The organism is Chryseobacterium sp. 2VB (assembly GCF_005503635.1).
Lineage (GTDB): Bacteria > Bacteroidota > Bacteroidia > Flavobacteriales > Weeksellaceae > Chryseobacterium > Chryseobacterium cupriresistens.
The window spans coordinates 1-115,343 of record NZ_SCNC01000006.1; the positions used below are offsets into that span (position 1 = coordinate 1).

Annotated in this window: 102 protein-coding genes and 3 riboswitches (1 of these 105 running past the window's edge); of the genes, 40 read left to right on the top strand and 62 right to left on the bottom strand. The window is 37.0% G+C overall.

Annotated elements, in window-relative coordinates; translation table 11 throughout:
• Nucleotides 1-276: 276 nt before the first annotated feature.
• From FFS26_RS07695 to FFS26_RS07775, 17 genes are all read right to left on the bottom strand, one after another.
• Nucleotides 277-957: a hypothetical protein gene (locus FFS26_RS07695; RefSeq protein ID WP_137904745.1), complete on the bottom strand. Its 681-nt coding sequence runs from the start codon at nucleotides 955-957 to the stop codon at nucleotides 277-279.
• Nucleotides 958-966: 9 nt separating this feature from the next.
• Nucleotides 967-1,830 (bottom strand): dTDP-4-dehydrorhamnose reductase, encoded by an 864-nt coding sequence (gene rfbD, locus FFS26_RS07700; protein ID WP_137904746.1) that lies wholly within the window; start codon nucleotides 1,828-1,830, stop codon nucleotides 967-969.
• Nucleotides 1,831-1,876: 46 nt separating this feature from the next.
• Entirely contained in the window at nucleotides 1,877-2,362 is a 486-nt protein-coding gene (locus FFS26_RS07705) for an acyl-CoA thioesterase (RefSeq protein WP_110009820.1), read from the bottom strand.
• Nucleotides 2,363-2,432: 70 nt separating this feature from the next.
• Complete coding sequence (locus FFS26_RS07710) at nucleotides 2,433-2,936, bottom strand: OmpH family outer membrane protein (protein WP_110009821.1); 504 nt, start codon at nucleotides 2,934-2,936, stop codon at nucleotides 2,433-2,435.
• Nucleotides 2,937-3,001: 65 nt separating this feature from the next.
• Nucleotides 3,002-3,556 (bottom strand): OmpH family outer membrane protein, encoded by a 555-nt coding sequence (locus FFS26_RS07715; protein ID WP_110009822.1) that lies wholly within the window; start codon nucleotides 3,554-3,556, stop codon nucleotides 3,002-3,004.
• Nucleotides 3,557-3,565: 9 nt separating this feature from the next.
• Nucleotides 3,566-6,100: an outer membrane protein assembly factor BamA gene (gene bamA / locus FFS26_RS07720; RefSeq protein ID WP_110009823.1), complete on the bottom strand. Its 2,535-nt coding sequence runs from the start codon at nucleotides 6,098-6,100 to the stop codon at nucleotides 3,566-3,568.
• 28 nt (nucleotides 6,101-6,128) lie between these two features.
• The gene (locus FFS26_RS07725; RefSeq protein WP_110009824.1) at nucleotides 6,129-6,878 is read right to left on the bottom strand and encodes an isoprenyl transferase; all 750 of its coding nucleotides are present in this window, start codon (nucleotides 6,876-6,878) and stop codon (nucleotides 6,129-6,131) included.
• A gap of 1 nt (nucleotide 6,879) precedes the next feature.
• Nucleotides 6,880-7,770 carry a DUF6089 family protein gene (locus FFS26_RS07730; protein ID WP_137904747.1) on the bottom strand — a complete coding sequence of 297 codons (891 nt, stop codon included), beginning with the start codon at nucleotides 7,768-7,770 and terminating at the stop codon, nucleotides 6,880-6,882.
• Nucleotides 7,771-7,983: 213 nt separating this feature from the next.
• A complete protein-coding gene (locus FFS26_RS07735) occupies nucleotides 7,984-10,488 on the bottom strand; it encodes a polysaccharide biosynthesis tyrosine autokinase (protein WP_110009826.1) in 2,505 nt (834 codons plus the stop codon).
• 2 nt (nucleotides 10,489-10,490) lie between these two features.
• A complete protein-coding gene (locus FFS26_RS07740; RefSeq protein WP_110009827.1) occupies nucleotides 10,491-11,375 on the bottom strand; it encodes a polysaccharide biosynthesis/export family protein in 885 nt (294 codons plus the stop codon).
• Nucleotides 11,376-11,415: 40 nt separating this feature from the next.
• Nucleotides 11,416-12,534 carry a glycosyltransferase family 4 protein gene (locus FFS26_RS07745; protein WP_110009828.1) on the bottom strand — a complete coding sequence of 373 codons (1,119 nt, stop codon included), beginning with the start codon at nucleotides 12,532-12,534 and terminating at the stop codon, nucleotides 11,416-11,418.
• Between the two features lie 103 nt (nucleotides 12,535-12,637).
• Nucleotides 12,638-13,639: a glycosyltransferase family 2 protein gene (locus FFS26_RS07750; RefSeq protein ID WP_110009829.1), complete on the bottom strand. Its 1,002-nt coding sequence runs from the start codon at nucleotides 13,637-13,639 to the stop codon at nucleotides 12,638-12,640.
• A gap of 3 nt (nucleotides 13,640-13,642) precedes the next feature.
• Nucleotides 13,643-14,713, bottom strand: coding sequence for a formimidoylglutamase (locus tag FFS26_RS07755; RefSeq protein WP_137904748.1), 1,071 nt, complete (start codon nucleotides 14,711-14,713; stop codon nucleotides 13,643-13,645).
• A 147-nt stretch (nucleotides 14,714-14,860) separates the two neighbouring features.
• Nucleotides 14,861-17,437, bottom strand: coding sequence for a type I DNA topoisomerase (gene topA, locus FFS26_RS07760; protein ID WP_110009831.1), 2,577 nt, complete (start codon nucleotides 17,435-17,437; stop codon nucleotides 14,861-14,863).
• A 277-nt stretch (nucleotides 17,438-17,714) separates the two neighbouring features.
• Nucleotides 17,715-21,158, bottom strand: a complete 3,444-nt coding sequence (locus tag FFS26_RS07765; RefSeq protein ID WP_137904749.1) for a T9SS type A sorting domain-containing protein — start codon at nucleotides 21,156-21,158, stop codon at nucleotides 17,715-17,717.
• A 206-nt stretch (nucleotides 21,159-21,364) separates the two neighbouring features.
• On the bottom strand, nucleotides 21,365-22,504 hold the full coding sequence (locus FFS26_RS07770) for an EpsG family protein (protein ID WP_228406498.1): 1,140 nt from the start codon (nucleotides 22,502-22,504) through the stop codon (nucleotides 21,365-21,367).
• Between the two features lies 1 nt (nucleotide 22,505).
• Nucleotides 22,506-23,510, bottom strand: coding sequence for a hypothetical protein (locus FFS26_RS07775; RefSeq protein WP_110009834.1), 1,005 nt, complete (start codon nucleotides 23,508-23,510; stop codon nucleotides 22,506-22,508).
• A 193-nt stretch (nucleotides 23,511-23,703) separates the two neighbouring features.
• Here FFS26_RS07775 and FFS26_RS07780 point away from each other — a divergent pair, with 193 nt between their 5' ends.
• The 21 genes from FFS26_RS07780 (at nucleotide 23,704) to FFS26_RS07880 (ending at nucleotide 43,394) form a co-directional block, all read left to right on the top strand.
• Nucleotides 23,704-27,354 (top strand): MMPL family transporter, encoded by a 3,651-nt coding sequence (locus tag FFS26_RS07780; protein WP_137904750.1) that lies wholly within the window; start codon nucleotides 23,704-23,706, stop codon nucleotides 27,352-27,354.
• Nucleotides 27,355-27,396: 42 nt separating this feature from the next.
• Nucleotides 27,397-28,311, top strand: a complete 915-nt coding sequence (locus tag FFS26_RS07785) for a dialkylrecorsinol condensing enzyme DarA (RefSeq protein ID WP_137904751.1) — start codon at nucleotides 27,397-27,399, stop codon at nucleotides 28,309-28,311.
• Between the two features lies 1 nt (nucleotide 28,312).
• Nucleotides 28,313-29,452: a beta-ketoacyl-ACP synthase III gene (locus tag FFS26_RS07790; RefSeq protein ID WP_110009837.1), complete on the top strand. Its 1,140-nt coding sequence runs from the start codon at nucleotides 28,313-28,315 to the stop codon at nucleotides 29,450-29,452.
• Nucleotides 29,452-29,883, top strand: coding sequence for a hypothetical protein (locus tag FFS26_RS07795; RefSeq protein ID WP_110009838.1), 432 nt, complete (start codon nucleotides 29,452-29,454; stop codon nucleotides 29,881-29,883). The genes FFS26_RS07790 and FFS26_RS07795 overlap by 1 nt, the downstream gene beginning before the upstream one ends.
• Before the next feature lie 7 nt (nucleotides 29,884-29,890).
• Nucleotides 29,891-30,334, top strand: a complete 444-nt coding sequence (locus FFS26_RS07800; protein WP_110009839.1) for an ABC transporter permease — start codon at nucleotides 29,891-29,893, stop codon at nucleotides 30,332-30,334.
• 471 nt (nucleotides 30,335-30,805) lie between these two features.
• Complete coding sequence (locus FFS26_RS07805) at nucleotides 30,806-31,210, top strand: hypothetical protein (RefSeq protein WP_110009840.1); 405 nt, start codon at nucleotides 30,806-30,808, stop codon at nucleotides 31,208-31,210.
• A gap of 61 nt (nucleotides 31,211-31,271) precedes the next feature.
• The gene (locus FFS26_RS07810) at nucleotides 31,272-32,267 is read left to right on the top strand and encodes a BtrH N-terminal domain-containing protein (protein ID WP_110009962.1); all 996 of its coding nucleotides are present in this window, start codon (nucleotides 31,272-31,274) and stop codon (nucleotides 32,265-32,267) included.
• 1 nt (nucleotide 32,268) lies between these two features.
• The gene (locus FFS26_RS07815; RefSeq protein WP_137904752.1) at nucleotides 32,269-33,027 is read left to right on the top strand and encodes an ABC transporter ATP-binding protein; all 759 of its coding nucleotides are present in this window, start codon (nucleotides 32,269-32,271) and stop codon (nucleotides 33,025-33,027) included.
• Complete coding sequence (locus tag FFS26_RS07820) at nucleotides 33,014-34,282, top strand: ABC transporter permease (RefSeq protein ID WP_137904753.1); 1,269 nt, start codon at nucleotides 33,014-33,016, stop codon at nucleotides 34,280-34,282. The genes FFS26_RS07815 and FFS26_RS07820 overlap by 14 nt, the downstream gene beginning before the upstream one ends.
• Nucleotides 34,272-34,700, top strand: coding sequence for an acyl-CoA thioesterase (locus FFS26_RS07825; protein WP_110009843.1), 429 nt, complete (start codon nucleotides 34,272-34,274; stop codon nucleotides 34,698-34,700). The genes FFS26_RS07820 and FFS26_RS07825 overlap by 11 nt, the downstream gene beginning before the upstream one ends.
• Nucleotides 34,697-35,872 carry a beta-ketoacyl synthase N-terminal-like domain-containing protein gene (locus FFS26_RS07830; RefSeq protein ID WP_137904754.1) on the top strand — a complete coding sequence of 392 codons (1,176 nt, stop codon included), beginning with the start codon at nucleotides 34,697-34,699 and terminating at the stop codon, nucleotides 35,870-35,872. The genes FFS26_RS07825 and FFS26_RS07830 overlap by 4 nt, the downstream gene beginning before the upstream one ends.
• Nucleotides 35,873-35,882: 10 nt before the next feature.
• Nucleotides 35,883-36,422: a 3-oxoacyl-ACP synthase gene (locus FFS26_RS07835; protein ID WP_110009963.1), complete on the top strand. Its 540-nt coding sequence runs from the start codon at nucleotides 35,883-35,885 to the stop codon at nucleotides 36,420-36,422.
• Nucleotides 36,423-36,521: 99 nt separating this feature from the next.
• On the top strand, nucleotides 36,522-36,779 hold the full coding sequence (locus FFS26_RS07840; RefSeq protein WP_034692439.1) for a phosphopantetheine-binding protein: 258 nt from the start codon (nucleotides 36,522-36,524) through the stop codon (nucleotides 36,777-36,779).
• A gap of 84 nt (nucleotides 36,780-36,863) precedes the next feature.
• Nucleotides 36,864-38,063, top strand: a complete 1,200-nt coding sequence (locus tag FFS26_RS07845; protein WP_137904755.1) for a beta-ketoacyl-[acyl-carrier-protein] synthase family protein — start codon at nucleotides 36,864-36,866, stop codon at nucleotides 38,061-38,063.
• The gene (locus tag FFS26_RS07850) at nucleotides 38,060-39,121 is read left to right on the top strand and encodes a beta-ketoacyl synthase N-terminal-like domain-containing protein (protein ID WP_110009846.1); all 1,062 of its coding nucleotides are present in this window, start codon (nucleotides 38,060-38,062) and stop codon (nucleotides 39,119-39,121) included. The genes FFS26_RS07845 and FFS26_RS07850 overlap by 4 nt, the downstream gene beginning before the upstream one ends.
• A gap of 188 nt (nucleotides 39,122-39,309) precedes the next feature.
• A complete protein-coding gene (locus FFS26_RS07855; RefSeq protein ID WP_137904756.1) occupies nucleotides 39,310-40,065 on the top strand; it encodes a polysaccharide deacetylase family protein in 756 nt (251 codons plus the stop codon).
• The gene (locus FFS26_RS07860; protein WP_137904757.1) at nucleotides 40,058-40,684 is read left to right on the top strand and encodes a LolA family protein; all 627 of its coding nucleotides are present in this window, start codon (nucleotides 40,058-40,060) and stop codon (nucleotides 40,682-40,684) included. Before FFS26_RS07855 ends, FFS26_RS07860 begins: the two co-directional genes overlap by 8 nt.
• The gene (locus tag FFS26_RS07865) at nucleotides 40,650-41,285 is read left to right on the top strand and encodes a hypothetical protein (protein WP_137904758.1); all 636 of its coding nucleotides are present in this window, start codon (nucleotides 40,650-40,652) and stop codon (nucleotides 41,283-41,285) included. The genes FFS26_RS07860 and FFS26_RS07865 overlap by 35 nt, the downstream gene beginning before the upstream one ends.
• A 78-nt stretch (nucleotides 41,286-41,363) precedes the next feature.
• Complete coding sequence (locus tag FFS26_RS07870) at nucleotides 41,364-41,744, top strand: 3-hydroxyacyl-ACP dehydratase (RefSeq protein WP_082798844.1); 381 nt, start codon at nucleotides 41,364-41,366, stop codon at nucleotides 41,742-41,744.
• Nucleotides 41,741-42,217 (top strand): hypothetical protein, encoded by a 477-nt coding sequence (locus tag FFS26_RS07875; RefSeq protein WP_137904759.1) that lies wholly within the window; start codon nucleotides 41,741-41,743, stop codon nucleotides 42,215-42,217. Before FFS26_RS07870 ends, FFS26_RS07875 begins: the two co-directional genes overlap by 4 nt.
• A 4-nt stretch (nucleotides 42,218-42,221) precedes the next feature.
• Complete coding sequence (locus tag FFS26_RS07880) at nucleotides 42,222-43,394, top strand: DUF2062 domain-containing protein (protein WP_137904760.1); 1,173 nt, start codon at nucleotides 42,222-42,224, stop codon at nucleotides 43,392-43,394.
• Between the two features lie 70 nt (nucleotides 43,395-43,464).
• Here the strand turns inward: FFS26_RS07880 and FFS26_RS07885 are convergent, their stop codons facing one another.
• The 9 genes from FFS26_RS07885 to hutH all read right to left on the bottom strand — a co-directional run bounded on the left by FFS26_RS07885 (nucleotide 43,465) and on the right by hutH (nucleotide 53,275).
• The gene (locus FFS26_RS07885) at nucleotides 43,465-44,715 is read right to left on the bottom strand and encodes a DUF3887 domain-containing protein (protein WP_137904761.1); all 1,251 of its coding nucleotides are present in this window, start codon (nucleotides 44,713-44,715) and stop codon (nucleotides 43,465-43,467) included.
• A 6-nt stretch (nucleotides 44,716-44,721) separates the two neighbouring features.
• Entirely contained in the window at nucleotides 44,722-45,087 is a 366-nt protein-coding gene (locus FFS26_RS07890) for a hypothetical protein (RefSeq protein WP_137904762.1), read from the bottom strand.
• Nucleotides 45,084-46,772: a C45 family autoproteolytic acyltransferase/hydolase gene (locus tag FFS26_RS07895; RefSeq protein ID WP_137904763.1), complete on the bottom strand. Its 1,689-nt coding sequence runs from the start codon at nucleotides 46,770-46,772 to the stop codon at nucleotides 45,084-45,086. The genes FFS26_RS07890 and FFS26_RS07895 overlap by 4 nt, the downstream gene beginning before the upstream one ends.
• Nucleotide 46,773: 1 nt before the next feature.
• Nucleotides 46,774-48,300, bottom strand: a complete 1,527-nt coding sequence (locus tag FFS26_RS07900; RefSeq protein ID WP_110009855.1) for a phytoene desaturase family protein — start codon at nucleotides 48,298-48,300, stop codon at nucleotides 46,774-46,776.
• 159 nt (nucleotides 48,301-48,459) lie between these two features.
• The gene (locus FFS26_RS07905; RefSeq protein WP_110009856.1) at nucleotides 48,460-49,344 is read right to left on the bottom strand and encodes a lipid A biosynthesis acyltransferase; all 885 of its coding nucleotides are present in this window, start codon (nucleotides 49,342-49,344) and stop codon (nucleotides 48,460-48,462) included.
• A 116-nt stretch (nucleotides 49,345-49,460) separates the two neighbouring features.
• Complete coding sequence (locus tag FFS26_RS07910) at nucleotides 49,461-49,715, bottom strand: acyl carrier protein (RefSeq protein WP_034692469.1); 255 nt, start codon at nucleotides 49,713-49,715, stop codon at nucleotides 49,461-49,463.
• Nucleotides 49,716-49,719: 4 nt separating this feature from the next.
• Nucleotides 49,720-50,940, bottom strand: coding sequence for a beta-ketoacyl-[acyl-carrier-protein] synthase family protein (locus FFS26_RS07915; protein ID WP_062675965.1), 1,221 nt, complete (start codon nucleotides 50,938-50,940; stop codon nucleotides 49,720-49,722).
• A 1-nt stretch (nucleotide 50,941) separates the two neighbouring features.
• A complete protein-coding gene (gene fabG, locus FFS26_RS07920) occupies nucleotides 50,942-51,673 on the bottom strand; it encodes a 3-oxoacyl-ACP reductase FabG (protein ID WP_110009857.1) in 732 nt (243 codons plus the stop codon).
• An 81-nt stretch (nucleotides 51,674-51,754) separates the two neighbouring features.
• On the bottom strand, nucleotides 51,755-53,275 hold the full coding sequence (gene hutH / locus FFS26_RS07925; RefSeq protein WP_171006264.1) for a histidine ammonia-lyase: 1,521 nt from the start codon (nucleotides 53,273-53,275) through the stop codon (nucleotides 51,755-51,757).
• A 98-nt stretch (nucleotides 53,276-53,373) separates the two neighbouring features.
• On the opposite strand from hutH, the gene FFS26_RS07930 reads away from it, so the two are divergent.
• The gene (locus tag FFS26_RS07930; RefSeq protein ID WP_137904764.1) at nucleotides 53,374-54,630 is read left to right on the top strand and encodes an NAD(P)/FAD-dependent oxidoreductase; all 1,257 of its coding nucleotides are present in this window, start codon (nucleotides 53,374-53,376) and stop codon (nucleotides 54,628-54,630) included.
• A gap of 35 nt (nucleotides 54,631-54,665) precedes the next feature.
• On the opposite strand, the gene FFS26_RS07935 is transcribed toward FFS26_RS07930, so the two are convergent.
• From FFS26_RS07935 to FFS26_RS07950, 4 genes are all read right to left on the bottom strand, one after another.
• The gene (locus FFS26_RS07935) at nucleotides 54,666-55,271 is read right to left on the bottom strand and encodes a hypothetical protein (protein WP_137904765.1); all 606 of its coding nucleotides are present in this window, start codon (nucleotides 55,269-55,271) and stop codon (nucleotides 54,666-54,668) included.
• A gap of 102 nt (nucleotides 55,272-55,373) precedes the next feature.
• A complete protein-coding gene (locus FFS26_RS07940; RefSeq protein WP_137904766.1) occupies nucleotides 55,374-55,859 on the bottom strand; it encodes a hypothetical protein in 486 nt (161 codons plus the stop codon).
• A gap of 160 nt (nucleotides 55,860-56,019) precedes the next feature.
• Nucleotides 56,020-57,312, bottom strand: coding sequence for a phenylacetate--CoA ligase family protein (locus FFS26_RS07945; RefSeq protein WP_137904767.1), 1,293 nt, complete (start codon nucleotides 57,310-57,312; stop codon nucleotides 56,020-56,022).
• A gap of 76 nt (nucleotides 57,313-57,388) precedes the next feature.
• Entirely contained in the window at nucleotides 57,389-59,077 is a 1,689-nt protein-coding gene (locus FFS26_RS07950; RefSeq protein WP_137904768.1) for a M23 family metallopeptidase, read from the bottom strand.
• 385 nt (nucleotides 59,078-59,462) lie between these two features.
• Between FFS26_RS07950 and ileS the strand changes: the two genes are divergently transcribed.
• The 7 genes from ileS (at nucleotide 59,463) to trpS (ending at nucleotide 66,458) form a co-directional block, all read left to right on the top strand.
• Entirely contained in the window at nucleotides 59,463-62,858 is a 3,396-nt protein-coding gene (gene ileS, locus FFS26_RS07955; RefSeq protein WP_110009864.1) for an isoleucine--tRNA ligase, read from the top strand.
• A gap of 58 nt (nucleotides 62,859-62,916) precedes the next feature.
• Nucleotides 62,917-63,297: a TraR/DksA family transcriptional regulator gene (locus FFS26_RS07960; RefSeq protein ID WP_002983772.1), complete on the top strand. Its 381-nt coding sequence runs from the start codon at nucleotides 62,917-62,919 to the stop codon at nucleotides 63,295-63,297.
• Between the two features lie 78 nt (nucleotides 63,298-63,375).
• Nucleotides 63,376-63,627, top strand: coding sequence for a DUF6576 domain-containing protein (locus FFS26_RS07965; RefSeq protein WP_110009865.1), 252 nt, complete (start codon nucleotides 63,376-63,378; stop codon nucleotides 63,625-63,627).
• A gap of 17 nt (nucleotides 63,628-63,644) precedes the next feature.
• Nucleotides 63,645-63,839, top strand: a complete 195-nt coding sequence (locus FFS26_RS07970; protein WP_110009866.1) for a DUF2683 family protein — start codon at nucleotides 63,645-63,647, stop codon at nucleotides 63,837-63,839.
• A complete protein-coding gene (locus FFS26_RS07975; RefSeq protein ID WP_110009867.1) occupies nucleotides 63,839-64,480 on the top strand; it encodes a lipoprotein signal peptidase in 642 nt (213 codons plus the stop codon). Before FFS26_RS07970 ends, FFS26_RS07975 begins: the two co-directional genes overlap by 1 nt.
• A 15-nt stretch (nucleotides 64,481-64,495) precedes the next feature.
• The gene (locus tag FFS26_RS07980; protein ID WP_137904769.1) at nucleotides 64,496-65,140 is read left to right on the top strand and encodes a vancomycin high temperature exclusion protein; all 645 of its coding nucleotides are present in this window, start codon (nucleotides 64,496-64,498) and stop codon (nucleotides 65,138-65,140) included.
• A gap of 349 nt (nucleotides 65,141-65,489) precedes the next feature.
• Nucleotides 65,490-66,458, top strand: a complete 969-nt coding sequence (gene trpS, locus FFS26_RS07985; RefSeq protein ID WP_110009868.1) for a tryptophan--tRNA ligase — start codon at nucleotides 65,490-65,492, stop codon at nucleotides 66,456-66,458.
• Between the two features lie 64 nt (nucleotides 66,459-66,522).
• Here trpS and FFS26_RS07990 read toward each other — a convergent pair whose 3' ends face one another.
• The 8 genes from FFS26_RS07990 to FFS26_RS08030 all read right to left on the bottom strand — a co-directional run bounded on the left by FFS26_RS07990 (nucleotide 66,523) and on the right by FFS26_RS08030 (nucleotide 74,330).
• Nucleotides 66,523-67,809, bottom strand: a complete 1,287-nt coding sequence (locus FFS26_RS07990; protein WP_110009869.1) for a sensor histidine kinase — start codon at nucleotides 67,807-67,809, stop codon at nucleotides 66,523-66,525.
• On the bottom strand, nucleotides 67,809-68,480 hold the full coding sequence (locus FFS26_RS07995) for a response regulator transcription factor (protein ID WP_110009870.1): 672 nt from the start codon (nucleotides 68,478-68,480) through the stop codon (nucleotides 67,809-67,811). Before FFS26_RS07995 ends, FFS26_RS07990 begins: the two co-directional genes overlap by 1 nt.
• Nucleotides 68,481-68,927: 447 nt before the next feature.
• A complete protein-coding gene (locus FFS26_RS08005; protein WP_110009872.1) occupies nucleotides 68,928-69,377 on the bottom strand; it encodes a PepSY-like domain-containing protein in 450 nt (149 codons plus the stop codon).
• 228 nt (nucleotides 69,378-69,605) lie between these two features.
• Nucleotides 69,606-70,301, bottom strand: a complete 696-nt coding sequence (locus FFS26_RS08010) for a YjjG family noncanonical pyrimidine nucleotidase (protein WP_110009873.1) — start codon at nucleotides 70,299-70,301, stop codon at nucleotides 69,606-69,608.
• 202 nt (nucleotides 70,302-70,503) lie between these two features.
• Entirely contained in the window at nucleotides 70,504-71,094 is a 591-nt protein-coding gene (locus FFS26_RS08015; RefSeq protein WP_110009874.1) for an RNA polymerase sigma factor, read from the bottom strand.
• 193 nt (nucleotides 71,095-71,287) lie between these two features.
• Complete coding sequence (locus FFS26_RS08020; RefSeq protein WP_110009875.1) at nucleotides 71,288-71,779, bottom strand: hypothetical protein; 492 nt, start codon at nucleotides 71,777-71,779, stop codon at nucleotides 71,288-71,290.
• 84 nt (nucleotides 71,780-71,863) lie between these two features.
• Nucleotides 71,864-73,144, bottom strand: a complete 1,281-nt coding sequence (gene metK, locus FFS26_RS08025; RefSeq protein ID WP_110009876.1) for a methionine adenosyltransferase — start codon at nucleotides 73,142-73,144, stop codon at nucleotides 71,864-71,866.
• Nucleotides 73,145-73,379: 235 nt separating this feature from the next.
• On the bottom strand, nucleotides 73,380-74,330 hold the full coding sequence (locus FFS26_RS08030) for a LysR substrate-binding domain-containing protein (RefSeq protein ID WP_047428937.1): 951 nt from the start codon (nucleotides 74,328-74,330) through the stop codon (nucleotides 73,380-73,382).
• A 131-nt stretch (nucleotides 74,331-74,461) separates the two neighbouring features.
• Between FFS26_RS08030 and FFS26_RS08035 the strand changes: the two genes are divergently transcribed.
• The 5 genes from FFS26_RS08035 (at nucleotide 74,462) to FFS26_RS08055 (ending at nucleotide 78,729) form a co-directional block, all read left to right on the top strand.
• Complete coding sequence (locus FFS26_RS08035; protein WP_137904770.1) at nucleotides 74,462-75,949, top strand: catalase; 1,488 nt, start codon at nucleotides 74,462-74,464, stop codon at nucleotides 75,947-75,949.
• Between the two features lie 105 nt (nucleotides 75,950-76,054).
• A complete protein-coding gene (locus tag FFS26_RS08040; RefSeq protein ID WP_110009877.1) occupies nucleotides 76,055-76,822 on the top strand; it encodes an enoyl-CoA hydratase/isomerase family protein in 768 nt (255 codons plus the stop codon).
• 54 nt (nucleotides 76,823-76,876) lie between these two features.
• On the top strand, nucleotides 76,877-77,299 hold the full coding sequence (locus FFS26_RS08045; RefSeq protein WP_007844123.1) for a deoxycytidylate deaminase: 423 nt from the start codon (nucleotides 76,877-76,879) through the stop codon (nucleotides 77,297-77,299).
• Nucleotides 77,300-77,305: 6 nt separating this feature from the next.
• On the top strand, nucleotides 77,306-78,220 hold the full coding sequence (gene xerD / locus FFS26_RS08050; protein WP_110009878.1) for a site-specific tyrosine recombinase XerD: 915 nt from the start codon (nucleotides 77,306-77,308) through the stop codon (nucleotides 78,218-78,220).
• On the top strand, nucleotides 78,217-78,729 hold the full coding sequence (locus FFS26_RS08055; RefSeq protein ID WP_110009879.1) for an NUDIX hydrolase: 513 nt from the start codon (nucleotides 78,217-78,219) through the stop codon (nucleotides 78,727-78,729). Before xerD ends, FFS26_RS08055 begins: the two co-directional genes overlap by 4 nt.
• Before the next feature lie 100 nt (nucleotides 78,730-78,829).
• Here the strand turns inward: FFS26_RS08055 and FFS26_RS08060 are convergent, their stop codons facing one another.
• The 8 genes from FFS26_RS08060 to FFS26_RS08095 form a co-directional block, all read right to left on the bottom strand.
• Nucleotides 78,830-79,288: a heme-binding domain-containing protein gene (locus FFS26_RS08060; RefSeq protein WP_110009880.1), complete on the bottom strand. Its 459-nt coding sequence runs from the start codon at nucleotides 79,286-79,288 to the stop codon at nucleotides 78,830-78,832.
• A gap of 4 nt (nucleotides 79,289-79,292) precedes the next feature.
• A complete protein-coding gene (locus FFS26_RS08065) occupies nucleotides 79,293-81,092 on the bottom strand; it encodes an Ig-like domain-containing protein (RefSeq protein WP_137904771.1) in 1,800 nt (599 codons plus the stop codon).
• A 25-nt stretch (nucleotides 81,093-81,117) separates the two neighbouring features.
• On the bottom strand, nucleotides 81,118-82,380 hold the full coding sequence (locus FFS26_RS08070) for a serine hydrolase domain-containing protein (protein ID WP_137904772.1): 1,263 nt from the start codon (nucleotides 82,378-82,380) through the stop codon (nucleotides 81,118-81,120).
• Nucleotides 82,381-82,558: 178 nt separating this feature from the next.
• The gene (locus tag FFS26_RS08075) at nucleotides 82,559-83,488 is read right to left on the bottom strand and encodes a 2-hydroxyacid dehydrogenase (RefSeq protein ID WP_110009883.1); all 930 of its coding nucleotides are present in this window, start codon (nucleotides 83,486-83,488) and stop codon (nucleotides 82,559-82,561) included.
• A 163-nt stretch (nucleotides 83,489-83,651) separates the two neighbouring features.
• A complete protein-coding gene (locus tag FFS26_RS08080) occupies nucleotides 83,652-84,194 on the bottom strand; it encodes an acyl-CoA thioesterase (protein WP_002983813.1) in 543 nt (180 codons plus the stop codon).
• Complete coding sequence (locus FFS26_RS08085; protein WP_137904773.1) at nucleotides 84,182-84,934, bottom strand: hypothetical protein; 753 nt, start codon at nucleotides 84,932-84,934, stop codon at nucleotides 84,182-84,184. The genes FFS26_RS08080 and FFS26_RS08085 overlap by 13 nt, the downstream gene beginning before the upstream one ends.
• A gap of 176 nt (nucleotides 84,935-85,110) precedes the next feature.
• Nucleotides 85,111-87,228 carry a TonB-dependent receptor gene (locus FFS26_RS08090; RefSeq protein ID WP_137904774.1) on the bottom strand — a complete coding sequence of 706 codons (2,118 nt, stop codon included), beginning with the start codon at nucleotides 87,226-87,228 and terminating at the stop codon, nucleotides 85,111-85,113.
• 101 nt (nucleotides 87,229-87,329) lie between these two features.
• Nucleotides 87,330-87,421, bottom strand: a riboswitch (TPP riboswitch).
• A 141-nt stretch (nucleotides 87,422-87,562) separates the two neighbouring features.
• Nucleotides 87,563-88,333, bottom strand: a complete 771-nt coding sequence (locus tag FFS26_RS08095; RefSeq protein ID WP_228449409.1) for a WG repeat-containing protein — start codon at nucleotides 88,331-88,333, stop codon at nucleotides 87,563-87,565.
• 287 nt (nucleotides 88,334-88,620) lie between these two features.
• Between FFS26_RS08095 and FFS26_RS08100 the strand changes: the two genes are divergently transcribed.
• Together FFS26_RS08100 and FFS26_RS08105 are read left to right on the top strand one after the other, a co-directional pair.
• Nucleotides 88,621-91,404 (top strand): bifunctional aconitate hydratase 2/2-methylisocitrate dehydratase, encoded by a 2,784-nt coding sequence (locus FFS26_RS08100; RefSeq protein ID WP_137904776.1) that lies wholly within the window; start codon nucleotides 88,621-88,623, stop codon nucleotides 91,402-91,404.
• 316 nt (nucleotides 91,405-91,720) lie between these two features.
• Complete coding sequence (locus FFS26_RS08105) at nucleotides 91,721-93,988, top strand: aconitate hydratase (protein ID WP_110009967.1); 2,268 nt, start codon at nucleotides 91,721-91,723, stop codon at nucleotides 93,986-93,988.
• Nucleotides 93,989-94,121: 133 nt separating this feature from the next.
• Here the strand turns inward: FFS26_RS08105 and FFS26_RS08110 are convergent, their stop codons facing one another.
• The 3 genes from FFS26_RS08110 to FFS26_RS22445 all read right to left on the bottom strand — a co-directional run bounded on the left by FFS26_RS08110 (nucleotide 94,122) and on the right by FFS26_RS22445 (nucleotide 95,981).
• Nucleotides 94,122-94,799 carry a LytR/AlgR family response regulator transcription factor gene (locus FFS26_RS08110; RefSeq protein WP_110009888.1) on the bottom strand — a complete coding sequence of 226 codons (678 nt, stop codon included), beginning with the start codon at nucleotides 94,797-94,799 and terminating at the stop codon, nucleotides 94,122-94,124.
• A complete protein-coding gene (locus FFS26_RS08115; RefSeq protein WP_228449410.1) occupies nucleotides 94,792-95,583 on the bottom strand; it encodes a sensor histidine kinase in 792 nt (263 codons plus the stop codon). Before FFS26_RS08115 ends, FFS26_RS08110 begins: the two co-directional genes overlap by 8 nt.
• Before the next feature lie 260 nt (nucleotides 95,584-95,843).
• Nucleotides 95,844-95,981, bottom strand: a complete 138-nt coding sequence (locus tag FFS26_RS22445) for a hypothetical protein (RefSeq protein ID WP_171006265.1) — start codon at nucleotides 95,979-95,981, stop codon at nucleotides 95,844-95,846.
• Between the two features lie 19 nt (nucleotides 95,982-96,000).
• On the opposite strand from FFS26_RS22445, the gene FFS26_RS08120 reads away from it, so the two are divergent.
• Both FFS26_RS08120 and FFS26_RS08125 read left to right on the top strand, forming a co-directional pair.
• On the top strand, nucleotides 96,001-98,124 hold the full coding sequence (locus tag FFS26_RS08120; RefSeq protein ID WP_137904778.1) for a TonB-dependent receptor domain-containing protein: 2,124 nt from the start codon (nucleotides 96,001-96,003) through the stop codon (nucleotides 98,122-98,124).
• A 33-nt stretch (nucleotides 98,125-98,157) separates the two neighbouring features.
• Nucleotides 98,158-98,997 (top strand): DUF5694 domain-containing protein, encoded by an 840-nt coding sequence (locus FFS26_RS08125; RefSeq protein ID WP_137904779.1) that lies wholly within the window; start codon nucleotides 98,158-98,160, stop codon nucleotides 98,995-98,997.
• A gap of 56 nt (nucleotides 98,998-99,053) precedes the next feature.
• Here the strand turns inward: FFS26_RS08125 and FFS26_RS08130 are convergent, their stop codons facing one another.
• Complete coding sequence (locus FFS26_RS08130; protein WP_228449411.1) at nucleotides 99,054-101,798, bottom strand: TonB-dependent receptor plug domain-containing protein; 2,745 nt, start codon at nucleotides 101,796-101,798, stop codon at nucleotides 99,054-99,056.
• 298 nt (nucleotides 101,799-102,096) lie between these two features.
• Nucleotides 102,097-102,194: riboswitch (SAM-I-IV-variant riboswitch) on the bottom strand.
• Between the two features lie 118 nt (nucleotides 102,195-102,312).
• Between FFS26_RS08130 and FFS26_RS08135 the strand changes: the two genes are divergently transcribed.
• On the top strand, nucleotides 102,313-104,538 hold the full coding sequence (locus FFS26_RS08135) for a TonB-dependent receptor domain-containing protein (RefSeq protein WP_137904781.1): 2,226 nt from the start codon (nucleotides 102,313-102,315) through the stop codon (nucleotides 104,536-104,538).
• Nucleotides 104,539-104,730: 192 nt separating this feature from the next.
• Here FFS26_RS08135 and FFS26_RS08140 read toward each other — a convergent pair whose 3' ends face one another.
• From FFS26_RS08140 to FFS26_RS08195, 12 genes are all read right to left on the bottom strand, one after another.
• Complete coding sequence (locus FFS26_RS08140) at nucleotides 104,731-105,438, bottom strand: HesA/MoeB/ThiF family protein (RefSeq protein WP_137904782.1); 708 nt, start codon at nucleotides 105,436-105,438, stop codon at nucleotides 104,731-104,733.
• Between the two features lie 137 nt (nucleotides 105,439-105,575).
• The gene (thiH, locus tag FFS26_RS08145) at nucleotides 105,576-106,694 is read right to left on the bottom strand and encodes a 2-iminoacetate synthase ThiH (RefSeq protein WP_137904783.1); all 1,119 of its coding nucleotides are present in this window, start codon (nucleotides 106,692-106,694) and stop codon (nucleotides 105,576-105,578) included.
• 8 nt (nucleotides 106,695-106,702) lie between these two features.
• Complete coding sequence (locus FFS26_RS08150) at nucleotides 106,703-107,479, bottom strand: thiazole synthase (RefSeq protein WP_110009896.1); 777 nt, start codon at nucleotides 107,477-107,479, stop codon at nucleotides 106,703-106,705.
• Entirely contained in the window at nucleotides 107,476-108,090 is a 615-nt protein-coding gene (locus FFS26_RS08155) for a thiamine phosphate synthase (RefSeq protein WP_137904784.1), read from the bottom strand. Before FFS26_RS08155 ends, FFS26_RS08150 begins: the two co-directional genes overlap by 4 nt.
• Nucleotides 108,091-108,094: 4 nt before the next feature.
• On the bottom strand, nucleotides 108,095-108,832 hold the full coding sequence (locus FFS26_RS08160) for a hydroxymethylpyrimidine/phosphomethylpyrimidine kinase (RefSeq protein ID WP_110009898.1): 738 nt from the start codon (nucleotides 108,830-108,832) through the stop codon (nucleotides 108,095-108,097).
• The gene (locus FFS26_RS08165) at nucleotides 108,808-109,395 is read right to left on the bottom strand and encodes a thiamine phosphate synthase (protein WP_110009899.1); all 588 of its coding nucleotides are present in this window, start codon (nucleotides 109,393-109,395) and stop codon (nucleotides 108,808-108,810) included. The genes FFS26_RS08160 and FFS26_RS08165 overlap by 25 nt, the downstream gene beginning before the upstream one ends.
• Complete coding sequence (gene thiC, locus FFS26_RS08170) at nucleotides 109,392-111,203, bottom strand: phosphomethylpyrimidine synthase ThiC (RefSeq protein ID WP_110009900.1); 1,812 nt, start codon at nucleotides 111,201-111,203, stop codon at nucleotides 109,392-109,394. Before thiC ends, FFS26_RS08165 begins: the two co-directional genes overlap by 4 nt.
• Nucleotides 111,204-111,227: 24 nt before the next feature.
• Entirely contained in the window at nucleotides 111,228-111,434 is a 207-nt protein-coding gene (thiS, locus tag FFS26_RS08175) for a sulfur carrier protein ThiS (RefSeq protein WP_047377339.1), read from the bottom strand.
• Nucleotides 111,435-111,491: 57 nt separating this feature from the next.
• A riboswitch (TPP riboswitch) is annotated at nucleotides 111,492-111,588 on the bottom strand.
• 116 nt (nucleotides 111,589-111,704) lie between these two features.
• Complete coding sequence (locus FFS26_RS08180; protein WP_137904785.1) at nucleotides 111,705-112,382, bottom strand: RluA family pseudouridine synthase; 678 nt, start codon at nucleotides 112,380-112,382, stop codon at nucleotides 111,705-111,707.
• An 11-nt stretch (nucleotides 112,383-112,393) separates the two neighbouring features.
• Complete coding sequence (locus tag FFS26_RS08185; RefSeq protein WP_047377337.1) at nucleotides 112,394-112,708, bottom strand: hypothetical protein; 315 nt, start codon at nucleotides 112,706-112,708, stop codon at nucleotides 112,394-112,396.
• Between the two features lie 3 nt (nucleotides 112,709-112,711).
• Nucleotides 112,712-113,527, bottom strand: coding sequence for a 3-methyl-2-oxobutanoate hydroxymethyltransferase (gene panB, locus FFS26_RS08190; protein ID WP_110009902.1), 816 nt, complete (start codon nucleotides 113,525-113,527; stop codon nucleotides 112,712-112,714).
• A 61-nt stretch (nucleotides 113,528-113,588) separates the two neighbouring features.
• The gene (locus FFS26_RS08195; RefSeq protein WP_047424695.1) at nucleotides 113,589-114,302 is read right to left on the bottom strand and encodes a Crp/Fnr family transcriptional regulator; all 714 of its coding nucleotides are present in this window, start codon (nucleotides 114,300-114,302) and stop codon (nucleotides 113,589-113,591) included.
• An 88-nt stretch (nucleotides 114,303-114,390) separates the two neighbouring features.
• Between FFS26_RS08195 and FFS26_RS08200 the strand changes: the two genes are divergently transcribed.
• Nucleotides 114,391-115,343, top strand: the 5' end (the start) of a protein-coding gene (locus FFS26_RS08200) for a heavy metal translocating P-type ATPase (protein WP_137904786.1). 1,426 nt of this gene lie beyond the right edge of the window; 953 of the gene's 2,379 nt are visible here — the first part of the coding sequence; it begins with the start codon at nucleotides 114,391-114,393; its stop codon lies beyond the right edge, outside the window.

Genomic DNA, 115,343 nt, shown 5'->3' on the forward strand with positions numbered 1-115,343 from the left:
AAAGTTTTGAAGTTTTTTTCGTCCGTTTCTTTTTTGTAGTAATATCGTTTCTGCCTAGCTAAAGGCGCTTCTGCGCTACTGTTCTACTCTCGTTTTCAGTGGGGCAAAGATAGCAACTTCCTACAACGCAAAACAAGTTTATTTAACATAAATTTTACATTACAGTGATATTTGTTCCTAAAGAACTGGGTAGCAGGGGGAAAAATTTTAACTAAATCCCTGTTATATTCAGTGTATTTAAAGTTCAATCGGAAATAAGACACTTATAATGGAGTTTTATGGAGTGTTTTCTTTATATATTACACTTAAAAATTCTGCATAAGACTTCTCAAGGCCAATGATATCTCCGGATTTCAGATTCAAACCACCCACTCCTGAGTTGTCTGATTTTACTTTCAGGGAGGAAACCTGAAAATAAAGATTGTCATCATTGGCTTTTGGCTGAACTTTCACTGTAGAGCCTAAAAGCTTTTTGGTTGAAATCGTATAGATTTCTCCCGGAACCACTTTTAATTTTAAAAATGATCTGGGAGAAATAATATAGTCTTTATGGTTAACATTTATTTTCTGATCTTTTTCAGAAGATGCAAATATATACATCTCCCCATTTTTAGCCGCCAATTTTTCTTTAGGTGTGTAATATAAAGCAATTTTATAATTGGCAGCATTGAATGTCTGCGGAGTACCATCAACATTTTCGAAAGGTTTTAATTCAAATGTATTGGCACCAATCTCTTTTGCTTTTTTATATACCATGGAAAATACGAGTGCGTCATCTTTTGAAAACCCCTGTACTTCTACTTCTCCTAAATAGACAGCATCTGCATCGGCAGCATCTTTTCTGTAGAAGAATTTATCTGCATTGTCATTTGTTTTTTCCACTCTGGTCATATAAACATTCTGTGCGCTCCACAGCTGGATGCATAATACGGAAAAGAGGATTGCAATATTCTTCATATATATATATTATTGGTGTGAAAGGATTTCAACACATTCTTCAAGACTGTTTTCCCAATGTTTGGGTTCTATCTTATAAGCTTCTTCTATTTTATCCAGAGACATAGTACTTCTTACTGGTCTTTTGGCAGGTGTTGGATACTCTTCGGTTGTCAATGGATTTAATTTTACTGATGATTTTGAAAATTCAGCAATTTTTTTGGCAAATTCAAACCAGGTTGTCTCCGGATAGTTTGAGAAGTGAAAAATGCCATAGGTTTTCTGTGGTGCTTCGATAATTCTCATCATAGCTTCTGCCAGATCGTTGGCATTGGTTGGTTGTCCAAACTGGTCAGCAACGATTCCCAATTCTTCTTTCTGAGAGAAAAGATTCAACATTGTTTTCACAAAGTTCTTATTAAACTCGGAATACAGCCAAGATGTTCTTATAATGATTGTTTTTGGATTGATTTCCAGTGCAAGCTCCTCTCCTTCTCTTTTTGATGAACCATATACTCCTATTGGATTTGTAAAATCATCTTCAGCATATGGAAGATTTGTGGTTCCATCAAAAACATAGTCTGTAGAAACATGAATCAGAACAGATTTATAATCTGCACATGCCTGAGCAAGGTGGGCTACTCCGCCGGCATTTACTGCAAAGGCTTTTTCTTGTTCCTTTTCTGCCAGATCAACTGCAGTGTATGCGGAGGCATTGATGCAATAATCAGGTTTGTTATCATAAAAGAAATCGTTCACCTGCTCTTCATTGGTAACATCCAACGTAGATGAATCTGTAAACAGGAACTCATACAGATGTTCAAAATCCGGGGCAATCTTTTTTATGCAGTTTCCCAATTGTCCGTTACTACCTATTACTGCTATTTTTTTCATTTGTTTATTATTAATTTTAAATTGGAACCTTCAATAAGAAATGGAGTTAAGAGTTCTTGGCATTCTGAGATCTTAAGAACTTCACCCTTGACTGGAAGTCTTTCTGGATAAGATCTACATAAAACTGATCAAAAATCTCTTTGATATCTTCGGGATGAACTTCTGATTTTCTTGTTTTAACATTAAAATAAATAACAGTCACCCAAAGTACAGCATGAATTGTTTTTTCATCCAGACTCTTCATGAGAATTTCCACTTTTGCCGTTCTATCCTGTACATCAATGGTCTTGCTGCTGATCACTACCTGTGTATTATATCTTACTTCTTTGAGATAGGCTATTTCGTTCTGAATAGCAATCCAGGTACAGCCGGTTTTCTTGGTATATTCTTCATAAGTGAATCCATAAAATGTTTCCACATGATCTTCTCTGGCATTGAACATATACTCAAGATATTTTACATTATTCAAATGTCCAATCGGATCACAGTCACTAAACCTAACTTTGACCGTAGTTGATACTTCTTTTTCCATTCCGCAAAAATAAAAAAACCACCTCTAAAAGAGGCGGTTGGTTTTATAAATCTTTGTTAATTTGCTGAAATTATTGAATTCCTAATTCTTTCTTCACAGCTGGAGTTGCGTCTGGTCCTCCTTTATAAAGGAATGCTGTTGAGTTTGCATCCATAATATAATCGTATCCGCCAGCTTTAGCTACTTTTTCTACTGCATCGTTTAGTTTTTTCTCAATAGGACCAAAAGCTACATCTTGCTTAGCTTGTAGATCTTTTTGAGCTTTTTCCTGCATTTGCTGGATTTCTTCAGCTAATTTTTTCATTTCCGCTTCTCTTGCGTTGTTTTCGTCAGCTGTTTTCTTAGGAGCTTCAGTTTGGTATTGCTGATATTTAGTTTGAGCTGCGTCAGCTTTTTTCTTGATCTCAGCTTGTTTAGTATCTAAGAATGTTTTAAGATCAGCATCTGCTTTCTTTTTCTCCGGCATCGCGTTAAGAACTCCCATTACATCTAAAGTAGCAATTTTTTGAGCTTTTGCCATACCTACAGATACAACCATCATTACTGCTGCAAATAATACACTTAATTTTTTCATAACTGGTAAATAAATAATTTAATTTGTTTTTAGATTTTAAAATATAGCAAAAGTTAATTCTTTTATTATTTTTTGCCTTTACTATTTGTTTTTTCCTTCTTGTCTGTTCCTTTTAATAAGATAGACAATACTTTTTCGGTGTAATCATATTTTGACTGAAGGAAAATAACACTAATGTTATTGCTTTTATCAAGAACTATGCCCAAGCCATTTTTTTCGGACATTGTTTTGATGGCTCCCCAGATCTGATCCTGAAAAGGCTGAACCAGATTTGTTCTCAGTTTTGTAATTTCACCATTCGCTCCAAAACGTAAGCTTGTTGTCGTTTTAATATTTTTATCTAGGTCTGTAACTTCTTTTTCTCTAAGTTTAAGCTGATCACCTATCAATAAAACTTTTTCACTTTCAAAAGCAGCTTTTTTTCTTTCATATTCAGACTGAAGATTTTGAAGTTCAGACTCCCAGGTATCGATCTGAGAATTTAATCTTGCTTCGGCTTCTTTATACTGAGGTAATTTATTTAAAATTTCATTAGTATCCACTACTCCGATTTTCTGGGCATTGTTCAACCCGAAAAGCAAGAGTAATGCGAATGTGAAAATTATTTTAAAGTGCTTCATATTTAATAATTATAATGTTTGGTTCATCAAGAAGTGGTTTCTCCATCCGGACTTGTCACCTGATAATGTTTTATCAAGACCTAGTGCGAAGTCGAATCCGATCAATCCAAATGCTCCCATATAAACTCTTACACCAACTCCGACTGATCTTTTCAACTGGAATGGGCTGTAAGAACTCCATGAGTTCCATACGTTACCACCCTCTGCGAATGTCAGGGCATAGATTTTTGCAGTCTGGCTCATTGAGATCGGGTATCTTAATTCTAAAGTAAATCGGTTATAAATGGTACCTCCTCCTCTTTGAGTAATATCATCAGCCTGACCTCCTTCTGTACTGGCATTTTCATATCCTCTTAAAGGGATCAATTCTCTACCGTCATATCGACCTCCGAAAAGACCTGTACCTCCCATGTAGAATCTTTCAAACGGCGGCGCTCCCAGCTGGCTGTTATATCCATCCATGAATCCCATTTCAGCAGAAGACCTTAGCACAAGTTTTCCAATGATCTCATTGTAAACATCTGCTTTGAACTTGATTTTATAGAATTCCATCCACTTATATTTGTCAATAGGTGACATTGTGGAGTAATCTTTCTTCTTAAACAATGAGTATGGAGGAGTCAGTTTTGCTGAAAGCTCAATATTAGATCCCATTGTTGGGAAAATCGGGTCAATACCTGCTGAGTTTCTGCTCAGTCCTAAATTGACACTGAAGTTATTGGCAGTACCGTTATTTTCTGTGGTATCCCCAAACTGGAATGGATAGTTCTTGAAGTCATACTTCTGGAACTGTAAACCTGTATAAAGAGAGAAGTAGTCATCCGGCCAGTTCAATAGTCTGTTCAGACCTACTGAAGCAGAGAAGATGTTCAATTTCTGGGCTTCTCCATATTGATCTGTGTATCTTACTCTTGAGTTATTCAAACTTACAGAAAGTGCTGTTGGTCTAGTACCAAATAGCCAAGGTTCTGAGAATGATACTCCATAGTTTTGGAAATACTGTCCTGCCTGTACCTGAATAGAGAACGTTTGTCCGTCTCCCTGAGGTACCGGTTTGAAATCTTTAAACTTAAGGAAATTCTTTAATGAGAAGTTATTAAATGTTAATCCTAAAGTACCGATAAAACTGTTACCTCCGTAACCTGCCTGTAACTGAACCTGTGAAGATCCTTTTTCTACAAGCTTCCAGTTGATATCTACAGTATTATCCACCTGGTTTGGCTGGATATCCTGCCCGACCTGCTGAGGATCAAAGAATGACATTCCCGCTAAATCGAAATAGGTTCTCTTAATTTCTGTTTTCTTGAATAGCTCTCCCGGTTTTGTTCTTAGTGCTCTAAGAATTACATGGTCATGGGTTGTAGTATTTCCCTGCCATGTTACTTTATTCCAGGTAGCCTGCTCTCCTTCATTAATTCTTACTTCAAGGTTTACTGCATCTCCTGACACTGATTTTTCAACCGGCGTTACATTAGAGAAAAGGTAACCGTTATTCATGTAAACAGATTTAATATCTGAATCATCTTCTTTACCTCCGTCTTCCCCAACTTTTTTGTTGAATCCTACTGCATCGTAAATATCCCCTTTCTTATATCCTAATAATCTCTGTAAATATTCTGTTGCGTATACGGTATTACCCGTGAATGTAATATCCCCGATGTAATATTTTTTACCCTCGCTAAGTTTTACATTGATTTCGTAGTTATTTCTTTTGTTTCTCCATACTGAATCTGAAACGATTTTAGCGTCTCTGTATCCAAGAGAGTTGTAATAACTGATAAGGCTTTGCTTATCTTCCTGGTATTTATCTTCAATGAATTTTGAGGATTTCAAAATACCACCGATTCCGAAACGTTTTTGTTTGGTTTCTTTGAAAGCTTTATTTCTAAGTTTGCTATCGGTTACATTATCGTTTCCTTCAAATTCGATATGGTCAATTTTAATTCTTTTACCCTTATCTACATTGATTGTCCAATCTACCAACGCGGGATCTCCTGCATTTACTTTATCCTGGATAGTAATTTTGGCATCTGCAAAACCTTTTTTGATGTAGTCTTTAGGGACATTGGTTTTAAGGCTTGAAACCAAGTTCTGAGTGATCTTAGTTCCTGGTTTTAGGTTGTTATCCTTTGCCAGTTTTTCACTTTTAGATTTACCGATTCCTTTTCCTGTAAATTTCACTTCTCCAAGTTCTTTCAGATCCTGCAGATAAAATTTCAGAACGATCGTCTGTCCTTCAATGCTTTGAACATAAACTTCCACTTCAGAAAAAGATTGGGTATCCCAAAGTTTTTTTACAGCGTTGCTGATTTTCTGTCCCGGAATGTCTACACTTTCTCCTTTTGTAAGGCCCGTAAATCTTAAGATCTGAGCTGGTGTATATTTTTTTACCCCATCTACAACGATGTCTTTAAGTGTATAAGTTCCTGCCTCATTTTCTGCATGTACAGCATTATTTACTTTTGTGCTGTCTTGTGGAGTTACTTGTCCATAAAAATGTGCAGAAGCAGCAAACATAATGATGGGTAATAGTCTAAACTTCATTTTATCGAGTCTTTCTTTTCTTAAAAATTTATTGGCCTTTTACCTGTTCACCGGTTAAACCATATCTTCTTTCCTTGTTTTGATAATCCACAATACACTGGAAGAAAATATCTTTGGTGAAATCCGGCCACAGAACATTTAAAAACTGTAATTCAGCATAAGCAATCTGCCAAAGCAGGAAATTGCTTATTCTTATTTCGCCGCTGGTTCTGATCAGTAAATCTACAGGAGGAAAATCTTTTGTATAAAGATAATTTTCAAATAAACTTTCGTTTATATTTTCTATCTCTACTTTTCCTTCTTTTACATCAGAACTTATGTTTTTTACGGCTTCCAGTATTTCATTTTGTGAGCCATAGCTAATAGCCAATACAAGGTTTCCTTTTGTGTTTTCTTTTGTGAGTTCTACCACACGTTCCAACTGCTCTCTTACTAATGCAGGCAACTTCTCAAGATTCCCTATAACATGCATTCTCAATCCTTTGCTGAAAATCTCTTCTGCTTCCAGCAGTAAGGTTTCTACCAACAGATTCATAAGGGTATTCACTTCTTCGCTTGGACGATTCCAATTCTCTGAAGAGAATGTATACAATGTTAAGTAAGGAATATTAATCTCATTACAAGCATTAATAGCATTTCTTACAGCATTAATGGCATTTTTGTGACCGAAAGTTCTTTCTTCGCCACGAGATTTTGCCCATCTTCCATTACCATCCATAATGATGGCTACGTGTTTTGGTAAATTCTCAGAATTTATTTTTTCTTTAATCAACGACATATTATTCACAATAACATGGAGGTCTTCCGAACGAATATGTCAGTCCTAAACTGAAAGTATTTATCCAGTCTCTGGATCTGTCATCTCCAATATTTCTCTTTTTAATAAACTCTGCTTCTCTTTCTTTAGAAACCGCATAATAATTTCCTGACTGTAATAATGAACCGCCTGTGGCAGGATCCAAAATATCAGCATTATAAGAAGTTTTTACATCTTTGGAAAGGATCTTGCTGTGATCCAACTGATCCGTCAATGTATATCTGAATGTACCTTCTGCAAATATTGCCCAGGAATGGTTGAATTTATACTTTAAACCCACCCCAAAAGGGATATGCATTGTTACTTTTTTGCCCAATGAATAATCTGTGGTAGTTGTAAAATCCAATTCATTGACCGGAGCCTGTGCCACACCATCAGCATCTCTTCTGAAATCATTCACCAGAGTAGCTTTAGGAGCATCAAACATCAAAGCACCAACACCTCCGAAGATGTAAGGGCTCAGCATGCTTATCTGCTCATTATTTACCGGGAAAAAATTATATTCAAACATTAAACTCGCCTCATACACATTATTTTTTCCGTATGAGTTTCTATTTCTTCTATAATCTTCCTTTGCCGCTTTATCACTGAACTGAATCTGGTTGTATCCTAAATCCAATCTAACAGTCTGATGCGGGTTAAAATTAAATCTATATAATAAACCACCATAAAATGGAACTCCCCAATCTGACGCTCTGCTTAAATCCAACGGCTTTTGTAAAATATAATTTGTCCTTCCTACATCTCCCACTAGGTTACTCATACCTAGACGAACTCCCAATTCGTTTCTTTGTGCTTTAACACTTACCACTCCAAGGAAGGCAAGGAAGCTAAACAATAATTTTTTATTCATAAAAGAATATGGATTTATGGTTATTTTAAAATTTAATTTTTGCAAATATAAAACATTTTTATATTAATGATAATCTTAATGTTTAGTTAAAAATAAACAAAAAAACATAATTTGTTATAAAGTAAACGGCAAAGTGGCAAAAATATTCTTTTTTTCATAGAATGAAAATACTTTACATATGAAAAAACCCCCATTAAATGAGGGTTTAATGCTTTATTTTTTATTAAATAATACCTGTACTTTATTTCTGATCCTTATCAGTAAAGGCTCTTTATAATTTTTATCTTCATCGAAATAACCATAACCATAGCCGTATCCATAACCATAGCCATATCCATATCCGTAGCCTTGTTTGGTATTATAGTCATTATAGACAAGTCCCAGATTATTGACTTCATCGTTATGATACTTTTCAGTAATCATTTTCAGCATATACTTTTCTGTGTATTCGTGGCGTACAACATATATATTAGCATCAGAATACTTCATCAGCTCGTAGGAGTCTGCTACAAGACCTACAGGTGGTGAATCTATAATAATGAAATCATATTTTTCTTTGAGTTCTTCTATAAATCTGATATTTCTCTGACTCATCAAAAGCTCAGATGGGTTTGGCGGGATAGGACCCGAAGTAGCGACATCCAGATTAGGGATCTTGGTCTTGTTAATAATCTGGTCAATATCTACTTCTCCTGTAAGATAATTGGAGATCCCATATTTATTATCAATCTTAAAGTCTCCAAAGATTTTCGGTTTTCTAAGGTCCATTCCTAACAAGATTGTTTTTTTATCACTTAATCCTATTACAGATGCTAAATTGATAGAAATATAAGTTTTTCCTTCTCCTCCAATGGATGAAGTAATCAAAATAACTTTTCCTTTTTCACCTTCATTATCCATCAGGAATCTCATATTGGCTCTTATTCCTCTGAAAGCTTCTGATACAGATGATTTTGGCTGCTCAAGAACGGTAAGCATATTTTCATTGCTGTTATTTCCTATTACCCCAAGAAGCGGAATTTTTGTAGCACTTAAAAGTTCTTTAATGTTTCTGATTTTACTGTCTAATACTTCACCTACAAAGATAAAAAGTAACGGAAGCAGCAGCAATCCTGAGATAATGGCAGTTTTCGCTAACTTGACATTAGGTGCAATAGGTCTTTGTCCCAGATTTTTGGCTGGGTCAATCACTGTAATATCGGATTGATTGGTCGCCATTCTCATTTTAGTATCGCTCTGTCTTCCCAGAAGACTATTATAAGTGGCCTCAATCATATTATATCCTCTTTCTGCATCCAGATATCTTCTTTCTTTTTCAGGGTAAGAAGCTAAATCCGAGTTGGCTCCTGAAATATCACGATCAATTTTGTTGATCTCTTCATAATATCTGTTATAGTATCCTCTTAAACTGTTCGATGATCCCATTCTTGCCTCATCAATAAGCCTGTTGATCTCTCTCATGGGCTCTGATGAAGGCTTATAAATAGAAGCCATTTCTGCTCTTTTGGTATATAGAGCTTTTAGTTCAGTAACTGTTGCTGAGAATACTCCATCTTCAAAACCTGCAGCATTGGTTCCGATCATTTTATCAAAATTCTGAGACTGCAGCGTGTTTTTTATATTGTTAAGAGAATTGATCTTGCTTATGATATCTGCTTTTTTAGCCTCGAGCTCTTTTATTTTTTCAAGAGACTTTTCGTCTCTGTCTTTAATATTATAAAGTTTTTCCGAAGTTTTTAAATAATTGAGCACACTCGCACTTGAATCAAGTTTTTTACGGATGTTATCAAGATTTTCCTTTAAAAAGACATCGGTATTCTTATTGACTACGTTTTTATCAGCCAGTCTCTTTTTTTGTAACTCTGCAACAGATTTATTAAGGAAATTCACTGTGCTGTTGAGATTATATCCTTTTTTGGTAATAATCATAATGGACCTGATTTCTTTATCAAAGTCAACACCTGTAGTAGAAACAATTTCGTTTACACTTTCATTGATCGATTTCAGGTTTACAATGATATTATCCAACTGAATTTTAGAAGGAACAGGATTTTTAAGTAATCTGAACCTCAGGTTCGGAGCATTATACCATTCATTGATTTTAATGATTTTATCAGCGGGTCTGCTATAATGATTGATAGTCTGAAAACCTTCCACTTCATAATTATACAGGTTAGTGGATTCTCCTTCTTCTGGTAAAACTACCTGATATGCTCCATCGCCTTTGGGGATCAGGGTAATAGGATAATCAATCTGCTGAAGATGTTTTTTATCAATCTGAAGAAAAACCGGTGAATCATCTTTATCCAGGTAGGTGGATTTTATCAGTCCTTTGGTAGAATAATTAACAAAAAGATCCAGTTCTTTTACCAAAAATTCATTGTGCGATCTTGATAAAAGCATTTTTTTCAGATAAAGCCCATCCTGATTTCCGGTATCACCCCAGATGAAGTTGATGGATTGGTTAGACTGTGTTGGTAAGAACTCAGAACCTTTACTGGAGGTACTTAACGATAAGTCTGATGCATAAATATTTTGTGCATAGTATTTACTGTATACCCATGCAACGGCATAGCCGATAAAAAACATCAATACAAACCAGTACCAGTTTTTAAGGACTCTTCTTAAAAAGTGTTCTAAATCAAATAACGCAAACGACCCATACTTTTCTTTCTGAGAATCATTCTTCTCTGCAGCGGTTACTCTTTCTGGAATCATGACTAAAGATTTTTAAGAAGTAAATAAATAGACAATGCCGTAGTAATTACCGAAACTCCTGTTGTTAAAGTCTGAATAGGATCTTTTCCGAATCCGTTCAAGCTTTTTGCTCTTGTGCTCAGATAGATTTCATCTCCATTCTGCACATAATAGAAAGGAGAGTTCATAAGATCTTCTCTGGTAAGATCTATTTTGGCAATTTTGATTCCTTCCGGAAGTTTTCTGTGGATAACGATCTCTTTCTTATCAATCGTCCTGTTTAGCCCGCCATTAATGGCTAAAGCTTCAGTAATGGTAAGTGTATTTTTATGAACTACTTTCTCTCCTGAAAGACCTGTAGTTTCAACATCACCAAGAATATAATAAGTGATACCGTCCGTATTGAGTCTTACTTCAGATTTACCTTCCTGGAAATTTTCATTTACCTTTTCCTGAATTTCTTTTCTGATATCCTCTAATGTTCTTCCCTCAGCTTTTACATAGCCAATTCCAAAAACATTGATATCACCATTGGAATCTACCTTGAGTCCGTTAAAATAGAAATTCGTATTTCCTCCTCTGCTCATCCCGGAAGTAGTACCAACTCCTCCCCCTACAGAACCACCGCCAGACATGGCCGGACTTGTTACAGCTCCGGTTCCGGTCCCTCCTGAGGAATTGTAAGAAGAATAAAACTGTGCAGCATCTCCTTTGGGAGTTGTTACAATGTTAAGATTGAGGATATCATTTTTGGTAATCCTGTATACAGGGATATTGTAGGGAACAAGACCTTCTTCATTAATTACGAGACTCTCACTTGGTTGTAAGTATCTTACATCCTTTGTTGTAATACATGAGGTAACTAAAAGAGGGAATATTAAAAATAAATATTTAAAGTTTTTCATCATATATATATATAATATTGTTTACAAAAGTAATATTTAATTGTTAATTTTTGTTATTTCTTACTCGATATAGTAAATCTGGCAAATATGCACCAAAAAAACCCAGTGAAACAATCACCAATAATAAAAGATTGACATTAATATGTCTTAAATAATAAGCCACTCCAACAATCATCAGATAGTAAAGAATAATATAAAAAGTTGATCTCCTATGGGTAAGATTCAATTTCAGCAGTTTGTGATGAATATGGTTTTTATCAGCATCAAATGGTGACTTTTTATTGTAAAGCCTGATCATAATGACATTCAGAGTATCTACAATCGGAAGAATCAGAATAGCTACCGCTACTACAGGAGCAGACTGAAGGTGATATCTGGGAACATCGATCAGTTTTTTATCTATAAAAATATCTATAAAACAGATGGATGTAAAAGCCAATAAAAAACCAAGGAGCATAGAACCTGTATCTCCCATAAATATTTTGCGGGTACGGTAGTTTGACAGATTATAATACAAAAATGCCAGCACAGTTCCAATAATAACAACAGACAGTATTACCAGCGGATAATTATATTCCCCCAGACGGTAATAGCTTATTCCAAATAAAGCACTACAGATAACGGAATAACCTCCTGCCAGCCCATCGATCCCGTCAATCAGATTGAACGCATTAATCAGAATAATAAATGTTACGATACTGAATATCACACTTACAAAATACTCCAGCTCAAATACGCCTAAGATTCCGAATAAACTTCTGATTCTGATATCGGAGCCAATAACAATCAGGGAAGATACAACAATCTGTGCAACAAGTTTTTTGTAGGCTCTCATTACGACAATATCGTCCATTACCCCCACATAGAGCAGGATAATTAATGAAGCAAATAAAAATTTGTAGAGATCAAACAATTCATAGGCAAAAATAGAGGCACAGATTCCTATTGAATAAAAGATGGCGATTCCACCAAGATTGGGAATTTCTCTAAGGTGCGAGCTTCTTATTCCAGGCTCATCCATCAGATTCTTTCTTCTTGAAATCTTGACAATGGTAGGAATAGAGAAAAATGTAATTAAAAAGGAGAATACGAAGCCTAATCCTATTTTTACATAGAAAATAGGTATCCCCGATCCGCTTAAGAACAATTCAAAGTTTTTCATTCTTTTCTAATTCAGCACTTGTATCTCCAAAATAAAAAATCATAACAGGAACTTTATTATCATTTTCTATTGACCGAAACAATAGTACTTACATTTGTGTTTACTAAATCAACTTTCTTATCAATTTTTTTTGTCCTCCAAAAAACAACAGATAAAAAATCTTTTTCTTCAAAGGCAAAGATAAAAGATAATTCTTACCAAAACGACTATACTTCAATATATCTTGAATTTTTATTTGTCTTTCTTTCATAAAAAGGTCTAACTGATCAGACATGCTGTAAAATATTTCGTCTTTTTTCACATACGCCAGGTAGGCCAAAAACGAATAAACTCCCTCAAAAATCTGGAAATTTTTCAATTCTTTGCTTTTATTGGAATAGGAAGATTTACCGAATACCTGTTCTACATCAGAAACAGCCTTTAACATATCAAGTCCTTTTTCTGTGTGGGTTTTTGTAATAGAATCAGTACGTTCAAGATACTGATAATGAAAATTCTGAGTCTGCGCAATGATTTCACATTCCAGCAAAAGCTGAGGAATCAGCTGAATATCTTCAAAGTGAACTCCTTTTTTAAATCTTTTCTGATTAAAAAGTTCTTTTTTGAACAGCTTATTGCATGCAAAATAGCTGATATCAGAAAATACAGAAAAGTTATGTTCAAGGGCTATTTTCTCCGGCATATCAGGAAGCTGTGTCAATTTTTGTACAATTTTTCCGTTCTCATCCACTTTCTGAATATTACAGATGACCATTTTCGCATGATGCTTTTCCGCTAAAAGAAACATTTCTTCAAACATGTTTTCAGTAACATAATCATCACTGTCTACAAAACCTATATAATCTCCGGCAGCCCTGTCGATTCCAAAATTACGGGCATCACTCAGTCCACCGTTTTCTTTGGTAAAGGCTTTTATTTTATCAGGATATCTTTGTGCAAATTCTTTAATTATTTTTTCAGAGTTATCTTTGCTTCCGTCGTTTACTACAATAATCTCGATATCAGAAAGGCTCTGCTTTACCAGAGAATCGAGGCATTTTGCCAAATAGTTTTCGACATTATAAACGGGAACAATAATGGATACTCTTGAGGGAACATTTGTCATACATTAAATTTTCGTCAGTCTTGCATTCAGCCAGCCCTTTTTAGCTTCATCAAAATCTTTTCTGGAGCAGGGAATGCAGTTTTCTATATTTTCATCATCACCAAAATACCACAAATTACTGAAAGTATCACGCCTGAATGCATATTGTCTGTCATCTATCAAAACGTAGAACAGCTCATAATGCCTTTCTTTCGGATGGGAATGCTGGATATTGATTCCTTCGATCAGGTACCACAGCATCTGTGCTAAAAGCTGATGGTTCAACTGGTTTTCAGAATAAATATTATAATTAAAAATTCCGACAGATTTCAGGTTTTCACTCAATCCGATTTCTTTCATATAGGCACAGATCTCTCTTCTGTTCAAACCATTTACCTGTGGATTCATTGAAAAGGGCTCACTAAAGCTTTCAATAGCATCACAGTTTACGGTCACCAGATCTGCTTTTCTGAAGAACGGTTCTGTTTTTTCTGTAGAATTCATCATTTCAGCCAGCCGGATAATATCAAATTCTACCTCTTTGATCAGCCTTACGGAATCCATTTCATTCAAATGTTTCTGGTAGCCCAGATGATGGTAGTTTTTAATGGAGAAATTTTTGGCTCCGAAAATTTTGCTCAAAAAAGTATTTTCATTGATGGTTTCACCTTGCTGAAGGGAAATAATATTACTGATCTGGGTATAATTGATGCTTTTCTTATGGAAATTCAATGCTGAAAATAATGAGAAAGCAAAGTCATTGGACCCCCCGATAATTATCGGAATAGCTCTTTTATAATGACATGCCGACAGGACTTCCTGTAAGATATAGTGAGTATCCTGAACAGATTTCCCCGATACCAGATCACCAAGGTCTACAACAGGAATTTCGAAATCCATCTGTGAAAGCTTGTAAAATTCTTTTCTTACCGCCGTAAAATCCTGCACTTCCGCATCGCCGCCCGCACCTCTGTAGTCTGATACAAACAAAAGAACAATACTGTCTTCTCTGATATCTTTTGTAATCCGATTTCCTATCTGCCAGCTCTCTGTTTTAAAATTTCTTGGTGAAATGATAAAGTCTTCGAAATCCATATTTTAATTTAAAATGTAATAATTGATTAATTGCTTGATATAACAAACATACAAAAAACATAGAAACTGAGAAGACATGTTTCTCTTTGCTCATAAAAAAAGCCGTCAACAGGTGTTGACGGCTTGTATTGTAACCTTAAGGATTATTTATTTTTTAGCTGCAGGTTTCTTAGCTGCAGTTTTTTTCACTGTTGCAGGAGTCTTCTTAGCTGTGGCTGCTTTTTTAGCTGCAGGTTTTTTCTTTTCCGCAAAAGCTTTCGGATCCTGATCTGTAATCCACTTTTTAACCTCATCAAGAGAAAGTTCTTTCAGTTCCTCAGCTTCATATTTTGTATCGTCTGCTTTTTTTGGAATTTTGAACATGGCTTTTCCGAACTTGATGAAAGGTCCCCATCTTCCGTTTTCAATGGAGATTTTTTCTTTTTCCCATTGCTGGATATATCGGTTGGCCTCTTTCTCCAATTTAGCGTCAATCAGTTCATTGATATCACTTTGTGAAAGGTTTTCGAAATCATATCTTTTAGGAACATTCACAAAGATATCTTTGTACTTGATAAATGGTCCGAATCTTCCGGATCCTTTGGTTACCGGTTCTCCTTTATACGTAGCAATTGGAGCATCAGCAATCTTCTTTTCATTGATAATCTCCTCAGCACGTTTCTGATCTACAGAAAGCGGATCTTCACCTTTCGGAATACTGATATACGTTTCACCCCATTTCACATAAGGTCCGAATCTTCCCACTCCTACAGAAACCGGCTGTCCGTCAACTTCGCTTAAGTCAAACGGCAGTTTGAACAGTTCCAGCGCTTCTTCAAAAGTAATGGTTGCAATATTCTGTCCTGACATTAATGATGCAAAGATTGGCTTCTCTTCATCATCAGTTTCTCCAATCTGGATCATCGCTCCGAATCTTCCGATCCTTGCATGTACATTTTTACCGGTCTTAGGATCTACTCCTAAAAGTCTGTCTCCTGTTGCACGATCTGCATTTTCTTCTACATCTTCAATTCTGGGGTGGAATTTGGAGTAGAAATTGGTCATCATTTCCTTCCACTTCTGATCACCACTTGCAATTTCGTCAAAGCTTTCTTCAACTCTTGCCGTGAAACCGTAATCAAGGATTTCCCTGAAGTTATCTGTAAGGAAGTCATTAACAACTTCACCTATATCTGTAGGAACGAATTTATTTTTATCACCGCCAAACTTCTCCTCAAGAACTACTTTTTTGATCTTATCTTTTGTCAGAGACATTTTGATCACTTCACGGGTGTGTGGTTCGATTTCTCTTTTATCCACATACTCTCTGTTCTGAATAGTCTGAATGGTAGGCGCATAAGTAGAAGGTCTACCAATCCCTAATTCTTCAAGTTTTCTCACCAACCCGGCTTCAGTATATCTTGCACTTGGTCTTGTGAACTTTTCAGTAGCAGTAATGGTTTTATAGCTCAAAACTTCTCCCACGCTTACTTTTGGCAGCAGCTTATCGTTGTTTTCATCATCATCGTCCTCTGTTTTTACAATTCCGTAGGCTTTCAGGAAACCGTCGAAGATGATCACTTCTCCTTGTGCCTCAAAATGATGCGGTAATGATGTATTTCCTATTTCGATCACTGTCTTTTCAATTTTGGCATTAGCCATCTGAGAAGCAAGTGTTCTTCTGTATATTAATTGATAGAGTTTGTTCAGCTGTGCATCTCCTATACTTTTCACTCCAAAATCCGTAGGTCGGATCGCTTCGTGCGCTTCCTGTGCAGAAGCTGATTTTGTGGTATAGTTTCTTGGAGAAGAATATTCCGCACCGTATTCTGAGATGATCTGTTTCTTAGCTCCTTCAATAGCTTCCTGGGATAGGTTTACAGAGTCTGTTCTCATATAGGTAATAAACCCTTCTTCGTATAATCTCTGTGCCAGACGCATGGTATTGGTCACATTATATCCAAGTCTTGACGAAGCTTCCTGCTGTAAAGTGGAAGTTGTAAACGGAGCTGAAGCGGAACGTGTACCTGGTCTGGTTTCAACATTGAGAACTTTAAATTCTGTAGTTTTAGCCTGTTCCAGAAATTTTTCAGCCTCTTCTTCCTTTTCAAAATCTTTTTTAAGCTTAGCAGCAATTTCCTGCTCTGTTTTATTTAAAAAGATTCCGTCCAGCTTAAAGCTTGCTTTTGGCGTAAATTCACGGATTTCTTTTTCTCTTTCAACAATTAACCTTACTGCTACAGATTGTACTCTGCCTGCAGACAGCCCCGGTTTTACTTTTTTCCATAAAACGGGAGACATTTCAAAACCTACGATTCTGTCCAGCACTCTTCTTGCCTGCTGGGCATTTACTAAGTTCTGATCAATATCTCTTGGGTTGTTGATTGCTTTTAGAATGGCGTTTTTGGTAATCTCGTGGAAAACAATTCTTTTTCTGTTTTCAGGCTTCAGCTTCAACTCATCCGCAAGATGCCATGCAATAGCTTCTCCTTCGCGGTCCTCATCGGAAGCGAGCCATACCATATCAGCTTTCTTTACGGCAGCCTTTAATTCGGTTACCAGTTTCTTTTTGTCTGCTGAAACTTCGTAATCAGGACTGAATGTGGCAAGGTCTATCCCCATTCCTTTTTTAGGAAGATCCCGGATATGTCCGAAACTGGATTTCACTTCAAAATCCTTTCCTAGATATTTTTGAATAGTTTTTGCTTTTGCCGGGGACTCTACGATTACTAAATTTTTCGACATTCTAACTAAAAATTTTTGCAAAAGTAAAGCTTTTTTATTATATACTTTTTGTTAAAAGGGTTTAATTTAATAATCAGGGCGCTTTACACTCTCTTTCAATACTCATTTTTTTGATAAACAAATCCTTTGTAGTATAGGTTTTAGACTGTTATACAATAATCAGCATTTATTGATATAGAATTTTTCATCATCCATAATAGATGTAAGAAATATGCTGGTTTAAAAAAAAAGCAGAACAAGATGTCTTATTCTGCTTTTCATACTTTATTTGTAAGATTCATTGTTTTATAATTTTCACAATTGCTTCTGAGTTATTTATTCTTATTAAATACACTCCTGCGTTTAAAGATGAAAGATCTGTCTGATTATTGACAAACTGCCCTGATTTTACAAATTGTCCAAGGGCATTAAAAATTTGAAAATGATACTCTTTGTTTTCCTGCACTTTAATATAAAGAATATCCTTAACAGGATCAGGAAAAAGCACAACAGGATTGGTCTCTATCTCTTTTTTAGCATGTATTCTGCTAAATTGTAAAGGGGCTGTTAACTCACTTCGCATTGCATTGATAACAAAAACTGGAATCGGTCCTTCTTCTTTCCCAAAAGCATTATATCTGATTCTCACACACCTGCAACTCATCCCGAAGTAGGGATCGTTATTATCATGAAAGACGATCAGCCGGTTGGCTGTAGAAGCTGCATCAAATAGTATATTGACAGGTCTACCCAGGTAGTTGGCAGCCAGCGCATCCGTCCAGGTTCCCGGATATTGAAAATTGACAACATTAAAAGTTCCCTTCGGGGACTGATTTGCCACCACGCTTCTGAATGCACGTGAGCCGGAATCGGGATAGTTTCCGATTTTATAGGATGGATCCAAAAACTGGTATCCAATTGTGGAAGTAGTAGACGGATTTCTCACCCTGATTCCCTGATAGTCGGTAATCAGGTTATAGGAAGTTGCAATATTCTTATCTTTTTTATACCATGGCGTCTGTCCGAAATCCTGTCCTGAAACCAATGCCACACTTAAAAGGTCTGGAATTCTCCAGCCATCGGGACAAGGGTCAAAAGGAGATTTCACTCCTCCTCTTCCCCATCTGTCAAGAGCCAAGTTAGGTTCATTTGCGATCCAGTCCGTTCCGTTTGTATAACCAGGTACAGCACTGTTAAAAGGAGCAAAAGTACTTGGAATCATAAAAACCAGTGGATTTTGTACGGAGTACGACAATACTTTATTCACTTTATCACCAGGTTTATCCGTATCCTGTACCCCGGCCTCTGCTGCATAAGTGTTGTAATTAACAATATATCCACTTGTCAGGTTATTATAAGTCGCAGCCGTAAGTGTAGTATATGAAACAGTCCCGTTACTCTGCACACTTCCTAAAAACACATTGTACGAAGCCTTATTGTCTGCATACTGAAACGTTGGAATAGGGTCTTTTCTTCCCCATTGGTAATGCAGGCCTGTGGAGCCTCGGATCTCAGCAAGTTCAGACGTGGTAGGCGACAGAGGGTTTCCAACTGTGGGGAAAGCGCTTGTTGCGCCAATATTACGGTCCAAAAACTCTGTTGTCATAACAATATCTGCCTTTTTAACATAATTCACATAATTCACAGCTTCCTGTACCGGGAGCTCCGTAGTATAGGTATAAGAAGCTACCGGAGTATTGGTAACCCAAATATGCCAGCTCCAGTACACCGGATTGGCAATACTGCCATTATGCAATGTGATCACTGCGTTTCCACTTTGGTTTGCCTGCATTTCTACAGATATCCTTGCGTCTTTAAGGTTCTGCAGTGCGGCAGGAGAAGAGTTGATAACAGATATTTTACTGATCAAGTTAACATTGGTGGTCCACAGAACATTTGCCTTGAGGTTATTAAAACTTGTGGGGTTTAATATATTCTGATTATTTAATAATTGGCTTTGTACTGAAAATGCTTTACTCACCGGAATTTCTATACTGTATGGTATTGCACTTTTAACAACCTGGTAAGTATTGGGATTATTGATTCCTTCTTTATACTCTGTGGTGGCGGCCGGCATATATTCCGTAGGAAAGTTATAATCATTAATGATATAAAGCGGATCTTTAATACACCTGCAGCCATTGGCATCTGAGGTATATACTCTTTCCATCGGCATATAATAATATCTACCCTGAATATCGGGGTAAGCAGGATCCGGAATATCGGGCTGCCCTTTATCAGGAATCATGGTAACGGCTCTTACTCCTACTGAAGGAGTTGCATCAAAATGCCTGGTCATCGTAGCAGTCCATAATGCCGTATGATGCTGGTCACTGTACTGACCTAAATGAGCTCCTCTGATGAGCTGTCCTGTTCCCGGGAATATCCCCATATTATATCCCCCGACACTGGAAAGGTCGAATCCAATATTAGGATAGAGCTTTATCCCCTTCATAAATACAGGAGTTCCCGCATCTGTAGGTTTTACGACATAATATTGATTGGCTTCATAGATATTTTTAGGCATATTGGTTCTAAATCCAAATGGGGAAAAGTCTATTCTGATATCATCCACATACGCAGAAGAAGCAAGGTTAGCCACGAGCATTGAAGGAACACGCCATCCATTGGGGCAGGGATCATAAGATGATTTATCTCTATAAGGTTTTGCACTGCTGTCACTATTATATACTGTTTCAATTTTACCCTGTGCATTATCAGACCAAAGGTTAAGTTCCGAGAGTCTGTCATCCGGCAAAGCAGCGGTTCTTCCAAACCAATTAACAGGCAGATTGACGTTATTGTTGTAATACGCCTGCCCGGAGTTATCATCTTTATTAACATAGATGAGACTCATAGGATTTTTTACAGAAAGCCGTATATTATTGGTAACCTCTGCAGCGGAAAGCAGAACAAACTTTCTGAGATCATCAATACTCACTGCATTGGTCATATTTTTGGCTCCTCTATGTCTTACTCTGCCTATTGATCCGGAAGCTTCATAAAAATCATTTCCTCTTGTAACCAGGGGTGGAATTGGATCTTTTCGTCCCCATTGATAAAGAAGTCCGTTACTCCGGTTCCAGTCTGATGCTGTGATAGAATTTGTGATTGCTCCCAGATTTCTGTCCATCCATTTCCAGTCGGAGTCCGGAATAATTTCCGTTGTTCCATCCCATCTCATTCTTTTTATGTTGCTGAAACTTTTATAGGAAACTCCATTGGTGGGATCATCCGTTACCCAGATATGCCAGCTCCAATAAATCTCACCATCTACCCTGAAAACAACCACAGCATTTCCTTTTTTTGTCTTATTAACAGGCACTTTAATCTTAGCATCCTGCCCTGTTCCTATTATTTCAAGGGCGTAATTCAATCCGGATTTTATAAGTCCATGAACATCTTCCCATAAAACATCAGCAGTTACCGTCCCTGCAGGTATACCACTCCCGTTAAGATATCCGCCACCCTCCCACATCGCATAAGCTTTTTTTACGGGAACCAGCAATCCTCCGCTATTCTGAGCGGGATCAAAAATGTAACTGTTGGGTGCTTTTTTCCAGTCTGGAAGCAATAATCTCATCGGTTCATGAACAGGTTTCAATGAGTCTGTATTCTCACTAAGCCATATTGCTTTTACATGTCCAATCAAGGGAAGATTCCCTCCGATATTACCTTTGGAAGTGATTCCAAATAATATCAGGCATATGACTGCCGCTAATTTTCCAGCTAATATTTTCATACCTTAGGTTTTAGTGTCTTTAGCAGAATACAATTATTAAGCCCATTTCTATTAAAAGTGATTTATTATACAAATAAAAACACACATATTTGAATTATGTTATTAATAATGTAAAATAAAACACAATAAACAGTATAAAAATCAACAAGGTATTTACATAAAAAAAGACAGCCCTAAGCTGTCTTTATATTTTAAGATTCAAAATTCTAAGGAAGAATATGGTTTTGATACCGGTCAATCGAAAATCGCCCGGCCGTGATATTATTAAATATAGAAAAGACAACAAAATTGAAGACGACCAGTGCGATTATAAATGCATAAATCATATTCTTAACTCTTCCTGAAACCACATACATGGCATTTGGAATAATAATATATGAGAATCCGATAAACGCTCCTGCCAGCCTGGAAGAGAAGATAGGATTGTTTCTGAAAATAAAATAAAGACATATCCCGATTACAGCATAGTTTCTATGGTACTCATAATAAGGATAAAGTTCTTTCATTTTATTATCAAAAACAAAAAGGAAGAAAGTAAGGATTGCCATCATCACCTCAGGAATTCCGATACCACCATTAAGTCGTTGTACCGTTTCATCCATATATCCATTAAACCCTTCTACAAGTGTACTATTAGAGGCCATCCCATCTAAGAAACCACCGAAACTTCTATATATTTCAAATGGGGACAGAAAAACAGAACCGATAATCATAATCAGCATTACCGTTTTGTTTAACGGAACGCGGGCCAGCCAATACATCGGCAGGAATAAGTAACAAACACTGTGTATACCCGACCCTATGAATATAAAAAACAGGTAATGCCAGAGTTTCCGCTCTTTAATATACCGTATTGCAAAATATACGATAAAAGTCCCGAGGTTTTGTCTGATCTGCCCACTTTCCCCGATAAAGAAATTGGGAATAAACATGAAAAGGGTAAAAGTAAAGGGATAAAAAGTATTATCCTCAGTATATTCTACTTTAAAGATCATCGCAAAAATAGCAATGACCAATGTTACCATATAAAAAGGTGCATCAAAAAAATTGAGAAGGATCTTATTAATCAAAGTATACAGCCATTCCACATCCAACGTTTCCGGTCCTTCCATATGGAGCATCTTCATAAAGATACTGTAGTAGCTTTTAGTATCGGAGTAAATATAAATTCCTTTATAACTTCCGTAATCCGGTCCTACACTATCTCTGAAACCAACAATAATAATAAAATAAACAGCAAGGAACCAGAACCACTTTTTATCAACCTTCTTTCCATACACCTCCTGAACACTGAAGAACAGCATATAGACTATGGCAATTATATAATATGGATGTAGTAAACTCATGCTAACTCTCTGATGTTTTTTTAAACTGATGATATGCTGTGATGAATCCGGTCAGAATTAAAGGCAGGAAAAGCCTCACTTCCCAAAAAAGCCCTACTAAAGTAATCATAAGAAGATAAGGAATGGAAAAGAAAAAATATTTTCCAAAAACACTCTTGTTTTCCTCTGTACAAAGGCCATATATAAAATAAATCACAATTAATGCAAAGACCAACCCTGCAAGATTAAAAGGGCTGGAAAAGTTTCTGTTGATATAAAAGCCTTCCACAAAAGTCGTTTCATCCCGAACAAGTACAGCTCTTAATCCCAGATAGGGAATAAGAAAAGCAGCAACCAGCGGTATAATTTTCCAGATTACCTGATAATTCCCTTTCTTCAGCTCATCAATATTGAAAAATACGGCTGCAAAAAAGGCTATATTCAGACAGGCTGTTTCTCTTACTAAAGTAGAGATCCCGATAAGTCCAATAAGGGTAAAGAAGAAAGTATTTTTTCTGGCTTCCAGATATTTAAGAGTCAGAAATACACCTGACAGATAACAAAAGAGTGCGATGGTATCACAATTTGTCGGCGCGTACTGTGTGATCACAATGAAAAATACAGATAAGAGATGAATAATCCTTCTGGCATTAACATTCAAAAGAAGCCCCGTAGATTTCATCCGGAAAACGGCATTCAAAATCAAAGAACACAAAACGAAGAACACACTGTTCATAAGGAAAAGCCCATGATAAAAAGGGGTTCCGTTTTTGGACAAAAAATCTTTGAAGAAAGAAAGCGGACCATTGATCAGATTGTACATCAAATCCGTCATCTGAACACTCAGATAATTGGGAATCACTCTGTAAGCATATACGGAGGAAAATAAAAAATCAGGGGTTCTCTCTGATGTTTTCAGTCTTGTGTAGGATGATTCAAATCCATAATAAGACATGGCAAACAACAGAAGCGGAAGAACTATTACCAATAGAAATCCGTTTATTTTTTCATCATTTCTTTTCAACATATCTAAAACAGATTCTTATTTTTTTAATAATAATGGTGGTTTAAAATACATTTTTTCAAAAGGGAACTTTTGCAAAAGTAGAATATTTTTTCATTCTTCCTAGAATATTTTATTGATTTTCAGTTAAAACTTATTGCTAACTATTTTGAACTAATGCTTAAAAAATTAAATTTGCAGACTTGATTTAAATGCAATGCATCGCCTTTTTATATTTTTATATTATCTGATTTCCAAAAATAAAATTCTATCTGTACTGACAGCTCTTGGAATTGCCGCTTTATGCATTTTCTTTGCGTCGAAGATCAATTTTGAGGAAGACATCAATCAGATTATTCCTAAAAATGAAAAGTCGGATCTTACTGCAAAGGTTCTCAAACAGCTTAATTTCTCGGATAAGATTATTATTATTATCGAGAACAGATCCGGCGAAGACAGCTTCCAGCTTTCTGAAACGGCTGATACTTTCCTGAAAAAAATTGAGCCTTTACAGAAATATATTGGTTCTGTTCAGGGTAAAGTGAACGATAATGAAATTTCTGAAACCTTTGATTTCGTTCATCAGAATCTCCCTTTGTTCCTTAATGAGAATGATTATAAGGAAATTGATCAGAAACTCCAGAAAGACAGTATTGCAAAACAGGTAGAAAATAATTACATCTCGCTGGTTTCTCCAACAAGCCTTGTGACCAAAGAATTTATTAAAAAAGACCCTCTGGGACTTACTTTTCTGGGAATCAAAAAATTAAATGCTTTAAACATCAGCAAAGACTTCAAACTCGAAGACAGCTATATTGTTACCAAAGACGGAAAAAATCTTTTGCTTTTCATTGATCCTAAAAACAAAAGCAATGATACGAAAGCCAATGAGGTATTTGTGGATCAGCTCAACACGATCAAAGATGGTATTAACAAACAATTCAAAGGAAAAACAGAGATCAGCTATTTCGGTTCTCCGGTAATTGCTGTAGCCAACGCAAAGCAGATCAAAAAAGACATCCAGAACACGGTGGCCATTTCCATGACGGTTCTTTTAATCCTTCTGATCTATTATTTCAGAAATATTTTCACTCCCGTCATTGTATTTCTACCCACCCTATTTTCAGTACTGCTCGCTCTCTTAATTCTTTATTTTATTAAAGATAAGGTTTCAGCTATTTCACTCAGTGTAGGAGCGATTCTTATTGGTATTACGATTGATTATGCCCTGCATATTCTTACCCATTATAAGCATAACAACAATATTGAGGAGCTTTACAAGGAAATCACGAAGCCTGTTATATTAAGCAGCGCAACAACAGCCGTTTCCTTTTTGTGTCTCGTTTTTGTTCGTTCTGAAGCATTGAAGGACTTAGGTCTTTTTGCTGCCATTACTGTGATTCTTTCTTCAATCACAGCTTTAATTATTGTTCCTCAGCTTTACCAACCAAAAGAAAGAGAACATCTCAACACCAACTTTATTGACAGGATCGGGTCTTATCCGTACGAAAAAAATAAGCCTTTGATTATTGGGTGTTCCATTATTATTCTTGCCTGCCTGTTTGGATTCAGACATGTAGGTTTCAATGAAGATATCGGGGATCTGAATTATATTCCGAAAGAATTAAAAATCAGTGAGGCAAAACTGCAGAAACTTTCTGATATTACGTCAAAATCAATTTATACTATTTCTTATGGAAATTCTGAAGAAGAAGCACTGTCCAGAAATTCCGAACTGAGCAGTTTCCTGGACAAAGAGAAAAAAGAAGGGAAAATCTTAAGCTATAATTCTATCGGAAGCGTTGTTCTTTCAGAAAAGGATCAGCAGAAAAAAATTGACGAATGGAACCGTTTCTGGAATGACGAGAAGAAGAATCAGACCATTTCTGAACTGATCAGTAACGGGAATAAATTCGGCTTCAACAGTTCCGCTTTTGATGGTTTTAATGAAGTTTTGCATAAAAATTATGCTGCATTGAGTCTGAAAGATTATCAAAAAGTGAAAGCGCTTCAGATTTCAGAATTCATGAGCAGCGAAAATGGTTTCCACACCGTTTCCAATGTGGTAAAAGTAGACGAAAACAAAAGAGACACTTTCATCAAAGATATTGAGAAACAGCATGATGCCATTGCTATCGACCGCCAGCAGATGAATGAAAATTTCCTTGGTTTGCTGAAAAGGGACTTCAATACACTGATCAGTTATTCTCTTCTTGCCATTATTTTAACGATCATCGTTTTCTTCAGGAATTTTGAATTAACGGTTCTCACCATGTTCCCGATTGTTTTAACGGGAGTTGTTACAGCCGGAATCCTTTATTTTCTGGGATTGGAATTAAATATTTTCAGTACTGTAGTGTGTACGTTGGTATTTGGAGTGGGAGATGACTTCAGCATCTTCCTGACGCAAGCCATGCAAAAAGAACATACTACCGGAAAGAATGAATTGCCTACGTACAGAATTTCTATTATTCTTGCTGTTTTCACGACAATTCTTTCCATCGGATCTTTGATATTCGCCAGGCATCCGGCATTGCATTCTCTGGCATTAGTAGCCCTGATCGGAATGTTCTCCGTTATTATTATTACCTCTACCCTATATCCTTTCTGGTTCAGATTATTCATTACCAACAGGGCGAAAAAAGGACTTTCTCCCATCACATTCAGATTGTTTGTATGGTCTGTATTTTCATTCCTTTATTACGGATTGGGTGGATTGCTGTTTTCTGCCTTCGGAAGTTTTTTTGTTAAAAATTCCAAAGGGCAGACGCTGAATATTATCAAACTTATTTTAGCCAGATTTTTAACTTCCGTTCTTTATTCTAATCCTTTTGTAAAGAAGAAGGTCATTAAAAATACATCTGAAGATTTCAGCAAACCTGCAGTTATCATTGCCAATCATACTTCTTTCCTCGATACGCTGGCTATTGCAATGGCTACCCATAAAATTATTTATCTGGTGAATGACTGGGTATATCAGTCTCCTGTTTTTGGAAAACTGGTAAGAGCACTGGGCTTTTATCCCGTTTCACAGGGAATCGAGAACGGAATGGACAAACTGAAAGAAAAAGTTGACCAGGGATATTCACTCGTTGTGTTCCCAGAGGCAGAACGTTCTTACACCAATGATGTGAAAAGATTCCATAAAGGAGCTTTTTATCTCGCTGAACAGTTCGGGCTGGATATTCTTCCACTCTATATCCATGGAAATTCCGAAGTGCTGCCGAAAGGAGATTTCATTATCTATGACGGAAGTATTACCGTAAAAGTAGGCAACAGAATCAGCAAAGATGACATGAGTTTTGGACAGAACTATTCTGAGAGAACAAAGAAGATCAATGCTCATTTCAGAGAAGAATTTGCCAGACTGCGCGAGGAGATTGAGGATGAGAATTATTTTAAAAAGAAATTATTCCTGAGCTACCTGTATAAAGACAGCGAAGTGGTAAAAGAAGTAAAAGAAGACTTTAATACCAATAAATCAGTATATTTCGAACTGAACAAGCATATTCCTCATGATGCCAACATTCTTCATATTACTGATGATTTTGGGCAGAAAGATGCCTTATTAACCCTATATCAGGCCAGCCGAAGAATTTTTTCTCTGATTCAGAATGATGAAAAAAGAGCAGTGGCAGCCCATAACTATCTGGTAAAAAGAAGAAAAATACAGTATATTAAAGACCTTTCTGAAGTAAACAAAAAGATTGATGTTCTTTTAATTTCAGATGAACACTTTACCATGAATGAAATTCAGGATCTCCCTGAAACAATCATTTTTGTAAATACAAAAAACACTTCGTTTGAAAGTGATAATTATGCACTAAAATTTAGTTCTGAATCATTAAAAGTATTTAAAACTAAATAATAAATATGAAAAACATACTTTTGTAAACGCTAAAGAAAACTAATGAAGAAAAATATACTTGTCATATATTATTCACAAACCGGGCAACTCGAAGATATTGTGAAAAACATCGCCAGCCCTTTTGAAGCTCAAAAGGAGAAATATGATGTTACCTATTATAATATTAAACTGAAAGAAGACTTCCCGTTTCCTTGGCCAAGTGATGTTTTTTTCAACACTTTTCCTGAATCTTATCTACAGATTCCAAAAGAAATCCTTCCTCCTTCAGAAGAAATTCTGAACAAAAAATACGACCTTATCCTATTCGGGTATCAGGTATGGTATCTCACACCATCCATTCCTATTATTTCTTTTTTAAAGAGTGATTATGCAAAACCAATCCTTAAAGATACTCCTGTGGTTACGATCTCAGGAACCAGAAATATGTGGATGCTTTCCCAGGAAAAATTAAAGGTTTACTTAAGGGATTTACAGGCTAAACTCGTAGGAAATATTGCTTTGGTAGACAGGCACGACAATTACACCAGCGTATTAACGATTCTCCGATGGCTTACCACAGGTCAGAAAGAAAAATCAGGAATGCTTCCTGCCGCAGGAGTTTCCAATGAAGAAATTGCAGGTTCTGTAAAGTATGGCGAGATTATTGAAAGACATTTTAATAATAATGACCTTAATAGTTTACAACCGGATCTTGTGAAAAACGGAGCGATTGAAATCCGTGCTTTTTTAGTACGGGTAGAAAAGGTTGGAAATAAAATTTTCACAGTATGGTCTAACCTGATTATCAAGAAAAAAGAGAAACGTCCATTGCTGATAAAATTCTTTAAGGTATATTTGATGGCAGCGATATGGATTATCTCACCTGTCGTTTTGGTATTACACCTGCTTACAACCCCTATATTTTGGTTTAAAAGACAAAAACAAAAAAGATATTTACAAGGAATTAATTTAAAATAGAATGTACGACGTATTTATAACAAAAGCATCAACATACTTACCCAATGAGCCGGTAGCGAATGATGAAATGGAGACTTATCTTGGGCTTATCAATGATGCGCCATCTAAAGCAAAATCACTTATCCTAAGAAATAATAAGATCACAACAAGATACTACGCTTTAGATAAAGAAGGAAACCCTACCCACTCTAATGCACAGCTTACTGCAAAAGCTATCGAAGGACTTTTTGACGAAAATTTCAAAAAGGAAGATATGAAATTACTATCGGTAGGAACTACTTCACCAGATCAGATCCAGCCTTCTCACGCTTCTATGGTGCATGGTGAGCTTAACATCGGAAAATCTATTGAAATTAATACTTCAACAGGTCTTTGTAATTCAGGAATGAATGCGCTCAACTATGGATTCCTTTCTGTAAAAGCCGGTGTACAGGACAACGCAGTATGTGCAGGTTCTGAAAGAATGTCTGCATGGATGACTGCTGACAAATTCAACCATGAAGCAGAAAATTTAAAATTACTGGAGGAAAGACCTATCATTGCTTTCAAAAGAGAATTCCTGAGATGGATGCTTTCTGATGGAGCAGGCGCTTTCCTTTTAGAAAATAAACCGAGAGAAAACAGTACTTCCCTAAAAATAGAATTCATTGATTTCTATTCTTATGCCCACGAAATTGAAGCTTGTATGTATGCAGGATGTGATAAGCTGGAAGACGGAAGCCTGAAATCATGGGCAGACTACCCTTCTGATGAATGGTTGAAACAATCTATTTTTGCAATTAAACAGGATACTAAAATCCTTGATAAATACATCCTAGTAAAAGGAGCAGAAAGTTTAAGATCATCTTTTGACAAACATAATCTGGATCCGGAAAAAATTGACCACGTACTGGCTCATATTTCTTCCGGATACTTTAAAGACGGACTGAAAGAAGAATTTGCCAAAAAAGGAATGGATTTCCCGGCAGAAAAATGGTTCTATAATCTTTCTGAAGTTGGAAACATCGGAGCAGGATCTATATTTATCGCCCTTGAAGAACTGATGAATTCCGGAACATTGAAAAAAGGAGAAAAAGTACTTCTTTGTGTTCCCGAAAGTGGAAGATTTGCTTATTCTTGTGCTTTATTAACCGTTTGCTAATGGAAAACAAACTGCCCACATCCGATAAAGATTTTGTAGAAAGTCTTATTCCCCAAAGGTTTCCTTTTGTAATGGTGCATGAATTGTCAGAATACTCTGAAAACCATCTCTTATCCGGTTTTGAGATAAAGGAAGACAACCTTTTTATCCAGGACGGATTATTCCAGGCTTCAGGACTGATTGAGCATCAGGCGCAGAGCGTTGCCCTTCATACCGGATATAAATATTATCTGCTGGGAAAAGATGCTCCAACCGGATATATCGGAGCCATCAAATCTTTTGAAGCTGAAATACTGCCTAAAGTGGGAGATCAGCTGAAATCTGAAGTAACCATCCTTAATGAAGTAATGGGAGTAACCCTGGTAGATGTCATTACGAAACTGAACGGTGAAGTGATTGCAAAATCTCAAATGAAAACCGCTGTAAAATAAACTGGAAATGGAAATAAAGGAAGAAAATATCATCAATATACACAACTTTTTACCGCATCGTGAACCGATGCTCATGGCAGACTATATCCTGGAACTGACCAAAGAAAAAGTAGTGACTTCCTTTGAAATCAAAGAAGATAATATATTTGTTCACAACAATGAGTTTGCGGAAGCCGGCTTAATCGAAAATCTTGCTCAGACCTGTTCATCTATCCTTGGGCAAAGCTTCTTTGAAAATCCCGAAGCTGATACTAAAGTGATTGGATTCATTACCAATATCAAGAAGATCGAAATTTTTGCTCTTCCAAAAGTGGGTGACCAAATTATTTCCAAAGCTTCGCTTATCTCACAATTTGAGAATATCTGCCATATCTTCTGTGAAACATTTACTAATGATGAATTGTTAATCAGAGCGGAAATCAACCTGTTTATTCAGGAAGTAAAGTCGTAAAGGTCAATTTAACATAGACATAGAAAAGCTGTACGTTTCTGTACAGCTTTTTCCTGTTATTCATTTCATATTCTATAATAGATTTGTGAAAATTTGTGTAATTCATTTGTGATATCAGTGTTTAAAAATCAATAATTTTCATTGAAATAATTATAAAACCTTACAATAAAACATTCATTGTTGTTTATTTCAACCTCAACAAAATCCACCAAAAAAACACTGAAAATCAAAAAGATAAAACACCTTAAATATCAATGAAAAATGAATTATTTCACGTGAAACATTTTATAATCCCATGGAACACTTATTGCTAAAGATTTCTAATACATACTCTGATCAGAGGTAATAACCCTTCAGATTTAATATGATTTACATATAATGTATTTTCACTATTTTAGCCACCTGATTAAAAGAATCAAAAACAGGTGAGCCTTATATCATCTGGAATCTAAAAATATAAACATTATTTAGATGAAAAAACAAGACCTGCCTCAAGACGAAAGTAACCTGAAATCCGCCAACATGACTGAAGTTTTGTATGTGACGGATGAGAACGACAACTACACGACAGCAAACAGCACAGGCTGGGATGCCAAAAAAGCGGCTCTGGATGAATCGATGGAACTTATTTATGAAAGAATTGAGGAAGCAAAACAAAATGTGGCCAATAATACAGCAAGTCCCATTGTTTATTTTATGGAACTGAACAAAATGGATATTGGCGTTCTTGCTTCATATGTAGGAATGTGGCAATGGAGGGTAAAAAGACATTTTAAACCCAAAATATTCAAAACACTAAGCGAAAATGCACTGAAAAAATATGCCGATGCATTCGGAATTTCAGTGGATGAATTAAAAAACTTCGACGGGAAATAAATGAAACGGGGCCAGAAATAATGCCCGTTCCATTTGACCAATGAAAAGATACAATCAGCAAATGAAATTAAACTTTGAACACCATCAGACTGCACATTGCGAAAACGGTGTTGCTTCTAATCTACTGCTTAACAAAGGACTGAAACTAAGTGAACCTATGATCTTCGGGATCGGCTCAGGACTGTTTTTTGTCTATCTCCCTTTTCTGAAGGTGAATTTTGCTCCGGGCTTCAGCTATCGTCCGATGCCGGGTGCTATTTTCAGTAAAGCAGCCAAAAGATTAGGAATTAAAATCAAAAGAGAAAAATTCTCAAATCCTCAGGATGCCCAAAAAGCTCTTGAAAGAAATCTGGAACAAAATATCCCTACAGGACTTCAGGTGGGCGTTTTCAACCTTACTTATTTTCCTGAAGAATACAAATTTCACTTCAATGCCCACAATCTTGTAGTGTATGGAAAAGAAGACGGAAGATTTCTGATCAGTGACCCTGTAATGGATTATACGACTTCTCTTTCAGAAGCAGAATTGGAAAAAGTAAGATATGCCAAAGGAGCACTTCCTCCCAAAGGACATATGTACTACCCTGTTTATGTTCCGGAAAATGTGAATATTGAAGAAGCCATCAAAAAAGGGATCAAAGATACCTGCAAAAATATGCTGGCACCCGTACCGCTTATTGGGGTAAAAGCCATGAGATGGGTAGCGAAAAGCATCCCGAAATGGGCAGAAAAGAAAGGAACGAAGGTTACCAACCATTATCTGGGACAATTGATCAGAATGCAGGAAGAAATCGGAACCGGAGGCGGAGGATTCAGGTTTATCTATGGAGCATTCCTCCAGGAAGCAGCTGCCATTCTAAAAAATGATGAGCTAAAGGAATTATCGAAAGAAATAACCTCTATTGGTGACCTTTGGAGAGATTTTGCCGTTGATATTGCCAGAGTGTATAAAAACAGAAACTCGAAAAGCAATATTTACAATGAACTTTCAAAAACAATGCTGCATATTGCAGACCTGGAAGAAGCTTTCTATAAAAAACTGAGAAAAGCGATCTGATATGGCAGAAAATATGATTGAGATTAAAAACTTATACAAAAAATACAAAAATTCTGATGAGTTTTCTGTAAATGAAATTTCTTTGAGTATCAGTAAAAATGAAATTTATGGAATTCTCGGGCCCAACGGAGCCGGGAAAACAACGCTGATTTCCATGCTTTCAGGATTAATCAAACCTACTTCAGGACATTTCACCATTAACGGTTTATCTCCCCAGAAGGATGGGTTCAAAATAAGACAGATTATTGGAATTGTTCCCCAGGAATATGCTTTATATCCTACACTTACAGCCAAAGAAAACCTTATGTTTTTCGGAAGCCTGTATGGTTTAAAGCACAATCAGCTTAAAAAAGCAATTGATGAATCCCTTGAAATCATGGGACTTTCAAAATTTGCCAACAAGCAGGTAGGACAGTTTTCAGGAGGGATGAAACGACGCTGCAACCTCATCGCAGGAACGCTTCACAATCCTAAAGTTTTATTCCTGGACGAGCCTACTGTAGGAGTAGATGTTCAGTCCAAAAAAGCAATTATTGATTATCTTTTAGATTTAAATAAACAGGGAACATGCATTATTTACACTTCCCATCACCTTTCGGAAGCGGAAGAATTCTGTACAAAAATTGCCATCATCGATCATGGAAAAATTCATGCTGTAGGAACCCCTGAAGAACTCGTGAACAGAGTAGCAAGCGCTGAAAACCTTGAAGATGTTTTCATTTCATTAACCGGAAAAGAATTAAGAGATGTTGTTGTATAAACTGTGGAGAAGTTTTATTAAAGAAGTTCTTCTGCTGAAAAGAGATATTGGGGGAATTGTCATCATCTTTGTGATGCCTTTGCTTTTGATTGTCACTATTACCCTTATTCAGGATTCTACCTTTAAAAACCTTGAAGGCTCAAAAATCCCAATTATTTTTATTGATCAGGACAAATCTGAAGTTTCAAAAAACATTAAAGCAGAGCTTGAAAACAGCAAAACATTCCAGCTGCTGACGAACTTCAATGAAAAATCTGCTCAGGATGCTGTTTTTTCCGGAGATTATCAGATGGCGATAGTCATTCCTGAAAATTTAACGAAAGATTTAAATTCCAATATTGATTCGAAAGTTCAGACCATTGTAAGTTCATTCGGGCTGGAAGGAGATTCTGCAAAAGTAAAAACAGCAGTTCCCAAAACCAAAGAAATTCACTTGTACTTTGACCCTGCTACCAATGCAGGATTCAAAAACTCAGTGATGAATTCTGTCAACAAAATGGTTTTTGAAATTGAAAATAAAAAGATTTACAAAGCCTTCCAGGATCAACTGGGAACAACAGAAAATCTTGATGAAAATAAAAACCTGATCAGCTTTAAAGAAATCACTCCAAAAAAAGGAGAAATGGATGTGATGCCGAACTCTGTTCAGCACAACGTTCCTGCATGGACACTTTTTGCGATCTTCTTTATTGTTGTCCCTTTATCCATCAATCTGGTAAAAGAAAAAAGCCAGGGAACAAGTGTAAGAGCAAGAATAAGCCCTACACCCTATTTTGTACATATTTTAGGAAAAACATTTACGTATCTTATCATCTGTCTGATTCAGTTTTTACTGATGGTTGCGGTAGGAATTTATCTTTTCCCTTATATGGATCTTCCTGCTTTTGATGTATCCGGAAAAATGTTCCAGCTTGTAACAGTAACGCTGTTTGCAGGATTGGCAGCAATTGGATTCGGAGTTTTATTGGGAACTATAGCCGATACACAAGAGCAGTCTGCCCCATTTGGAGCAACCTCTGTAGTGGTTTTAGCTGCTATTGGAGGGATTTGGGTTCCTGTATTTTTAATGCCGGAATTTATGCAGACCGTAGCCAAATTCTCTCCTATGAACTGGGGACTGAATGCTTATTATGATATTATTTTAAGAAACAGCGGAATTGGTGGAATTGCCAAAGAACTGGTTTTCCTTTTCTTATTCTATATTGCCACCGTAGCTATTTCCATTTTTTACGAAAAAAAACAAAATGCAGTCTAAAGAAAATATGTTAACCTGTACCGAAGAAGTAAGAGTACGCTTCAATGAAACAGATCCGCTGGGCATTGTCTGGCATGGGCATTATATCGTGTATTTTGAAGACGGAAGAGAAGCTTTCGGTCGTCTGCATGGTCTTACCTATCTTGATATTCAAAATGCAGGATTTGTAACACCGATCGTAAAAAGTACCTGTGAGCATTTTCTTCCTTTAAAGTATGGAGAAACATTCAGAATTGTGACCACTTTTATTAATTCTGTGTCTGCCAAACTTATTTACAGATATGAGCTTTTCAATCAGGAAGACCAATTGGTATGCAGCGGTGAAACCATTCAGGTATTTCTTGATAGCAATGGAAGCTTATGTCTGTACAATCCGGAATTTTTTCAAAACTGGAAAGATAAAATGGGATTATCATGAGGAAGGAAATTTATATCACAGACTACAATTGTGTAACTCCTCTGGGTTTCAATGTTGATTCCAACTGGGACGCCCTGTTAGAAGGACAGTCAGGAGTTGCCTTACATAAAATTATAGACAATCAGGATGCTTTTTATGCTTCCATCATTGATTCTGAAAAACTGAATGAAGAATTCAACAGATTCTTCGATTCCGCTCAGAATGACATTCACAATTTTACAAGACTGGAGAAGATGCTTCTTTTAAGCTTACAGCCTCTTGTTGAAAAACATCACATATCGGACGATACTGCTTTTATCCTTTCAACAACAAAAGGAAATATCAGTCTGTTAAAAAACCAGTCCGAATTACCGGAAGGCGTTCATTTATCAAAATTAGCAGAAAAAATTGCTGATTTTTTTGGATTTAAAACAAAACCGATCATCGTTTCCAATGCCTGCGTTTCAGGAGTAATGGCGATTTCAGTGGCAAAAAATATGATTCAGGCAGGAAAATATAAAGATGCCTTTGTGATTGCAGGTGATGAGCTTTCTGAGTTTGTTATTTCAGGATTCAATTCATTTCAGGCAATAGGATCAGGGCCTTGCCAACCTTATGATAAAAACAGAGACGGAATTAATATTGGTGAAGCAGCCGCCGCAGTTTATATCACTTCAGGTCTTTGCGAGGAACAAAGTGACGAAGCAATCTCACAAAACGAAAAATTCAGGTTTAAAGTCCTTGGAGATTCTGCAGTCAATGATGCCAATCATATTTCCGGACCTTCAAGAACCGGTGACGGTTTATATGCCAGTATCAAAAATGCCATGACTGAAGCGAAAGTTTCTTCAGAACAGATCGATTTTATTTCTGCCCACGGAACAGCCACTTTGTATAACGATGAAATGGAGGCTATTGCCTTCAACAGAATGGATCTCCAACATATTCCGCTCAACAGTATGAAAGGATATTACGGGCACTGCCTGGGAGCGTCAGGACTTTTGGAAAGTATTATTTCTATGGAAAGTGCTCTTCACAGCACTTTGCTTCCATCAAAGAACTTTGAAGAAACAGGAGTAACCCAGCCTTTGAATATCATCAAGGAAAACCAAACTGCAGATATTAAATATATTCTAAAGACCGCTTCTGGCTTTGGAGGTTGTAATGCAGCTGTTGTACTGGAAAAATGTTAAACTGAAAGTGATGAAGAAAATAAATACCTGTACCATAGAACATTCAAAAATAACCGTTGACGGAAATCTTATTTTTGAAAGCCCAAGCGAAGCCTTTCAGGAGTTTGCCAAAGAAGCCTATAAAAATTTAGACCTCAGCTATCCGAAATTTCACAAAATGGATAACCTGAGTAAATTAGCCTTTCTTTCCGCCGAAACCATTTTGAAAGATGATGATCACAGCAGAACAGCCATTGTTTTTGCCAACAGATCTTCCAGTCTGGATACAGATTTTAAGTATCAGGAAAGCATCAACAATCAGGATAATTTCTATCCGAGTCCTGCCGTTTTTGTGTATACTTTACCCAATATTTGTGTAGGTGAAATCAGCATTAAACACAAAATGCAGACAGAAAATGCTTTTTTCGTACTGGATGATTTTGATGAAGAATTTTTGAATGACTATTCTGAACAGATTCTTCTATCCGGAAAAGCTGACAAAGTATTATGTGGCTGGGTGGAATTGTATCAGGAAAATTACAAAGCTTTTGTATATTTGCTCACATTATAATTTAACAATGTACCAATCTGATAATGTACCAATGCTAAAGGCAATAACAACCATTGGTCAACTGGTACATTGATATATTGTTACATTAAAATACTATTTATGGAAAACTTAAAAACAGAATTGAAACACAAAATTATCGAAGTTCTTAACCTTGAAGATGTATCTGTAGAAGAAATCAAAGATACTGACCCACTATTCGGAGGTGGATTAGGATTAGATTCTATCGACGCTTTGGAACTGATCGTTCTTCTTGATAAAGACTATGGAATAAAATTAGCAGATCCTAAAAAAGGAAAAGAGATTTTCCAATCTATCGATACGATGGCAAAATTCATCGAGGACAACAGAACAAAATAAATTAATATAACAATCTAACAGTGTAACAATGTAGCAATTATTGGTAAATTATCCGATTGATACATTGTTACATTATTGAATACCATGAGTCAAAAAATTGCCATAACGGGAATGGGTATCATTTCCTCCATCGGAAACAATGTGGAGGAAAATTTTATTTCATTGCAAACCGGAAAACATGGAATTTCAGATATCGAAATGTTTGAAACCCGTCATGCCGGATCCATTAAAACGGGTGAAATAAAATTATCCAATGAAGAGCTTGTACAGAAACTTCATCTTGATGAAGACAACAATGTCACAAGAACTTCCCTATTGGGAATGATCGCTGCGAAGGAAGCTGCAGAAAGTGCAGGAATTTCAGATATCAATGGTTACAGAACCGGGCTGATCTCTTCTACCAGTGTAGGAGGAATGGATATCACTGAAAAATACTTCTACTCTTACGAAGACTTCCCTGAAAAGCAAAAATATATTGACGCACACGATGCCGGAAATTCCTCATTGGCTATTGCCGGTTATCTGGGATTAAAAGGGATGGTTTCTACCATTAGTACAGCCTGCTCATCAGCAGCCAATGCTATTATGATGGGCGCAAAGCTAATCAAAAACGGAGTTTTAGACCGTGTTATTGTAGGAGGAACAGATTCTCTGTCAAAATTTACTTTGAACGGATTCAATACCCTGATGATTCTTACGGATTCCTACAACACTCCTTTTGACAACAACAGAAAAGGCCTGAACCTTGGGGAAGCTGCCGCTTTCTTAGTCCTTGAATCTGAAGAAATGGTCAAAAAAGAAAACAAAAAGGTTCTCGCTTATCTTTCCGGATACGGGAATGCCAATGATGCACACCATCAGACCGCTTCTTCAGAAAACGGACAGGGTGCATTTTTAGCGATGCAGCAAGCCCTGAAAATCTCCGGACTGGAAAAAGAAAATATAGATTATATCAACGTTCACGGAACGGCGACTCCCAATAACGATCTATCTGAGGGAATAGCCATGATCAGAATCTTCGGAGAAAATCGGGTCCCTGAATTCAGCTCCACAAAAGCATTTACAGGACATACTTTGGCAGCAGCAGCAGGAATTGAAGCCGTATTTTCAATTCTAGCCATGCAAAACAGTGTGATTTTCCCGAACCTGAATTTTAAAACAAAAATGGAAGAGTTCGACCTTACTCCTGTTACCGAATTGAAAGAGAAAAACATCAATCATGTGCTTTCCAACTCGTTTGGATTTGGAGGAAACTGTTCCACCTTAATTTTCTCAAAATCATGAGTGCAGTATACATCAACAGTACATCCTGTATCTCGGTTCAGGACACTTTAAACGACAATATTCTTCAGAACCTTACTGTTAAAAATTCTTCAAATATCATTAAAGCGATAGAACCCAATTACAAAGAGTTCATTCCACCTGCGATGATCAGGAGAATGTCTAAAACCGTAAAAATGAGTTCTGTAGCATCACATTATGCATTGAAGGAAGCTGGAATTGAAAAACCGGATGCTATCATCGTAGGAACAGGAATGGGCTGCTCTCAGGATTCTGAAAAGTTCCTGAAAAACGTGATTGATAATCATGAAGAGTTTCTTACGCCTACGTTTTTTATCCAGTCTACCCACAACACAGTAGCAGGGCAGATCGCTCTGGGATTACAGTGTCATGCTTACAACTTCACGTATGTAAATACTTCTTCTTCACTGGAGTTTTCATTACTGGATGCTCAGCTTCAGATCAATGACGGAGAAGCAGAAAATGTTCTGGTAGGTTCTACAGACGAACAGACAGACAGAACCATGGAACTTTACTGCTTAAATAATACGATCAAAAAAGAAGCAGATCTTCCTGCAGATTATTTACATTCCACTACTACTGGCGTAATCTGGGGCGAAGGGGCCAGCTTTTTTGTGATTGGAAAAGATAAGACCGAAAACTCTTATGCCAGGCTTAAGAATATCCATATCAGCAATACTGTTGAATTGAATGAAGTACAGAACTTTATACAAAATTTTTTAATTCAAAACAGTCTTTCAACTAGTGATATTGATGCGGTTATTTTAGGATTCAGCGGAGATGCACAATCAGATATGTATTATACAAAAGCAATGAATCTGTTTCCGGATTCAGCACAGCTGTATTATAAACATTTGAGTGGAGAATTCAATACAGCAAGTGGTTTTTCAACCTTTATGGCCTGTCATATCCTGAAGGAACAGCAGATCCCGGAAATTATGATGATCAATGCAGAAAAAAAGGAAAGTATAAAGAATATACTTCTTTACAACCATCTGGCGGGTGATGATCACAGCCTGGTGTTATTGGAAAAGGCATAATTGTTGAAATTGAAAATTATACAGTCTATTTGTCATTCAGAGCGAAACGCAGTGAAGCGTGGAATCTAAACAAATTAAGTTAAATTAATTGTATTTATCTAGACTCCTACGGAGTGACAATGGCATACAATAAATATTATGCCCATAAAACTCATAATGACCAGTTCAAAATTAAAAAGCAGTCAGCAATGAAACATTATCCCTTCATCCTGTTCTATCTTTTCTGTAATGTATTTATTTATGTATTTCACGGAAGTTTTTGGGTGTATCTGTTTTGTTTTTTTGCTTTTTCTGCAGTAGTTGTCTGGGGTTCTTTTGACATTGAGCTGGGATATTTTGTGAACAGTATTACCCATAAACGTACCAGAATAAAAGAAGTAGCTCTTACTTTTGATGACGGACCTACTGAATTTACCCCAAAGTTTTTAGACCTGCTTATAGAGCATCAGATAAAAGCAACTTTCTTCTGTATCGGAAAACAGATTGAAAAATACCCTGAGACGTTTCAAAGAATCATTGCAGAGGGACATACCATAGGAAATCATACGTTATCACATTCCAATTCCACAGGGTTTTTATCGACTTCAAAAATGATTACAGAGATTGAAAAGTGTGATAAGATCATGAAAAATGTAGGAAATATCAGCACCAGCCTCTATAGACCACCGTTCGGGGTGACGAATCCCAATATTGCGAAAGCAATTAAAAAAACGAATAAAGTAAGCATCGGTTGGAATGTCCGGTCATTGGACACCATCATTGATGACGAAAAGAAAATCTACAACAGAGTGACAAAAGGCCTGAAAAATGGGAGTATTATTCTTCTTCACGACACTTCGGAAAAGACCTTTCGCGTGCTGGCCAATTTATTAGTATTTTTGAAGGATAAAAAATATTCAACCTTTACTGTTGATACAGTGATAAATTTAAATAGAAATGATTAAAAATATTGCTTTCGGGGCATTCTTACTGGTTTCAGGATTCTTTTTTGCCCAAAACACGGCAATGTCCGGAGCTGAAGCCAAAGCATTCGTATCGAAAGTTTCTTCTGATACAAAAGGAATTAAAACGTTGCAGAGTGATTTTACCCAGACCAAAAAAATGGATTTTCTGGATAAAAGCATTGTTACCTATGGGAAAATGTCTTTGCAGACACCCAATATGCTGAGCTGGAAATATACAAAACCTTATCAGTACAGCATTGTTTTTAAAAGCAATAAAATCTTCATCAACGATCAGGGGAAAAAATCTTCTGTGGATGCGAAGAGCAAAACCTTTGAAAAAATCAATAAACTTATTGTTGGAAGTTCGAACGGAACCATGTTCAATGATCCTGAGTTCACCGTTACCTATTTTAAGAACGGAAATTACAATGTGGCGAAGTTTGTCCCAAAGACTTCTCAGTTGCTGAAATATATTAAACAGATTGAACTGTTTTTCCCTAAAAACCAGTCGACAGTTTCACAGGTCAATATGACGGAGGCTTCCGGAGATACTACGAATATTGTTTTCAAAAATACCAAGATCAATGCTTCAATTCCTGCGTCAGAGTTTACTTTATAGCCTGATTCTGATCCTGGCTGTTTCCTGTAAAACCTATAAGTTAACAGAAGCAAAACCTGCCTCATCTTCTGAAAAGATGGTGGAAAACTTATATTTCTCTTCCGGTGAAGATTATGTTTACAAATGCCAGATGGATATTTATAAAAACCATGTAAGCGGTATTCTGATCATCAAAAGACTGAATGAAACAACACATCGTGTTGCCTTAACTTCTGATTTCGGGAATAAACTGATAGATTTTGAAGTCTCTGATCATGATTTCAAGCTGAATTATGTACTTCCTGACCTGGATAAAAAAATAGTCATCAATTTCCTGAAAAACGACTTTCAACAGCTTCTGAAAAGAAAATATCCGGTCAGTGAAAGCTTTGAAAATGAAAATGCTAAAATCTATCTTTCAAAAATCGAAAATAAAAGCTATTATCTGTTTTTCAACAAAGAAAGTAATTTGCTGAGGCAGATTATCTATACGAAAAACAACAAGGAGAAAATCGATTTTACTTTTGATGCAAAAAGACCTATCTTCGCGGACAGCTTAAACCTGCAGCACAAGGACTTTAAGATCAACATAAAACTATTTCAAATAACCGAAACAGAGTAATTTCTGCCCTCAAATCTATGGATATATCTATTTTTTGGAAAGAAATTGATTATACTTTAATCTTAAAAAAATAAGATCATGCAAACGATTCTTACAGACTTTTATACTTTAACATCATACGATAAAGCAGAAGACGGAAAGTTTACTGCTCATATTCACCTGAATAAAGACCACGATATTTTTAAAGGTCATTTCCCTGGAAATCCGGTAACTCCCGGTGTTTGTATGATGCAAATTATTAAGGAACTGACTGAGGAATTTACAGGTTCAAAGTTATTTCTGAAAACAGCTTCCAATGTAAAGTTCATGGCAATTATCAATCCTTTTGAAACCCCTGATCTGGTACTTCAGCTGGATATTGCTGAAAATGAAGAAGATGTTAAAGTAAAAAACACAACTTCTTTTGGCGAGACTATTGCATTGAAATTGTCTGTAAGCTATAAAAAAATATCATCATGAAACTAATCTTATCATTCATAACAGCATTTGTTTTTTTCTTTCAATCTGACCTTGAAACGCTGAGAAACAGCTATGCTAAGGCGAACGAATCCACTACCAATACTGCGAGCTTTATTGAAACCGCTGAAAAACAATCCGGTTCTGACGCTGTAACTGTCGGATATAAAGCGGCAGCAAAGATTATGGAGGCAAAAATTGCCAAAAGCAACAGAAAAGCTCTGGTAAAGACAGGCGCTACAAGTCTTGAAGGCATTATTAAAAGTAATCCTAACAATGCAGAACTTCGTCTGATCAGAATGAGTGTTCAGGAAAATATTCCGAAGATCGTAGGATACCGCGGGAGCCTGAAGGATGATAAAGCTTTCCTGCTGAATAATTACAGCAAACAGAATACAGCTCTGAAGAGCTATATCAAAAGGTTTGCAATGCAATCTAAAACCATGACAGAGGCGGAAAGAGCCACTTTAAAATAAAAAAATGTTGCTTGCTGAAGTACAAAATGCTATTTCTGAAAAGAAGATATGCATTTTAATCCCTACCTACAATAATGAAAAAACTCTGAAAAGGGTTATTGACGGTGTTCTCAACTACACCGGAAGTATTATTGTGGTTGATGATGGTTCTACAGATTCCACGCCTCAGATTCTTGCTCAATATCCTCAGATCACTGTAATTTCCTTACCGGAGAATAAAGGGAAAGGAAACGGCCTAAAAACAGGTTTCAGAGCAGCAAAGAAATCAGGATATGATTACGCCATCACCATTGATTCGGATGGGCAGCATTATCCGGATGATATTCCGGTATTTGTAGAAGCTCTTCTTCAGGAAAAAGAAGATGTCCTTCTGATCGGAAACAGAAATATGTCTCAGGATGGCATTCCTAAGAAAAGCAGTTTCGGAAACCGCTTTTCCAATTTCTGGTTTTGGTTTGAAACCGGTATTAAGCTGGAAGATACACAGTCCGGCTACAGACTTTATCCTTTGCATAAAATTCCAAAGAAATATTTTACCCCTAAGTTTGAATTTGAAATTGAAATCATTGTAAGAACCGCCTGGCGACATGTTCCGGTAAAAAATGTTCCGATCAAAGTTTTGTATGATCTGGCAGAGCGGGTTTCCCATTTCAGACCTTTCAAAGATTTTACAAGAATCAGTATTCTGAATACAATTCTGGTAACGATTACTCTACTTTATATTATTCCGAGAAATTTCGTGAATAATTTCAAAAAAAAAAGCTTTAAAAGATTCATCCAGGAAGATGTCTTAGAAAGTGACGGAAGTAACCGAACAAAAGCATTTTCCATAGCACTGGGCGTTTTTATAGGACTTTCTCCTTTCTGGGGATTTCAGACACTTCTGGTGATCAGTTTATCTGTACTTTTTAAACTTAATAAAGTCCTTGCATTTGTAGCTTCCAATGTGAGTCTTCCTCCTTTTATTCCTTTTATTATTGCAGCTTCTCTGTTTCTGGGAGCTCCCTTTGTAAGTGGAAACAGCGATATTCTAAGTCAGGATTTAAACTTCGAACTGATCAAGAACAATCTTCTGCAATATGTGATTGGCAGCTTCATCTTAAGCATAACACTTTCGGCCATTGCAGGAGTGACCTCTTTTCTGTTTCTGAATAAGGTAAGCCCGGAAAACAGTTAAAAAAGCCCGGAACAAAGTTCCAGGCCTATCACAATGAATTATTATTTTCTATTTTACACGGAATACATTATTACAGAATAAACTGAACCAAATCTTTTAAAAACTGTTCATCCACTTTTCCTTTAGTTTCATAATCTTTTGGAGATGGCTTGCCGGAGCCTGTAATGAATAAGTGGCTTAATGCCGGATAAAATTTAAAAACAGCCGTTGTATCATTTTTCAATGTTGCTTTCCAAAGATTAAAATCTTTTTCAGTCACCTGATAATCTCTTCCTCCCTGTGCGAAAAACATCGGAGCTTTGATTTTTTTAACTTCGTTAAGCTGATTGTAATCCTTCAAATACTTCCAATATGCGGCAGACTGGCCCAAAGGAAGCTCTGATGAAGGAGAATGTAAGTTAAATTTGGATGAGTATAAAAAAGTAACCTGCTTTTTAATTTCCTGAACAGCTTCGGCTGGAACTTTAGCCGGATCCATCGTATGAAGATATTCATATTGCTCAACAAGAAGGTCTTGCAGCGGTCTTGCATTCCCGGCCATAAAAATATATTTTGAAACCTGTGCCTTTTTTGCAATTTTTGGTGTCATATACGCTCCCTGGCTATGCCCAAGAATGATAATCTGGTATCCTTTGTAATCAGCATTATTTTTAAAATAAAGAGCTGCGTTTACAGCATCATTGATGGTCTCTTCTTCTACAGTAGACTTTTCCGTGAATGCTTCAGGGTGGGAATAGGTTCTTTTATCATATCGATAGGAAGCAATTCCGTTGTTTAAAAGATATTCTGCAATGTCTTTAAACGGCTTGTTTTCTCCAATGGTTTCATCTCTGTCATGAGGTCCGGAGCCGTGAACGAAAATAACCAATCTCTTTTTATTGTTGGAAGGCGGAATTAATAATGTTCCGTTCAGCTCAATAGCATCACTTTTTATTTTCAGTGTGGTTTTCTCATCTCTTTTTTCAAATGTTTTGTGAGGAACCAGGAAGAAACCCAGCAATTTATTATTCTCACTGAAAGTAAGCTGAATATCCAGTTTTTCCTTTTCAAATTCAGAATAGTAATAATAGGTGTTTCCTTCGTTATTTACTTCAAGGATATTTTTCAATCCTCCAACCTGGCTCTGAAGCTGGTCCGGGATAGCTTTAAGCTGATCCACCGGAATTTGTCCTGCTACGGAAGGATCAAAATAAGAATGTGCTTTTTCTATATTTTTATCAACCAGCAGAGCTTTAATGAAAATATTTCCGATCTCTTTTCTATCCTGAGAAAAAGCTGGCAGAAAATACACGATAAAGAATAAGGTTAAAAGTTTTTTCATAATTAATTATTTAAAAACCACATCTGAAAATGAAAGTGGCGTCATCATGATGGTAACAAATATCGCAATTATTACCAAAGCCAGTTGTGTGATACGATACGTTTTTTCTTTTTCCTCTTCCTTCATTTCAAAGGTAAATTTTATTCTATCAGGTCTTCTGATAATCAACCAGATAAACACAAGAACAGCCAGATTCATCAATACGGGAAACACAAGAAATAGTTTACTCCCATAGCTGTCTTTCATACTTCCGTAACCGTGAATAATGATGGTTTCAGGTATTGAGCTGTACACACTGCACAAATACACAGAATAACAGATAATAATAACAAAAGGAATACAGAACAGCAGTCTTATATATTTGGGGATCATTTCAGTTTCTTTAAAGTTTTCTTCAGGTATTTTTCTACATTCTTTCTATCCGGAACCGTCGTAATTTCTTTAGTCAACGCTTTTTCAAACTCCATTTTTGCCTTTGAATATTCTTTTTTGCTAAAATAGTATTTTCCGGATTGATAATAGATCAGCCAGAAATCCGGATTCATAGCCTGGCAGGAATGAATAATATCATCTGTCAGCAGTGTATTTTTATCGTCTGCAGCCTCACTGATTTCTTTCCCGTATATTTTAGACAGTTCATAGTTTTGAAATGCTTCAGAATCTGCAAATGGATCTCGTGGAATATTTAAACCTGATTTTGAAAGGTCATCAGGCTGCAATCCTTTGTCTGAAAAGATTTTGTTCAGATCATAGCAAACAAATTCTCCCAGCTGATAAGGATTGGAAGAAACCCAGACCAGTTTTTTCTGTGGCGAAAATATAACAGCATGGTGTGCCAGTAGCTGATTGAGTGCTTTTTCATTACCGTAACCGATGCTTTCATCTTTTAAACCGGATCTGTTCCTTAAAATGGAAGCCATCTTTTCCGGTGTTATTTTCTTTTCTTCCTGCAAAAGCTCCTGAAGCCTTTCATAACGGTATTCAGAATGGCTTTCCTCAATATGTTTCTGATTTCTTTTGTCATCTTTATAAGCTTCCGACTGAAAATGATTGGTACAAAGAACTCTGCTGGTATTCTGCACGCTGTATACACCGAAATTCTTAGGCGAAACTTCAATGATTACCGCATTTTTGTCTGCAGCGCTTCCCACCAGAATAGATTCAGAAACAAATACTTTTCTTTTTTTAGCAATCGCAATGGCTTCTTCTATATTTTTAGCATACTGCAGAATTTCTCTTGTTACAAGGGAAATCGGGGTTTTGGCTGTTAAAGGAATTTTTGATTTCCCAGCATTAATGGTTACTGTAATTCCTTCCTTATTCATTCCTGAAACCACACCAATCATTCCCGGCCAGCTTACCGACATGTAAGGAATTCCTTCATCGGGTTGCACAAATTCTACCAGCTTGTTTTTTGAAAAATCATCGCCTACATAAAAATCAAAATTTCTTCCGATCAGCAAATCCCCATCTTCGGTGTTTTCGTTCCATACAGCAAGAGAAGTACAGCCCACCATGGCCAGATCCTGCATCGCATGTCCTATATCATGAGCTCCATGCAGATAAAGGCTTCTTAAATATTTGGGAGCAATAAAATCATACTGATCCGAGGAATATTGTGACAAACCATATAATTCTGCCTGATAATCTTCTCTTACATTGAGGTACATTTTTCTGTTATACCATTTTAAAAAGCCTCTTAATATCCTTTGTCTGAATTTTGAAGGGACAAAACTTTCCACTTTTGAAAAGAAAATGCTTTCCTGCTTCTGCATTAAGCTTTGTGTCAATGCTCCATTATTATATCCTAATTGTAAAGGATTTCCCTTGATATAAAGTTCCCAGAGCTGCTGTTTATTTTTGGTAAGATAATTCTGATTATAGCTGAAAGTGCTGTCGTTGATTCTGGTAATTTGGGGAACTTCCAGAGCATATTGTTTTACCTCGGGAATATGCCGGATAGATTTTGATATTCCGCAGGATATGAGGAAAAAACAAAGAGTGAGATAAAGAAAGGTTCTTTGAACGGAAGTATAAATGGTTTTAGTTTTTTTCACTTTAGTTTTTATTAATCATTTGTGTCAACCGCATGTCTATCGTTTCTTTTCCAATAATCTCGGCACAGGTATTAAAGGCTCCGATCGTAACACCTAAGATGCCATGCATATTCACGGATTGTCCCGTCAGAAAAAGATTGTCAATTTTCGTACGTGGGGAAACCATTGTTTTAAGAGGGTTCTCTGAACTTTTCATATATCCGTACATATTTCCTTCAAAATTACCAATATAGTCCCTGTAAGACAAGGGAGAAGAAGTATAGAGTGTTTTAACAGCATGTCTTATATTGGGAATTTTCTTTTCCAGGGCATCAAGCATTTTTTCAGTCTTTTCAAGCTTAAACCTTTCATAAGCTTCTCCTCTTTCATGCTCATCCGCAACTGTATTGAATGTATTTTCCCATTCTTTAACCTCATCAAAATCCATATAAGAAATCGCGGTGAGGCTTTCTGCAAACTCAGGGTGATGTTTTGAAGGCGTAGATGAAAGCATATAGGTTTCCGGCCACGATTCTTTTTGGTATTGGGATGCATTCCAGACCTGATCTTCCGATGAATAGTGGTATCTGTTGTAATTGAAATTCGGAAGACTGTGAGGTTTTAAAACCAGATAAATACTGAAACACGAAGAAACAGGCTTCCAGCTTAAAACCCTGTTCAGAAAGGATTTTTTCAGTCTTTCCTCGCCTATCAGTTTGATGGTGGAGCGTATTTCTATATTTGATATAAATTGTTTTGCCTCGTATTCTTTTCCTGCTTTCGTCTTTACAGAGGTCAGTGTATTATTTTCATTAAAAACAAATTCTGAAACTTCCGAGTGCTTGTGTACTTCGGCTCCATATTCCCGGAGTTTTCTGATTAAAAGTTTAGAAATCTGACTTCCTCCTTTCACACATTTGTAAGCACTTTGAATGTAAGAATTTACCGTCAGAGCATGTACATAAAAGGGAACATTCTCCGAGTCTCCGGCATATAAAAAGTTGGAACCCAGTAAAACTGACTGCAATTTTTTATTCTGGGTAACAGACTCAATGAATCTTTTAGTATTGAGGTGCAGGATTTCTTCGTTGTAACTGTCCTTTCCTACTACATGATATCTTGGAAACTGGCTGCATACATATTGAATTTCTTCACAGTAGTTTTCAAGGTTTTCTTTTTCTTCGGGGAAATATTTTGAAAGCTGTTCAACAAAATTCTGGTAGCCCTGTGCATGAGGATACTCTATTTCATCATCACCGAAACTGATTCTGTCATAGCCATCTTCATCCATCAGCTGAAGTTCAAGGTCATCCATGATTTCCAGATAGGAAAAAAACTGATTCAGGTTTTGCCCTTTGGATAAACCTCCCAGATAGTGGACTCCTGTATCGAAAATAAGCTTATTCCTTGAAAAAGTCTGAAGATTTCCGCCATATTGGTTATTTTTCTCGAGAACACATACTTTCAGACCTTCTTTCGCCAAAATAAGAGCCGAAACAAGACCTCCCAATCCACTGCCGATTACAAGTATGTCGTATGCTTTCTTCAAAAGAGAATGTGCTTTTAATAATTAAGAAACAGGGAATTTAAGATATTTAAAGTTTACTTTGGTAAAGTAAGCATAGAAATTTTATGGGTTCTCTTAAATCTCGGTAAATCTTAATGGTTTTTTAGTTTTTATTCGTTTTTCGGGATAAAAATAGAAAAATTAATCAACATCATCCCAAAAATCAAAATAATTAAACCATTGAAGCGGGTATTTTTTCACCATGGTTTCAAGATTCTGAACATAAGACTGTAAAAGTCCCTGTGAATCACGGTTTTTGATATTCTGTGCCACTCTTGCGTACAGATGGTAATGAAGATTATTCTCCTTCATCACATAGACATATACTACGGGAACGCCTAACCTTGAGGCGATCAAAAACGGGCCGGCCGGAAATTTTGCACTTTTACCCAGCAGTTCTGTTTCCAGATATTTGGAACCTTCAAAATAACGGTCTCCGGTAAAGCAGATGAGTTCATTATTAGACAAAGCCTGATTGATCTCAAAGATATGAGACATGTCCTCCTTCACGTAAATAAACTTGATATTACTCTTTTTTACCGCAACACTTTCCAGATATTCCTTGATCACGGTCACTTCCTGATCTGTTGTAACCAGATTGATCTGGCAGTCGAAGTCGATATCTGCAAAAAAGTGTTCCGCACTTTCAAAATTACCAATATGGGCACTGATGAGTACACCTCCTTTTTTAGCAGCTAAAAGATTTCTGAGGTTTTCAATACCATCAAATTCATAGGTATATTTTTCTCTGAGTCCGGCAGAAATCGCAGTTTTATCAATCAGAACTTTTCCGAAGGTAAAATAGCTTTTAAAGACAGAGATCTTGGACTTCCAGTATCCGTAGTTCAGTCTTTTCTGAAAATAATAGCGGATATACTGATTGCTCTTTTTCTGAAATAATGAATAATAAGCGGCTACAAAATACAGCACCCCGTATGAACTTCTGATCCCGATATTTCTAATACACCAGACAAATATTCTGTATCCGAGTACTGTCCCTTTAGATTTACCTTTCCACTTGTTCATAAATACAATTTATCAATATAACAGTATACCAATGTAACAATCGCCTTACACATCACCGGGATGCTGTTATGATCATTACATTGGTACATTTTATAGAATAAAGATTGACTCAATAACTACGCGTTTTTTTCAGCAATCTTATGTTCAATCGTTGTATAGAAATCATCAAATGTCACCATTTTTTTGAAATCTGCTTCTCCTAATTTCACGCCAAAATTGGATTCGATCACGACTACCATGTCGATATAATCTAAGCTGTCTAAGCCCAGTGTATTTTTAAGGTTGGCATCGTTACTGATTTCGTCTCCGTCTACCTCGAATTCGTTTACCAGAAAATCATTAACAATAGCAACAATTTTTTCCCTTTCCATGTTTTTAATCAAATTTTTTAACTATTAGTGCAGAATTGGTTCCCCCAAACCCAAAAGAATTCGACAAAAATACATCAATTTTTTGATTTTTTGTTTTTGCAACTAAATTTATCTTTTGTGCTTCATTATCAGGGTTTTCCAGATTGATATTGGGAGCAACAAAATCGTTCTGCATCATCAGAATGGAGTAGATCACTTCACTTGCACCTGCCATCCAGCACTCGTGTCCGGTCATGGATTTGGTAGAACTTACCGGAACTTCACTGCCGAAAATCTCATAGATGGCTTTCGCTTCGTTGGCATCACCAATTGGAGTAGAAGTTGCGTGAGCATTGATATAATCGATGTCTGAAGCTTTTAATCCTGACTGTTTTAAGGCTCTGTCCATTGCCAAAGCCGGTCCGTCTACATTAGGAGTTGAAATATGACCTCCGTTGGAAGAAAAACCATACCCGATAATCTCTGCAATAATCGGAGCGCCTCTTCTTTGGGCAGATTCCAAGCTTTCAACAATCAGACTGGCAGCTCCGCCGCTTGGAATCAATCCGTCTCTTTCTGCATCGAAAGGTCTGGATGCTTTTGCAGGCTCATCTTCTCTGGCTGAGAACACTCCCAATCCGTCAAAGCTCGCCATGGAATATTTGTTGGTTTCCTGAGCTCCGCCGCAGATAATCATATCCTGGAAACCATTTTTAATCATCATATAAGCCAGCCCTAAAGAATGAGAACCGCTTGCGCATGCTGCACTGATGGTAAGATTGATTCCTTTCAGTTTAAAAATCGTAGAAAGGTTCATCGTTACCGTTGAGTTCATTGATTTGAAGATCGCTCCCGATCCCATTAATGTTGTATCTTTCTTTTCCCTTGCAATATCGATAGATTCTACGACTGCCTGGGAAACACTGTCATTTCCGTATAAGATCCCCACTTCATGAGCATCTAAGAATTCTTCATCCAGATTCGCCTGTTTTAAAGCATCCAGGGTAGCAAGATAAGCATATTCGCTTTCTTCTCCCATACTGACACGCTGGCGTCTGTTTAAAAGATTTTTAAGATCAGGCTTCGGAACCACTCCTGTAAGGCCAGACCTGAAACCAAATTCTTTTCTGTCCTGATCTAAAACAATACCGGATTTTCCTTGATATAGGGATTCCCTGACCTCTTCTAAAGACGTCCCGATGCAGGAATAAATTCCCATTCCGGTAATTACAACCCTATTTTCCATGTTATGAATAAATTCCTCCGTTAATATTTATCACTTCTCCTGTTATGTAGGAAGATTTTTTAGATGCTAAAAATGCGACAAGATCCGCCACTTCTTCAGCTTCTCCGAATCTGTTGGCAGGAATCATTGCTTTAAGCTCATCTTCATTAAACTCCTGGGTCATATCCGTTTTGATGAAACCCGGTGCAACGGCATTTACCGTAACATTTCTTTTGGCAACTTCCTTAGCAAGAGCTTTTGTAGCTCCTACCAAAGCTCCTTTCGCAGCGGAATAATTCGTCTGCCCGGCTGTTCCTTTTACTCCGGATACGGAAACCATATTGATGATTCTTCCGTATTTATTACGAAGCAGCTTTTGAATAAAGAAATTGGTCACATTGAAAAATCCGTCCAGACTTGTATTGATCACACTGTTCCAGTCTTCCTTCTGCATCCACATAAAAAGACCGTCTCTTGTGATTCCGGCATTATTGACAATCACTTCTACCACAGCGTCAGGATTTTTCTCCTGCCACTCCGTTAAAACAGCTTGTGTTTCTTCGGTGTTTCCTACATCAAATTTAAGAATTTCTCCGGTAGCGCCCAACTCTTCCACTGTAGCCAACGTTTCTTTGGCTGCCGTTTCATTTGAAGCGTAGTTGATAAGGATGTGATAGTTTTTCTCTTCAGCCAGTTTTATACAGATTGCCCTCCCGATTCCTCTGGAGCCACCTGTTACAATTGCACATTTCATGCGTTAGTGTTTATATCGTTTTTAGTTTTTTAAGTTGATGCTGGAAGCCTTTTTTAAAAGACAATTGATGGCAACCAATAGTTACATTCCTTTCAGATATTTCTTTACTTCTTCCAGATACGGATACATGACCATATCATCTGAGAAAGCAGGAATAATTTTTCTGATATCATCATACAGTTCTTTTGTAGAGGATGAAACCTTATCCTGGAATCCAAGATATTCCACAGCCTGAATGATGGTAATCGCTTCAATGGCCAAAACTTCAAAGGCATTTTCAATGACTTTTCTGCAAATTACAGCAGCGTTTGTTCCCATACTAACGATATCCTGATTATCGTTATTATTCGGAATACTATGAACATACATAGAGTTTGACAGCATCTGGCTTTCTGCCGTAGTAGAAGTTGCCGTAAACTGTACTCCCTGCATTCCGAAATTGAAACCTAATTTACCTAAATTGACAAAAGGAGGCAAAATTTCATTGATTTTCGCATTCAGAAGATAGTTTAACTGTCTTTCTGCAAGCATGGTCAGTTTTGTCACCACGATTTTAAGCTTGTCCATTTCCAGAGAAATATAATCTCCATGGAAGTTTCCTCCATGGTAAACATGCTGGTCTTCAACATTGATAATCGGGTTATCATTCGCTGAATTGATCTCATTTTCAAGAACTTTCTCCGTATATTCCAATGTATCCAATACCGGACCTAAAATCTGAGGAACACATCGTAAAGAATAATACTCCTGAACTTTTTCCTTGAATACTTTTTCCTGCTCTTCAAAATGAGTATAAAGATGCTCTTCTCTTTTTCTGATCAGCTTACTGTCTGCCAGATGAGCACGCATTCTTTCTGCCACTTTTTGCTGCCCATAATGTCTTTTGGTTCCGTTCAACGCTTCTGACAGGTGATCATCATAAGCCTGTACAATCTCATTGATCGCACAGGAAAGCCTAAGGGAAATATCAATAAGCTGATTCGCTTTATAAGCATTCACAATACCAATTCCTGACATTACGGAAGTTCCGTTCATTAAAGCAAGTCCTTCACGGATCTCTACTTTGATCGGTTCTAAGCCTTCTGTTTCAAAAACCTCTTTGGTAGATTTTCTTTCTCCATTGTAAAAAACTTCTCCTTCTCCAATCAATACCAAAGCCAGGTGAGCCAGCTGAACAAGGTCGCCACTTGCTCCTACTCCTCCATGTTCAAAGATCAATGGAGTAATATCTCTGTTGATCAGTTCCTGAAGAAGATAGATAACAGACTGATGCACTCCTGAATTCCCTAATGATAAGGTATTCAATCTTGCCAGCATACACGCTTTTACTTCTTCCGCAGGTAAAGGATTTCCAATTCCTGAAGAATGGCTTCTGATCAGGTTATACTGAAGCTGGTGGGTGTCTTCATCACTGATTTTAAACTGAGCCATGGGCCCAAAACCGGTGTTCACACCATATATTACTTTATTTTTTGAAAACTCTTTTAAAAACTGAAAACTTTTATCCACTCTTGATAAAAGTGATTCATCCAGTTCTATTTTTTCATTCTCAATGATAATTTTTTGAAAGTCTTTCAGTTCTAAAAAGTTATTTATTTTCATCAATTAAAAGTAATAGTTGATAATTTTGTAAAATATTAATTATTTGTCACTAATTTTGCGGCAAAGATAAAAGTTATTATTAAAATAAAAAATCAAAGATGAGCAAAGAATTTGTTGACGTTCTTGTAATCGGAGCCGGACCCTCCGGATGCGTGTCTTCTTCATACCTGAAGAACAATAACGTCAGCGTAAAAGTAGTTGAAAAAACAAAATTCCCCAGACTCGTAGTTGGAGAAAGCTTAATTCCAAGGGTAATGGACCACTTTGAGGAGGCCGGACTTTTCCCTGCATTAGACAAAATGGGCTTTGAAAAAAAGCTTGGGGCTCGTTTCCTTCGTGGTGAGGAAGTCTGCATTTTTGATTTCAGCAACAAATTCGGGGAAGGCTGGGACTGGACCTGGCAGGTTCCAAGAGCTGATTTTGATAATACGCTTGCTCAGGAAGTTATTAACAAAGGAATTGATCTTGAGTTTGAAACGGAAGTGATAGATATCAAATTTGACGGAACAGATTCTGTGACTACGGTAAGAAACAAGGATGGAGAAACAAAAGAGATCCACGCTAAGTTTGTTATCGATTCCAGTGGCTACGGAAGAGTTTTGCCTCGCCTGCTTGATCTTGAAAAACCTTCAAAACTTTCCCCTCACTCTGCCATTTTCTCTCATGTAAACGATATCAACAGAGAACCTGGAGAGGAAGGAACTTTGATTTCTTTTGACATTATTGAAACCGAAGTATGGCTTTGGGTAATTCCTTTTTCCAACGGAAACACAAGTTTAGGAATTGTAGGCCCTACTGAATATATCGACAAATTATCTGAAAACGGAGATACAACGGAAGCTTTAAGAAAAGCGATTTCTCTTTCTGAATATTATGTAAAACGTTTTGGAAATGTAGATTTCCTTTTTGAACCTAAACATCTGAAAGATTATTCCTGTTCAGTAAAAAGTTTATTCGGAGACGGATTTGCTTTAACAGGAAATGCCTCTGAATTCCTTGATCCGGTATTTTCTTCCGGAATGGCTTTTGCCACAGAATCCGGAATGCTGGCCGCAAAACTGGCGCTAAGACAATTAAACGGAGAAAAAATCGACTGGCAAAGGGAATACACAGACTACATTTTATACGGAGTGGATGTTTTCACCACCTATGTAAAAGAATGGTATACCGGAAATCTGCAGGAGCTATTCTTCCATCAGCCGGAAAATCCGGATGTAAAGAAAAAGATCTGTGCTGTTTTAGCAGGCTATGTCTGGAATAAAGACAATCCTTTTGTGAGAAAGCACGATACGGTAATTAAAAACCTTGCGAACCTGATCAAGCTGGAAAAACAGGAGCAGCAAAATCAAGCATAACAAAAACGGTCTGAATTTTTTCAGACCGTTTTTGTTTATTTTATAACTTCTTTGATTTCCTTTCCCAATTTTTTTCCGGTAACTTCATAGGCCGCAGCTATTCTTCCGTATTCCCATGCAAATTCTTTATTCATTTGCTTGCCTCCTATTTTATCTGCTTGTAATCTCATCACTACTTTCGAAGGATCATCAGTTCCCACAAACTTCATATCTGCTGTTAATTTTGCTTCCTGAGAACCTATCATTCCGCCATACCAGCCGGCATAAATCCATTTTGCATCAATAATCAGCGTGTATTTTGTCTTTGCATCCTTTTTGAAAACTACTTTTTTGGATTTCCCATTTATGCCTTTAAGGAAATAGTCCAAATATTCAGAATTTTTAAACTGTCCCCACTGATAAATCCAGTTTTTCCATACAGCTTCGCTTTTTTTGGCTGTAATATCCGCTTTCCTGTTTTCCAGGTATTGAGCTTCCGTCATGTTCTTCTCCTGATAGACTGCATTATCAAACACCAACTGAACATTCACTTCGTTTTGATCTTTTAAAAAATCAAAATTTCCGGATTCAACATTAATTTGATTTTGAGCAAAGGCTACTACTCCAATTGCCATGAACAGCAATAACAATAATTTTCTCATATTTTTAAATTAGTTTTTATTTAAGCGTCCAAAGATATTTACTTTTATTGATAAGTAACCGTAAAAAAACAGCCTGAAAGTTCAGACCGTTTTTGTACAAAATTATTTCAATTTATCTTCTTTTTTTATCTTAGCATCTTCTGCCATCATTTTTGTATGATCTTCTGTCATTTTTGTATGCTCCCGTATCAATTCTTCATCCTCTTTCATCATTTGATCATGATCAGCTTTCAATTGATTGATGTCAAAATTTTCAGTTGCATGCTTTCTCTCCAATTCATCATGCTTTTTTATAATTTCAGAATGCCTGGAAAGCAGGTCTGCATGCTGCTGCAGAATATTCTTATGCAAAGCTTCAATTTTGTTATGCTCACTGGTAGCAGGTTCATTCTGCAGGTGATGAATACTGGTAAAAGCAGCATGTTCTTTTTCCATTACCGAATGAGCTGTTTCTAATTTGTTATGATCAGATTTCAATTTAGCATGTGCTGCCGAGAGTTCTTTTTCAAGTTCAGTACCTGTTTTTTTACATGATACTAATACAAGGCCTACTGTTAAGCCGACCATCAGAATTAAATTCTTTTTCATTTTTTTATGTTTAATTCTGATAAAATTACTAATTAAGACTCTAAATAACAGATTTTTGTAAAAAAACCATTTTATTTACATCGTAAGAAAAAATCCCGGGAATTTAAACCAGAATAAGTGTAAAATAAAAAGAATAAAATTAATTTTAAAGAAAAGCAAATCAGCGTAAATCAATAAAATTAATCGGTTTTCTGCTGTTTGGATTAAAAACTGCTTTAGAAAGAATATCAAAATCGATAATTTCAATTTTAGGACTTACTCTCAGTTTTGCACGGAAGTGGTCTCTTACTTCATTGACAAACCCTTCATGATCTGCTTCTGTACTCAGTTTAATGATAATCTCATCAAGTCCGATTTCGTTGGCCTGAATCACAATCTGGTAGCATAAGATATTATTAAAATCATTCAAAATATCATTCATGGCAGGAGGATACAATGTTGTTCCCTTATATTTGATCATCTGCTGCTTTCTTCCTACAACAGGTCCTAATCTCATCGTATTTCTTCCGCACTGACATGGTTCATAATGGGCTTTTACAAGATCTCCGGTTTTAAACCTCAACAAAGGAATGGCTTCCACTCCCAAAGTCGTAATGGTAAGTTCTCCGCTTTCTCCTTCTTTCACAGGATTGCCATCGTCATCCAGAATTTCTGTAATAATCAGTTCCGGATGGTGATGTCCTCCGATCTGGAATTCACATTCTGTAAAGGCAGTGCTCATTTCCGTAGAGGCATAGGTGGAAAAGAGTTTGATGTCCCATTTTTCTTTGATTTTCTGTGAAAGAATATTATCTGTAAAATCCTGATTTTTGATACTTTCTCCAATACAAACAGCACCGTAAACACCGGAATTTTTATAATCCAATCCATGTTTTTCCGCATAATCAATCATTTTCAACAGAAAAGAAGGAACAGTGATCAGATATCTGGGTTTGTATCTGAAGATAGAATCCCATTGCAGTTCAGGAATTCCCGGTCCCATTCTTACTACGCTGGCACCCATTTTCCGTAAGCCCAAAAAGTAGGCAAGTCCAGCCATAAATCTTTTATCTATGGTGGTGATCATCTGCACAACATCTCCTTTCTGAATTCCTGCACATGCGAAAGATATCGCTTCATTGTATGCAAGCCTTTCCAGATCACTGTCGGACAATCCGAAAGTCACCGGATCTCCCAATGTTCCGGAAGTGGTGCTGTAATCCACAATTTTATCCGGTGTTATGCAGAAAAAATCATGATTATACTGCTGGAGATCATTCTTTGTGGTGGTAGGAATCTTCTGAAGATCTTCCAAAGTACGAATATCCTCTATAGTAATATTATTTTCTTTGAACAGTTTCTGATAAAACGGCGAATGAGCTTCAAGATAAGCCAAAAGCTCATGAAGTTTTTCTTCCTGAAATATTTTGATTTCCTGAATCCCTGCTTTCTCGATTAACGGATGAAATTCCAATGATTTTAATTTTTTAAAAGGCAAATTTATCTAATTAAAATTAAAAGATTTAAAGATTCAAGTATTAAAAGATGAATTATCTCCTAAACGTAAAAGTTTGTGTATTGGTATTCCCGGCAGTATTGATGGTTGTTACTTTTAAAGTGTGAGAACCCGATCCTTTCGGGCATTTTTCATCAAAAGTGTAGACAAAATTATCTTTTACACGGGTAAACCTCAACCATTTGCCATCCAGTTCGGCACGGAATGAAATAATATCACCCACTTTCGTTGTTCCTTTTAAGAGTAATGAACTGCTATTAACCAATGCTCCTTCTGCCCAGCCTGATGAAACGGATGGAAGATTATTGTCAATCAACAATTTTGCGGTACCCAATCTGTTGAATTTCCCTTCTGCCCAGTCACCATTCCATTTTGCTTTTACAAAATCTTTATCATTTCCGTAATCAAGAACAATAACTGTCTTATCTTTTTCTGTATTGGTTAATTTTCTATCCGGTTTTATTTTCAAAGTATATTCATCCTGAACAGGAATGTATGGACTATGCAAAACAATGGTATTTGAAACAGCATCCGGATCTGTATCCGGTTTTTCATAGGCATTGAAATTTATGGCATCATACATGGCATTTTTACTGAAAGCAATCTCTGTATTTTCTGTGGTAATGGTTTTCGCTTCATTAGCCATTATTGTTTTTCCCGTAGAAGATATTTTATCTGAAGTTTTACTTAACTGAACTTTTGTTGTTAAGCGGCTTGTATTTCCTTTGACGTCTTTCAGAACAATCTCAATGGTATGAACATTTTCATCCTGAAGTTTGATAATCCCACTTAAGTTTGGAAGACTATAATTCTGAAGATGCATTCCTGGTAAATCGGACAGGTGCTGAATTCCCATTTTATCCCTGATGAATTTGGTATAGTCTATACAGCCGTTGATATACCGGGTATCATCATAATGAATTTTATCAGTTTTAAAACTATAAATCAGCTTACCGTCCATCAAGAGTTCTGCCTGATAAACTCCAAGATTAAATCCTTTATTGGCTTTATCTACAGCTTTAATGGCAAAACTTATCTCCGGAGAACTCACCTGAACAAGATTAGACGTATAAGCATTTCCGGCTTTTTTTACGGCAATATTATTTGCTCCTGGTTCATATGTACTGAAACGTCGGTCATACCAATACAATCCGCTAATAATCGAGGCTATATTATCAGGAATGTCAAAGCCAAAAAGTAACGGATTTAAGCATTCCTCTGTTTTGGTATCTCTTATTTCAAAATGAAGATGCGGGCCAGCAGATCCTCCGGTATTTCCACTCAATGCAATCTGTTGTCCTTTTTCCACAGGAAACTGTCCGGGTTGAAAAGTGATATCCTGCTCCCACTTTTCGTCTTTATATTGTTTTTCCTTTACATATTCATCCAGTTTACTGAAGTATTTATTCAGGTGGGCATATACTGTGGTATAACCGTTGGGATGAGCGATGTAGACTGCATTTCCAAATCCGTACCGCTCTACTTTTATTCTGCTCACATAACCTTCTGCGGCTGCAAGAACCGGCAGATTTTCCTGGCTGTTGGTCCTTAAGTCAAGTCCCATATGAAAATGGTTCGTTCTGATAGCACCAAAATTAGCCGCCAACTGCATGGGAATGTTTAATGGGTTACGGAAATAGTTTTGAGGATAATTATTCTGTGCGTTTATGATGATTGTATGGATAAAACAGATAGCAATCATCAGTTTGGAGAGGGTTTTCATACAGCATTTGGGTTTATACGTCTAATTAAATATACGAATTTTTAAGTTATGCTTATTTTTTTGACCACAGATTTCACAGATGATTATATTGTAGGTTTTGGCTAGAGCAGGTGGATTTGTTTTTATTATTTAAGCGGGTTTCCTTCGACTATGCTCAGGATAATTGTCCGCTCCTATTGAATAAATTGCATTAAATTTCATATCAAATACAACCGGAAAAATTCACTTATTGACCATTCACCATTCACTTTTTCTCACTTTCTCTATTTATATTTCTGAAATTGAACTTTTTAATAGAAGATATCAAAATAAAACATATATTATAAACCGACAAATTTTAGTAAATTTGCAGACTTAATTAATCAACGATATTGAGATATTTACAATGAGCCAATTTAAAGAATACAAAAACCTCAACCTTATTGACGTAGCAGAGAATGTAGCGGAATTTTGGAAACAAAATAAAACTTTCAATAAGAGTGTTGAGATTCGTCAGGGAAATCCTGAGTTTGTTTTTTATGAAGGTCCGCCTTCAGCAAACGGTATGCCTGGAATTCACCACGTAATGGCAAGAGCATTGAAAGATATTTTCTGCCGTTACCAGACTCAGAATGGAAAGCAGGTTTTCCGTAAAGCAGGCTGGGATACGCATGGTCTTCCTGTGGAACTGGGTGTAGAAAAAGAATTAGGAATCACTAAAGAAGATATTGGCAAAAAAATCTCTATTGAAGACTATAACAAAGCTTGCCGTGAAGCCGTGATGCGTTATACCGATGTATGGAATAACCTTACGGAAAAAATCGGATATTGGGTAGACCTTGATGATCCGTACATCACGTACAAGTCAAAATATATGGAAACGGTTTGGTGGCTATTGAAGCAATTGTACAATAAAGACTTGTTGTACAAAGGCTACACCATCCAGCCTTACTCTCCAAAAGCAGGAACAGGACTTTCTTCTCACGAACTGAATCAGCCCGGAACCTATCGTGATGTTTCGGACACAACGGTTGTGGCTCAGTTTAAAGTGAAAAAAGACTCTTCAGCATTGTTCAATGATGTTGACGGAGATGTTCATATCCTTGCGTGGACGACCACCCCATGGACACTTCCATCCAATACAGCTCTTACCGTAGGTAGAGATATTGAATATGTTGTAGTTAAAACTTTCAATCAATATACATTTGAACCTGTAACAGTAGTTTTATCCAGCGTTCTTTTACCTAAAGTTTTCGGTAAAAAATACGCAGAAGGTACAGATGAAGATTTTGCCAATTATACTCCGGAAACGAAAGTAATCCCTTTTAGAATACTAAAAGAATTTACAGGAGAAAAACTTGTTGATACAAGATATGAGCAATTAGTTCCTTGGTTTACGCCCAATGACAATCCTGAGAATGCATTCAGAGTAATCTTAGGAGATTTCGTAACGACTGAAGATGGTACAGGTATCGTTCACACGGCTCCTACTTTTGGTGCTGATGATGCGAGAGTAGCTAAAATGGCTCAGCCTGAGGTTCCACCGATGTTGGTAAAAGATGAAAATGATAATCTTGTACCATTGGTAGATTTACAAGGGAAATTCATCAAAGGAGATAATGTTCCTGAGGTATTCTCCGGAACTTATATCAAAAACGAATACTACGATGAAGGAACTGCTCCTGAGAAATCATGGGATGTAGAACTTGCCATCTTATTGAAAACGGAGAACAAGGCTTTCAAAGTAGAAAAATATGTCCACTCTTATCCACACTGCTGGAGAACAGATAAACCGGTATTGTATTACCCGTTGGATTCTTGGTTTGTGAAAATGACTGCTGTAAAAGACAGACTGGTTAATTTAAACAAAGAGATCAACTGGAAGCCAAAAGCTACCGGAGAAGGACGTTTTGCGAATTGGTTGGAAAATGTAAACGACTGGAACTTATCCCGTTCAAGATATTGGGGTATTCCATTGCCGATCTGGAGAACAGATGATCTGAAAGAAGAAAAAATCATCGGTTCTGTAGAAGAGTTATACAATGAAATCGAAAAATCAATTGCAGCAGGACTGATGACTGAAAACCCGTTCAAAGGTTTCATCATCGGAAATATGGCTGAGTCTAACTATGAGCTTGTGGATCTTCACAAAAACGTGGTTGACAAAGTGGTATTGGTTTCTGATTCAGGAAAAGCAATGAAACGTGAAAGCGATCTGATCGATGTTTGGTTCGATTCAGGGTCTATGCCTTATGCACAGTTGCATTATCCTTTCGAAAACAAAGAATTAATCGACAATAATAAAGCATTCCCTGCTGATTTCATCGCAGAAGGTGTTGACCAGACCCGTGGATGGTTCTATACGCTTCACGCTATCGGAACAGCTGTGTTTGATTCAGTTGCTTATAAAAATGTAATGAGTAACGGTCTTGTTCTGGACAAGAACGGACAGAAGATGTCAAAACGTTTAGGAAATGCAGTAGATCCGTTCGAAACACTTGCTGTATACGGACCTGATGCTACGCGTTGGTACATGATTTCCAATGCCAACCCATGGGAAAACCTGAAGTTTGATATTGAAGGAATTGACGAAGTAAGAAGAAAGTTCTTCGGAACACTTTACAATACCTATTCATTCTTCGCTTTATATGCGAATGTGGATGGCTTCAACTATTCGGAAAAAGAAGTGGAAAACCGTCCTGAAATCGATAGATGGATCCTTTCTGAGCTTAATCTTCTGATCAAGGAGGTAAAAGCTTTCTATGAAGACTACGAACCGACAAGAGTAGCAAGAGCGATCAGTACTTTTGTGAACGACAACCTGAGTAACTGGTATGTAAGATTATGCAGAAGACGTTTCTGGAAAGGAGATTATTCTGATGATAAGATCTCTGCTTACCAGACTTTATACACTTGTCTTGAAACAGTAGCTAAGCTTTCTGCTCCTATTGCTCCGTTCTTCATGGATCAGTTGTATCAGGATCTGAATAAAGTAACAGGTAAGGAAAATTGTGAATCTGTACATCTTACAGACTTCCCGGTAGCTAATGAAAGTTTAATCGATCAGGATCTGGTTGAAAAGACTCATCTGGCACAGAACATTACAAGTATGGTCTTCTCATTGAGAAAGAAAGAAAATGTAAAAGTTCGTCAGCCTTTACAAAAAGTATTGGTTCCTGTACTGGATGCTAAAACAGAAGAGCAGATTCTTGCGGTTGCAGATCTGATCAAACAGGAAGTGAACGTTAAAGAATTACAGTTAATTAATGCTGAAGAAGCATCCCATTTAATTGTAAAACAGATAAAACCCAACTTCAAAGCGCTTGGTCCTAAATTAGGGAAAGATATGAAGATGGTAGGTGCAGAGATTGCTAATCTTAGTGCAGAACAGATTGCCGGTCTTGAAAAAGAAGGGAAAACAGATGTTCAGGGATATGAGATCACTCTTGATGATGTGGAAATCTCTACAAAAGATATCCCGGGATGGACCGTAACTTCTGATGGAAAAACAACTGTGGCATTAGATTTGACGTTAACCGATGAGTTAAAATCTGAAGGGATCGCAAGAGAGTTCATCAACAGAATTCAGAACTTGCGAAAAGATAAAGACTTTGAACTGACAGACAGAATTTCAATCACATTGGAAGAAAGTTCTCCTTTCCTGAATGAGATTAAGAAAAATGAAGAATATATTTCTTCCGAAGTCTTGTCAAATAAAATAGAAATTGTATCTTCACTTTTAAATTTTAACGAAATCGAAATAGATGAGGTTAATTTTAAGATAAATGTTGAAAAAAATTAACATGTAGTTATTATATTTCAAATTCCATTTCATAATTTTATTAAAAAAGAGAAAGAATATGTCAGACGAAAGAGTTAGATACAGCGATGCTGATTTACAGGAATTTAAAGCGATCATTAAAGAAAAAATAGAAAAAGCAGAAAAGGATCTTCAGCTTATCAGAGAAAGTTTTATCAATGACCAGAATAATGGTACTGATGATACGTCTCCTACTTTCAAAGCTTTTGAAGAAGGAGCAGAAACGTTGAGCAAAGAACAGAATTCTATTTTGGCAGGAAGACAGGAAAAATTCGTGCGTGATCTTAAAAATGCTTTGATCAGAATCGAAAATAAAACGTATGGTGTTTGCAGAGTAACAGGAAAGCTGATTCCTAAGGAAAGACTTTTAGCCGTTCCTCACGCTACGCTGAGCATCGAAGCGAAAAATATGCAAAAATAACCGTAAGGTTTGTAAAATAACATTGGGTTTATAACGTATTTACGGATACTTTATAAACCTAATTTTTAATGTATACCCATGAACGAATTATTAATTTTGGGAGTGATCATTGCCGCAGTTATATTATTTTTCAACAGAGAATGGATCAAAAACAGATTCTTCCCTGATCAGAAAAAAAATTATAATTATACCATTGATGATCAATTCAATTCTGATAAACGCGAGCGGGAGAAAGAAATCGACAGACTTTTGAGTAAGATGGGCAAAAACGGAGTGAATGATTTGTCTGAGAAAGACAGAAAAAGGCTGGATGAATTGTCCAAAATGTAAAAAAATAAATATAAGAAATGGAATCTATCATAGTACATCCTAAAAATTCTATGGAGCTGAGTGCACTGAAAAGTGTTCTGAAGGAAATGGGGATTAAATTTGAAAAAGCTCATGTTAAGAGCTCATTCAATGGACAGAAAGTAGTCAGGAAAGCAAGCGATAATAAAAATGTAAAGCCGGCATCAAAGCCCTCAAAACCTAAAGGACAGTAATGAAAAAGATCTTAGCAATAACATTTTTGGTGTTGTTCATTGACCAGGCTTCAAAAATTTATATCAAAACTCATTTTGAACTGAATGAGAGTATTCCTGTCATCAATGGTTTCTTTAACAAAACTTTTGTTGAAAATCCTGGAATGGCGTACGGATTTCATTTCGGAGGAATTATCGGAAAATATTTTCTGGTCATCTTACGAGTATTCCTGATCGGAGGTATGATCTATATGTTCAGAAAATGGCTGAAAGAAGGAGCATCCAATTATCTTTTAGTTCCTATGGCGATTATTTTTGCAGGAGCTATCGGAAATCTTATCGATGGGATGTTCTACGGAATGATCTTCGACAGCGGAACTGTTTATGACGCCAGCACTGACCGATGGATTGGCTACGGCGGCATTTCTAAAATCGTTCCTTTCGGGCACGGATATTCCACCTTTATGAAAGGATGTGTGGTAGATATGCTTCATTTTCCTGTAGTAGACTGGTATGTTCCTGACAGCTGGCCTTTGATCGGAGGAAAACATATTGAGTTCTTCAAATATATTTTCAATGTTGCCGATTCTGCTATTACAGTAGGGGCTGCATTCTTATTAATATTCAGAAAAAAAGCTTTTCCAAACGGTTTGGAATTTTAAATGATCTATTTTCAGATGAATAAAATAATCAAAAATATTGTTAAATTTTTCCTGCTTCTTATGGTTGCAGGAATTATTTTTATTGCCTGGGCAAATTACAGCATCAAAAAAGACAGTGCACCATTTGTTTCCAACAATATTGCTGATGTACCGGAATCAAAAACCGGCTTATTACTGGGAACCGGAAAACTTCTGAACAACGGAACCCCAAATGCTTATTTCTACAACAGAATTAAGGCTGCTGCCGATTTATACAAAAGCGGAAAAATACAATACATCATCGTTAGTGGTGACAATAGCACCAAAGATTATAATGAGCCTGAAGATATGCAGCTGGCATTGATGCAGCAAGGAGTTCATCATGATAAAATTATTTTAGACCATGCCGGATTCAGAACACTGGATTCTGTAGTAAGAGCAAAAGACATTTTCGGTCAGACGAAACTGGTCATTATCTCACAGAAATTCCATAATGAAAGAGCTGTTTTTCTGGCCAGAAAAAATGGAATGGATGCCTTTGGATATAACGCAGAGGATGTGAATAAGTATGCGGGCTTAAAGACCAATTTGAGAGAGTATCTGGCAAAAGCTAAAGCCTATTGGGATCTTCTTTTTGGTGTGGAACCGAAATTTGGAGGGGAAAAAATTGTTATTCCTTAATATTTTTCCACGGATTACGAAGAGCTTTCAGATGATTGGGGAAAGATAGACAGATTATCCGGATTGGTAGATCTTGGCAAAGCCAATGGATATTGTATTTTAAGATGGCTGGGCTTTCTTCGGCTCCGCTCAGAGTTATACCCACCCCTATTGAATTTTAATAACAACATCTTTTATCTTTTATCTTTTATCTTTTATCTTTTATCTTTTATCTTTTATCTTTTATCTTTTATCTTTTATCTTTTATCTTTTATCTTTTATCTTTTATCTTTTATCTTTTATCTTTCATTATTCCCGGCAAACCTCGTAAATTTGCTGTTCATTAATTTTTAATATAAATTGTAAACAAATGTCAAGAATTCTTACCGGCATTCAAGCCACCGGAACACCCCATCTTGGAAATTTATTAGGGGCCATTATTCCTGCTATTGAGTTATCCAAACAGGAAGGAAATGAATCATTTTTATTTATTGCGAATCTACACACACTTACCCAGATAAAAGATGCGCAGACTTTAAGACAAAATACCTACGAGATTGCTGCGGCTTGGCTTGCTTGTGGATTAGATACTGAAAAAACATATTTCTACAGACAAAGTGATATCGCTGAAACCTGTGAACTTTCTTGGCATTTATCATGTTTTTTTCCTTATCAAAGATTAACATTAGCTCATTCATTTAAGGATAAAGCAGACAGGCTTCAGGATGTAAATGCAGGTTTGTTTACTTACCCTATTCTGATGGCTGCAGATATTTTATTGTATGATGCTGAAATTGTACCTGTAGGAAAAGATCAGCTTCAGCACCTGGAATTTGCAAGAGATGTAGCTTCAAGATTCAACAACCAGATGGGTGAAATTCTTGTTCTTCCACAATCTGAACTTCAGGAGGACACTAAATATGTTCCCGGGACAGACGGACAGAAAATGTCAAAATCAAGAGGAAATATCATCAACATTTTCTTACCTGAAAAGGAGCTGAAAAAACAGGTGATGAGCATTGAATCAGATTCTAAGTCTTTAGAAGAGCCTAAGGATCCTGATACGGACAAAACATTCCAGATTTATCAGCTGATTGCTACGCCTGAACAGACTGAAGAATTAAGAGCAAAATATCTTGCTGGAAACTTCGGATACGGACATGCTAAGAAAGAACTTCTGGATCTTATTCTGGTACGTTTTGAGAAGGAAAGAGAAACGTTCGCCTATTATATGAACAATCTCGATGAGCTCGAAGCAAAACTTCAGCAGGGAGCAGAGAAAACCAGACCTATAGCGCTGGAAACGCTGAAAAGAGTAAGAACAAGCTTAGGATTTTAATCTGAGTTTTACACATAAGAAAGCCTTTCGTCTGAAAGGCTTTTTCTATTGATATAAAGTATTATTAATGGGTATTATTCTTTGTCAGAATAAAGTAATGCATCTGATCTCCATATTCATAATTAATATCCCAGCCTGGATATTGTTTAATAATGGTTTTGATGATAGACAGCCCTAATCCTGTAGAAGTATGATCTGAACCCTGTTTATAGAAACGGTTAAAGATTCTGGATTTATCTAAAGGTTCAGCACTTCCGCTGTTTTGAAATGTTATCCGGTTATTTTCCACGATAATGTTTAAAATCCCTTCCTGATGGTTATATTTAACTGCATTTTTAAGAAGGTTGGATAAAAGAATATCTGCCAGATCCTGATTAAAATCAGCAACAAATTTTCCTTTCTCAATAATGCTGACCTCTACTTTTTTGAAGGCAATAAAGTCTTCATAATTCTGAACAAGCTGGGTGATCATTCTGTTAAAATCAACGTCTGAAGTTTTATTAAACTGGCTGTTTTCAATCCTGGAAAGCATGAGTAAGGATTTGTTCAGTCCAACCATTCTTCTCAGGTCGTTTTTCACTTCAGTAAGAAAATTGAGATTCTTTTTATCTAAATCATCATTCTGAATCATAAGATCAATTTTATTGATCACAATAGCCAAAGGAGTCTGAAGTTCATGGGAAGCGTTTTCAATAAACTGTTTCTGCTGATAGAAAACCAATTCATTACGTTCAATCATTTCATTGATTTCTACATTTAATTCTTCAAACTCGGTGATCTTATAGTTCTGTTTTTCCTGGGAAAAAGGAATTCCAAACTGATATTTTTTTAGTTTATCCAATATCTGATAGAACGGTCTCATCGCCTTATTAAGAAGATATCCGTTAACAGCTACGATACTTATCACCAAAAGGATGTAAAGTACTATTAAGGCTGTTGTGAGATCGTATATCAATTCGTCCTCTTCTACCGTTGAAGTCCTGATAACAAGCCGCTGATGCCCTTTGAACTGATCAATAAAGTCGGCTTCCAAAACCCTGTAAGGCTGATCTTTATCATCATATTCCATATAATACATCTTATTGTACAGCCTGCTTTTATTCTGATAATCTCCGGCTTTGATCGGATTGATTTTAAATTCATTGAATCCAAATTCATTATTCTTCAAAAGCTGGGGATTAAGATAAACAGCTTTAATAATCTGTATTTTTCTATCTCTTAAGCCATCATCTACATTATCGTGTACTTCATCCAGAATGTAGGCATAAAAAAGACCTGCCCACACTGCTATAATCAGCAGCAGGATCATGATCAGGTACTTTATCGTGTAATATTTTAATGAAGTTTTCATCAGATCAATTTGTATCCTATTCCGTACACCGCCTGAAAATCGGCCTCTGCATGTAGAGTTTTCAGTTTTTTACGAAGATTTTTAATCTGGGAATAAATGAAATCCAGACTGTCTGCCTGATCGATATAATCTCCCCAGATGGCTTCCGCCAGTGTTGTTTTCTGTAAGGTCTTCTCCGGATGAATCACAAAATAATATAAAAGGTCATATTCTTTACGGTTAAGAACAAGCTCTTCATCACCTACTTTCACCGTTCTGTTCTCCGGGTCAATGCTGATATTTTTGTAGCGGATGATATTTTCACCATCCTGATTTTTCCTTCTGATCACAGACCTGATTCTGGCCATGAGCTCCGCAAGGTGGAAAGGTTTTGCAAGATAGTCATCCGCTCCTATTTCCAGCCCTGCCACCTTATCATCTACTGAGTCTTTGGCAGAAAGTATGATCACAGGATCTTTCTTGTGCATTTTTTTGATCTCTTTCAGCAGATCGATTCCATTTCCATCAGGCAGCATAATATCCAGCAAAATACAGTCGTATTCGTAAGAAATAATTTTTTCCAGTCCGCCACTGTAATTTTCTGCATACTCTACAATGAAGTGTTCTGCCTCCAGAAATTTCTGTACGGTATCTTTCAGTTCGGGTTCATCTTCTACTATTAAAATCTTCATATTCCGGATCTATATGCTCTGCTGCATGATTTATTTATATCAAATATAGGAAATTATAAGGAGGAAGCCTTAGATAGAGATACCCATCTGAAAGTCTACGATAATATCATCAGTATAAGGGTGATATGGTAACTTACCGATAAGAAATCTATAAAATGGAAATGCTCTCTGCCTCCTTCCTTCAGGTTCTTTTTCATGAATCTTTTAATTTGATTTCACATGCCGGCCGTCTGCATCAAAAACAAGACACAAACCATTCATTAAATGAATTTTATAGGCACTGTATTTTTTTTCAATAGAATCAATGATGCTGCAAGGATGATTCCTTGTCATAAATGAAACCATATTCTTTCTAATCTGAGCAGAAGAAAGCTTTCTTCCATTGCTGTTTATTACATTCCAGTTGACCATAGTAATTAATATTGAGTGTTTGTATTCGGTTAAATGTTAATCATCGATTTTTTTAAAATTCCCGTTTCGGTCAAATTCAAGCTCCAATCCATTGGAAAGTTCTGCCTTATAAGACCATCTTTTCTTTTCGATCTTGATGATGTAAGTATTGGGAAAATTCTTTGTGCTGTAATTTTTGATCGACGCAGGGATGAAACCATATGGAATTTTCTGGTGTTTACCATCCACTTCTTTCCAGTTTCCACTGCTGTCAAACTCCATTTTCATTCCATTAGTCAGATATACTTTGTATTCATCAACTCCATAAATTTCTCTGTCTTCTATTGCAGAGTTTACAGGGATGCCTTTAAAATGTACTGCAAGAAAGGTTTTGGCTGTCTTTGGTAACTGATTTGCTGTGATTGCTCTGTCTTGTGCGGAAACTAAGCCTCCGATTAATAAAAAAACAATCATTAATACTCCGGTGATTTTCTTTACATTTTTCATACGATTTAATTTTTTTCTGTTAGTATTATAGAGCAAAGTTGCCAATCAATTTGGGAAAGAATTGGGAAAAATGATTTCGGTAAAAAATAAATGCGGCAAAGTTTGGATTTAACCCCAGATGATCACAGATGTCTGCGTTGATTTTTAGAAAATATTTAAAAAACAAAAAAAAACCACTAAGATGATCTTAATGGCTTTTTACAGTATAGACTTTATTGTCTTTCATTTTTACAAGTATTCCTTAATCTGCTGAAGATGGGTAATGGCTTTTAAACCTTCCTTCTGTTTATCTTCTTTATAGACATCAAAGAAAATAGCATCCATTCCGAAGTCTGTTGCTCCCATGGCATCTGCAATCCAGTCGTCACCAATCAGGATACTTTCTTCTTTTCTGGCTTCAGAAAGTCCCAGCGAGTATTCAAAAATCCTTGGATTGGGCTTTCTCACTCCTACGGCATCCGCACTGGTAATTGTTGTAAAATAAGGAGCTATTCCGGAAAGGGTACATTTTCTTTCCGTCACTTCCTGAAATCCGTTGGAAATAATGTGTAACGTATAGTCTTTAGCTTTCAGATATTCCAGAACATCCTCTGCTCCCTCTACCAGTTCATTATGGCTCACAATATTATCCAGGAAATGTTCTTCAAAATAAAGGGCAAGCTCTTTATTATCGATTCCGAAATGTTTGAATGAGTCATAAAAACGGTGTTCTCTCAGGTACTCTTTGCCAATAATCCCGTCTCTGATCTTTTCCCACAACTCTTCGTTGATATCGTGATACACAGAATGAAACTCTTCAAAGTCAATATGATACTTCGAAGTAATTTCCTGTTTTTCAAAAAGATCTTTGATGGTAAGATAGGCATTTCTGCGATGATCCCAGAGTGTATTATCCAGGTCAAAAAAAACGTGCTGCATTTTCATACAGCACAAAGTTAATAATTTTAATTTTTTGTAATAGGATAATTTTTGCTCTTGCTTTTCACAATCTCAAGGCTTTTAGAAAAATTCAGCAAAAAATAAATTGTTTGTTTCTTAGGTTTCAAAGTTTTCACTTTTAAAGAATCATTTTTTTTCATAGGCGAAGTATGTTTTCTTTAAAACGTGAAATTTTCTGAAATATTATTTATCTCGTTAATATTATATTATTTTCGTCCATGATTTTTCTCAGGTTGATCAGTGCATATCTTACTCTTCCTAAAGTTGTATTAATACTCATCTCTGTATGATCTGCAATTTCTTTGAAGCTTAAACCATCGAAAAACCTCAGTTTGATTACTTCCTGTTGGTTTTGCGGCAAAAACTGCAGCATTCGCAGAAGATCCTCCTGAATCTGATTGGTTACCAGCTGATCTTCAATATTTTCTGAGGGTTCTCTGATCAAATCAAAAATAGAATATTCATCCGTTTCAAAAGTAGTTTCCGAAACTTTGATATTCTTTGCTTTTGACCTGAAATGATCGATGATTAAATTGTGAGAAATTCTTTTCGCCCACAGAATAAATTTACCTTCTTCATTATAGCGTCCTTCTTTTAGCATCACAATGATTTTCATGAATGTATCCTGAAAGATATCATTGGCCAAATCTTCATCATTAATTTTGTAAAAAATGAATGTAAAAAGTTCTCTCTGATGTCTGTGAATGAGGGTTGACAATGCCGCCTCATCACCTTTCTGGTAAAGGGAAATTAGTAAACTATCCGATTTTGATTTCATAACTCTTCTCAATATAAATATTTGCAGACAGGTATTCCTCCAGATATTTCTTCTGGCCTTTGCTGTGTAAACAAAACAGTTCTAGAGTAGAGTCTCTTCTATAGGCGGTACAAATTATTATGATGTAAATATAATAATTTTTTAATAACTGTTAACCTATTATTAAATTTTATAGAGAAAAATCTAAAAAAAATCATTTAAACATATCATGAATGAATACGGTAGGAATATTTAATGTAAAATTAATATTAAGCCCTTTCATCTCTTTTCCGTTCAGACGGGTATCTCCAACAGGAAAAGCATATCCTCCGGTGAGATCCAGAATCCCGAATAAGGTAACTCCTATTTTAGGAGCAATGTATTTATTGGTTCCTTCAACGCCTGCTAAAAAGTAATAAGAGTGATAGAAGTCTACATTCTTTTCAAAATTAAGAAGTACATCTGCCTGCAGTTTCGGCATAATAGCAAATTTGGAATCCACAGATCCCATCATGGCAGAACCTCCCAATCTGTAAATTACATCATCATTTTTAAGAAAAAGTAATTTCCCTCCTACTTCACCAAAACTTTGATTCTGGTAAGTATACCCAACACTGATCATTTTATGCATGGTATATTGAGCTTTTACTAATGTACTTAGCAAAAACAGAGACAGGGCGGCAACTACAGTTCTAAAATTCATCATCTTTCTATATTATTAAGGTGTAAAATTAAAAAAAACTGCCTTATCCAAAGATAAAGCAGTTCATTATTATTCTTTAAAGAGAAATTAAATTCCAAAAGCGGCTTTAATTTCCTCTACTTTGTCAAGTTTCTCCCAGGTAAAGAATTCAAGATCTTTTAACGTGATCTCATTCTTATGACCTTTATTGAATGTTTTATCAGCTACATAATGCTCTTTACCCATGTGCCCGTAAGAAGCGGTTTCCTGATAAATAGGGTTCCTTAATTTTAAGTTCTGCTCAATAGCATAAGGTCTTAAGTCGAAAATAGCGGAAACTTTTTTCGCGATATCCCCATCATGAAGATCCACTTTTGCAGTTCCGTACGTATTAATATACAAACCACAAGGCTCAGCTACTCCAATAGCATAAGAAACCTGCACCAGAACTTCATCGGCCACTCCTGCCGCCACCAGGTTTTTAGCAATGTGTCTTGTTGCATACGCAGCACTTCTGTCTACTTTAGAAGGATCTTTTCCGGAGAAAGCACCACCACCGTGAGCTCCTTTACCACCGTAAGTATCTACGATGATTTTTCTACCTGTAAGGCCGGTATCTCCGTGAGGTCCTCCGATTACAAATTTCCCTGTAGGATTGATGTGATATTTGATCTGATCGTTAAATAAAGCTTTAATTTCCTCAGTTTGCTGTGCAACAACTCTTGGAACCAGAATATTTTTAATATCCTCACGGATCTTGTTCAACATTTCTTCTTCCGTACCAAAGTCATCGTGCTGAGTAGAAACTACAATAGAATCAATTCTGATAGGCTTATGATCATCAGAATACTCAATCGTTACCTGGCTTTTTGCATCCGGACGAAGATAAGTGATCTCCTTATTTTCTCTTCTGATAGCAGAAAGTTCTTTAAGGATCGTGTGGGCAAGATCTAATGCAAGGGGCATATAATTAGCCGTTTCATTAGTGGCATAGCCGAACATCATTCCCTGGTCTCCAGCTCCCTGTGCATTTGCTTTAGCTTCAAAAGACTCATCATTTACTGCTCTGTCAACACCCTGGTTGATATCTGGCGACTGTTCATGGATTGCAGAAATAACTCCACAAGAGTCTCCATTGAACATATATTCTCCTTTTGTATATCCGATACCGTTGATTACTTCTCTGGCAATAGTCTGTACATCAAGGTAAGCATCTGATTTTACTTCTCCTGCCAATACCACCTGTCCGGTAGTTACAAGAGTTTCACATGCTACTTTTGAATCTTTATCATATGCTAAGAAATGGTCGATTAATGCATCGGAAATTTGGTCGGCAATTTTATCCGGATGTCCTTCTGAAACTGATTCAGATGTAAATAAATAAGACATATAATTCTTTTGTTTTTAAAGATTTAAAATAGTGTTTGCGAAAAATATGAATGAAATTGCCCAGAAAAAAGAATACTGTTTTAGCATTTTTTTATAGAGGTTGCAATCAGGTCAAATTTTTCCTCGTAATAAACGTCAGCAAATTTAAGTACTATTTTCCTAATACTCAAAAATTTTGTTTACTAATTACAATTTTATTTAAATTGATGATTTCTATCACTTTAAAGCATTTTGATTACTGAGGCTTTATGCTTACAAATTCTTTCGGACTTTCGTGGTAATTCAGCTTAAGCTCTAAAGAAGTCTTGATAGAATGTGACAATTCATCAATAATCTTTTGCTTAAATGTAGGCTTATAATAAATAATACTGATTTCTCTATAAGGGAAAGGCTTTTTGAATCTGAAGACATTTTTCTTCTGCTCTTCTGAAAGCTGGCTCAGTGCCAGTTCTGGAAGAATACTGATACCGCCTACTTTATCAACCATGTGTACCAGAGTCTGGATATTGGAAGCCAGGAAATCCAGATTTTTAGGCTTCAGGGTATTTTCTTTCAGGTGGCAGATATTTTCGAACTGATTTCTCAGGCAGTTTCCTTCTTCAAGAAGCCATACTTTCTCCACATTCAGATCTTCCGGAATGATGTAAGAATTCTTTTTATTAGCCTCTGTATTGGAACTGTAAATCATCAATTCCTCGTTGAACAGGAAATCCTGATAAAACTCGTCAGCCGTATCATAAGGAGTAGAGATAATTCCCGCATCCAGTTCTCCTGCTTTCAGAGCTTTAATAATATTATCAGTTGTCATTTCTTTTACATTCATCTGAATTTTCGGATTATCTTCAAGGAATTTGAAAATCTCCGTTGGCAGGATGAAAGAAGAAACGGTAGGAATGATTCCCAGATTGATGGTACCTCCTAAAATATTGTTCAAAAGGTTGGCTTTGTTTTTCAGCTCATTGACAGACTCGATAATTACCTTTGCCTGGTCAATAATCTGAAGACCTACATCCGTGGTACGGATTGGGTGGGTAGTTCTGTCGAAAACCTTTACATCCAGTTCATCCTCAAATTTCTGTATCATGGCACTTAACGTAGGTTGGGTAATAAAACACGCCTGAGCGGCCTTACCAAAATGTTTATACTTATCTACAGCGATAAGATACTCCAGTTGCTGAATGTTCATTTGATTAATATTATCTATTACAAAGATATAACGTTTTTGCTATTAGCAATTAAAAATTCAAGTAAATTTGATATTCATTACCTTTACAGTGGATTTAGGAAAAAGAAACAATTATTCAAATCATCAATTATATGGATTCTAAAAAATTAACGTTAAGTAACGGCGCACCTTATTTTGAACATCAGGATTCACAGACGGTAGGACCAAGAGGCCCGGTATTGCTGCAGGACTTTATTCTTCAGGAGAATCTTGCGCATTTCGTTAGGGAAAGAATTCCTGAAAGGATTGTGCATGCCAAAGGAAGCGGAGCGTACGGAACATTCACCGTAACGCATGATATCAGCCAGTACACGAAAGCAAAACTGTTTTCAAAAGTAGGAAACACGTGCAGAATGTTCGCAAGATTTTCCACGGTGGGAGGCGAAAAAGGAAGCGCGGATACGGCAAGGGATCCAAGAGGTTTTGCCTTAAAATTTTATACTGAAGACGGGAACTGGGATCTTGTAGGAAACAATACGCCCGTGTTCTTTATTAAGGATGCAAAAAAATTCCCGGATTTTATTCATACTCAGAAAAGAGTCCCGAAAACCAATTTAAAAAGCGCCACTATGATGTGGGATTTCTGGAGCTTAAATCCGGAATCGCTTCATCAGGTTCTGATATTGATGTCAGACAGAGGAACTCCATATGGTTACAGACATATGCATGGTTTCGGATCTCATACATTCTCCATGATCAATGATAAAAATGAAAGGGTGTGGGTGAAATTCCATTTTAAAACAAAACAAGGTGTCAAAAATTTCACGGATGAAGAAGCCGTAAAAATGGCAGGAGAAAACCCTGATTTTGCTCAGGAAGATCTTTGCAACGCTATTGAAAACGGGGATTTCCCTAAATGGACGATGTACATTCAGGTCATGACAGAAGAACAGGCAAAAGATTTCAGATGGAATCCGTTTGATGTGACCAAAGTATGGTTCCATGATGATTTCCCTCTGATTGAGGTAGGAGAAATGGAGCTTAACGAAATACCTGTTAATTATTTCGCCCATGTGGAACAGTCTACTTTTTCACCTAGCAGCTTAATTAACGGAATCAGCTTCTCTCCTGATAAAATGCTGCAGGGAAGATTATTCTCCTATCCTGATGCTCACCGTTACAGAGTAGGTGTCAATGCCCATCAGCTGGAAGTGAACAGATGTCCTTTTGCTGTCAACAATTACCAAAGAGACGGTTTTATGGCAGATTCAAGCCACTATCAGGATAAACCGAATTATCATCCGAACAGTTTTGATGACATCAAGCCGGATTCATCTTATAAAAACTACGAATACGAGCTGGACAGTGCTCATGTTGCCAGCTACAACAGAAATGACAACGACAGTGATCACTATACCCAACCGGGACTGTTGTATTCAAAAGCAATGAATGCTGAGGACAGAGATCATTTGATCAAAAATATTGTAGGCAGCATGAGTGGTATCACAGGGCCGAAAAGAGATGAGATTATCAACCGGCAGTTATGTCACTTTTTCCGCGCCAACATTGAGCTTGGCATGAAAGTGGCTTCTCAACTAAATGTCAATATTGATGCAAATATGATGAATCATTCCAAATAATCATATTGAATGATAAATTAAAAAAAAGGAAAAAAAAATAATATTTTTTCCTTTTTTTTGTAAAAAATTCATAATTTGCAAAGGATGATATTTTAAAGTGGAAAAATGAGTTACGAGAACATATTATTAAAAAAAGAAGATAAATTATCTATCATTACCATAAACAGACCTGAGAGTTTAAATGCTTTAAATGCAAAAACAATTCAGGAAATCAGTACCGCACTGGATGAGCTTAACGCTGATACTTCATGCAGAGTCATTATCCTTACCGGAAGTGGAGAAAAATCTTTCGTAGCGGGAGCAGATATCAAGGAATTCAGTGAATTCGGACAGGAAAAAGCTGAAGAACTTGCAAGAAACGGACAAAATACATTGTTCAACAAAATTGAAAACATGTCTAAACCTGTCATTGCAGCCGTAAATGGTTTTGCATTAGGAGGAGGTTTGGAGCTTGCTATGGCATGCCACATCAGATATGCATCGGAAAACGCCAGATTAGGGCTTCCTGAAGTAACGCTTGGATTGATTCCGGGATATGGAGGAACTCAGAGGCTTCCGAAGCTTGTAGGAAAAGGTATTGCCAACGAAATGATCTTCTCAGCCAAAATGATTCTGGCTCAAAAAGCAAAAGAAATCGGACTGGTGAATGAAGTTTACCCTATTGAAGAATTATTAACCAAAACGAGAGAATTAGCAAACACGATTGCCTACAATTCACCAATGGCAATATCGAAGGCTATAAACGCCGTGAATTTATCGGATACGGAGAAAGGTTTTGAAACTGAAATCAAATATTTCGGAGAACTTTTTGAAATGGAAGATAAGAAAGAAGGAGTTACTGCGTTTCTAGAGAAGAGAAAACCTAACTTCTAAATCTTTCTAAAAGATTTTAATCCAAATTATTTCGAAAAAAAACAATGCTGCGGTATGAATAAGTTTGATAAAGCTTATCTAAAAATGGCTCAGGAATGGGCAAAACTCTCCTACTGTAAGAGAAAACAGGTGGGAGCTCTTATCGTAAAAGATAGGATGATTATTTCAGATGGTTACAACGGGACTCCTTCGGGATTCGAAAACTGCTGTGAAGATGAAGACGGAAAAACACACTGGTACGTATTGCATGCGGAAGCCAACGCTATATTAAAGCTGGCGGCCTCTACCCAATCTGCAAAAGGAGCAACGTTATATTTAACGCTGTCTCCCTGTAAAGAATGCAGCAAGCTGATTCTGCAGGCAGGGATTACGAGACTGGTGTATATTAATGAGTATTCGGATGACGATGGAATATCGTTCCTGAGAAACCATAACATTGAAATAGAACAAATATCGGACTGTGAACTAAAAAAATAAGCACAAATGACTTGGGATGAAAAGATCAAAGATTTTGAAATATTTCTTCGTTTCGAAAGAAATTTTTCAGAAAACACGCTCGACGCCTATGTTCGGGACATTAAAAAATTAAAAGATTACGCAGAAGAGGATCTGGAAAACGTCGGTCCAGACTCCATCGGTTACGAAAACCTGCAGGAATACATTTTCAATCTTTCCAAACAGAAATTCAGTGAGAGATCACAGGCAAGATGGATATCTTCCATCAAAGCTTTCTTCAAATTTCTGCTGGAGGATGAATATCGTGAAGACAATCCTGCGGCGTTACTTGAAGGTCCTAAACTGGGATTATATCTACCTGATACTTTAAGCCTGCCTGATATCAACAAAATTATTGCTGCTATTGAGGTCAATACAGATCTTGGAAAAAGAAACCAATGCATCATAGAGGTTCTATATGGCTGCGGACTTCGTGTTTCCGAACTGATCGATCTGAAGATATCCAATATCAACTTCAAAGAGCAATATATCAAGGTACACGGAAAAGGAAACAAAACCCGTTTTGTTCCTTTAGCTGATTATACGGCTGATCTGCTTGAAAGTTATATCAAAGAGGTTCGTTCTAAAGGTAAAATCAATAAGAAATATGAAGATACTCTGTTTTTAAACAGCCGTGGAACTTCCATGTCCAGGGTAATTGTATTTCTTATTATTAAAGAACTTACAGATAAAGCAGGGGTTAACAAAAAAATATCTCCACACACATTCAGACACTCATTTGCAACCCATTTATTACAGAATGGAGCAGATTTACGTTATATCCAGGAAATGCTGGGACATTCCAGTATTACAACAACGGAGATCTACACGCACCTGAAAACAGAAGAATTAAGGGATGTTATTTTGAGTTATCACCCGAGAAATATTAATATTGCTCAATGAAACTATTGAAATATTGCCCAAGCTGCGGCAAAGAGTCCTTACACTGGGATGGTGAAAAGAAATGGAGCTGTCCGGAATGTGGTTTTACTTTGTATAATAATGTGGCAGGCGCGGTAGCGGTTGTCATCAGATGTGGAGACGAAATTTACCTTACCAGAAGAAACAGAGACCCTAAAAAAGGAAAGCTGGATCTCGCGGGAGGATTTGTTGACCCTAAGGAAAGTGCAGAGGAAACCTGTAAAAGAGAACTTTTTGAAGAACTTCAGCTTGATATCGATATTTCTAACCTGAAATACCTTACCAGTCTTCCCAACATTTATCAATATAAAGAAATTGATTACAATACGATCGATCTCTTTTATGAATACAATGTTGCGGAAAAATTTGAGGTAAGTCTTGAACTCTCTGAAATCTCAGAAGCAGTCTGGATTCCTTTACAGGATCTGGATCTTGAAGATATCGCTTTCGATTCTCAGAAGAGATTTTTTGAGAGCTATATAAAGAAATAATTTTTGTAAAATATTCTCCCGTAGATTTTACAGATCAGCAGATCATTGTTTAAACAATATGCTTGGTTTGTAAAATCTGCGGGAGTTTTTTTAGGAGAAACTAATAGGTTTTAGTCTTCAGCATTTCTTCAAAATACTGAATCAGCAATGCTCTTTCAGCTTCTGAAAGATTGGCTTCTTTATGATAAACAATATAACCGGGCATCGGCATTGTTTTATTCTGAATGGTCTGAATGGATTTAGTCAGCATATTCTCCTTCAAATCCTTATTATAAGTTCCCCAGGTCGAAAAATTAAGATGTTCCCTACCTTCATTCACATGGCTTTTTACAGACCATGAAATGGGTGCGATAAAAGCATATTTCGGATAAACCGTTTCATTGGAATGGCAGTCATAGCAAGCGTTTTTAAGCAACGTTCTGACTTTTTCCGGTGATTTCCTTGAATCAACAAAGTTGACCGCAGAATCAACGGGTTTATTCACCCTGTCAACAGGGAAAAACTGAATCAGGGCAAACGCCACCAATGTCCAGAATACCATTTTCTTAGCCATCTTCATCTGCTTACTTAGCTGGAGTTAAAACAGCATTACCGGATTTAAATTCTTTTTTCTGCACTTGCTTCGTTGCTGCAGGTTCTGCAGACACCGGAGTTTCTGACGGAGATGGAGTGGCAGGTGCCGGAGCCGGCGTTGTTACAGTTGGTGATTTCGGACTATCAAGTGTTCTGGTATCTTTCAGATCCCAGTCCTCTCTCGTTTCCCATAAGGCTCTGACAATAACTTTTTTATAGAAAATATAAGCATCTTCAGCAAAAATATCATTCGCGAAATCTGCTTCGTCCCAATATTTGTTTCCGTTATTGTCCACCAGAATCCTTACGACATATTCTCCAGGTCTGAGTATATCAAACTTTACCTTATCTCCTTTGGTATATTTCTGATAAGCTACCTTGTCAGAATCCATTAACTGAATCCAGTAATTTGCTTCCGGCGGATTGGAAACAGAGAACTCAACACTTCCAAACTGATCTACTTTGGCAACATCAAAGTCAAAACGCTTTGATTGGGTATTTTTGGCATAGAATGAAGATACGGTTTCCTTAGGAACTGTAAGTTCATAGCTTTTTCCCATCACAAAGTCGGATTGAACATGAATCTGGTAAGGATTTGTTTCCGAGATTTTAGCAGTGAACGGTAAAGTTGTTAAACTGTCTCCTTTGGCTCTTAAAGTCCATTTTGAAGGGTCAATTTTATCAACAATATAGTTTGATGCAATTTTCAGATCTGCCTTTGGAGCGATAGAAGTTCCGTCGTTATCACTAAAGACATCCATAGCATTTTTCTTATTATATCTGTAAAATAAAGAAACGCTATAGGCACTGTCTTTTTTCGGACCTTTATTATGGGTGAAGATAAGCTTTTCATTTGCTTCCTGCCCCACATTATCCTTTACAGCATCAAACCAGATTCTTACAGAGTCTGATTTCGGATTGTGTGTTATCTTGACATCCTTTAATTTCTCGTTCAGCGACTGTACCTTTACTTCATCAGGATTTCCTTCAAAGGTCATCAGAACTCCTCCGGCTATCTCTTTCATTTCTACATACTTCACCGGTTTTTTGGAAGGGTATACCTTTAAGTTTAATCCTGAAATGGATTTCTCAACATTCACCGGATCTTTCTGGAACCCTACTTTTTCTTTTCCGGGATCATACATTGAATTTCCGTTCTCATCTTCAAAAGCAATAATTTTGTATTTTCCGGGAGTCAGGTAATTTAATTCGTAATATCCATCTTCATCTACCTTAGTGATATAGTAAGGCTTTTTCTTGTAATCCATGGTATCTTTTACCTGATACAATCCTACCACTAGCTTATTTTCTGTTGTAGTTCCGGTTTTCTTTTTAGTATCGAGGGCATCCTTTACTTCACCACTGATATACAAATCATCCAATTTGTCTCCTGTGGAAAAAGCAAAATTGAAATACCTAAGTATATTAGATTCGTTATTATCAACAATTGAATTTCCAAAATTGAAATTATAAGTGGTATTGGCCTGAAGGGTATCTGTCCACTGAATCAGAACAAATTTGTTGGCAATATTCGATGGAAGTATTCTCGTTATTCCTTTAATAGGAGGTGAAATAATCAGGTTTTTATTGATATCCTTCAATGTCACATATTCATCAAAATCCAGACGGAGTTCACGAATATCTCTTTTGACATTGATTCTTGTTGTATCAATGTTTGAGCTTAAAAACTTGGGTGCCAGGGTATCTTTAGGCCCTCCGACAGGAGATCCTACTCTTGCACATGAATGTACAAGAAAACAGATAATGAGTAATAAAAGAAACCTTTTCATGAAAATGTTTAGGCAAAAGTAAACATTATTCTCCAAAAACTTCCTGTCCGGAATTCAAAGTATCTTTATTGTCGTGCATAACGGTATGCAGCTTTTCCTTCTGCAAAGGGAAATCTTCGAATAAACCAGACAATGCAAGTGCTGTATATACTTTGTTTGAATATTTATTTCCAATAGCTACAATGGTAACCTTAGATTTTAAAAGATGGGCAAATACCGAGTTGGTGCCATGCCACCATCCGTTGTGATAGGTCAGCTTCTCGCCATTATCAAATATTTTCATTCTGAATCCTAATCCATAATTATTCATTCCTGCTTTTTCATTGCTGTAAGGAGTGAATACCATCTGCATCAGTTCCGGTTTCAGGAAATTTTTCGAAAACATTGCTTTTGAGAAATTGTATAAATCTCTTGGCGTAGTATACACATTTTTATCTCCGTAAATCAGATCAAGTCTGTCTAAAGGATACAACTTATTTCCTCCATAATAGAAAGACTGCGAAGCTGTAGGAATATCTTTTTCCTGGAAGATGTACGTGTTATTCATTTTCAATGGTGTGAAAACCATTTCTTTCATCGCCTGAGGGAAAGGAGTTTTAGTCACTTTCTCAATTAATAAAGCCAATAAAGCAAAATTCGTATTGCAATACATGAATCCTGTATCCGTATCTCTTGCCAGATCTGGTTTATATTTGATAATCATATTCAAAACATCTTCATTGGTAATGAAAGGTTTTGACAATTCTGCCGGAGCAGGCTGTATTTTGGTGATAAAATATTCGTATTTCGGAAGACCGCTTCTTTGATCCAGCAAAGTCTGAACGGTAACATTCGGGTATGGAAACCCCGGAAAAAACTGAGTAAGATGATCCGTTAATTTTATTTTTCCGGCCTCTATCAGCTTCATCATTGCCATTGCCGTTAAAGTCTTTGAAACTGAAGCTACATGCAACGGTGTATTTTTGTCGATCGGCATCTGGTTTCCTTCTCTTCCGAAACCTCTGTAATTTTCGTAAAGGATTTCATCTCCTTTGGCAACAAGAATTCCGCCGCTAAGGTCTCCTCCTTCCCATATCTTTTTGTAATACTGGTCTATATAGCTTACGGTAGTTTGTCTGTTCAAAAGCTGTCCGTCACCTTTTGTAAAAATATCACCCAGATCTACATTTCCATAGTTGGGCAGATTGGTTGTATTTTCAGCAGAAACTTCTTTGGCTTCAGCCTTTTTTTTACAGGAAAACAGGGATAAAAGAACAGTTAAGATAAGTACAAAATTACGCGTCGTCATGAGATTCAAAAATGAGCGGCAATTTAATAAAACTCAAAATAAATAATAAATATGAGGTGGATATTATGAATTATTTAACATAAATGGATGGAAAAGTAAAATATGGAAGGGCAAAATCATCAGAAAAGGCGGATTTACAAAAAGTAAATCCGCCTTTATATTTTATTTTTTAAACAACTTAACAGTGTGAAGCTACAATTTTATCTACAATAAACTGAGCCAGTTTTTCTTTACTTTGATGGGTCCATCCTGCAATATGAGGTGTAACAATGGCTTTCTCCGATTCAAGAAGATATTTCAGATCTTCATTTTCTGATTCAATGTTCTCGAAAGAAGACTTTTCATATTCCAGTACATCAAGACATGCACCTTTTACTTTCCCTGACTTCAATGCTTGTACTAAACTTTTAGTTTCCACATTTTTTCCTCTTGCAGTATTGACAAAATAAAAATCGTTTTTCATCTCTGCAATGAAAGTTTCGTCAATAAGATAGTGGGTTTCTGAAGTTAAAGGAATATGCAGGCTTACGACCTCTGCAGACTGTTTCAGTTCTTCCAGTGAAACCTGTGTTGCATATTCATCTGAAAGATCAGGAAGAATATCGTGGAAAATCACCTTACATCCGAACCCTGAAAGTCTTTTTGAAGTAGCTTTTCCCATGTTACCATAGCCAATCAATCCCACTGTTTTTCCCAACAGCTCATCTCCTCTGTTTTCTTCACGTTTCCAGATGCCGTTTTTCACTTCCTGGGAAGCAATAAAAAGTCTGTTCATGATCACCAGCAGCATTCCCACTACGTGCTCCGCCACAGAATCTCTGTTTCCCTCCGGAGAATTGATCAGCTGAATTCCAAGTTTTTCAGCAACAGGAATATCAATATTTTCCATTCCGGCACCTACTCTTGCGATGAACTTCAGATTCTTCCCTTTTTCCAGAAAGTTTTTGTCCAGTGGAATACGGCTTCTGATAATAATTCCATCATAGTTCTCAATTTTATCACAAACCTCATTATAAGACGATGTAAAATCCTCTTCTAAAATAAAATTCTGAGCCAAAAGCTGTTTAGTAATAAGAGGATGGTTTTTATCTAAAAGAAGTATTTTCATTTTTTATTAATGATTTTAGAGATAGGAACAGATTCCTAAATGATTACAATTTTATTCTACCGCAAAGTTCGCAAATTTCTGAAAAAACAAATGCTTTTAAGCTCGCAAAGGCGTTAGCACTCAGCAAAGTTTAAAAGCATTTTTATTGATAAAGTATATAAGCTTACTTTTTATCTTTCTTAGATTCCTGTGGTTCCTGGAATAGTTTTTTAAGCTCTACAGACTCCAAAGGTTTCATTCTTCCGGAAAGGATTAATGAAAGTTCTTTTCTACGGAATGCTGCTGCAAATCTTTCCTTTTCCTCATCTGTTTCAGGAATCATTTCCGGAATAGGAATCGGACGGTTGAATTCATCTACTGCAACGAAAGTATAAATCCCGGCATTCGTATGAACTTTCTTCTGGTTGATTGGATCATCCAACCATACATCTACATACACTTCCATGGAAGTAGAAAATGCTCTTGAAACTTTAGACTCCAACACCACAACACCACCTTCCGGGATCGGATGGTTGAAAGATACGTGGTTTACTGAAGCTGTTACTACTCTTCTTTCACAGTGTCTTGCTGCTGAAATAGACGCACAACGGTCCATTTTTGCTAAAAGCTCACCACCGAAAAGGTTTCTTAAAGAATTGGTTTCGTTCGGAAGAACGATATTGGTCATAATGGTCAGAGATTCTGACGCTTTTTTTATTTTTGCCATCTAGTCTTAGTGTTGTTTGGGACAGCCGGAGCAGATTGTTTTACTTTTCCGGCGGGTTTTACTAATGAATCTTTTTTCAAAGAATCTGTAACGGGTGTTTCCGGAGTATGTACTTTCATTTTCACCGTATCTTTTACGATCCTATGGGTAGAAGTTTGTACTGAAACATTATTGAAAGATTTTTTTCCGAAAAGAAGTTCCTGCTGGGTAAACGCCAGGTATACAATTCCAAGAACAGGGATAATCAGAAGGAAAAGCCAAAGAATTGTTTTTTTGAATTTAAAATCCTTTTCACGATTCACTGAAGCATTTACTTTTTCCCCGTTATTGATATCTGAAAATCTGATTTCTTCCAATCCGTAAAAATCCGGACGTCCGGATTCTATTCTTTTTCCCTTGAAATGGGTATGTCCTTCTTCAATGAAAACGGTTCCAAGATTCTGAATGTCAAGAACCTGTTCGGCCTGAAGTTTTTTCTTCCAAAAATCAGTCTGAATTTTAAGATCACTTCTTGAAGCTTCCAGAGACATCTGTTTTTGTTCTGCAATAAAGGCAGTAAGGTCTTCAGCCCGGACTTCATAGTCTATGGCAAATTCAATCTGACTGGCCGGAGGTAAGATGCTTCCGTTTTCAGAATTGATAATTGCCTTAGAATTTTTCAGTGAAAACACCCCAAAGCCTGGAACTGTGGCAGTTCCAAATTGTTTTAAGTATTCTAAAATATATGCTGAAATATTCATTTGGCAGCAAATTTATAACTTTTTCGGGACTTTTTGTAATATTTAATGGATATAAAAAAGACTGCCGGAACAGTCTTTTGATTATTCTGTATTAAAACAGATATACTGTTATTTAAACTGTTTTTTTTAAGTTTAAAAATGGTAAATCTATTAAAAAGCAAACACCGATTTGTCAATTACTGAATTTTCCAGCTTACTCCAAACATAAAGTTCGTTCCTGCCTGTGAAAAATAATAAGGCTGCCCATCATAAACAGATCCGTTATTAACATATTTTTTATTGAACAGGTTATTCACCAACAACTTCAATGCAATTTCATTATTGGCAATTTTAAACTGGTACTGAGCATTGAAATCTGTAAGGAAATAATCTTTAAGCTGCAGATTGGCATCTTCGGTATTGTCCAGATATTGTTTTCCAACATACTGATTCATTAAAGCAAACTGGAAATTTTTTGTAGGATTGAATTTCAAACCTAAATTGGCTATAACATTTGGAGAAAATGAAATCTGGGTATTTCCAAGGCTTTTAGGAACATCACCATTCTGAATATTAAAATCCTGGTTTCTGTTCTGGCTTAATGTTACATTTCCTGAAACCTCCCATTGTTTGGATAATTTTGCCAAAGCACCAACCTCAATACCTCTTCTGTAGCTCTTCCCTGAGTTTGTTCTGATAAATGCTCCTACGTTATTCAGTTCTCCGTTCAGAACCAATTGGTTCACATAATACATATAATACACATTAGCAGTAAAAGAAACGATTCCGAACTGTTTTTCAAAACCGGCTTCAATATCGTGAAGCTTTTCTGCTTTTACATCATTATTGGCCATCAGGTCATCTCTGTTGGGTTCACGATGGGCGTGGGCGTAAGAAAGGAATATTTTACCTCCGTCAATTCTGTAATTCACTCCGGCTTTTGGATTAAAAAACAGCCAGTTTTTACTTAAATCTGCCCCTTCACCATCACCAGCCGCCAGAATCTTTGTGTTGTAATTTATTTTTCTGAGCTGCAAGTCACCAAAGAATTCAAAATTATTCAATCTTAATAAAGCTTTTGCAAAACCAGACACCTCATTCTTTACAGAGCGGTTTCTGTAGTATTCACTTTCATCAATCTGAGGAAAAAATACTCCTGTTACATTTCCATAGTGTCTTCCGTAATACTGATTGACCACAGCACCGAAGTTCAGATCTAAATTTTCAAACTTTCCGTACAATGTAGAAACCATTCCGTAGAAATCGTTGTTCAGCCATTTTTTTCTGATAAAGTCTGAAGCTTTTATTGTTTGTCCTCCTTCTGTTATATTGGGAAGGTTGTATCTTGAAAACGGATCTCCCTGCTTGTAGTTTTCATAATATCCTTTTCCTTTTGTATAGTGGAACGTGGTTTCCAGATTCCAGCGGTCGTTGAATTTTTGTTCCCACAGCAACTGATAATGATTCTGTCTGTAGTTATCCGTTTCATTATCATAGAAACTTACAATATTCTCCCAACTGGCATCGTAAATGGCCCCTGAAATATTGAATTTGGGATCAGTCTCCCAGGTTTTACGATCAATCCCATTCCATGCCTGATAGGTTTTCTCTTTTCCGCCAAAAGCCATTAAACGTAATTTCGTATTTCCTTCCTCAAATAAAGCAGTGAAATTATAAGAATGTAAGCTGGATGAAGCTCTGTCGATGTATCCGTCAGAATGAATATGGGTATATCTTCCCATCACGGAAAGTCGGTTTTTCCAGAATTTCCCGGAACCTATTTCTGCTGAATATTTGTAAGTATTAAATGAACCGTAGCTATCATCCGTTTTAAAATAAAATTTCTCTTCAGGATCCTTGGAAAGTACGTTAATACTTGCTCCGAAGGCAGAAACCCCGTTATTGGAAGTTCCTACTCCCCTCTGAATGACAATCTGTGAGGCAGAACTTGTCAAATCCGGAACATTGACAAAAAAAGTTCCCTGGCTTTCAGAGTCGTTGTATGGAACACCATTCATCATCACATTGATGGCACTTCCCGAAACACCACGAATTCGGAAACCCGTATATCCTACCCCGTTTCCGGCATCTGACGTCGAAATAATGGAAGTTTGGTTTTTCAAAAGAATAGGAAGATCCTGTCCTAGATTCTTACTGTCCAGATCTTTCTGTACATTGACGATTTCCTTTGCTACCGGAAGCCTTTTGGTAAAGTTGACTGCTTCAATTTCCCTCACCTTTAGGGAATCTTTACTCTGAGCCTGTATAAAAGCCGCAGCTCCTACGGTAAGTCCTAAAAAAAATAATCCTTTCATTCTATAAATCTTTAACATTTAATGAATAAAAGGGGTTGAGCAATAATGTAACAATTTTATTAATTTAACAGTCTAGCAATTGGTATATTGTTATACTGTTTCATTGGTACATTTTCAATTCCCTAAACAGCATTACCTGTTCCAGGTTCATTGGGTATAATCTCAGCCTGTTAAAGCACCCCTTTATTTCAGTGGCAAAATTACAAAAAATATATGAATTGGAATTCGGGTTTCGGGGCGCGGGATATTGGGATACAGGATAAGAAAAAACAGAATGAAAAAATAAGAGTTATCGATGAATAACTTATAGTAATCATTCATCATTTATAACTCTTTAGTAGGTTTTGTTGTTGGCATCGATATAGTAGTAATTCGAACCGTCTTTTGTCACTTCAAACATTTTACCCAGTTTCCAGCTGAAATTTCTTTTAATATTGGAATATTCAAACGGAATAATCACTTTATTGTTAACATCAATAATTCCGAATTTGTCATTATTGGAGGCAACAATCATCGGATTCGCAACATCATCACCCTCAAGAATAAAAAGATACTGATATTGTGGATAGATCTGATACTGTCTGTAGTCGGCCGCATTTACAAATTTTGATTTTTCAATGATTCCATAAAAGCCATTGAGGATATACGCCTGGAATAGCTGTTGTTTATATTCTTCAAACTTACATTTTCCAAAATCGGTATCTTTAAACTGATAGACTCTCTTACCAGACTGATCTATGCGGTAAGAAATCATATTTTTCTCCACCGTAGCATAGTCTTTTGTTCCAAATTTTCTCACTTTTTCATTGGGTGAATTCAGAAGATTACAGTCTTCATAAAAAAATACGGCAATATGATATTCCGGCTGGATAATAAATTTCCCGTTCTGATTGACATACCCGAACTGATCTCCTTTTTTTTTAGGAATCAAAACAGGAAGATCTTTATTGATCACTACCAGATCAGCATTAGGTTTGCTGGCTGAAGCTGCTTTTTTAACCGTGGTTCTTGTTCCTTTTTTCACAGGAATTTTCTTCACAGATTTGGTCTGCGAGAAAATGAAAATCGAAATAAAAACACATAAAACATTCAGGATATTTTTCATATTCTCCATTTGATTACAAAAATACGACCAAAAATAGATATTATAAAATTCATATTTATAAAGAATCTAAATAATTTCGTTCTTATAAAATTGTAAAATTTCGTAATTTTGGGAACATTTTGAAATGTTTGATAATTTTAAAAAACTTTTGAAAAAGTGTGGATTATGCTGACTTTATTCGGTTAATGTTGCATCAAAATGCGAGAACTCAAAATGTCATTAATTGTATTTATACACACCGGTAAAGAAAAAGCTGACCTAGCTTTAATTTTGAAAGACCTTCTATTATGAGTATTTATAAGGATTACATCAAAGAGATTGAAGAAAGAAAAACCCAGGGGCTTCATCCAAAGCCAATTGATGGTGCTGAATTACTAAGCGAAATCATTGCACAAATTAAAGATTCAGATAATGCTGACCGACCGGACTCTCTTAAATTTTTCATTTATAACACACTACCCGGAACTACGAGTGCAGCGGGAGTAAAAGCAAAATTTTTAAAAGAAATTATTCTGGGTGAATCCGTAGTAGAAGAAATTTCCCCGGCATTTGCCTTTGAATTATTATCTCATATGAAAGGCGGACCTTCTATTGAGGTTCTGCTGGACCTTGCTTTAGACAACAATGCAGCTATTGCTAAAGAAGCTGCCAACGTTCTTAAAACTCAGGTTTTCCTTTATGAAGCAGATACGAACCGTTTGAAAGAAGCATTCAACAGCGGTAACGAAATTGCAAAAGAAATCCTTGAAAGCTACGCAAAAGCCGAATTCTTCACTAAACTTCCTGAAGTTGCTGAAGAAATTAAAGTAGTTACTTATATTGCTGGTGAAGGAGATATTTCTACAGATTTACTTTCTCCGGGTAACCAGGCTCACTCAAGATCAGACCGTGAACTTCATGGAAAATGTATGATCACTCCTGAAGCTCAGGAAGAGATCAAAGCTTTACAGGCAAAGCATCCTGATGCAAGCGTTATGCTGATCGCTGAAAAAGGAACAATGGGTGTTGGATCATCCAGAATGTCCGGAGTAAACAACGTGGCTCTTTGGACAGGAAAACAGGCAAGCCCATACGTACCATTCGTCAACATTGCTCCTATTGTAGGAGGAACAAACGGTATTTCTCCGATCTTCCTTACCACAGTAGACGTTACCGGAGGTATTGGTATTGACCTTAAAAACTGGGTAAAGAAAGTAGATGAGAACGGAAACCCGGTTCGTAATGAAAACGGTGACATTGTTCTTGAAGAAGCTTACTCAGTAGCAACAGGAACTGTTTTAACGATTAATACAAAAGAAAAGAAATTATATAACGGCGATAAAGAACTGATCGACCTTACCAAATCTTTCACTCCGCAAAAGATGGAATTCATCAGAGCAGGAGGATCTTACGCGGTCGTATTTGGTAAAAAACTACAGACATTTGCTGCTCAGGTTTTAGGTATTGAAGCGCCAACAGTTTTTGCTCCGTCAAAAGAAATCTCTCATGAAGGACAAGGACTTACGGCTGTAGAGAAGATTTTCAACAGAAATGCTGTTGGAACTACTCCGGGAAAAGTATTACATGCCGGTTCTGACGTTCGTGTACAGGTTAATATTGTTGGATCTCAGGATACAACAGGTTTGATGACCGCTCAGGAATTAGAATCAATGGCAGCAACTGTGATTTCTCCAATCGTAGATGGTGCTTACCAGTCCGGATGCCACACGGCTTCTGTTTGGGATAAAAAAGCTCAGGCTAACATTCCTAAGCTGATGAAATTCATGAACGAGTTCGGACTGATTACAGCCCGTGACCCGAAAGGTGAATACCACGCCATGACTGACGTTATCCACAAAGTTCTTAACGATATCACTGTAGACGAGTGGGCTATCATTATTGGTGGTGACTCTCACACCAGAATGTCTAAAGGAGTTGCTTTTGGAGCTGACTCAGGAACTGTAGCTCTTGCATTGGCTACCGGTGAAGCATCTATGCCGATCCCTGAATCTGTAAAAGTAACTTTCAAAGGTGAAATGAAGCCTCACATGGATTTCCGTGATGTGGTTCATGCAACGCAGGCTCAGATGTTAAAGCAGTTTGGAGGAGAAAACGTATTCCAGGGTAGAATCATTGAGGTTCATATCGGAACACTTCCTGCTGACCAGGCATTTACCTTTACAGACTGGACTGCCGAAATGAAGGCAAAAGCTTCTATCAACATTTCTGAGGATAGCACTCTGATCGAATCACTGGAAATTGCAAAAGGCAGAATCCAGATCATGATCGACAAGGGAATGGATAATCACAATAAAGTTCTTCAGGGATTAATTGACAAAGCCAATAAGAGAATTGCAGAAATCAGATCAGGTGAAAAACCTGCTTTAACTCCTGATGCAAACGCTAAATATTATGCTGAAGTTGTTGTAGACCTTGATGTAATTGTTGAACCAATGATTGCTGACCCGGATGTAAACAATGACGATGTATCTAAAAGATATACTCACGATACCATCAGAGACCTTTCTTACTATGGAGGTGAGAAAAAAGTAGACCTTGGTTTCGTAGGATCCTGTATGGTCCACAAAGGAGACCTTAAGATCGTTTCCCAGATGTTGAGAAACCTTGAAAAGCAACAAGGAAAAGTAGAATTCAATGCTCCGCTTGTAGTGGCAGCTCCTACTTATAACATCATTGATGAATTAAAAGCTGAAGGTGACTGGGAATTACTGGAAAAATATTCCGGTTTTGAATTTGATGACAACGCTCCAAAAGGAGAAGCACGTACAGAGTACAAAAACGTAATGTACCTTGAGCGCCCGGGATGTAACCTTTGTATGGGTAACCAGGAAAAAGCAGCGAAAGGAGATACTGTTTTAGCAACTTCTACCCGTCTTTTCCAGGGAAGAGTAGTTGAAGATTCTGAACGTAAAAAAGGAGAATCCCTGCTTGCTTCAACTCCGGTTGTTGTTCTTTCTGCAATTATCGGAAGAATCCCAAGCATTGATGAGTATAAAACTGCTGTTGAGGGAATTGACCTTACTACTTTTGTTCCTTCTATTAAAGAATTAACAAGTACAAGCGCTCACTAAGAGATTGATAATAAGTCGCAAGACTATTGAATAACTATATTATTGGAAGATTTTAGTCCTTAAGGATTTAAAATCTTCCAATTTTTTGTTTAGAACGTTTCTATTTTAAGATAATTACGTTTTTTTTTCGATAAAAGCCGGAAAATAAATTCTAATTTTTCTTAAATTGAAAGTTATAAAATCTATTGATTTCAGAATCAAAAATGTCCTGTTGATAGATTATAGGAACGTTTTTTGATGCATAGATAAATGATTTTTCTTTTTCAACATCTGAGAAAGAAGCATTAAAAGAATAAGAACAAAACTAAAATACGATATGACTTTTGATATTGATATGATCAAAAAGGTGTACGAACGTTACCCTGAAAGAATTGCAGCAGCAAGACAAATTGTGGGAAAACCTCTTACCCTTTCAGAAAAAATCCTTTACACCCACCTTTGGGAAGGAAATGCTACACAAGCGTACGAACGAGGGAACTCTTATGTGGACTTTGCACCGGACAGAGTAGCGATGCAGGATGCTACCGCACAGATGGCACTTTTACAGTTTATGCAGGCAGGAAAAGCTAAAGTGGCTGTTCCTTCTACTGCGCACGCAGATCACCTTATCCAGGCTAAAGTAGGTGCTGATAAAGACTTACAGGAAGGGATCAACAAAAACTCCGAGGTATTCAACTTCTTAAGCTCTGTATGTGATAAATACGGAATCGGATTCTGGAAACCGGGAGCAGGTATTATTCACCAGGTTGTCCTGGAAAACTATGCATTTCCCGGAGGAATGATGATTGGTACCGACTCGCATACGGTAAACGCCGGCGGACTGGGAATGGTTGCTATTGGTGTAGGAGGTGCTGATGCGGTAGACGTAATGGCAGGAATGGCCTGGGAACTTAAAATGCCTAAACTTATCGGAGTAAAATTAACCGGTAAAATGAACGGATGGACTTCTGCAAAAGATGTGATCTTAAAAGTTGCCGGAATTCTTACCGTAAAAGGAGGTACAGGATGTATCGTGGAATATTTCGGTGAAGGTGCAGAATCTCTTTCCGCAACCGGTAAAGGTACGATCTGTAACATGGGTGCTGAAATCGGGGCTACCACTTCTACTTTCGGATATGATGATTCTATGAGAAGATATCTTTCCGCTACAGGAAGACAGGACGTAGTAGATGCCGCTGATAAAATTGCTGAACACTTAACGGGGGATGCTGAAGTATATGCTAACCCTGAACAATATTTCGATCAATTAATAGAAATCAACCTTTCTGAATTGACACCTCACTTAAACGGACCTTTCACTCCGGACTTAGCAACTCCTGTTGCTGAATTCAGAGCTAAAGCTGAAGCTAACGGATGGCCATTAGAAGTGGAATGGGCGCTTATCGGTTCTTGTACCAACTCTTCTTATGAAGATTTATCAAGAGCGGCTTCCATTGTAGAAGATGCAGTATCAAAAGGCGTTAAACCTAAAGCTATCCTGGGAATCAATCCAGGTTCTGAACAGGTAAAATTCACAGCAGAAAGAGACGGATTCCTGGATTCTTTCAGAAAATTTGAAAACGCAAGAATCTTTACCAATGCCTGTGGACCATGTATCGGACAATGGGACAGAGAAGGTGCGGAAAAAGGAGAGAAAAACTCTATTATCCACTCTTTCAACAGAAACTTTGCGAAAAGAGCTGACGGTAACCCAAATACCCATGCATTTGTAGCTTCTCCTGAAATGGTAGCTGCTGTAGCGATCTCAGGAAGATTGGATTTCAACCCGATTACGGATACATTAACTAACGAAGCAGGTGAACAGGTAAAACTTAACGAGCCTAAAGGTTTCGAACTTCCTTCAAAAGGATTTGCTGTAGACGACAACGGATACCAGGCTCCATCAGAGGACGGTTCTAAAGTTGTTGTGAATGTAAGCCCAACTTCAGACAGACTTCAGTTATTGGAAGAATTTCCGGCATGGGACGGTAAAAACATTACAGGAGCAAGAGTATTGATCAAAGCTTTCGGAAAATGTACTACCGACCACATTTCTATGGCTGGACCATGGCTGAAATACAGAGGTCACCTGGATAATATTTCAAACAACATGTTGATTGGAGCAGTGAATGCTTACAACATGGAGACCAATAAAGTTAAAAGTGAATTAACCGGTGAATACGGTGAAGTTCCGGCTGTACAAAGAGCTTATAAAGCGGCTGGTATTCCAACAATCGTTGTAGGAGACCAGAATTATGGTGAAGGTTCTTCAAGAGAGCATGCTGCCATGGAGCCAAGACATTTAGGAGTGAAAGCTGTATTGGTAAAATCATTCGCGAGAATTCATGAAACCAACCTTAAAAAACAAGGAATGCTTGGAATCACTTTCGCTAATGAAGCAGACTATGATAAGATCCTGGAAGATGATGTTGTTAATTTCTTAGATCTTGATCAGTTCGCTCCGGGAAAACAACTTACTTTAGAGTTCATTCATACTGACGGAACTAAAGATATCATCATGGCGAACCATACTTACAACGATCAGCAAATTGATTGGTTTAAAGCTGGTTCTGCGCTGAACCTGATCAAACAACAGGAAAAATAAGATTAATTGTTAGATTAATTAATATAAGACGGCTTCAGTTGAAGCCGTCTTTTTTATTTTAAATGTCTTAAAATTTCTTTTACTGAACTTTGGTAAATATTCCAACCTGTAAGGTTTAGCTCTCATATGAATATTATGATATTCTATCAAGAAGATCTGCTCTATAGCTTTCTCCAATAGGAATCTCATCATCAGGAAGAATCACTTTTTTAGCCCCGATACTTTTCACTTTATCCAGATTGATAATAAAAGATTTATGTACCCGTACAAATTTTTCAGGAAGCTGGCTTTCCATAGATTTAAGCGTATCCAGAACGATATATTCATCATTTTCTGTACGGATATTAACATAATCTTTGATGCTTTCAATATACAGGATTTCATTGAAACTTACGCGATGCCTCTGCCCTGAAGACTTTATATAGAAATGAGTATTTTCTTCCTTTGGAAAAGAAAAACGCTCCTGAGCCTTTAAAACACTTTTTTGAAATCTTTCAAAAGAAACAGGTTTCAGAAGGTAATCCACGACATTATGCTCATAGCCTTCCAATGCATATTCCGAATAGGCTGTTGTTAAAATATATTTCTGATGGGTTCCTACAATTTTCATAAAATTGATTCCCGTAAGCTCAGGCATCTGAATATCCAGAAAGATAAGGTCTGAATCATTTTTCTGAAGGTATTCAAGGGCGTGAATCGGATTTTCTGTGGAAAAAACCAGTTCAAGAAAAGGAATTTTTTCCACATAATGTTCAAGAAGTGAGATGGCCAGCGGCTCATCATCCACGATAATGCATTTTAACTTATTCATCCCTTAAATCAATTTTTAAATCTACAATAAATTCCGTCTCCGAATCTTTGATCTCAAGCTGGTGTTTAGGATACAATATTTCCAGTCTTTTTTTCACATTCTGAATTCCTATTCCTGAAACAGTATCTTTCATTTTCTGTGTTTTAAAATTTAAAAGATAAAAATGCAGAACTTTATGATGATCTGAGATTTTCATTTCAAAACCTTTATCACGAAAATCCCCATGTTTAAAGGCATTCTCAACAAAAGGAACCAACAGCATGGGTGAGATCTTCAGATGAGGGTGTTGAATATCTTTTTGTATACTCAACAGTTCGGGATTTCTGATCCTAAGTTTCTCCAGCGCAATAAGACTATCAATATATCCGATTTCTTTATCAAGCGAAATGGAATCTTTTTCAAGGTCTTTCGTGCTGTACCTCAGCAGCTGCCCCAGTTCTTCAATAGCCGGAAGCGCCTTATCCGATTTCTGATAGACAAGCGAGTAGATATTATTTAAAGAATTAAAAATAAAATGAGGATTGATCTGGGTTTTCAGAGCCTGAAGTTCAGCCTGTTTTTTTTCGATCAGAAGCTGCTTTTTATCATTTTCAGCCACTCCATATTTCTCCAGAATCCAAAGAATACCGGCAATGAAAGTAATCAGAGAGCTGTTGTAAATATTATCGAAAAAATAGTAAAGAAGTCCGGTTTCTTCATCATAATTCCGGAAGCCAAGAGTAGAAGGCAGAATCATTTCTTCCAAAGCGTATCTCATACTGGCAAAACATAACAGGGTCAGCATAAAAACAAAAACTGCCGAATACAGTTTCTCAAGTTTAAAAACTTTTGGAAAAATAAAGAAATACGATATATAAAATGTCACAATTTTCACAATAAAAAATGTAACCCTAAGAATGTGTACTTCCCGACGGTTAGTTTCCGGAACAAAAAAATTAGGAGTAATGACAGTTCCTATGAAATTGAAACTCCAGTAAATAATTTGAAGCCAGATAATTTGCTTTTTATTCATAATCAAATATAAATCTCTAAAGGCATAATTCGTTAATTGTTTTCGACAAAAACCTGTTTTTTTCCGACGAAACTTTTTTGACATGAATAATTGTCTTCTTCATCTAAATGCTGTTTTCTCATAGAACCTCTTCCGGTACTTTTGTCAGAGAAATGTAATATAAATATCATTCAATCTGTCTTTTATAATATGGAAAAACACATTGTATTTATAGCCACCCTGATTTGTTCTTTTTCAGCAGCACAAACCAAAGACACCGCCAATGTCAACAAAATAGAAGCAGTTACAGTGAATGGTAAAAAAGTTCTGGTGGAACGTAAAGTGGACCGTCTTGTTTACAATGTACAGAATTCTATGCTTTCACAGGGAAGTTCGGGAACTGAAGTTTTGGCTGGTACACCTTTATTACAGGTTGATGAAAATAAAGGACTGCTGTCCATTGCTGGAAAAAATGGCGTTGCTGTGATGGTTAATGACCGGATGCTGAATCTTTCCGGATCTGAGCTGATTAACTACCTTCGAAACCTTCGTTCGGAAAACATATTGAAAGTTGAAGTGATCACTACTCCTCCTGCCAAATATGAAGCTCAGGGAAACAGCGGAATTATCAATATTATTCTTAAAAAAAATCAGAATCCCGGATGGAGCGGCTACCTGACCACGAATTATACCCAAAAGACTTATGCAGCATTCAGCACAGTGGCAGGAGTGAACTATCAGAATGAAAAAGTGAAAGCATCTATCAAGCTTCAGGGATATGACGGAGATAAAAGATCAGTGGAAAATTATAAAATTACCGGGCAAAGCTCTTCTGTAAGCAGGGATGAAAGAAGGGATATGAATGACGGAGTAGGATTAAACGCCAGTTTTGATTATTCCCTTTCTAAAAATTCCAATATCGGACTGGTATATGATATTTCGGGAGGACATTCCAATATGGATATCAATTCAAAACAAAATTACTTTACCGGTACCACTCCTACTTTGCAAACAGACACAGATTCAGAGCACCGTTCTTCATTTACTTCACAGATGCTTAATGTATATTTTGATCAGAAATTTGGGGAACATAAGCTCAGCATAGGTGCTAATTATTATGGAAATCTGCCCGATACAGAGGTAAATTTTACCACAAGAAATGTCGCTAACAATTCAACACAGATCGTGAAAAATCTTTCTTCAGTAGATTATAAGATCTATTCAGGGCAGACAGATTTATCTTTAAATTTCAAAAAAATACAGTTGGAAACCGGAGCAAAATACAGTCAGTTTTCCAATAATTCGGACATCGGATATTTTAATTTTATCAATGGAAATTACACCATAGACCCTGCAAAAAGTAATCTTTTTGATTATAATGAAAAAAATTATGCCGCTTATATCAGTGCCAGTAAAGATTTTGGCGAAAAATGGTCTGTGAAAGCAGGACTCCGTTATGAATATTCACAATCCAGCGGTTTCTCTCCTTCTACACAGGCAAAATCTGAGAATAATTACGGTAAATTCTTCCCTACGGCCTATCTTTCTTATAAAGCCAATCAGGATAATCAGTTCAGCATTAATTATTCCCGAAGAATCAACCGCCCTTATTTCCGGGCTTTGGATCCGTTCCGATGGTATTCCAATCCAAACACGTATTATTCAGGAAATCCGGGCCTGCAGCCTTCTTTTAATCATAATATAGAACTTAACTATATGTTTAAAAATAAATTTTCGGCCAATCTTTATTATCAGAGAACAACAAATAATTTTGATCAGATCACATTCCTGACCGGAATTAACCTCATCAGCACGTTTGAGAATTACTATAATCAGGATAATTATGGTATCAATCTGAATTACACAGATACTTTCTTTAAAATCTGGGAAAGCAATATTTCAACTTCGTTCAGTTATAATGAGACTCAGATTACAAGGTTCAATCTGGTTCCTAAAAACGGACAGTCGTTTTATTATTCCCTCAATAATACATTCCAGCTCAATAAGGCTAAAACGTTCATGCTATTTGTCAACTACTGGCATAATCTTCCTTCCCGTGACGGATACACCGCTGTAAGAAACAGAGCAAGTTTTGACGCCGGAATCAAGATGAGCTTTGTGGAAAAAGCACTCCAGGTTAACCTTTCGGTGAGTGATATTTTTAAACAGTCCGGATATAAGGGTGATATGTATTTTACAGATAATACACAGTCATTCCACAACTATTGGGATGCCCGAAGAATGACACTCAGCGTTACCTATAATTTGGGGAACCAGAAAATCAGATCCAATAACAGAGCGGTGAATTTCGAAGAGAAAAACCGTGCGCAATAATAATGTAACAGTAATTTTAAAAAAAATAAACTCATGAAAACCTTTTTTTATATTTTTCTTGTATGCCTTTCTACATCAGTATTCGCTCAAAAAAAGCCTTCAGATTATTTTAAAAATCCAAAGACGAAAGTTTTGGTGGTAGGCTCCTTTCATTTTGATTATCCAAATCTGGATGCCCATAAAACCAATAAAGAAGATCAGGTAGATGTACTTTCTCTCAAAACAGCAAAAGAAGTCACAGAACTGGTAGAATATATCAAAAGATTTAAGCCGACAAAGATTGCGATTGAGGCCTGGCCGGGCTGGAATGCCAATCAAAAGCTGAAGGAATACAGCGAAGGCAAACACCGTGACAAAAGAGATGAGCGTTATCAGCTTGCTATGAGAATAGCCAGTGAACTCAAAATAAACGAATTGTTCAGCATTGACGCAGAATCTATTCTGGGTGACCTTGAAAAACATTTTGGGAAAACTGATTCTGCATTTTTTAAAAACCTCAGCAAGGATTATGATTTCAGAAGTGATGACCCGATCTCCCAACAGTTTACGGCCTTCTATAAGAGTGCTGAACCTAAAAATTTCAAATCTCTTCTGGACACTTTTACTTATATGAATTCCAAAGAAAGCCATCAGTACGGATACGGGGCCTATCTTAGCGGTGACTTTAAACTAAGAGAATATGACGGCGCCGATATGCTCGCACTTTACTGGTACAGCAGAAACCTGAGAATGTTCCGCAATATTCAAAACATTCCTCACAACGGAGAAGACAGAATTCTTGTGATTGCAGGAAATGGACATGCGGCGGTATTAAGACAGCTTTTTACCTCTTCCGCAGAATATGAATTCATTGAATTTTCTTCACTGAAATAAATAAAAAGACAGAGATTGAAGCTCTGTCTTTTTTTAATCAAAACTTCAGTCTTATATTAGAAGCTGAATTCAATTCTTACAAATAAGAACCTTCCGCCTATACCATACTGGGAAACCTGTCTGGAATAGACAAACTGGTTATCAGCCGTTAACGAGCTTATAGCAGGGCTTTTAGAAGGCAATATATTAAAGATATTATTACTTCCTACGGTTGCTGAAATATTTTTATTAAAATTGTAACCTACTGATAGATCTGTTATCACGCGTCGGTTAAGGATGAAATGCTCTGTACTTCCTGTTACACCATCAAAGTTAGCATCCACAACATCTGCATCGGTCACTTTACCAAAGAAAGAATTACGCAGTACGAAAGTAAAGCCGGAAACTCTTACCGTATTGCCCAATGTAGCTTTTACACGGGGTACAGCTTCTTCAAAATAGATTCTGTTTGGTTCTGAGAAATAATTATTGATCTGACTTACCAGTTTAGGAGACGCGTGGATATCCCCGATTCTTTTAGTCTGATTAAAATTGATTCCCAGATTATTCTCCAGGGAAATTCCTGATGAGATTTTTGAGTTCTGGGAAATTGTGATATCCAACCCTTTTGTCTGAGAATCTACTGCATTGGCAAAAAAGTTGGCAGCGCTGGCTCTGGCAAGATCAAAAGCATCCTGTAGAACGGCCTGATCCGAGCCAGGAGTAAAATTACCATCAGGGCGATAGAAGAGATCGGTCAGTACGACTCTGTCTTTAATCTTTATTAAATAAGCATCTGCTGTGAAAGTAAGGCTTAATGCCGGAATCTTCCAGGTAATTCCTGTGCTGTAGGATTGTGAGGTTTCCTGCTTTAATTTTGGAATACCCAATGCCTGTGCAGCCTCAGAATTATTTCTGAAAGTACCTACTTGCGTTGTCTTCCCCTGCTGAATCAGCGTAGAAGTAGAACTGTAATAGATTTGTGCCAATGAAGGTGCTCTGAACCCCGTAGAGACAGCTCCTCTCCAGTTGAGATTGGAAGCCAGTTTTACATTGGTTGCCACCTTATAATTGAATGTAGATCCGAAATCTGAATAATTCTCATACCGTACAGCTCCTTCCAATAACCATCTGTCCGTAATTTCCAGTTCTGCATCAGCATAAGCTGCAATACTGTTTCTGTTTCCGGAAACTGCATTTTCAGGACTGAAGCCGGGGAAAACCTGAGCTCCTGCGGGTCTTACATTTCCAAAAAAATCGGTTACTTTTTCATTTTCAGGGGTTTTTGCCGTTACTACCCTGCCATAGATATCGTAAGAAGCATAAGAGTTTTCCTTTCCGGCATTTACTTTATAATTTTCGTGTCGGTATTCACCACCAAACGCAATGTTCAACCCTTTCAGAACATCATATTTCTTAGAGAAATCAAGGTTGACGGTATTTTGTGAGAATTCAGATCCTCCGGCATCAAAGGTTCTTGGAGAACTATCTGTAAGTGATGCATTAAAAGTATTGACAACACCAAAACCGAAAACATTTTTCCCGAATGTATTACTGAAATCCACATTCCAGCCCTCCCATTTTCCTTTAATTCCGGCTGCAAGGGAATAATCATTTACAGTGGCTTCAATCTGAGGCAGATATCCGTTGGGAGTAACTGCATTGATATTCCTTTCATTATTTGGAAGCCTGTAAAATCCTCCTGCATTACCAAGACGGTAACTGTAGCCACCAAATGAATAAACCTTCCAATCCTCATTTACAGGAATTTCAGAATTGAAGAAGAGCTGTCCGGACTGCAGTTTAGACTGCCCTGCTCTCAAACTGAAATCTTTTCTCTCCAATCCTCTGTAATTAAGCTCCTCAGAGGTAAAATCTTTACCCAATATTTTTTGAAGCTCAGAAATGCTGTTTGCCCCGGAAATCTGAGATTGAAAATCAGGTGCGAAATATCCAACCTTAGTTGCATACTGCTTAATGGTATTGATGATTTGCTGAGTATTGGAAGTATTGGTAATGTTTTTATACAAGCCGTCAATATTCACTCCATCCTGTAATGCCCGGTAATTAATGGCATTATAGGCGTTGAAAATATCTCCTTCCCTCACTCCTGCTCTGGAATAAGGATCACGGTATTGCGCAGAACCTGTAATGTTAAAAAATCCGGATTTCCCTACTTTAGCGCCATAATTAAGGTCTACAGAAACAGTCTGTCCGTCTACCCCTCCGGAGAAATTATTGGCAACAGGTGAAGCATATCCGCCTAAAAATACCTGTCCGGAAAATCCAAGCCTTTTTTTCAGTCCCAGGTTTATCACTCCCGCAATAGCATCAGAACCATACTGGGCAGCAGCTCCATCCCTTAAAACTTCTATTTTTTCCAATGCAAAAGCAGGAATAGCATTAAGGTCGGTTCCCACAGAACCTCTTCCCGGCGTAAGGGTAACATTAATCAGTGAAGACTGATACCTTCTTTTTCCGTTGAGTAAAACCAAAACCTGATCTGGTCCTAATCCCCTCAACAGTGCCGGATCCACAAAATCAGTTCCGTCATTTACAGTATGTGATGTGGATGAAAATGAAGGTACGATATAGTTTAAAGCCTGGCTGATATTATTCGTCGGGCTCTGTTTTAAAATTTTAGATATATTAATGATATCCACCGGAACAGGAGTATCCGTCAAAGATCTTCCGGAACCCCTTGATCCAAGGATGACCACATCTTCTATTTTCTTCGATTGTAAAGTGTCCGTCTGTGCGTAATAAAATGAAGAAATAAGCACGATAGAAGGAATAAAAATTCTTTTTTTGAAATTATGCATGTTTGTTGTGTACTTTTTTGTTGATGAAATTTGTTTTTTAAGCAATACAGATCCTGTAGCCCTAAATTGTAAGGTTACCATAGAATTCGAAATGTTTGTATTATTTTTTAGAAATAGAAAAGGCTAGAAACAACAACACATGCGCATGTAGAAATGGCATGAGAACATATCAGAGTAATGAAGGCTCACTTCATGATCTGAAGAATAAAAAATTACTGATGGAATGTGATTTCCCTTGTCTTTAAACATTTGATTTTAACTTTTAAAACAAAAATTCAAGATGGGAGTAATGATAGAAATGATAAACATTTTTTCCGGAAGATCCGGCTTATCGATTGTAGCACCTTGCTTGTTTTTGCAGGTTGCTATCCCATCTAGAGATTCTTGATAATTACCCGGCAAAGATATAATTATTTCCGAAATAAAAAAAATTTAGCCTAAATTTTCGATTTTCAACATTTTAGCGTAACAAATTATCTTTTTCAGCGTCTAACCGGATAACAGTAAAAACATTATGAAAAAAACAATTTTCGCTTTATCCTTATTAAGCTCTGTTCTTATTTTTTCTCAGGAAAAAAATAATAAACCTCAGGAAAAGCAAATTGAAGGCGTAGTCATTACCAAAACTAAAAAAGCCGTTGAACAAAAAGCAGACCGTACTATTTTTGACTTTTCTGAGCAGCCTCAGCTGAATAACGGAAATGTTCTGGAAGGAATAAAAAAACTTCCGGGACTTGTATCTACCGATATTGCCGGGATGATGTATCAGGGAAAAATGCTGGAAGTATATCTTAACGGAAGACCTCTGAACATCACTTCCAATGAATTGAACTCCTTCCTTGAAGGGATGCCGGCCAATTCCGTAGAAAGAATTGAAGTGATCACGCAACCAGGTGCTGAGTTTCCGGCAACTTCCGGAGGTGCCATCATGAATATCATTACCAACAAAAATGCAAATAAATATTTAACCGCTACTTATTCAGGAAATTATTCTTTCACAAATTATGACCAATACAGAAGCAGAACTACGAATTCCGTTAATTTAAATGCAAGAAATAAATATTTCGGATGGCAGCTGAATGTGGGGCAGAATTACCGTGAAAGTATGCTGAATGGCCAGCAGGATGAGCTTCTAACAAGCCATACCGATAGATACGCACGCGGATATTTTGCAAAATCCGGATTAACTTTTGATCTGGGACAGGACAGGTTATTATTGAACTACGATATTTATCACAATAATAATGACAACTACACTTTAAGTGACGGGCATGGAGATTTACCGTTCAAGAGAAACCCGAAAGATTTAAAAGAAGCTTTTTATACTTCTTCTGACGTTGCCCATACCAATAATTTAAGACAGGAAGCAGTTGTAACCTATCAGAAGCGTTTTGCTGACAAATCTCAAAAACTGGATTTCCAGTTTGGGTATACAAGATCAGACAGCAAATTTTCTCAGGATAATTACTTTCAGGATGGGACGTTTGTAACTTTTCCCAATGAGCCTCTTGATAGCCCTACCAATGGATTAAAAGATATTCTGAATAATAAATCTGTGATGAATATTGCCAACTTCAAAGTAGATTACGCACAGCCGATCAAGCTTCTTGATGGTGGGAAAGTAAGTTTTGGAGGATTATATGAAAGGCAGGATTATGATACAGAAAGTTTTGGCCTGACCAATCTGGAATATCAGAGACAGACTGCTTCAACGTATTTAGAGTTTCAGGCTAAACTGAAAAAGTTTGATTTCACGTTGGGATCCCGTGCTGAAAATTATGATATTTCCGGGGTAACAAGATATTTTGATAAAGATGCAAAACTGGTAGAGGCTAATTTAATTCCCTTCAATAAATTTAAATTTTTCCCTAACGCAAGTGTACAGTATAACATGATGAATCAGGTTTATATTGCCGCAAATTACAACAGGAAAATCAGTCTGCCTAGTATTTCTGCCCTGAACCCGAATAACGTAACATTCTCGGGACCTAGTACAGAAGTAAATGGTAACCCGAATCTACAGCCTACTATTTTTGATAATTATGAATTGAAAATATCAGCTTTTGATTATGCGTTTATCGGGTATAGCGTAAGCTCAGCAAGCAATCAGGTAGCGCAGATCATCCGAAAAGACGGAAGAAAACTCTTCAATGAGCAGGTGAATATTTCCAATATGAAAATTCACAATTTCAATGTGGGATTACCGGTTCCTTTTATGATTTTCAGTAAGCCTTTGAGTGAAATCATGAAATTTAATTTCAATCCGGATAAAATTAACTTCATGTATTTATATGCAGGATATCAGAAGCATGAAATTGATAATCTGAACAATAAAGGGTTCTGGATCTTCAATATCATGACGCAGATTATTTTGCCTAAAGACATCAAACTGACAGCCAATTACAGCTATCTGACTCCAAAGGCAGGATATTTCTACTTTACTGCAGAGAAGCCGTTCAACAACTCGTTTGATATTACATTGACGAAGAAGTTTATGAACAACCGTCTGACACTTTCTGTTTTTGCAAACGATATTTTCAATGGACAGGTGATGCAGGTACGTTCTAATCCGCCATCAGGAAATCCGGTGATGATCTACAGCAAATACGACACAAGAAATTTCGGACTTTCCATCAACTATAAAATTCCGACGAGAAATAAATTGGCGAAAGAAGATCCGAATATTTTAAATCAGACCAAAAAAGAAGATACCGGAGGTGTAATGCAGCAGGCACAATAATCCTTCTTTGTAATAAAATAAAAATAGGCGGTAAATAATTACCTCCTATTTTCTTGAAGGTAAGTTTTAGCTAAAGCCAATGGATGGTTTTATAAAAGTAAAACGGGCTAAAGCCCGTTCCTATTGATATGTATTACTAATAAAATCGTGTTATTTTTGAAAATAGTAGTGACATTAGTGTTTACATTTACATCAGAAATCTACCGTCTGAAATCTCCAGTTCAGCGTGTCTACCAATGTCAGCTGATTTAAACTTACCGGAAGATCTGTTATGATTTTTAATACCTGAAGTGCCATCATACTGCCTATCATTCCGGGAAGAGCTCCCAAAACGCCAAGACTGTCACAATCCGGTACATCCTCATCGAAAGGCGGTTCCGGGAAAATATCTCTTAAGTTTTTACTTCCGTTATGATTAAACACAGCAACTTGGCCTGAAAATCCTAAGATACTTCCGTAAACCAGAGTTTTATTAAGTTTTATGCAGGTATCATTTACCAGGTATCTTGTTGAAAAATTGTCTGAACCATCAATAATAATATCATATTGAGCAAGGATTTCCTCAGCATTATCATTATTAATTTTTCCTTCAATTCCTATGAATGTAACCTGATGATTGATTTCTTTTACAAAGATTTCAGCACTTTTCACTTTGGATAATCCCACACTGTTTTCTGTATGAATGATCTGCCGGTTCAGATTATGAAGTTCAACCTCATCAAAATCTGCAACACCTAAAGTTCCTACTCCTGCCGCGGCCAGATATTGTATAATTGGACTTCCCAAACCTCCTGCCCCTATGACGAGAACTTTGGATGACCTTATTTTCTTTTGTCCTTCCAATCCAATCTCATCAATAAATATCTGCCGGCTGTACCGTGAAAAATAATCTTCTTTCATAGTTATCATTGAACCATTAAGATTCTTTAAGCTTTTAAGAATAGTTAAGTTGAGCTTCGCTTGAAACAGCTGTCTTAAAAATCTTAGATTTTTCTTAATTCAACTTCATCTCTTCAAAATCCTTTGGTTTTAAAATTTTAAAATCCACTGTAAACAGAGTCCCAGTCTTTCATTACAGGATCATAGCCTGCTTTTTTGATCATTGTTTTAATCTCTTCCATACTTCGTTCGTCGCTGGTTTCAAACTGTTCTAAAGATTCTTTATCCACGGCGTAACCACCAGGATTTGTTTTTGAACCTGCACTCATAGCAGTTGCTCCCAGAGAGACAATATTATTTCTGAAGACTTCATTTTCTCTGGTAGATATGGAAATCTCAAGGTCTTCATTCCAGATTCTGTAAGCACAGATCAGCTGAAGAAGATCTTTATCTTCCATGATAAAATTGGGTTCAATAATTCCTTCGGCAGGTCTGAGTCTTGGAAAGGAAACAGAAAATTTACTTTTCCAGTACTGTTTTTGAAGATAATCGATGTGTAAGGCATTGAAAAAGCTGTCTACTCTCCAATCTTCAAGCCCAAGCAGGACTCCCAACCCGATCTTATGAATTCCTGCTCTTCCTATCCTGTCGGGAGTTTCCAGACGAAAATGGAAATTTGATTTTTTACCTTTCGGATGGTACTCCCTGTAAACATCCTGATGATAGGTTTCCTGATAGACCAATACGGAATGTACCCCTTCATCATGAAGCAGTTTGTATTCATCTTCCATTAAAGGCTGAACTTCAATGGAAATATTGGAAAAATGTGGCTTTAACTTACGGACAGCATTCTGAAAATAAGGTACACCCACTATTTTATTGGCTTCACCGCTTACCAGTAATACATGATTCACTCCCATTGATTTCAGGACTGATGCTTCAATCATCAGCTCCGTATCAGAAAGGGTCTTCCTTTTCAGATTGTTATCAAGACTGAATCCGCAGTAGGTACAGATATTCTGGCATTCATTGCTGAGATACAGCGGTGCATACAACTGAATGGTTTTTCCGAAACGTTTCTGGGTAAGTGTCTTCGTCATCACTGCCATCATTTCGAGTTCCCGAGAAGCGGCTGGTGACAGAAGATTAAGGAAATCATCAATCGTTTTGTTTTTCTTCTGAAGACTGTATCTTACATCGGCCAGACTGACGTTTTCAAGCTTATTCTTTATCTCATCCCACTGATAGTTTTCAAAAACATCTTTAAAGCTTTTCATAATCCTGATTATTCAAATAAAAATGAAGTCAGCGGACTTGATGCTTCAGCATGGCTGGAAATGGCTCCCAACCCTGATTCAAAAGCTCTTCTTCCGGCAATCACACCTTCTTTGAAAGCAACAGCCATATTCAAAGGATTTCTGGCTACAGCAATGGCAGTATTCACCAAAACGGCATCTGCTCCCATTTCCATTGCTTTTGCGGCATCTGACGGCGCCCCGATTCCTGCATCTACCACTACAGGGACGTTGCTCTGGCTGATGATTATTTCAAGAAAATCCTGTGTTTTTAGTCCTTTATTCGTTCCAATAGGGGCACCCAAAGGCATTACGACAGCTGTTCCGGCGTCTTCAAGACGTTTGCACAAAACAGGATCAGCATGAATGTAAGGCATTACCACAAATCCAAGTTTGGCTAATTCTTCAGTGGCATATAAGGTTTCAATGGGATCCGGCAGTAAATATTTCGGATCCGGATGAATTTCCAGTTTTACCCAGTTCGTTTCCAGGGCTTCTCTGGCTAATTGTGCTGCAAGCACAGCTTCTTTTGCGGTTCTGGCTCCGGAGGTATTAGGCAGAAGATGAACATTCGTTCCTTTTAATGAGTCAAGCAGATCATCTTCATTGGATTGTGCATCAATTCTCTTTAAGGCCATTGTTACCATATTGGTTTCAGATGCCATGACAGATTGTACCATATCTCTCATACTTCCGAATTTTCCTGTTCCTAAAAACAGTCTGGATTCAAAAGTTCTTCCTGCTATTTCTAATTTCTGATGATTCATATCATTACTTTTTTTAGTTCATTTATAATCTCAGGCTGCTTTGTAATAAGCCCAGAAACGGCAACACCGTAAATTCCGATTTCCTGTAGCGGTAAAATATCTTCAGGATTAACGCTCCCGATGGCAAATATTTTAGGGATCTTTATTGATTTATCCTTTAACCCATCAATGATATCCCGATATCCTTCAAATCCAAGGACAGGACTTAACTTTTCTTTCGTGGTGGTAAATCTCAATGGTCCCAAACCGATATAGTCGCAGGATTCATTGATTCTCTGAATGACATCCGAAAGGGTATTGGCTGTTCCGCCAATAATTTTGTTTTCTCCCAGAATCAGTCTTGCTTCATCGACAGAACAGTCATCCAATCCTAAATGTACTCCGTCAGCATCTATTTCTTTAGCGATCTGTACATGGTCATTGATGATACAAACCGACTGATATGCAGAGCAAAGTTGTTTTGAAATTTCACAAAGACTGATTAATTCGTTTTCAGGTGCATTTTTCCATCGAACCTGTACCCATTTGATTCCATTATCCAAAGCGTTACGGATATGCTTTTCCTGTTCCTGTATTGTATTTCCCTGTGATATGTATTGTAATTTTTCCATGTTTCTATGAATGCGTTCCCAATAAAGAGGAATTGCTTTTTAAAAATTTTTCGATGTATAATTTCCCATTCCGACAGGCCGTTTCCATATTTTTCCCCTTCGCAAGTTCTGCTGTAATGGCAGAGGATAAAACACAGCCGGAACCATGCTTTGGAAAATAGGTTGTATTCCTTTCGGCTGGAGCTAAAAGAATCTCTTTTCCGTTTTCAACTAAAATATCTGTTCCCAAATGATCTTCTCTATGTCCTCCTTTGATCAGCAATGCGCATTGATGAGTGTCCGGCAGAAGATTATTTTCCTTTAAAACTGTGTATTCGTTATAATTAGGTGTAATCAAACTGAGTTTATGAACAATTTTTTTTAATTGAGGAAGAGTTTCAAGATCAAAAAAATTAAAGTTCGAAGTGCTTTTCAGAACAGGATCCCAAACGATTTTCACTTCAGGATTTCCTTTTTGAACTCTTTCCACAATTTTACCCAGAAATTCGGCACCCTTCACTATTCCAATTTTCACGGCTGAAACGAAATAATTTTCCATCAACACCAGAATAGCTTCAGTTACTTCATCTATGGGACGCCATTCTAAACTCAGGCATTTCGAAGCAGTTTGCAATGTTAATGCTGTACATACTCCAAGTCCTATCACTTTCGATTGCTCAAAAGTTTTAGTATCTGATAATAAACCTGCTCCGCCACTGGGATCGAAGCCTGCGATGCTTATGACATAAGGACGTTCCTGCATTTTTTGAATACTTTTAAGGGTTCTTCACTTTCCCAGATCGCACCCAATAGGGCTGCTCCATCTACATTTGATTCGAAAACTTCGGGAATATTATCCTGATCAATTCCTCCAAGGGCAATCAATTTGACATCCGGATTATTCCGGTGTTTTATTTCTTCCTTTATGGTAGAATCCAGTCCGTATCCTTTTTTCGATATACTTGGAAAGAACGGGCTTATGAAAGCATATTCCCATTCTTTATCCAAAGTATTATAGGTTGTGATATCATGTACCGAAGTTGAAAGGGTATTTTCTTTCACAAAAGACTTATCCATTTCTTCCTGCCGATCAATTTCCCTGAAATGAAACCTTGAAATCGTAAATTCCTTCCCAAGATCATAATACGTATGCAAAACCAGCTGTGAATGAAAGGTTTCATCAATCTGAGTGAGGAAATCAATCATTTCATTACGACTGATCCATGGTTTACGGATGTGAAGCAGGTCAAGACCTTCCTGAAACATCTGATTAATAAGATCAGTTTCGTTCGGAACAATCAATTCAGGAGTGATAACGAGGATCATATATAAATTTCTTTTCCTTTTTCGATGAATTCCTGTGATTTATCCAGCATCCCTTTTTCTGCAGATTCACGGATCTCCTGGGTAATTTTCATCGAGCAGAATTTTGGTCCGCACATTGAACAGAAATGGGCAATTTTTGCTCCTTCTGCCGGAAGGGTTTCATCATGATATGCTCTTGCTGTTTCCGGGTCTAATGACAGATTGAACTGATCTTCCCATCTGAATTCAAACCTTGCCTTACTTAATGCATTATCTCTGTATTGTGCGCCCGGATGACCTTTTGCCAAATCTGCCGCATGCGCTGCCAGTTTATAGGTTATTACTCCAACTTTGACATCATCCTTATTCGGAAGCCCCAAATGTTCTTTTGGAGTTACATAGCAAAGCATGGCACAGCCAAACCATCCGATCATCGCAGCCCCGATCCCTGAAGTAATATGATCATAACCCGGTGCAATATCCGTGGTTAAGGGGCCTAAGGTATAAAATGGAGCTTCATGGCATTCCTTCAGCTGTTTATCCATATTTTCTTTGATCATATGCATTGGTACGTGCCCGGGACCTTCAATCATTACCTGTACATTATGTTTCCAGGCAATTTTAGTGAGTTCACCTAAAGTTTCCAGTTCTGCAAACTGCGCTGCATCATTGGCATCTGCAATAGATCCCGGACGAAGACCGTCTCCCAGAGAGAAAGCCACGTCGTACTTCTTCATGATTTCACAGATCTCCTCAAAATGGGTATACAGAAAACTTTCTTTATGATGAAATAAGCACCATTTTGCCATAATCGATCCTCCTCTGGATACAATTCCGGTTACTCTGTTGGCTGTCAGATGAATATATCTTAGCAAAACGCCTGCGTGGATGGTAAAATAGGAAACTCCCTGTTCAGCCTGTTCAATCAGCGTATCTCTGAAGATTTCCCATGTAAGATCTTCAGGAACACCTTTTACTTTTTCCAATGCCTGATAGATTGGAACGGTACCAATCGGAACCGGACTGTTTCTGATGATCCATTCTCTTGTTTCGTGAATATTTTTACCGGTGGAAAGGTCCATAATGGTATCAGCTCCCCATCGGCAGGCCCAGACTGCTTTTTCTACTTCTTCTTCAATACTGGATGAAACGGCACTGTTTCCGATATTCGCATTGATCTTTACCAGGAAATTTCTCCCGATAATCATAGGTTCGCTTTCGGGGTGGTTGATGTTATTGGGAATAATAGCTCTTCCGGCAGCAATTTCGTCTCTTACAAATTCCGGGGTGATCTTACCTTTCGGAGTATTGGCTCCAAAGCTGTGTCCGGCATGCTGAAATGCCATTTCTTTTGATACGGATTCAAGCTGCTCTATTCTTTGATTTTCTCTGATGGCAACATACTCCATTTCCGGGGTAATGATTCCCTGTTTGGCATAATAAAGCTGGGTCAGTTCTTTGCCATCCTTTGCCACTTTGGGTTTATGATCATAGGAAAACCTTAGTTCATCCAGACGAGGATCGGCTAAACGGGCTTTGCCGTATTCAGATGTAATTCCGTCTAAGATATTCACATCATTTCTATCCAGAATCCATTGTTCTCTGATTCTTGGAAGCCCTTTCTGAATATCAATAACTGCATTTTCATCGGTATAAGGCCCCGAAGTGTCATAAATGGTTACCGGAGCATTATGTTCAAAGCCGCCATTGGTCAATTTTGTGGGGCTAAGCTGTATTTCACGCATGGCTACATTGATAGGGTGTAATTTTCCTTCAACATAGATTTTCTTTGAGTTCGGAAATGGCGAACATGTAATGGAGTGAGCCATAAGTATTGGTATTAAATATGAGAATTAACCGCCCTGAGTGGCGGTAATGATTAACACTGAATCGTTATTGTTGAGGATGGTTTCCGCCCAGACTGACAGCGGAATAATTCGGTTGTTGAGCGCTACAGCAATACCTTTTTTCTTTCCGGGTAACTCAATAGCCAGTAATGCTTCCAGGTTTGCAGGAAGTACATCAAATGTTTTTCGGGTGTGGTTGATTATAAGTTCCATTCCTAATAAATTAAATATACTTTAGGAATGGCCATTATTGTACAATAGAATGTACAGCAAAAGTCATCTACTTTTCCCTACGCTGGTATGATCCAGATCAGGTTCAAAGGGTAAAGTCTCAGTCTGTTGGTAACAGACACCCCTAAAGTTGGGAACGAAGTTAGACATTTTTTTAGAATGGGCAAAATCTGAAATGATATTAAAGAAAAAGTCCATCTCAAAATTGAGACGGACGTTTATGTTTTCCTTTGATTAACTAAAAATCTTTAGTTATTCCTCACATGCTCTCCAGATCGCATCATTTTGAGGTACCGGAGCTATAATTTCAATGTTTTCTTTGGTAACAGGGTGAATAAACTCCAGCTTTCGGGCGTGAAGATTGATTCCTCCGTCAGGGTTGGAACGTGGTGCTCCATATTTCAGATCACCTTTAATCGGAACTCCTGTTTTGGATAACTGAGCTCTGATCTGATGATGTCTTCCGGTTTCAAGATCAATTTCCAACAACAAATAATTGTCTAATGTTTTGATCACATGATAGGTAAGAATAGCTTCTTTGGCTCCTTCCGTAGCTTTTGAAAAAACAATGGCTTTATTATTTTTTTCGTTTTTCTTTAAATAATGCACCAGTCTCTGGCTTTGCGGAATCATTTCTTTTCCAACAACTGCCCAATATGTTTTTTTGACTTCACGGTTTTTCACCATCTGTGTCAAACGGGAAAGTGCTTTGGAAGTTTTTGCATAGATCACCAGCCCTGATGTGGGACGGTCTATACGATGAACCAAGCCGAGAAAAACATTTCCCGGCTTAGCATCTCTTATTTTTATAAAGTTCTTGATGGATTCTAATAGTGATTCATCGCCGGTCTTATCGCCCTGTACAAGCTGACCGACCTTTTTATTAATCACCAGAAGATGGTTGTCTTCATATATAATCTGCTCCTTCATACTTCTTCAGTCTATCTTCTTCTGTTGGATAATGACAGGATAATCCCTGCCAGAAGGCCTACCGTTTTAACAGCTGAAAGTTTTGAGCCTTCCGGAATAAATGCTCCGAATACACAGATAGCCGCTGCAGCATACATCGCATAAACAAAATTCTTATTCGTAAGTAACGGAGCCTGAATAAAGAAGCTCGCTCCGATCAAAACATAAAATACTTTTCTTGAAAGCAAATGATTAATTTCCGGGGAAAATAAATTAAACCATCCCACAGCCAGACAAATCAAAGCTGCGATAGATAATATTCCCTGAATAGATTGTTGGTTCTGCATGGATTAATAGCTTTCGTTTTCGTTTGGAAACTCTACATTTTTCACATCTTTCACGTATTGAGAAACGGCTCCTGTAATTTCTGTGTAAAGGTCGAGATATCTTCTTAAGAATTTCGGGCTGAAACCTTTGTTCATTCCCACCATATCATGATACACCAAAACCTGTCCGTCGCAATCTGCACCTGCACCGATTCCAATGGTTGGAATAGAGATGCTTTCAGTTACTTTCTTAGCTAAATCAGCAGGAATTTTTTCCAACACAATAGAAAAACAGCCAAGCTCTTCCAGAAGCTGAGCATCAGCAATCAGTTTTTCAGCTTCTGCTTCTTCTTTAGCTCTTACTTTATACGTTCCAAATTTATAGATAGACTGTGGTGTTAATCCCAAATGTCCCATTACCGGAATTCCGGCATTGATAATTTTTTTGATTGACTTGGAGATTTCTTTTCCACCTTCAATTTTCACAGCATGCGCTCCACCTTCTTTCATCATTCTTACCGCAGATTCCAATGCTTTTTCAGGATTACTCTGATAAGTTCCGAAAGGTAAATCCGCTACCACCAAAGCTCTGTCGGTTCCTCTTACCACACTTTGAGCATGATAGATCATTTGATCCAGCGTAATAGGCAATGTAGTTTCAAAACCAGCCATTACATTCGCTGCAGAGTCTCCAATTAAAATAGCATCTACTCCACCAGCATCTACCATCTTGGCAGTGGTAAAATCATAGGCTGTAAGCATTGTTATTTTCTCCTTGTCGAATTTCATTTTACGCAAGGTTTCAGTCGTAACTTTTTTAATTTCAGAGTGAACAGACATAATTTATCTATTTTTAAAAGTTAAAAAGTCGGCCTTGAGCCGACTTAAGTTTTTGTATGATTTATAAAACTACGTGACCGAGTTTCATGAGTTTGTCGTGATTTAAGATCTTGATATTTCTTCCGTCCACTTCAATCAGACTATCCTGTTTGAATTCTGAGATCAGACGGATGGCACTTTCTGTAGCAGTACCGATAATATTAGCAATTTCTTCTCTCGTTAATGAGATCTTGATGAAACCTTCAGGATCTACGCCCAGTTTCTGTTCCAGAAGCAGCAGAATTTCTGCCAGTCTTTCTCTTACTGTTTTCTGTGCAAGGAAAGTAATGGTGTTGGAAGATTCTCCTAATTCATAAGAAATTTTCTGAAGCATTACGAAGGACAACTGTGGATCTACTTCCAGAAGATACATGAAAATATCTGCAGGTAAGAAAACACATTCAATATCCGTCATTGCTTCTGCTTTGGCCTGGAAGTTTTCCCCGCAAAGCAAAGAACGATAGCCGATGATATCCCCTTCTTTGATAAATCTTAAAATCTGATCTTTCCCGAAAGCTCCTGACTTTGAAAGTTTGGCAGCACCTTTTTCCAGGACAAACACTCCTTTTGGAGTTTCCCCATCCTCGAAAATAGTTTCATGTTTCTGAAAACTCAGTTTCTTTTTGCCATTAATATATTTTTCAAAATCTGCGCTAGAAAGTCTTTCTTTAAATGATTTATCATTAAAAACTCTGGCGAACCTCTCTTCAATTGCTATCTGTTGTTCCTGCGGCATTTTATATGATATTTATCACAAAAATAGAACTTTTTAACGCGATAAACAAAAAAATTTGTTATAATTTTGTAGTTCAATATTTTATGGGGTGAGCGAGAACTGTTTTCATTGTGGTCAAGGTATAGAAAAAGAGAGAATTTTATTTGACGAAAAGACTTTCTGTTGTAATGGATGTAAGTCCGTTTACGAAATTCTGAATTTAAATAATTTAAGCAATTTCTATGAGCTTAATAAGGGAGCGGGAATTCGTCCGAATGATGAAAATTCTACTCAATTTGATTACCTGGACACGCCGGAAATCTTCGAAAAAGTGACTGATTTTTCTGAAGGAAGCACCAGCCTTGTTACCTTTAAAATCCCTGTAATACACTGTTCTTCATGCATCTGGCTACTGGAAAGTCTGCATACGTTAAATAAGCATATCAAATATTCTCAGGTTAACTTCACAAGGAAGACTTTGCAGATTTCATTCAACCATAATGATCTGAAATTGAGCGAACTTGCTAATTTCTTAACCAATCTGGGATACAAACCTGTTATCAGTCTTGAAACTGCTGAAAAAAACGTAGACCACCTTGATAAATCTTTGCTGGTAAAATTTGCTATTGCAGGTTTTGCCTTCGGAAACGGGATGTTTCTCGCCTTTCCCGAATACGTAGGAGGAGAAGATTACTGGATGGAACATTACAAGGGGCTTTTCAGAACACTGATGTTCTTATTAGCATGCCCCGTAGTATTCTATTCAGCATCAGACTATTACAAATCTGCATGGTACGGATTAAAAAATAAAATCGTCAACATAGATGTTCCTATTGTACTGGGAATTTTTGTTCTTTTCGGGAGAAGTATTTATGAAGTGGTGACGGATTACGGTCCGGGATATTTTGATACCCTTTGCGGTCTTCTTTTCTTCATGCTGATGGGGAAAATTTTTCAGAAAAGAACGTACAGTGCTCTTTCTTATGACCGAGACTATAAATCGTTCTACCCAATTGCCGTAACGAAGGTAGACTTTGAGGGAAAACAGGAAAATATCCTTCT

Bases quoted from the DNA above. Each gene is read 5' to 3' on its own strand.
- FFS26_RS07695 (WP_137904745.1), bottom strand. From the start codon at position 957: ATGAAGAATATTGCAATCCTCTTTTCCGTATTATGCATCCAGCTGTGG.
- rfbD (WP_137904746.1), bottom strand. From the start codon at position 1,830: ATGAAAAAAATAGCAGTAATAGGTAGTAACGGACAATTGGGAAACTGC.
- FFS26_RS07705 (WP_110009820.1), bottom strand. From the start codon at position 2,362: ATGGAAAAAGAAGTATCAACTACGGTCAAAGTTAGGTTTAGTGACTGT.
- FFS26_RS07710 (WP_110009821.1), bottom strand. From the start codon at position 2,936: ATGAAAAAATTAAGTGTATTATTTGCAGCAGTAATGATGGTTGTATCT.
- FFS26_RS07715 (WP_110009822.1), bottom strand. From the start codon at position 3,556: ATGAAGCACTTTAAAATAATTTTCACATTCGCATTACTCTTGCTTTTC.
- bamA (WP_110009823.1), bottom strand. From the start codon at position 6,100: ATGAAGTTTAGACTATTACCCATCATTATGTTTGCTGCTTCTGCACAT.
- FFS26_RS07725 (WP_110009824.1), bottom strand. From the start codon at position 6,878: ATGTCGTTGATTAAAGAAAAAATAAATTCTGAGAATTTACCAAAACAC.
- FFS26_RS07730 (WP_137904747.1), bottom strand. From the start codon at position 7,770: ATGAATAAAAAATTATTGTTTAGCTTCCTTGCCTTCCTTGGAGTGGTA.
- FFS26_RS07735 (WP_110009826.1), bottom strand. From the start codon at position 10,488: ATGATTCCAGAAAGAGTAACCGCTGCAGAGAAGAATGATTCTCAGAAA.
- FFS26_RS07740 (WP_110009827.1), bottom strand. From the start codon at position 11,375: ATGATGAAAAACTTTAAATATTTATTTTTAATATTCCCTCTTTTAGTT.
- FFS26_RS07745 (WP_110009828.1), bottom strand. From the start codon at position 12,534: ATGAAAAACTTTGAATTGTTCTTAAGCGGATCGGGGATACCTATTTTC.
- FFS26_RS07750 (WP_110009829.1), bottom strand. From the start codon at position 13,639: ATGACAAATGTTCCCTCAAGAGTATCCATTATTGTTCCCGTTTATAAT.
- FFS26_RS07755 (WP_137904748.1), bottom strand. From the start codon at position 14,713: ATGGATTTCGAAGACTTTATCATTTCACCAAGAAATTTTAAAACAGAG.
- topA (WP_110009831.1), bottom strand. From the start codon at position 17,437: ATGTCGAAAAATTTAGTAATCGTAGAGTCCCCGGCAAAAGCAAAAACT.
- FFS26_RS07765 (WP_137904749.1), bottom strand. From the start codon at position 21,158: ATGAAAATATTAGCTGGAAAATTAGCGGCAGTCATATGCCTGATATTA.
- FFS26_RS07770 (WP_228406498.1), bottom strand. From the start codon at position 22,504: ATGAGTTTACTACATCCATATTATATAATTGCCATAGTCTATATGCTG.
- FFS26_RS07775 (WP_110009834.1), bottom strand. From the start codon at position 23,510: ATGTTGAAAAGAAATGATGAAAAAATAAACGGATTTCTATTGGTAATA.
- FFS26_RS07780 (WP_137904750.1), top strand. From the start codon at position 23,704: ATGCATCGCCTTTTTATATTTTTATATTATCTGATTTCCAAAAATAAA.
- FFS26_RS07785 (WP_137904751.1), top strand. From the start codon at position 27,397: ATGAAGAAAAATATACTTGTCATATATTATTCACAAACCGGGCAACTC.
- FFS26_RS07790 (WP_110009837.1), top strand. From the start codon at position 28,313: ATGTACGACGTATTTATAACAAAAGCATCAACATACTTACCCAATGAG.
- FFS26_RS07795 (WP_110009838.1), top strand. From the start codon at position 29,452: ATGGAAAACAAACTGCCCACATCCGATAAAGATTTTGTAGAAAGTCTT.
- FFS26_RS07800 (WP_110009839.1), top strand. From the start codon at position 29,891: ATGGAAATAAAGGAAGAAAATATCATCAATATACACAACTTTTTACCG.
- FFS26_RS07805 (WP_110009840.1), top strand. From the start codon at position 30,806: ATGAAAAAACAAGACCTGCCTCAAGACGAAAGTAACCTGAAATCCGCC.
- FFS26_RS07810 (WP_110009962.1), top strand. From the start codon at position 31,272: ATGAAATTAAACTTTGAACACCATCAGACTGCACATTGCGAAAACGGT.
- FFS26_RS07815 (WP_137904752.1), top strand. From the start codon at position 32,269: ATGGCAGAAAATATGATTGAGATTAAAAACTTATACAAAAAATACAAA.
- FFS26_RS07820 (WP_137904753.1), top strand. From the start codon at position 33,014: ATGTTGTTGTATAAACTGTGGAGAAGTTTTATTAAAGAAGTTCTTCTG.
- FFS26_RS07825 (WP_110009843.1), top strand. From the start codon at position 34,272: ATGCAGTCTAAAGAAAATATGTTAACCTGTACCGAAGAAGTAAGAGTA.
- FFS26_RS07830 (WP_137904754.1), top strand. From the start codon at position 34,697: ATGAGGAAGGAAATTTATATCACAGACTACAATTGTGTAACTCCTCTG.
- FFS26_RS07835 (WP_110009963.1), top strand. From the start codon at position 35,883: ATGAAGAAAATAAATACCTGTACCATAGAACATTCAAAAATAACCGTT.
- FFS26_RS07840 (WP_034692439.1), top strand. From the start codon at position 36,522: ATGGAAAACTTAAAAACAGAATTGAAACACAAAATTATCGAAGTTCTT.
- FFS26_RS07845 (WP_137904755.1), top strand. From the start codon at position 36,864: ATGAGTCAAAAAATTGCCATAACGGGAATGGGTATCATTTCCTCCATC.
- FFS26_RS07850 (WP_110009846.1), top strand. From the start codon at position 38,060: ATGAGTGCAGTATACATCAACAGTACATCCTGTATCTCGGTTCAGGAC.
- FFS26_RS07855 (WP_137904756.1), top strand. From the start codon at position 39,310: ATGAAACATTATCCCTTCATCCTGTTCTATCTTTTCTGTAATGTATTT.
- FFS26_RS07860 (WP_137904757.1), top strand. From the start codon at position 40,058: ATGATTAAAAATATTGCTTTCGGGGCATTCTTACTGGTTTCAGGATTC.
- FFS26_RS07865 (WP_137904758.1), top strand. From the start codon at position 40,650: ATGCTTCAATTCCTGCGTCAGAGTTTACTTTATAGCCTGATTCTGATC.
- FFS26_RS07870 (WP_082798844.1), top strand. From the start codon at position 41,364: ATGCAAACGATTCTTACAGACTTTTATACTTTAACATCATACGATAAA.
- FFS26_RS07875 (WP_137904759.1), top strand. From the start codon at position 41,741: ATGAAACTAATCTTATCATTCATAACAGCATTTGTTTTTTTCTTTCAA.
- FFS26_RS07880 (WP_137904760.1), top strand. From the start codon at position 42,222: ATGTTGCTTGCTGAAGTACAAAATGCTATTTCTGAAAAGAAGATATGC.
- FFS26_RS07885 (WP_137904761.1), bottom strand. From the start codon at position 44,715: ATGAAAAAACTTTTAACCTTATTCTTTATCGTGTATTTTCTGCCAGCT.
- FFS26_RS07890 (WP_137904762.1), bottom strand. From the start codon at position 45,087: ATGATCCCCAAATATATAAGACTGCTGTTCTGTATTCCTTTTGTTATT.
- FFS26_RS07905 (WP_110009856.1), bottom strand. From the start codon at position 49,344: ATGAACAAGTGGAAAGGTAAATCTAAAGGGACAGTACTCGGATACAGA.
- FFS26_RS07910 (WP_034692469.1), bottom strand. From the start codon at position 49,715: ATGGAAAGGGAAAAAATTGTTGCTATTGTTAATGATTTTCTGGTAAAC.
- FFS26_RS07915 (WP_062675965.1), bottom strand. From the start codon at position 50,940: ATGGAAAATAGGGTTGTAATTACCGGAATGGGAATTTATTCCTGCATC.
- fabG (WP_110009857.1), bottom strand. From the start codon at position 51,673: ATGAAATGTGCAATTGTAACAGGTGGCTCCAGAGGAATCGGGAGGGCA.
- hutH (WP_171006264.1), bottom strand. From the start codon at position 53,275: ATGAAAATAAATAACTTTTTAGAACTGAAAGACTTTCAAAAAATTATC.
- FFS26_RS07930 (WP_137904764.1), top strand. From the start codon at position 53,374: ATGAGCAAAGAATTTGTTGACGTTCTTGTAATCGGAGCCGGACCCTCC.
- FFS26_RS07935 (WP_137904765.1), bottom strand. From the start codon at position 55,271: ATGAGAAAATTATTGTTATTGCTGTTCATGGCAATTGGAGTAGTAGCC.
- FFS26_RS07940 (WP_137904766.1), bottom strand. From the start codon at position 55,859: ATGAAAAAGAATTTAATTCTGATGGTCGGCTTAACAGTAGGCCTTGTA.
- FFS26_RS07950 (WP_137904768.1), bottom strand. From the start codon at position 59,077: ATGAAAACCCTCTCCAAACTGATGATTGCTATCTGTTTTATCCATACA.
- ileS (WP_110009864.1), top strand. From the start codon at position 59,463: ATGAGCCAATTTAAAGAATACAAAAACCTCAACCTTATTGACGTAGCA.
- FFS26_RS07960 (WP_002983772.1), top strand. From the start codon at position 62,917: ATGTCAGACGAAAGAGTTAGATACAGCGATGCTGATTTACAGGAATTT.
- FFS26_RS07965 (WP_110009865.1), top strand. From the start codon at position 63,376: ATGAACGAATTATTAATTTTGGGAGTGATCATTGCCGCAGTTATATTA.
- FFS26_RS07970 (WP_110009866.1), top strand. From the start codon at position 63,645: ATGGAATCTATCATAGTACATCCTAAAAATTCTATGGAGCTGAGTGCA.
- FFS26_RS07975 (WP_110009867.1), top strand. From the start codon at position 63,839: ATGAAAAAGATCTTAGCAATAACATTTTTGGTGTTGTTCATTGACCAG.
- FFS26_RS07980 (WP_137904769.1), top strand. From the start codon at position 64,496: ATGAATAAAATAATCAAAAATATTGTTAAATTTTTCCTGCTTCTTATG.
- trpS (WP_110009868.1), top strand. From the start codon at position 65,490: ATGTCAAGAATTCTTACCGGCATTCAAGCCACCGGAACACCCCATCTT.
- FFS26_RS07990 (WP_110009869.1), bottom strand. From the start codon at position 67,809: ATGAAAACTTCATTAAAATATTACACGATAAAGTACCTGATCATGATC.
- FFS26_RS07995 (WP_110009870.1), bottom strand. From the start codon at position 68,480: ATGAAGATTTTAATAGTAGAAGATGAACCCGAACTGAAAGATACCGTA.
- FFS26_RS08005 (WP_110009872.1), bottom strand. From the start codon at position 69,377: ATGAAAAATGTAAAGAAAATCACCGGAGTATTAATGATTGTTTTTTTA.
- FFS26_RS08010 (WP_110009873.1), bottom strand. From the start codon at position 70,301: ATGAAAATGCAGCACGTTTTTTTTGACCTGGATAATACACTCTGGGAT.
- FFS26_RS08015 (WP_110009874.1), bottom strand. From the start codon at position 71,094: ATGAAATCAAAATCGGATAGTTTACTAATTTCCCTTTACCAGAAAGGT.
- FFS26_RS08020 (WP_110009875.1), bottom strand. From the start codon at position 71,779: ATGATGAATTTTAGAACTGTAGTTGCCGCCCTGTCTCTGTTTTTGCTA.
- metK (WP_110009876.1), bottom strand. From the start codon at position 73,144: ATGTCTTATTTATTTACATCTGAATCAGTTTCAGAAGGACATCCGGAT.
- FFS26_RS08030 (WP_047428937.1), bottom strand. From the start codon at position 74,330: ATGAACATTCAGCAACTGGAGTATCTTATCGCTGTAGATAAGTATAAA.
- FFS26_RS08035 (WP_137904770.1), top strand. From the start codon at position 74,462: ATGGATTCTAAAAAATTAACGTTAAGTAACGGCGCACCTTATTTTGAA.
- FFS26_RS08040 (WP_110009877.1), top strand. From the start codon at position 76,055: ATGAGTTACGAGAACATATTATTAAAAAAAGAAGATAAATTATCTATC.
- FFS26_RS08045 (WP_007844123.1), top strand. From the start codon at position 76,877: ATGAATAAGTTTGATAAAGCTTATCTAAAAATGGCTCAGGAATGGGCA.
- xerD (WP_110009878.1), top strand. From the start codon at position 77,306: ATGACTTGGGATGAAAAGATCAAAGATTTTGAAATATTTCTTCGTTTC.
- FFS26_RS08055 (WP_110009879.1), top strand. From the start codon at position 78,217: ATGAAACTATTGAAATATTGCCCAAGCTGCGGCAAAGAGTCCTTACAC.
- FFS26_RS08060 (WP_110009880.1), bottom strand. From the start codon at position 79,288: ATGAAGATGGCTAAGAAAATGGTATTCTGGACATTGGTGGCGTTTGCC.
- FFS26_RS08065 (WP_137904771.1), bottom strand. From the start codon at position 81,092: ATGAAAAGGTTTCTTTTATTACTCATTATCTGTTTTCTTGTACATTCA.
- FFS26_RS08070 (WP_137904772.1), bottom strand. From the start codon at position 82,380: ATGACGACGCGTAATTTTGTACTTATCTTAACTGTTCTTTTATCCCTG.
- FFS26_RS08075 (WP_110009883.1), bottom strand. From the start codon at position 83,488: ATGAAAATACTTCTTTTAGATAAAAACCATCCTCTTATTACTAAACAG.
- FFS26_RS08080 (WP_002983813.1), bottom strand. From the start codon at position 84,194: ATGGCAAAAATAAAAAAAGCGTCAGAATCTCTGACCATTATGACCAAT.
- FFS26_RS08085 (WP_137904773.1), bottom strand. From the start codon at position 84,934: ATGAATATTTCAGCATATATTTTAGAATACTTAAAACAATTTGGAACT.
- FFS26_RS08090 (WP_137904774.1), bottom strand. From the start codon at position 87,228: ATGAAAGGATTATTTTTTTTAGGACTTACCGTAGGAGCTGCGGCTTTT.
- FFS26_RS08095 (WP_228449409.1), bottom strand. From the start codon at position 88,333: ATGAAAAATATCCTGAATGTTTTATGTGTTTTTATTTCGATTTTCATT.
- FFS26_RS08100 (WP_137904776.1), top strand. From the start codon at position 88,621: ATGAGTATTTATAAGGATTACATCAAAGAGATTGAAGAAAGAAAAACC.
- FFS26_RS08105 (WP_110009967.1), top strand. From the start codon at position 91,721: ATGACTTTTGATATTGATATGATCAAAAAGGTGTACGAACGTTACCCT.
- FFS26_RS08110 (WP_110009888.1), bottom strand. From the start codon at position 94,799: ATGAATAAGTTAAAATGCATTATCGTGGATGATGAGCCGCTGGCCATC.
- FFS26_RS08115 (WP_228449410.1), bottom strand. From the start codon at position 95,583: ATGCTGACCCTGTTATGTTTTGCCAGTATGAGATACGCTTTGGAAGAA.
- FFS26_RS22445 (WP_171006265.1), bottom strand. From the start codon at position 95,981: ATGATATTTATATTACATTTCTCTGACAAAAGTACCGGAAGAGGTTCT.
- FFS26_RS08120 (WP_137904778.1), top strand. From the start codon at position 96,001: ATGGAAAAACACATTGTATTTATAGCCACCCTGATTTGTTCTTTTTCA.
- FFS26_RS08125 (WP_137904779.1), top strand. From the start codon at position 98,158: ATGAAAACCTTTTTTTATATTTTTCTTGTATGCCTTTCTACATCAGTA.
- FFS26_RS08130 (WP_228449411.1), bottom strand. From the start codon at position 101,798: ATGCATAATTTCAAAAAAAGAATTTTTATTCCTTCTATCGTGCTTATT.
- FFS26_RS08135 (WP_137904781.1), top strand. From the start codon at position 102,313: ATGAAAAAAACAATTTTCGCTTTATCCTTATTAAGCTCTGTTCTTATT.
- FFS26_RS08140 (WP_137904782.1), bottom strand. From the start codon at position 105,438: ATGAAAGAAGATTATTTTTCACGGTACAGCCGGCAGATATTTATTGAT.
- thiH (WP_137904783.1), bottom strand. From the start codon at position 106,694: ATGAAAAGCTTTAAAGATGTTTTTGAAAACTATCAGTGGGATGAGATA.
- FFS26_RS08150 (WP_110009896.1), bottom strand. From the start codon at position 107,479: ATGAATCATCAGAAATTAGAAATAGCAGGAAGAACTTTTGAATCCAGA.
- FFS26_RS08155 (WP_137904784.1), bottom strand. From the start codon at position 108,090: ATGGAAAAATTACAATACATATCACAGGGAAATACAATACAGGAACAG.
- FFS26_RS08160 (WP_110009898.1), bottom strand. From the start codon at position 108,832: ATGCAGGAACGTCCTTATGTCATAAGCATCGCAGGCTTCGATCCCAGT.
- FFS26_RS08165 (WP_110009899.1), bottom strand. From the start codon at position 109,395: ATGATCCTCGTTATCACTCCTGAATTGATTGTTCCGAACGAAACTGAT.
- thiC (WP_110009900.1), bottom strand. From the start codon at position 111,203: ATGGCTCACTCCATTACATGTTCGCCATTTCCGAACTCAAAGAAAATC.
- thiS (WP_047377339.1), bottom strand. From the start codon at position 111,434: ATGGAACTTATAATCAACCACACCCGAAAAACATTTGATGTACTTCCT.
- FFS26_RS08180 (WP_137904785.1), bottom strand. From the start codon at position 112,382: ATGAAGGAGCAGATTATATATGAAGACAACCATCTTCTGGTGATTAAT.
- FFS26_RS08185 (WP_047377337.1), bottom strand. From the start codon at position 112,708: ATGCAGAACCAACAATCTATTCAGGGAATATTATCTATCGCAGCTTTG.
- panB (WP_110009902.1), bottom strand. From the start codon at position 113,527: ATGTCTGTTCACTCTGAAATTAAAAAAGTTACGACTGAAACCTTGCGT.
- FFS26_RS08195 (WP_047424695.1), bottom strand. From the start codon at position 114,302: ATGCCGCAGGAACAACAGATAGCAATTGAAGAGAGGTTCGCCAGAGTT.